At 43.6% G+C, this 105,989-nt stretch carries 101 protein-coding genes and 1 pseudogene; 98 read left to right on the top strand and 4 right to left on the bottom strand.

The annotated features are described in order from the left end of the window. Positions 1-214 precede the first annotated feature (214 nt). The 74 genes from topA (at position 215) to LQ216_RS11760 (ending at position 77,042) form a co-directional block, all read left to right on the top strand. Positions 215-2,290: a type I DNA topoisomerase gene (topA, locus tag LQ216_RS12125; RefSeq protein WP_230129575.1), complete on the top strand. Its 2,076-nt coding sequence runs from the start codon at positions 215-217 to the stop codon at positions 2,288-2,290. 332 nt (positions 2,291-2,622) lie between these two features. Beyond that, positions 2,623-3,930: an FADH(2)-oxidizing methylenetetrahydrofolate--tRNA-(uracil(54)-C(5))-methyltransferase TrmFO gene (gene trmFO / locus LQ216_RS12120; protein WP_230129574.1), complete on the top strand. Its 1,308-nt coding sequence runs from the start codon at positions 2,623-2,625 to the stop codon at positions 3,928-3,930. 61 nt (positions 3,931-3,991) lie between these two features. Then, positions 3,992-4,894: a tyrosine recombinase XerC gene (gene xerC, locus LQ216_RS12115; protein ID WP_230129571.1), complete on the top strand. Its 903-nt coding sequence runs from the start codon at positions 3,992-3,994 to the stop codon at positions 4,892-4,894. A 22-nt stretch (positions 4,895-4,916) separates the two neighbouring features. Beyond that, positions 4,917-5,459 (top strand): ATP-dependent protease subunit HslV, encoded by a 543-nt coding sequence (gene hslV / locus LQ216_RS12110; protein WP_117305366.1) that lies wholly within the window; start codon positions 4,917-4,919, stop codon positions 5,457-5,459. Between the two features lie 18 nt (positions 5,460-5,477). Continuing rightward, a complete protein-coding gene (gene hslU, locus LQ216_RS12105) occupies positions 5,478-6,890 on the top strand; it encodes an HslU--HslV peptidase ATPase subunit (RefSeq protein WP_230129568.1) in 1,413 nt (470 codons plus the stop codon). 67 nt (positions 6,891-6,957) lie between these two features. Next, positions 6,958-7,737 (top strand): GTP-sensing pleiotropic transcriptional regulator CodY, encoded by a 780-nt coding sequence (codY, locus tag LQ216_RS12100; protein ID WP_230129566.1) that lies wholly within the window; start codon positions 6,958-6,960, stop codon positions 7,735-7,737. 539 nt (positions 7,738-8,276) lie between these two features. Then, complete coding sequence (flgB, locus tag LQ216_RS12095; protein WP_230129562.1) at positions 8,277-8,672, top strand: flagellar basal body rod protein FlgB; 396 nt, start codon at positions 8,277-8,279, stop codon at positions 8,670-8,672. Then, positions 8,672-9,136: a flagellar basal body rod protein FlgC gene (gene flgC / locus LQ216_RS12090; protein ID WP_230129560.1), complete on the top strand. Its 465-nt coding sequence runs from the start codon at positions 8,672-8,674 to the stop codon at positions 9,134-9,136. The genes flgB and flgC overlap by 1 nt, the downstream gene beginning before the upstream one ends. Positions 9,137-9,157: 21 nt before the next feature. Beyond that, the gene (gene fliE, locus LQ216_RS12085; protein ID WP_230129558.1) at positions 9,158-9,469 is read left to right on the top strand and encodes a flagellar hook-basal body complex protein FliE; all 312 of its coding nucleotides are present in this window, start codon (positions 9,158-9,160) and stop codon (positions 9,467-9,469) included. A gap of 73 nt (positions 9,470-9,542) precedes the next feature. Then, complete coding sequence (gene fliF / locus LQ216_RS12080) at positions 9,543-11,132, top strand: flagellar basal-body MS-ring/collar protein FliF (protein WP_230129556.1); 1,590 nt, start codon at positions 9,543-9,545, stop codon at positions 11,130-11,132. Positions 11,133-11,144: 12 nt separating this feature from the next. After that, positions 11,145-12,164, top strand: coding sequence for a flagellar motor switch protein FliG (gene fliG / locus LQ216_RS12075; RefSeq protein WP_230129555.1), 1,020 nt, complete (start codon positions 11,145-11,147; stop codon positions 12,162-12,164). Beyond that, positions 12,157-12,924: a flagellar assembly protein FliH gene (gene fliH, locus LQ216_RS12070; RefSeq protein ID WP_230129553.1), complete on the top strand. Its 768-nt coding sequence runs from the start codon at positions 12,157-12,159 to the stop codon at positions 12,922-12,924. Before fliG ends, fliH begins: the two co-directional genes overlap by 8 nt. A 3-nt stretch (positions 12,925-12,927) precedes the next feature. Next, entirely contained in the window at positions 12,928-14,238 is a 1,311-nt protein-coding gene (gene fliI / locus LQ216_RS12065; protein WP_230129550.1) for a flagellar protein export ATPase FliI, read from the top strand. A gap of 4 nt (positions 14,239-14,242) precedes the next feature. Continuing rightward, positions 14,243-14,686, top strand: a complete 444-nt coding sequence (fliJ, locus tag LQ216_RS12060) for a flagellar export protein FliJ (protein WP_230129547.1) — start codon at positions 14,243-14,245, stop codon at positions 14,684-14,686. A gap of 9 nt (positions 14,687-14,695) precedes the next feature. Beyond that, positions 14,696-15,304, top strand: coding sequence for a hypothetical protein (locus LQ216_RS12055; RefSeq protein ID WP_230129546.1), 609 nt, complete (start codon positions 14,696-14,698; stop codon positions 15,302-15,304). Positions 15,305-15,334: 30 nt separating this feature from the next. Further along, positions 15,335-16,897: a flagellar hook-length control protein FliK gene (locus LQ216_RS12050; RefSeq protein WP_230129544.1), complete on the top strand. Its 1,563-nt coding sequence runs from the start codon at positions 15,335-15,337 to the stop codon at positions 16,895-16,897. A gap of 9 nt (positions 16,898-16,906) precedes the next feature. Further along, positions 16,907-17,551 carry a flagellar hook assembly protein FlgD gene (flgD, locus tag LQ216_RS12045; protein WP_230129543.1) on the top strand — a complete coding sequence of 215 codons (645 nt, stop codon included), beginning with the start codon at positions 16,907-16,909 and terminating at the stop codon, positions 17,549-17,551. A gap of 11 nt (positions 17,552-17,562) precedes the next feature. Then, positions 17,563-17,949 carry a TIGR02530 family flagellar biosynthesis protein gene (locus tag LQ216_RS12040; RefSeq protein WP_230129541.1) on the top strand — a complete coding sequence of 129 codons (387 nt, stop codon included), beginning with the start codon at positions 17,563-17,565 and terminating at the stop codon, positions 17,947-17,949. Positions 17,950-18,022: 73 nt separating this feature from the next. Further along, a complete protein-coding gene (gene flgG / locus LQ216_RS12035; RefSeq protein WP_230129539.1) occupies positions 18,023-18,847 on the top strand; it encodes a flagellar basal body rod protein FlgG in 825 nt (274 codons plus the stop codon). Between the two features lie 49 nt (positions 18,848-18,896). Then, positions 18,897-19,121: a flagellar FlbD family protein gene (locus LQ216_RS12030; protein WP_230129537.1), complete on the top strand. Its 225-nt coding sequence runs from the start codon at positions 18,897-18,899 to the stop codon at positions 19,119-19,121. Further along, positions 19,111-19,539 (top strand): flagellar basal body-associated protein FliL, encoded by a 429-nt coding sequence (gene fliL, locus LQ216_RS12025; protein WP_230129536.1) that lies wholly within the window; start codon positions 19,111-19,113, stop codon positions 19,537-19,539. The genes LQ216_RS12030 and fliL overlap by 11 nt, the downstream gene beginning before the upstream one ends. Positions 19,540-19,596: 57 nt before the next feature. After that, positions 19,597-20,592 carry a flagellar motor switch protein FliM gene (gene fliM / locus LQ216_RS12020; RefSeq protein ID WP_230129534.1) on the top strand — a complete coding sequence of 332 codons (996 nt, stop codon included), beginning with the start codon at positions 19,597-19,599 and terminating at the stop codon, positions 20,590-20,592. After that, positions 20,582-21,817 carry a flagellar motor switch phosphatase FliY gene (fliY, locus tag LQ216_RS12015; RefSeq protein WP_230129533.1) on the top strand — a complete coding sequence of 412 codons (1,236 nt, stop codon included), beginning with the start codon at positions 20,582-20,584 and terminating at the stop codon, positions 21,815-21,817. The genes fliM and fliY overlap by 11 nt, the downstream gene beginning before the upstream one ends. 15 nt (positions 21,818-21,832) lie before the next feature. After that, positions 21,833-22,195, top strand: a complete 363-nt coding sequence (locus tag LQ216_RS12010; RefSeq protein WP_230129532.1) for a response regulator — start codon at positions 21,833-21,835, stop codon at positions 22,193-22,195. 23 nt (positions 22,196-22,218) lie between these two features. After that, positions 22,219-22,866: a flagellar biosynthetic protein FliO gene (locus tag LQ216_RS12005; RefSeq protein ID WP_230129531.1), complete on the top strand. Its 648-nt coding sequence runs from the start codon at positions 22,219-22,221 to the stop codon at positions 22,864-22,866. Then, a complete protein-coding gene (gene fliP / locus LQ216_RS12000; protein WP_230129530.1) occupies positions 22,863-23,528 on the top strand; it encodes a flagellar type III secretion system pore protein FliP in 666 nt (221 codons plus the stop codon). The genes LQ216_RS12005 and fliP overlap by 4 nt, the downstream gene beginning before the upstream one ends. 14 nt (positions 23,529-23,542) lie before the next feature. After that, the gene (gene fliQ / locus LQ216_RS11995) at positions 23,543-23,812 is read left to right on the top strand and encodes a flagellar biosynthesis protein FliQ (RefSeq protein WP_230129529.1); all 270 of its coding nucleotides are present in this window, start codon (positions 23,543-23,545) and stop codon (positions 23,810-23,812) included. Positions 23,813-23,815: 3 nt separating this feature from the next. Next, the gene (gene fliR, locus LQ216_RS11990; RefSeq protein WP_230129528.1) at positions 23,816-24,592 is read left to right on the top strand and encodes a flagellar biosynthetic protein FliR; all 777 of its coding nucleotides are present in this window, start codon (positions 23,816-23,818) and stop codon (positions 24,590-24,592) included. A gap of 2 nt (positions 24,593-24,594) precedes the next feature. Then, entirely contained in the window at positions 24,595-25,677 is a 1,083-nt protein-coding gene (flhB, locus tag LQ216_RS11985; protein ID WP_230129527.1) for a flagellar biosynthesis protein FlhB, read from the top strand. A gap of 33 nt (positions 25,678-25,710) precedes the next feature. Continuing rightward, positions 25,711-27,747, top strand: coding sequence for a flagellar biosynthesis protein FlhA (flhA, locus tag LQ216_RS11980; protein WP_230129526.1), 2,037 nt, complete (start codon positions 25,711-25,713; stop codon positions 27,745-27,747). Continuing rightward, positions 27,744-28,886, top strand: coding sequence for a flagellar biosynthesis protein FlhF (flhF, locus tag LQ216_RS11975; protein ID WP_230129525.1), 1,143 nt, complete (start codon positions 27,744-27,746; stop codon positions 28,884-28,886). The genes flhA and flhF overlap by 4 nt, the downstream gene beginning before the upstream one ends. Next, positions 28,883-29,752 (top strand): MinD/ParA family protein, encoded by an 870-nt coding sequence (locus LQ216_RS11970; RefSeq protein ID WP_230129524.1) that lies wholly within the window; start codon positions 28,883-28,885, stop codon positions 29,750-29,752. Before flhF ends, LQ216_RS11970 begins: the two co-directional genes overlap by 4 nt. Positions 29,753-29,765: 13 nt before the next feature. Further along, a complete protein-coding gene (locus LQ216_RS11965; protein ID WP_230129523.1) occupies positions 29,766-30,857 on the top strand; it encodes a chemotaxis response regulator protein-glutamate methylesterase in 1,092 nt (363 codons plus the stop codon). 20 nt (positions 30,858-30,877) lie between these two features. Then, the gene (locus LQ216_RS11960; RefSeq protein WP_230129522.1) at positions 30,878-32,914 is read left to right on the top strand and encodes a chemotaxis protein CheA; all 2,037 of its coding nucleotides are present in this window, start codon (positions 30,878-30,880) and stop codon (positions 32,912-32,914) included. 100 nt (positions 32,915-33,014) lie between these two features. After that, positions 33,015-33,488 carry a chemotaxis protein CheW gene (locus LQ216_RS11955; RefSeq protein WP_230129521.1) on the top strand — a complete coding sequence of 158 codons (474 nt, stop codon included), beginning with the start codon at positions 33,015-33,017 and terminating at the stop codon, positions 33,486-33,488. 4 nt (positions 33,489-33,492) lie between these two features. Then, complete coding sequence (locus LQ216_RS11950; protein ID WP_230129520.1) at positions 33,493-34,128, top strand: chemotaxis protein CheC; 636 nt, start codon at positions 33,493-33,495, stop codon at positions 34,126-34,128. Then, positions 34,125-34,622 carry a chemotaxis protein CheD gene (locus LQ216_RS11945; RefSeq protein WP_230129519.1) on the top strand — a complete coding sequence of 166 codons (498 nt, stop codon included), beginning with the start codon at positions 34,125-34,127 and terminating at the stop codon, positions 34,620-34,622. The genes LQ216_RS11950 and LQ216_RS11945 overlap by 4 nt, the downstream gene beginning before the upstream one ends. A gap of 47 nt (positions 34,623-34,669) precedes the next feature. Continuing rightward, on the top strand, positions 34,670-35,443 hold the full coding sequence (locus LQ216_RS11940) for a FliA/WhiG family RNA polymerase sigma factor (RefSeq protein WP_230129518.1): 774 nt from the start codon (positions 34,670-34,672) through the stop codon (positions 35,441-35,443). Between the two features lie 18 nt (positions 35,444-35,461). Beyond that, positions 35,462-36,814 (top strand): FapA family protein, encoded by a 1,353-nt coding sequence (locus LQ216_RS11935; protein WP_230129517.1) that lies wholly within the window; start codon positions 35,462-35,464, stop codon positions 36,812-36,814. A gap of 15 nt (positions 36,815-36,829) precedes the next feature. Next, positions 36,830-37,144: a hypothetical protein gene (locus LQ216_RS11930; RefSeq protein WP_230129516.1), complete on the top strand. Its 315-nt coding sequence runs from the start codon at positions 36,830-36,832 to the stop codon at positions 37,142-37,144. A gap of 10 nt (positions 37,145-37,154) precedes the next feature. Next, a complete protein-coding gene (locus LQ216_RS11925; protein WP_230129515.1) occupies positions 37,155-37,832 on the top strand; it encodes a hypothetical protein in 678 nt (225 codons plus the stop codon). Positions 37,833-37,990: 158 nt separating this feature from the next. Continuing rightward, positions 37,991-38,731, top strand: a complete 741-nt coding sequence (rpsB, locus tag LQ216_RS11920) for a 30S ribosomal protein S2 (RefSeq protein ID WP_230129514.1) — start codon at positions 37,991-37,993, stop codon at positions 38,729-38,731. Positions 38,732-39,218: 487 nt separating this feature from the next. Then, positions 39,219-40,103, top strand: a complete 885-nt coding sequence (gene tsf / locus LQ216_RS11915; RefSeq protein ID WP_230129513.1) for a translation elongation factor Ts — start codon at positions 39,219-39,221, stop codon at positions 40,101-40,103. 96 nt (positions 40,104-40,199) lie between these two features. Further along, entirely contained in the window at positions 40,200-40,919 is a 720-nt protein-coding gene (gene pyrH, locus LQ216_RS11910) for a UMP kinase (protein WP_230129512.1), read from the top strand. A gap of 2 nt (positions 40,920-40,921) precedes the next feature. Next, entirely contained in the window at positions 40,922-41,479 is a 558-nt protein-coding gene (gene frr / locus LQ216_RS11905) for a ribosome recycling factor (RefSeq protein WP_230129511.1), read from the top strand. 353 nt (positions 41,480-41,832) lie between these two features. Beyond that, positions 41,833-42,606: an isoprenyl transferase gene (locus LQ216_RS11900; protein WP_290369267.1), complete on the top strand. Its 774-nt coding sequence runs from the start codon at positions 41,833-41,835 to the stop codon at positions 42,604-42,606. A 25-nt stretch (positions 42,607-42,631) separates the two neighbouring features. Then, positions 42,632-43,423 carry a phosphatidate cytidylyltransferase gene (locus tag LQ216_RS11895; protein ID WP_230129510.1) on the top strand — a complete coding sequence of 264 codons (792 nt, stop codon included), beginning with the start codon at positions 42,632-42,634 and terminating at the stop codon, positions 43,421-43,423. A gap of 127 nt (positions 43,424-43,550) precedes the next feature. Then, positions 43,551-44,702 (top strand): 1-deoxy-D-xylulose-5-phosphate reductoisomerase, encoded by a 1,152-nt coding sequence (locus LQ216_RS11890; protein WP_230129509.1) that lies wholly within the window; start codon positions 43,551-43,553, stop codon positions 44,700-44,702. Positions 44,703-44,723: 21 nt separating this feature from the next. Next, positions 44,724-45,983 (top strand): RIP metalloprotease RseP, encoded by a 1,260-nt coding sequence (rseP, locus tag LQ216_RS11885; RefSeq protein ID WP_230129603.1) that lies wholly within the window; start codon positions 44,724-44,726, stop codon positions 45,981-45,983. A gap of 100 nt (positions 45,984-46,083) precedes the next feature. Beyond that, a complete protein-coding gene (locus LQ216_RS11880; protein ID WP_230129508.1) occupies positions 46,084-47,790 on the top strand; it encodes a proline--tRNA ligase in 1,707 nt (568 codons plus the stop codon). Between the two features lie 464 nt (positions 47,791-48,254). Continuing rightward, positions 48,255-52,571, top strand: coding sequence for a PolC-type DNA polymerase III (locus LQ216_RS11875; protein ID WP_230129507.1), 4,317 nt, complete (start codon positions 48,255-48,257; stop codon positions 52,569-52,571). Between the two features lie 226 nt (positions 52,572-52,797). Then, positions 52,798-53,271, top strand: a complete 474-nt coding sequence (rimP, locus tag LQ216_RS11870; RefSeq protein ID WP_117306436.1) for a ribosome maturation factor RimP — start codon at positions 52,798-52,800, stop codon at positions 53,269-53,271. Between the two features lie 36 nt (positions 53,272-53,307). Continuing rightward, on the top strand, positions 53,308-54,435 hold the full coding sequence (gene nusA, locus LQ216_RS11865; RefSeq protein ID WP_230129506.1) for a transcription termination factor NusA: 1,128 nt from the start codon (positions 53,308-53,310) through the stop codon (positions 54,433-54,435). A gap of 17 nt (positions 54,436-54,452) precedes the next feature. Continuing rightward, on the top strand, positions 54,453-54,737 hold the full coding sequence (locus tag LQ216_RS11860; protein ID WP_230129601.1) for a YlxR family protein: 285 nt from the start codon (positions 54,453-54,455) through the stop codon (positions 54,735-54,737). Beyond that, entirely contained in the window at positions 54,734-55,036 is a 303-nt protein-coding gene (locus LQ216_RS11855; RefSeq protein ID WP_230129505.1) for a YlxQ family RNA-binding protein, read from the top strand. The genes LQ216_RS11860 and LQ216_RS11855 overlap by 4 nt, the downstream gene beginning before the upstream one ends. A 19-nt stretch (positions 55,037-55,055) precedes the next feature. Continuing rightward, complete coding sequence (gene infB / locus LQ216_RS11850; RefSeq protein ID WP_230129504.1) at positions 55,056-57,263, top strand: translation initiation factor IF-2; 2,208 nt, start codon at positions 55,056-55,058, stop codon at positions 57,261-57,263. Further along, positions 57,263-57,541 carry a DUF503 family protein gene (locus LQ216_RS11845; protein ID WP_230129600.1) on the top strand — a complete coding sequence of 93 codons (279 nt, stop codon included), beginning with the start codon at positions 57,263-57,265 and terminating at the stop codon, positions 57,539-57,541. Before infB ends, LQ216_RS11845 begins: the two co-directional genes overlap by 1 nt. Positions 57,542-57,558: 17 nt before the next feature. Beyond that, a complete protein-coding gene (gene rbfA, locus LQ216_RS11840; RefSeq protein WP_230129503.1) occupies positions 57,559-57,927 on the top strand; it encodes a 30S ribosome-binding factor RbfA in 369 nt (122 codons plus the stop codon). A gap of 71 nt (positions 57,928-57,998) precedes the next feature. Next, positions 57,999-58,916, top strand: a complete 918-nt coding sequence (truB, locus tag LQ216_RS11835) for a tRNA pseudouridine(55) synthase TruB (RefSeq protein ID WP_230129502.1) — start codon at positions 57,999-58,001, stop codon at positions 58,914-58,916. A 35-nt stretch (positions 58,917-58,951) separates the two neighbouring features. Beyond that, a complete protein-coding gene (ribF, locus tag LQ216_RS11830) occupies positions 58,952-59,893 on the top strand; it encodes a bifunctional riboflavin kinase/FAD synthetase (RefSeq protein WP_230129501.1) in 942 nt (313 codons plus the stop codon). Between the two features lie 229 nt (positions 59,894-60,122). Further along, positions 60,123-60,392, top strand: a complete 270-nt coding sequence (gene rpsO / locus LQ216_RS11825; protein WP_230129500.1) for a 30S ribosomal protein S15 — start codon at positions 60,123-60,125, stop codon at positions 60,390-60,392. Between the two features lie 241 nt (positions 60,393-60,633). After that, on the top strand, positions 60,634-62,754 hold the full coding sequence (gene pnp / locus LQ216_RS11820) for a polyribonucleotide nucleotidyltransferase (RefSeq protein ID WP_230129499.1): 2,121 nt from the start codon (positions 60,634-60,636) through the stop codon (positions 62,752-62,754). Positions 62,755-62,870: 116 nt separating this feature from the next. Continuing rightward, a complete protein-coding gene (locus tag LQ216_RS11815; RefSeq protein ID WP_230129498.1) occupies positions 62,871-63,836 on the top strand; it encodes a polysaccharide deacetylase family protein in 966 nt (321 codons plus the stop codon). 40 nt (positions 63,837-63,876) lie between these two features. Next, positions 63,877-65,109: a pitrilysin family protein gene (locus tag LQ216_RS11810; protein ID WP_230129497.1), complete on the top strand. Its 1,233-nt coding sequence runs from the start codon at positions 63,877-63,879 to the stop codon at positions 65,107-65,109. A 364-nt stretch (positions 65,110-65,473) separates the two neighbouring features. Next, positions 65,474-65,758 (top strand): YlmC/YmxH family sporulation protein, encoded by a 285-nt coding sequence (locus tag LQ216_RS11805; protein WP_230129496.1) that lies wholly within the window; start codon positions 65,474-65,476, stop codon positions 65,756-65,758. A gap of 215 nt (positions 65,759-65,973) precedes the next feature. Further along, positions 65,974-66,867, top strand: coding sequence for a dipicolinic acid synthetase subunit A (dpaA, locus tag LQ216_RS11800; RefSeq protein ID WP_230129495.1), 894 nt, complete (start codon positions 65,974-65,976; stop codon positions 66,865-66,867). 5 nt (positions 66,868-66,872) lie between these two features. Beyond that, positions 66,873-67,472 carry a dipicolinate synthase subunit B gene (locus LQ216_RS11795; RefSeq protein ID WP_230129494.1) on the top strand — a complete coding sequence of 200 codons (600 nt, stop codon included), beginning with the start codon at positions 66,873-66,875 and terminating at the stop codon, positions 67,470-67,472. A 266-nt stretch (positions 67,473-67,738) separates the two neighbouring features. Then, complete coding sequence (gene asd, locus LQ216_RS11790; RefSeq protein ID WP_230129493.1) at positions 67,739-68,794, top strand: aspartate-semialdehyde dehydrogenase; 1,056 nt, start codon at positions 67,739-67,741, stop codon at positions 68,792-68,794. Between the two features lie 58 nt (positions 68,795-68,852). Beyond that, positions 68,853-70,094: an aspartate kinase gene (dapG, locus tag LQ216_RS11785; protein WP_230129492.1), complete on the top strand. Its 1,242-nt coding sequence runs from the start codon at positions 68,853-68,855 to the stop codon at positions 70,092-70,094. Positions 70,095-70,125: 31 nt separating this feature from the next. Continuing rightward, a complete protein-coding gene (gene dapA / locus LQ216_RS11780; RefSeq protein WP_230129491.1) occupies positions 70,126-70,992 on the top strand; it encodes a 4-hydroxy-tetrahydrodipicolinate synthase in 867 nt (288 codons plus the stop codon). A gap of 311 nt (positions 70,993-71,303) precedes the next feature. Further along, positions 71,304-72,971, top strand: coding sequence for a ribonuclease J (locus LQ216_RS11775; RefSeq protein WP_230129490.1), 1,668 nt, complete (start codon positions 71,304-71,306; stop codon positions 72,969-72,971). A gap of 496 nt (positions 72,972-73,467) precedes the next feature. Then, positions 73,468-74,202, top strand: coding sequence for a ClpP family protease (locus LQ216_RS11770; RefSeq protein ID WP_230129598.1), 735 nt, complete (start codon positions 73,468-73,470; stop codon positions 74,200-74,202). Next, positions 74,199-74,408, top strand: a complete 210-nt coding sequence (locus LQ216_RS11765) for a YlzJ-like family protein (protein WP_230129489.1) — start codon at positions 74,199-74,201, stop codon at positions 74,406-74,408. The genes LQ216_RS11770 and LQ216_RS11765 overlap by 4 nt, the downstream gene beginning before the upstream one ends. A 270-nt stretch (positions 74,409-74,678) precedes the next feature. Then, on the top strand, positions 74,679-77,042 hold the full coding sequence (locus tag LQ216_RS11760) for a DNA translocase FtsK (protein WP_230129488.1): 2,364 nt from the start codon (positions 74,679-74,681) through the stop codon (positions 77,040-77,042). Between the two features lie 52 nt (positions 77,043-77,094). On the opposite strand, the gene LQ216_RS11755 is transcribed toward LQ216_RS11760, so the two are convergent. Next, positions 77,095-77,397, bottom strand: a complete 303-nt coding sequence (locus LQ216_RS11755; RefSeq protein ID WP_230129487.1) for a DUF6509 family protein — start codon at positions 77,395-77,397, stop codon at positions 77,095-77,097. 415 nt (positions 77,398-77,812) lie between these two features. Between LQ216_RS11755 and LQ216_RS11750 the strand changes: the two genes are divergently transcribed. The 16 genes from LQ216_RS11750 to LQ216_RS11675 all read left to right on the top strand — a co-directional run bounded on the left by LQ216_RS11750 (position 77,813) and on the right by LQ216_RS11675 (position 95,562). Then, on the top strand, positions 77,813-78,538 hold the full coding sequence (locus LQ216_RS11750) for a GntR family transcriptional regulator (protein WP_230129486.1): 726 nt from the start codon (positions 77,813-77,815) through the stop codon (positions 78,536-78,538). A gap of 84 nt (positions 78,539-78,622) precedes the next feature. Continuing rightward, complete coding sequence (locus LQ216_RS11745; RefSeq protein ID WP_230129485.1) at positions 78,623-79,717, top strand: BMP family protein; 1,095 nt, start codon at positions 78,623-78,625, stop codon at positions 79,715-79,717. Between the two features lie 212 nt (positions 79,718-79,929). Continuing rightward, positions 79,930-81,465 (top strand): ABC transporter ATP-binding protein, encoded by a 1,536-nt coding sequence (locus LQ216_RS11740; RefSeq protein ID WP_230129484.1) that lies wholly within the window; start codon positions 79,930-79,932, stop codon positions 81,463-81,465. Next, on the top strand, positions 81,458-82,504 hold the full coding sequence (locus LQ216_RS11735; RefSeq protein WP_230129483.1) for an ABC transporter permease: 1,047 nt from the start codon (positions 81,458-81,460) through the stop codon (positions 82,502-82,504). Before LQ216_RS11740 ends, LQ216_RS11735 begins: the two co-directional genes overlap by 8 nt. Next, complete coding sequence (locus LQ216_RS11730) at positions 82,505-83,464, top strand: ABC transporter permease (RefSeq protein ID WP_230129482.1); 960 nt, start codon at positions 82,505-82,507, stop codon at positions 83,462-83,464. A gap of 263 nt (positions 83,465-83,727) precedes the next feature. Beyond that, positions 83,728-85,005, top strand: coding sequence for a pitrilysin family protein (locus tag LQ216_RS11725; protein WP_230129481.1), 1,278 nt, complete (start codon positions 83,728-83,730; stop codon positions 85,003-85,005). Next, complete coding sequence (locus LQ216_RS11720) at positions 85,005-86,291, top strand: pitrilysin family protein (RefSeq protein WP_230129480.1); 1,287 nt, start codon at positions 85,005-85,007, stop codon at positions 86,289-86,291. Before LQ216_RS11725 ends, LQ216_RS11720 begins: the two co-directional genes overlap by 1 nt. 88 nt (positions 86,292-86,379) lie before the next feature. Beyond that, positions 86,380-87,105: an SDR family oxidoreductase gene (locus tag LQ216_RS11715; RefSeq protein WP_230129479.1), complete on the top strand. Its 726-nt coding sequence runs from the start codon at positions 86,380-86,382 to the stop codon at positions 87,103-87,105. A 91-nt stretch (positions 87,106-87,196) separates the two neighbouring features. Further along, a complete protein-coding gene (locus tag LQ216_RS11710; RefSeq protein ID WP_230129478.1) occupies positions 87,197-87,454 on the top strand; it encodes a DUF3243 domain-containing protein in 258 nt (85 codons plus the stop codon). A 239-nt stretch (positions 87,455-87,693) separates the two neighbouring features. Then, the gene (locus LQ216_RS11705; RefSeq protein WP_230129477.1) at positions 87,694-88,485 is read left to right on the top strand and encodes a DUF3388 domain-containing protein; all 792 of its coding nucleotides are present in this window, start codon (positions 87,694-87,696) and stop codon (positions 88,483-88,485) included. A gap of 8 nt (positions 88,486-88,493) precedes the next feature. After that, complete coding sequence (locus LQ216_RS11700) at positions 88,494-89,408, top strand: RodZ domain-containing protein (protein ID WP_354958916.1); 915 nt, start codon at positions 88,494-88,496, stop codon at positions 89,406-89,408. Positions 89,409-89,502: 94 nt separating this feature from the next. Then, positions 89,503-90,087, top strand: coding sequence for a CDP-diacylglycerol--glycerol-3-phosphate 3-phosphatidyltransferase (pgsA, locus tag LQ216_RS11695; RefSeq protein ID WP_230129475.1), 585 nt, complete (start codon positions 89,503-89,505; stop codon positions 90,085-90,087). A gap of 21 nt (positions 90,088-90,108) precedes the next feature. Further along, complete coding sequence (locus LQ216_RS11690) at positions 90,109-91,347, top strand: competence/damage-inducible protein A (RefSeq protein ID WP_230129474.1); 1,239 nt, start codon at positions 90,109-90,111, stop codon at positions 91,345-91,347. A gap of 366 nt (positions 91,348-91,713) precedes the next feature. Further along, the gene (gene recA / locus LQ216_RS11685) at positions 91,714-92,754 is read left to right on the top strand and encodes a recombinase RecA (protein WP_230129473.1); all 1,041 of its coding nucleotides are present in this window, start codon (positions 91,714-91,716) and stop codon (positions 92,752-92,754) included. A gap of 284 nt (positions 92,755-93,038) precedes the next feature. Then, on the top strand, positions 93,039-94,601 hold the full coding sequence (gene rny / locus LQ216_RS11680; RefSeq protein WP_230129596.1) for a ribonuclease Y: 1,563 nt from the start codon (positions 93,039-93,041) through the stop codon (positions 94,599-94,601). Between the two features lie 163 nt (positions 94,602-94,764). Beyond that, the gene (locus tag LQ216_RS11675; protein WP_230129472.1) at positions 94,765-95,562 is read left to right on the top strand and encodes a TIGR00282 family metallophosphoesterase; all 798 of its coding nucleotides are present in this window, start codon (positions 94,765-94,767) and stop codon (positions 95,560-95,562) included. Positions 95,563-95,683: 121 nt separating this feature from the next. On the opposite strand, the pseudogene LQ216_RS11670 reads toward LQ216_RS11675, so the two are convergent. Continuing rightward, positions 95,684-95,836, bottom strand: a pseudogene (locus LQ216_RS11670) (transposase); the annotation flags it as partial. Between the two features lie 316 nt (positions 95,837-96,152). Between LQ216_RS11670 and spoVS the strand changes: the two are divergent. The 4 genes from spoVS (at position 96,153) to LQ216_RS11650 (ending at position 100,300) form a co-directional block, all read left to right on the top strand. Continuing rightward, positions 96,153-96,413 carry a stage V sporulation protein SpoVS gene (gene spoVS / locus LQ216_RS11665; RefSeq protein ID WP_230129471.1) on the top strand — a complete coding sequence of 87 codons (261 nt, stop codon included), beginning with the start codon at positions 96,153-96,155 and terminating at the stop codon, positions 96,411-96,413. A gap of 109 nt (positions 96,414-96,522) precedes the next feature. Continuing rightward, entirely contained in the window at positions 96,523-97,443 is a 921-nt protein-coding gene (locus LQ216_RS11660; RefSeq protein WP_230129470.1) for a dipeptidase, read from the top strand. A gap of 252 nt (positions 97,444-97,695) precedes the next feature. After that, positions 97,696-99,447, top strand: coding sequence for a 2-oxoacid:acceptor oxidoreductase subunit alpha (locus tag LQ216_RS11655; RefSeq protein WP_230129469.1), 1,752 nt, complete (start codon positions 97,696-97,698; stop codon positions 99,445-99,447). Next, positions 99,434-100,300 (top strand): 2-oxoacid:ferredoxin oxidoreductase subunit beta, encoded by an 867-nt coding sequence (locus tag LQ216_RS11650; protein ID WP_230129468.1) that lies wholly within the window; start codon positions 99,434-99,436, stop codon positions 100,298-100,300. Before LQ216_RS11655 ends, LQ216_RS11650 begins: the two co-directional genes overlap by 14 nt. 88 nt (positions 100,301-100,388) lie before the next feature. Here LQ216_RS11650 and LQ216_RS11645 read toward each other — a convergent pair whose 3' ends face one another. Continuing rightward, positions 100,389-100,622 (bottom strand): hypothetical protein, encoded by a 234-nt coding sequence (locus LQ216_RS11645; protein ID WP_230129467.1) that lies wholly within the window; start codon positions 100,620-100,622, stop codon positions 100,389-100,391. Positions 100,623-100,879: 257 nt separating this feature from the next. Here LQ216_RS11645 and tdh point away from each other — a divergent pair, with 257 nt between their 5' ends. The 4 genes from tdh (at position 100,880) to LQ216_RS11625 (ending at position 105,320) form a co-directional block, all read left to right on the top strand. Continuing rightward, positions 100,880-101,920, top strand: a complete 1,041-nt coding sequence (gene tdh / locus LQ216_RS11640) for an L-threonine 3-dehydrogenase (RefSeq protein WP_230129593.1) — start codon at positions 100,880-100,882, stop codon at positions 101,918-101,920. Between the two features lie 65 nt (positions 101,921-101,985). Beyond that, positions 101,986-103,164 (top strand): glycine C-acetyltransferase, encoded by a 1,179-nt coding sequence (locus tag LQ216_RS11635; RefSeq protein ID WP_230129466.1) that lies wholly within the window; start codon positions 101,986-101,988, stop codon positions 103,162-103,164. Positions 103,165-103,347: 183 nt separating this feature from the next. Continuing rightward, the gene (gene miaB, locus LQ216_RS11630) at positions 103,348-104,892 is read left to right on the top strand and encodes a tRNA (N6-isopentenyl adenosine(37)-C2)-methylthiotransferase MiaB (protein WP_230129591.1); all 1,545 of its coding nucleotides are present in this window, start codon (positions 103,348-103,350) and stop codon (positions 104,890-104,892) included. A gap of 2 nt (positions 104,893-104,894) precedes the next feature. Further along, positions 104,895-105,320, top strand: coding sequence for a RicAFT regulatory complex protein RicA family protein (locus LQ216_RS11625; protein WP_230129465.1), 426 nt, complete (start codon positions 104,895-104,897; stop codon positions 105,318-105,320). A 79-nt stretch (positions 105,321-105,399) separates the two neighbouring features. Here LQ216_RS11625 and LQ216_RS11620 read toward each other — a convergent pair whose 3' ends face one another. Continuing rightward, complete coding sequence (locus tag LQ216_RS11620; RefSeq protein WP_230129464.1) at positions 105,400-105,780, bottom strand: hypothetical protein; 381 nt, start codon at positions 105,778-105,780, stop codon at positions 105,400-105,402. Positions 105,781-105,989 lie beyond the last annotated feature (209 nt).

Raw genomic sequence — 105,989 nt, 5'->3', positions numbered from 1 at the left:
GTGAAACTCTGGTTTCACATGAATGAGCCAAAATTAAATCATTAAATCATTAATTATATAGAAAAAACTATTTGATCATTCTTTCTCAAATTAGTTGAAATTTTTAAATAAAAATGTTGAAATAGACGATAAATGTTATAAAGCATTGACAAATGGATTTATTACGACTAATAATAGTGAAGATTTATATCACCTCGTGAGGAGGATTATTTGAATGTCAGATTACTTAGTGATTGTGGAATCACCCGCAAAGGCAAAAACAATAGAGCGCTATCTCGGAAAAAAATATAAAGTGAAGGCATCAATGGGACATATTCGCGATTTGCCGAAGAGTCAGATGGGCGTTGATGTCGAACATAACTTTGACCCGAAGTATATAACGATACGCGGCAAGGGCCCGGTATTGAAGGAATTAAAAACAGCCGCGAAAAAAGCAAAAAAGATTTACCTGGCGGCTGACCCCGATAGAGAAGGGGAAGCGATAGCCTGGCATCTAGCCCATAGCCTTAATGTGGATGTTACATCCGATTGCCGGGTCGTTTTTAACGAGATTACAAAGGATGCGATTAAGGAATCCTTTAAAACGCCAAGGCCGATTAACATGGATCTCGTGGATGCCCAGCAGGCGAGACGGGTATTGGACCGTTTGGTTGGCTACAACATTTCTCCGCTTTTATGGAAAAAAGTCAAAAAAGGATTGAGTGCGGGCCGGGTACAATCGGTAGCCGTAAGGATGATCATTGACCGTGAAAAGGAAATTAAGAAATTCATACCAGAGGAATATTGGACAATCAAAGCGGACTTTATAAAAAGGAAAGACCAGTTTGAAGGTTCTTTTTTCAGCATGAATGGTGATCGTGTTGAGCTTCATTCGGAAGATGACACCAAAAAGGTTCTCGGAGCAGTAAACGGCAACGAGTTTGAGATCGCCGCTGTTTCCAAAAAAGAAAGAAAGCGACATCCCGCCGTACCGTTTACGACTTCATCCCTGCAGCAGGAAGCAGCTAGGAAACTAAACTTCCGAGCCAGGAAGACAATGATGCTCGCGCAGCAGCTGTACGAGGGAATCGCGATCGGCAAGGAAGGAACAGTCGGTCTGATTACGTATATGAGAACCGACTCAACCCGCATTTCGGAAGTTGCCAAGGCTGAAGCAGCCGGCTATATCAAGAACGCATACGGGAGGGAGTTCATCCCGGATGAGGAAAGAAAAGAAAAAAAACAAAGTAATTCCCAGGATGCCCATGAAGCGGTCCGGCCTACTAGCACATTGCGGGACCCGGGATCGGTAAAGGAATATCTATCAAAAGACCAATTCAGACTGTATAAATTAATCTGGGAACGGTTTGTCGCAAGCCAGATGGCTTCTGCGGTAATGGACACGATGAGCATCGACCTTAAAAATGGAGAAGTCATTTTCCGTGCCAACGGTTCCAAGGTGAAATTCCCCGGGTTTATGAAGGTATATGTGGAAGGGTCAGACGATAACGTAGAAGAAAAAGAGAATATGCTGCCGGATATAGCGGTTGGTGAAAAGGTCGTCGTTAAGGACATCGAACCAAAGCAGCATTTCACACAGCCGCCTCCACGCTATACAGAAGCCCGTCTTGTAAAGACGCTTGAAGAGCTTGGAATCGGCCGTCCGTCTACCTATGCCCCTACATTGGATACAATCCAGAAAAGAGGCTATGTAGCTCTCGATAATAAACGCTTTGTCCCGACAGAGATGGGGGAGATTGTCCTGGAATTGATCCTTGAATTTTTCCCTGACATTCTTGATCTGGAATTTACAGCTAAAATGGAACAGGAATTTGATAATGTTGAAGAAGGAAATGTAGAGTGGATCAAGGTGATTGATAACTTCTACAGAGATTTCGAGACTCATCTAGTAAAAGCCGAAGCAGAAATGGAAAAAGTAGAAATCAAGGATGAACCGGCCGGTGAGGATTGTGAGAATTGCGGCAACCCAATGGTATTTAAAATGGGCCGTTACGGTAAATTCATGGCATGCAGCAATTTCCCCGACTGCCGGAATACGAAGCCGATCGTTAAAGAAATCGGTGTGAAATGTCCGAATTGTAAAGAAGGCAACATCATCGAAAGAAAAAGCAAAAAGCGACGGATTTTTTACGGTTGTGACCGTTACCCGAGCTGTGAATTCATTTCATGGGATAAGCCCCTCGCGCGTCCGTGTCCTAAATGTGCGGGTACTCTGGTAGAGAAGAAGCTGAAAAAAGGTGTACAGGTCCAATGTATGCATTGTGATTACAAAGAAACATCGCAAAGTTGACGAAAGGTGAGCATCCGCTCACCTTTTTGGCTTCGCAGAAAAGAAAGTATAACTTTTTTAACTTTGATAGATGTCCAGCTACGACGCACAGGACGTGGCGGTCTTAGTCGTTCTTCCTTACTTGCAAGGGCGCTTGCGCTTTTCTTATAATCACGAAACTTTTAACTTTATAAAACGTATTGTAAAATGTGCAGTGGACAAACTGCTTAATTCAGCTTAATTTCTCTTTGCTGAGAAGATCATAGAGGGAATCTCGTACGAAACAATCATGAGAGTAAAATAAATTTGTAAACCAATAAGTTTTATCATATGTTTACAGGGAGGTTCGTAAAATGAAAGAAACAACAGTGAACGTAATTGGAGCAGGACTCGCCGGCAGCGAAGCGGCCTGGCAGATTGTTAAAAGCGGATTGAAGGTAAAGTTGTATGAAATGCGTCCGGTGAAACAAACACCTGCCCATCATACGGATAAATTCGCTGAACTTGTTTGCAGCAACTCACTCCGTGCCAATACACTCACGAATGCGGTAGGTGTATTAAAGGAAGAAATGCGTCTGCTTGACTCTGTGATCATATCATCCGCAGATGCCTCTTCGGTCCCGGCAGGAGGCGCGCTTGCCGTGGATCGCCATGAGTTTGCCGGCAGAGTGACCGAATTGGTGAAAAATCATCCAAACGTGACCGTCGTTAACGAAGAAGTCACCGAAATACCGGAAGGTCCGACTGTCATTGCAACCGGTCCGCTGACAAGCCAGGCCCTTTCCAAAAAACTGCAGGAAATCATGGAGGAAGAGTATCTATACTTTTATGACGCAGCGGCACCCATTCTCGAAAAAGACAGCATAGACATGGACAAAGTTTATCTGAAATCCCGATACGATAAGGGAGAAGCTGCTTATCTGAACTGTCCGATGACAGAAGAAGAGTTCAACCGTTTTTATGAAGCGCTTATCGCAGCGGAAACGGTTCCTTTGAAGGAATTTGAAAAAGAAATCTTCTTCGAAGGCTGCATGCCGATTGAAGTCATGGCATCCAGAGGCAAAAAGACGATGCTGTTCGGACCGCTCAAGCCAGTAGGTCTAGAAGATCCGAAAACAGGAAAAAGACCATTTGCCGTCGTGCAACTAAGACAGGATGACGCAGCAGGGACTTTATATAATATTGTCGGTTTTCAAACACATTTAAAATGGGGGCCTCAAAAGGAAGTGCTTCAGTTAATTCCTGGTCTTGAGAATGCTGAAATCGTTCGTTACGGCGTAATGCACCGCAATACTTTTATTAACTCCCCTAAGGTTTTGCGCCCAACCTATCAGTTCAAGAACCGCGATGATTTGTTTTTCGCGGGACAGATGACTGGTGTAGAGGGATATGTTGAATCCGCGGCATCCGGCTTGATTGCGGGAATTAACGCGGCAAAAGTAGCACAGGGCCACGACCCGGTAAGCTTTCCCGCGGAAACGGCAATGGGAAGCATGGCTCGTTATATCACATCGACGAATGCGAAAACTTTTCAGCCTATGAATGCTAATTTCGGTTTATTTCCTGAGTTAGAAGTGAAAATTAAAGGTAAGATGGAGCGCAATGAAATGTATGCCGACCGTGCGCTAGAAACAATTCGGAATTTTGCGAAGAATTTGTAAAATGATTTGCTTGGGGTTTTAAAGTGTGATACTATTTAAAAGCCTTTGGGGGGTGAATATAATGACTATTGAGAACTCTTCCCTACAGTCTTTTATCGAATACTTACAAATTGAAAAAAACTGCTCACCATATACAATCGACCATTATACGCGAGATATAAATGAATTTCTCATGTTCATGTCTGAACAAGGAATCGACAATTTGCAGGCGGTTGAGTATTTTGACGCCAGATTATACCTTACAAAGTTGTATGACGATAATCTTTCGAAGCGTTCAATTGCCAGAAAGACATCGTGTCTGCGAAGTTTTTATAAATTTATGATGCGGGAAGTTCTTGTAACGGAGAATCCTTTTGCCCTCGTTTCACTGCCCAAAAAGGACCAAATGCTTCCAAGGTTCATGTACGAGGAGGAACTGGGCACCCTGTTTTCTTCGCTCAACAAGGATACACCGCTCGGTTTAAGGGATTCCGCCTTGTTAGAACTTCTTTATGCCACGGGTATCCGGGTCAGCGAATGCTGTGCTATTCAGATGCAGGATATCGATTTTTCCCTTGGGATGATTCTAGTTCACGGTAAAGGAAAAAAGGATCGTTACGTACCATTAGGCAATTTTGCCAAACAAGCTATCCAGATTTACATAAAGGAAAGCAGGGGGCAACTGCTGGATGGCAAGAACAAGTCTCATTCTCAACTGTTCGTCAACTTTCGCGGTGACGCTTTAACCCCAAGAGGAGTCCGTTATATATTAAATGGATTGATTAAAAAGGCAACTGGCGATGGCAGCTTGCATCCGCATATGCTCCGCCATTCCTTTGCTACACACTTATTAAACAACGGAGCTGATTTACGGACAGTCCAGGAATTGTTAGGCCATTCTAACATTTCTTCCACGCAGATTTATACTCATGTAACGAAGGAGCAGCTGCGTAAAGTATATAATGCCTCACATCCTCGGGCATAATCGCTTCTGAAAGGAGACTTTTATGAGTAATTTCCATGCAACGACTATTTTCGCGGTCCATCATAAGGGTGAATACGCCATGTCCGGGGACGGACAGGTGACATTGGGCAACGCTGTTGTGATGAAACACACAGCAAGAAAGGTAAGAAGGATCTTTAATGGAAATGTGCTTGCTGGTTTTGCCGGGTCTGTTGCTGACGCGTTTACACTATTTGAATTATTTGAAGCTAAATTGGAAGAGTATAACGGTAATTTACAGCGCGCGGCCGTAGAACTGGCGAAACAGTGGCGCAGTGACACTGTACTCCGAAAGCTAGAAGCGATGCTCATCGTCATGAATAAAGAAGATTTGTTGCTAGTTTCCGGCACGGGCGAAGTCATTGAACCGGATGATGGTATTCTTGCAATCGGTTCAGGCGGCAACTATGCACTTTCAGCCGGAAGGGCCTTGAAGCGTTTTTCAGGCGACCACTTAACCGCAAAAGAAATTGCACAGGCATCACTTCAAATAGCAGCCGAGATTTGTGTGTATACAAATACGAATATTATCGTAGAAGAGTTGTAAACGAAAGGAGTGGCAGGTATGCAAGGCAATAAAACTAATCTAACTCCAAGACAGATTGTCGAGAAGCTGGATCAATATATTGTAGGGCAGAATGATGCAAAGCGCGCAGTTGCGGTTGCGCTGCGCAATCGCTACCGCCGCAGTTTGCTGGATGACCGGCTTCGGGATGAAGTGGTACCGAAGAATATTTTGATGATCGGCCCAACCGGCGTTGGTAAGACCGAGATCGCGCGGCGCCTGGCTAAATTGGTAGGAGCGCCTTTCGTTAAGGTGGAAGCTACGAAATTTACCGAGGTCGGATATGTGGGAAGAGATGTGGAATCCATGGTACGCGACCTTGTCGAAACATCCGGCCGATTAGTCAAGGAGGAAAAGAAAGCGAGCGTCATGGAACTCGCTGACCAAAATGCTAATAAGAGACTTGTAGAGCTTCTCGTTCCCTCGGCAAAGAAACAGAATAATTTCAAGAATCCGTTAGAAGTACTTTTTGGTGGAGGCAATAACGGGCAGGCGGAAAATGACACGAGCAACGATGAAGAATTAAATTTGAAACAAAGAAGAAGGATCGTGGAAGATAAGCTGTTAAAGGGCGAATTGGAGAATGAGGTTATCACTGTTGAGGTGGAGGAACAGCAGCCGTCCATGTTCGATATGCTCCAGGGTTCTGGCATGGAGCAGATGGGTATGAATATGCAGGATGCTTTAGGCAGTTTGATGCCGAAGAAAAAGAAAAAGCGTAAATTGAAGGTTAGCGAAGCCCGGACAGTGCTTACGAATGAAGAAGCATCCAAGCTCATCGATATGGATGAAGTGACCCAGGAAGCGGTTCTCCGCGCAGAACAAACTGGCATCATCTTTATCGATGAAATTGATAAAATCGCCAGCAAACAATCAGGAGGCTCGTCGGCTGATGTTTCAAGAGAAGGCGTTCAACGTGACATCCTCCCAATCGTCGAAGGGTCGACGGTCGTAACCAAGTATGGCTCAGTTAAAACTGACCATGTTTTATTTATGGCAGCCGGGGCATTCCATATGGCGAAGCCTTCCGATTTAATCCCTGAATTGCAGGGAAGGTTCCCGATCAGGGTGGAACTAAAAAAACTGACCGTCGAAGACTTTGTCCGTATTTTGCATGAACCGGACAATGCCTTATTAAAGCAATATGTGGCATTGTTGGAAACAGAAGGTATAGAAATTGAATTTTCTGACGATGCTATTAATAAGATTGCCGAAGTTGCTTTCGAAGTGAATCAGAATACAGATAACATCGGCGCAAGAAGATTGCATACGATTATGGAGAGGCTGCTGGAGGATTTATCCTTTGAGGCGCCTGATATTACAATGGAAAAAATTACAATTACACCACAATATGTGGAAGAAAAGCTTGGATCGATTTCGAGAAACAAAGACCTAAGCCAGTTTATTTTGTAACTGTCGCTTCCATAATTATTTGCTAAAATAATATAGTACTTAAGTTTTATTAGGAGGAAATTTTGTAATGGATTTATTAGGAAAAACAAGAAAGATTAACGCCATGCTTCAAAACACTGCCGGCAAACCAGTCAATTTTAAAGAAATGGCAGAAAGCCTTACTGATGTAATTGAATCAAATGTTTTTGTAGTGTCCAGACGTGGAAAGCTTTTGGGATTTGCTATCAACCAGCAAATTGAAAATGAACGTATGGTTCAAATGCTAGAAGACAGACAATTCCCGGAAGAGTATACGAAAAACCTGTTCAATGTACAGGAAACATCTTCAAATCTCGACATTAATAGTGAGTACACAGCGTTTCCGATTGAGAATAAGGAATTGTTCGCAAGCGGACTGACAACGGTCGTGCCGATTATTGGCGGGGGCGAACGCCTCGGTACATTAATCCTGGCCCGTCTACAGGAAAAGTTTCATGATGATGATCTGATTCTTGCAGAATACGGCGCAACAGTAGTTGGGATGGAAATCCTTCGTGAGAAATCGGAAGAAATTGAGGAACAAGCTAGAAGCAAGGCAGTGGTGCAAATGGCGATCAGTTCACTTTCATACAGTGAACTTGAGGCAATTGAACATATTTTTGAAGAATTAAAAGGTAACGAAGGTCTCCTTGTTGCTTCAAAAATTGCGGACAGAGTCGGAATTACCCGCTCAGTAATCGTCAATGCCTTGAGAAAACTGGAAAGTGCCGGTGTCATTGAATCTCGCTCATTGGGTATGAAAGGTACGTATATCAAGGTTCTTAATGATAAGTTTCTCCTTGAATTGGAAAAGCTGAAAAACAATTAATAATCAGTAGAAGACAGTCCCTGTACTATTAGGGACTGTCTTTTTTTTTGGAAAAATAATAACTTTTTTAACTTTGACACATTTCTAGCTACGACGTACAGGACGTGACTTGCGCCGACGAAGACATAAAGACGTGGGTCTTAGTCGTTCTTCCTTATTTAGACGGCGCTTGCGCTTTTCTTACGACTACGGCTAATTGTGCTTAAAAGGTTCACCTATAACGAATATTTTCCGTATATATAGGTCTATAGACTTATATATTTGAAAAAAAAATGAAGTGTATTGTTACTCCTTAGAAAGTTTCCCGATTTTTAACGTATTTTGACTTGTTTTTAGAAGGAGAAATAGTATTATAATCCTTGTAGGGTAAAAACTGACAGGAATCGACAAAAATAGGACTTTTGGCACAGGGAGTTTTGTCGAGACTGCATAGACAGAGTGTTTGGTATTTATTACAATGGTTACTAGATTATGTTCATTAAGTTACAAGTTGAGTTATATGTAATATTTTTCATTGCTTATAAGGGGTGAACGGTTATATGAGTCTATTTTCGGGTACGATCCAGTCACTTGAAAATGCTTTGAATTATTCGAGTACAAAACAGAAAGTTATTTCACAAAACATTGCCAACGCTGATACACCACATTATAAAGCGAAAGACGTAAAGTTTAATAGCTCATTCCAAAATGAGCTCGAGTCATCCATCAACGCATATCGGACAGATAACAGACATTATGACTTTAAGATCGCGTCTACTACTCAATCAGGACTGATTACAAAAAACAATATGCAGTATAACAATAACGGAAACAGTGTGGATGTTGACCAGGAAATGAGTGATCTGGCTACAAACCAAATCTATTATAATGCGGTAACTGACAGGATAAGCGGGAAGTTTCAATCCATGCAGAACGTGATAAGGGGTGGTAAGTAATGGGCATGTTTACGGGCATGAACACAACAGCGTCTGCTTTAACAGCGCAACGCCTTAGAATGGATGTCATTTCTTCAAACATGGCGAACGCCGATTCATCGAGAGCAAGAATGGTTGGTCCTGATACATGGGAGCCATACCGGAGAAAGTCAGTTGTTCTGCAGCCTAACGAAGGCAGTTTTTCTAACTTTCTACATACAGCTATTGGCAGAAAAGGATCAAACACTGTCGGCAATGGTGTAAGAGTGTCTAGGATAGAGGAAGACGAGTCTACACCATTTAAACTGATATACGATCCGGAGCATCCAGATGCCAACGCGGAAGGCTATGTACAAATGCCAAATGTAGACCCCTTGAGGGAAATGGTGGACTTAATGAGTGCTACTCGTTCCTATGAAGCGAACGTTACCGTTTTTAATGCATCTAAGGGCATGATGATGAAGGCGCTTGAAATAGGCAGATAGGATAGATAGGAGATGGATAATATGCAAGGAATTACCTTTACTCCAGTAAACGGGGTTTTTAAGACAAATACTGAGGGTGCACAGACCCTTCCAAATACACCATACGAAGCTCAGCAAAGTTTTGCGTCCGCATTAAAGGAATCTATTAATAAAGTAAATGAAGCACAAGGCGCCTCTGATCAAGTGACCGAAAGGATGGCAAGAGGCGAGAATGTCGATTTACATCAGGTAATGATTGCGTCCCAGAAGTCGAGTATAACGATGTCGGCAGCTTTAGAGGTTCGGAATAAAGTAGTCGAAGCATATCAGGAAATGATGAGAATGAGCATTTAGGTTTCATCTTAAAAAACCTCAGATAGATGATTAAGAAAATGATGAAATTTGATAGATTAACCGGGGGATTAGGATGAATGAAGCGTTAGTAAACATAAAGAACAAAATTACGGGTTTTTGGGGAAGCCGAAGCAGAGCAGTCCAGTTTCTAATAATCGGATTAGCCGTTCTTATCGTATTAATTATCATGTTGGCTTCTTTCCTGGCATCTAGAACTACAATGGTTCCTTTATACAGCGACTTGTCACCATCGGAAACCGGCAGCATTAAAGAGAATCTTGATGGCAGGGGAATACAATCTGAAATCGCCGATGAAGGCAAGACGATAAAAGTGCCTGAGGAAAGTGTTGATACGCTGAAGGTGGAGCTTGCGGCAGAGGGGATCCCGAAGTCAGGAAGCATTGATTATTCTTTCTTTGGGCAAAATGCCGGAATTGGTATGACGGAAAATGAATTCGGTGTTCTTAAATTGGATGCGATGCAGACGGAGCTGGGCTCTCTTATTAAAGGAATAGAGGGAGTGAATGATGCGAATGTCATGATCACTCTCCCCGAAAAAGGAGTTTTCGTCAGTGATACCGCTGAAGAAGCGTCAGCGTCAATCGTGTTAAATACAAAACCTGGTTATCAGTTTGAAGAAGGCCAGATTAAATCACTATATCACCTTGTCTCAAAAAGCATCCCTAATCTGCCTACTGATAATATCGTCATTATGAACCAAGATTTTGAGTATTTTGACTTAGAAAATAAAAATAATTCTGAATCGGGTGCCTCATTTGCTTCACAGCATGAGATTAAAAAGGAAATTGAACGCGATATACAAAGGCAAGTGCAAAATATGCTCGGCACATTGATGGGCAGAGAAAAGGTTGTTGTTTCGGTTACAGCTGACGTGGACTTCACTCAGGAAAACAGAGAAGAAAATCTTGTAACGCCTGTCGACGAAGAAAACATGGAAGGCATAGCTATATCTGCACAACGAATAAATGAAACATACACCGGCACAGGCAATCCGGTCGGTGGCAATCCACAGGCTGAAGATCCTGCCGATGCACTTGGCGGCACATACCAGGCAGGAACGGATGGCAACGGGGATTATGAACGGGTCGAAGAGACCATCAATAATGAAGTAAACAGAATAAAAAAGCAGATTGTCGAAAGTCCGTATAAAGTCAATGATCTGGGAATACAGGTTATGGTTGAACCTCCAACACCGGATGATCCTGCCTCCCTTCCACAGGAAAGTATTGATGACATTGAACAGGTACTAAGCACAATCGTACGGACAACGATTACTAAAGATGAAGTTAACGAGGAATTGACGGAAGAACAGATAAACCAGAAGATCGCTGTCTCTGTACAACCATTTAACGGTAAAGTCGAATTCGACCAGCAACAAGAATCGGCCCTGCCGCTTTGGGTATATATCGTGGGCGGAGTTTTGGCGCTTGTAATCATCGTGCTTATCGTCTTATTTATCCGTTCTAGAAGAAGAGATGAATATGAAGAAGAAATCATTGAAGAAGAAATCATTCAAGTTCAGGATTTAACTGAAGAACAAGAAACGGAATCCAGTCTGAAGCGAAAGCAGCTGGAAAAAATGGCAAAAGAAAAACCGGACGAATTTGCGAAATTGCTGCGAAGCTGGATAGCGGAAGACTAGGAGGAAATGAAGTTGACAGACAGAAAGAAAAAAGGCGGACTTACAGGGAAACAAAAAGCGGCCATCCTACTCATTTCCCTTGGTCCGGACGTCTCTGCATCTGTTTACAAGCATCTTTCAGAGGAAGAGATTGAAAGGCTTACATTAGAAATCTCTGGGGTCAGAAAAGTAGACTCCACAGAAAAGGAAGAGATTTTTGAAGAGTTTCACAACATTGCGCTTGCCCAGGATTTTATTACCCAAGGCGGAATTGGTTATGCCAAGCAGGTATTAGAAAAGGCTCTTGGTACAGATCAGGCTTCAGCGATTATTAACCGCCTGACTTCATCCTTGCAGGTCAGACCCTTTGATTTTGCCCGAAAAGCTGATCCGTCACAAATTTTGAATTTTATTCAGAATGAACATCCGCAAACAATCGCTTTGATTTTATCATACCTGGACCCTGAACAGTCTGGGCAGATCCTTTCAGAATTGCCGCAGGAAGTTCAGGCTGATATCGCTAGGAGAATCGCAATTATGGACAGCACATCTCCGGAGATCATTAATGAAGTGGAACAGATATTGGAGAGAAAGCTTTCTGCCACTGTAACCCATGATTACACCCAAACCGGGGGAATTGAAGCAGTCGTTGATGTATTAAATGGCGTTGACCGCGCGACTGAAAGGACAATCCTCGATGCCTTGGAGATTCAGGATCCTGAATTGGCGGAAGAAATCAAAAAACGGATGTTTGTCTTTGAAGATATCGTCACTCTTGACGGAAGGGCGATTCAGCGGGTCATCCGTGACTCTGAAAATGATGACCTTAGACTGGCGCTTAAAGTTGCCAGCGATGAGGTCAAGGAAATTGTCTTTAAGAATATGTCTAAACGGATGGTAGATACATTCGAAGAAGAAATGGAATACATGGGTCCTGTCCGACTTCGAGATGTGGAAGAAGCACAATCCCGTATCGTTGCCGTGATACGTCGCTTGGAAGAAGCAGGTGAAATCGTAATCGCTCGAGGCGGAGGAGATGATATCATTGTCTAGGATTATCAAGTCACCAAATGCAAATGCGGTCGAGAATCGTGAAAAACAAATTAAAATCCGCAGCTTCGATTTTCTTTTCAAGGACGCATATCCGGAAACGAACCTGGTCATCCATGAAATCGACACAAGAAAAATACTCGACGAGGCCTATTCAGAAGCTGAAGCAATCATTCGAGATGCAAGGCAACAAGCTGAATCAATTCTGGAGCAGGCCAAAGCGGCTCGTGAGCATTTTGAACAAGTGGAGAAACCGCAATTGATTCAGGAAGCTCGCGAGCACGGTTTCAATGAAGGAATGGAGTTTGGCAACCAGAAGGGCTATGACGAATGCGCGGCGTCCATTGACCATGCCAAAGAAATCGTCATTGCTTCAAAGAATGACTATCAAACGAATATCGAAGCATCCGAAGGAACGATTTTGGAGCTCGGCATAAAGGTAGCTGAACAGATTATCGGCACCAAATTGCAAGAATCAGAGGGAGTGTATCTGTCTATCGTAAGGCAAGCAGTAAAAAAGACGAGAGATCATCGGGAACTGCAGCTCCACGTAAATCCGATCCATTATGAATATATTCTTACCCAGAAGGAAGAACTGATTTCCTTATTCCCGAAAGAGACGGAATTTTATATTTATCCGGATCAAGATTTGGGAGAAAACGACTGTATCATCGAATCGACACATGGTCGAATTGACGCGGGCGTAGACAGTCAACTGGCAGAAATCAAACAGAAACTTTTTGATTTGCTGGAAGGAGAGTAAGAGATGAAGGCAGCGGAACTATTGCCCCTGATCGAGGACTTGGAAACCTTAAAAAAATACGGAAGAGTAAAAAGGGTTGTCGGATTGATGATCGAGTCGCAGGGGCCTGAGAGTTCTGTCGGGGATGTATGTTATATACACACCGGAAAGAAAAAACAAATTCTCGCAGAGGTTGTTGGCTTCAGGGACGAAACCGTGATTCTCATGCCATACACAGCCGTAAGCGAAATCTCACCGGGATGCCTTGTCGAAGCAACATCACGCTCTCTTGATATTAAGGTTGGGACAGGGTTGATAGGTAAAGTGATCGATTCAATGGGCAATCCGCTGGATGGATCGCCGCTCCCTAAGGGCCTTGCTTCCGTTTCAACGGAGCAGGATCCTCCCAATCCGATGCAGAGGCCGCCGATTGATGAACCGATTGATGTCGGTGTACGAATGATCGACAGCCTGCTCACAGTTGGCAAAGGCCAGCGTGTCGGTATTTTTGCGGGGAGCGGAGTAGGGAAAAGCACACTTCTCGGCATGGTTGCCAGGAATACTACGGCCGATTTGAATGTCATTGGCTTGATTGGGGAACGAGGCAGGGAAGTCCGGGAATTCATTGAGAAAGATCTTGGTCCCGAGGGCCTCGCAAAATCGATCGTTGTTGTCGCCACTTCTGATCAGCCAGCATTAATGAGGATAAAAGGCGCATTAACCGCTACAGCGATTGCCGAATACTTTCGAGACAAAGGTATGAATGTGATGCTCATGATGGATTCGGTAACACGGGTGGCAATGGCTCAGCGGGAAATCGGACTGGCGGTAGGAGAGCCCCCGACAACGAAAGGATACACACCATCCGTGTTTTCAATCCTGCCACGGCTGCTTGAACGGACCGGAACCAACCAAGCTGGCACCATTACAGCCTTTTATACCGTTTTAGTGGATGGCGATGATATGAACGAACCGATTGCCGATGCAGTCCGCGGCATCCTGGATGGTCACTTTATCCTGGACAGACAGCTTGCGAATAAAGGTCAATTCCCAGCAATTAATGTCCTCAAAAGCATCAGCAGGGTTATGACTAATATCATCGACGACAAGCATAAAAGAGCTGCGGAAAAACTAAGAGCTACGCTGTCGACTTATATAGAATCAGAAGATCTAATCAACATTGGCGCGTATAAACGGGGATCGTCGGCTGAAATAGATGAATCCATTACGATGCACCCGCAGATCATCTCGTTCTTAAAGCAAGGAACACATGAAAAGATGTTGAAGGACGAAAGTGTAACGACTCTTATCGAATTGATGGAAAAAGGTGAATAGTCCCATGATCTACCAATACAAGTTTGAAAAGATTCTCACCGTTAAAGAAAAAGAGAAGAATGACGCTTTTTCGAAATATAATGAGGCGCTCAAGCGATTTGAAGAGGCGGCGGAGAAACTCTATAAGCTCTTGAAAAAGAAGGAAGACCTATTGCAGTTTCATCAAGAAAAACTGGGGAAGGGACTTTCGGTACAGGACATTCGCCATCATCAGCTTTTTATGGACAATCTTGAAAAAATCATCGATCACTATCAAAAAGCGGTAATCGAAGAGCGCTACAAAATGACACTTCAGCAGGAAAAGCTTATGGAAAAGAACATTGAAGTAAAAAAATATGAAAAAATCAGGGAAAGAGATTTTCAAAGATTCATGGAAGCTCTTAAGGATATAGAGAACAAGAACATGGATGAAATCTCGATACAGCAATTTTTAAGCAAGGATAACTAGGTGAAGCTAATGGATAAACCAACAATTGAAAACGAAGAAAAAAGACATAACAAGTTTCAATGGTTTGTATTTGTCGTACTCATCCCGACGTTATTTACAATCGCCATCGTTTGGATTGTCCTGTCCGTTGCCGGAATTGATGTTGGTAAAGTGGCAGAAGAGAAAATCCCTTTTATCGCTGAATCGAATAAAGAAAAAGAAAAAGCGCAAACGTCCGTTCAGCTTGAAAAGCAGATTGGGGAATTGGAAGCGAAGATCCAGGATCGAGAAGAAGAAACGTCCAAGCTTGAGGATCTTATCGACGGCCGTGATGAAGCGATTCAGCGCAGTGAATTGGAAAAAGAACAGCTCGAAAAGGAAATTGAAGAATTAAGGATCGCCAGGGACGAAGATAAATTGGCTTTCAAGGATATTATCCGAACCTATGAAATGATGTCAGCGAAAAAATCAGCCCCGATCATTACCGAGCTTGGGGATGATGAAGCGGTTCGAATATTGTCCAATATCAAAGCCGATACCCTTGCATCGATCATGGAACAAATGACCCCGGAAGATGCAGCCCGGCTAACCAAAAAGCTTACGGTTAACACCGAACAGAACAACTCGCAGGCAGAGTGACATCTGCATATTTGAAAGGAGGTGAAAAACGTGAACGCAGGACTAGTAATTCCATTACAGACGCTTTCAGGCATTTCTTCGGGAAGTCGCTCCCCCGCTGATACAGGGAATATCACTGGCTTTGGTGCAGTGCTAACCGCTCTATCGGCCGCTGTCAAAGGTGATCAGATCAATGGCCAACAGGAGCTCTCAAACGAAGAAACCGCCTTACTGCAGGAACTGGCTCAGTTTTTACAGATAAGCAGTTTAGTTGATTTGGAGGGTGGCCCAGAATTAGGAAGAGATATATTGCTGGAAGAGACGCCGCTTGAATCTCACCCTATTTTGGAAAGCTTGTTACAAAGCGGTCTGAATCTAGAGTCGCTTGAAAAGCTGGTAATTGCCTTAAAAGAAACAGGTCAGTTGAATGCGGGGAGCATAGAAAAGCTAGTTTCTTCATTAAAAGAAGCTGATCAACTAAAAGCTTCAGAAGATAGCGGAACAATTGAAGAAGACGTAAATCCTCTATTTTCGATGGGATTTGTGGATATTCTCTCAATCGTTCAAGCAATCGCCAGCCTGAATGGGGAACAGCTTCAAAAAGTCGATCTTCAAAGTGCGTCGAACGTCTTGAAATTCGCCAAAATCCAAGTGCTTTTAGCAGAGTATAAAGATATGACCGCTAAAGAAGCAGCAATGAATTCGGAATTAAAGAGTTTGCTAGAGACGATTTCCGGCAAGGTTCAAAAGCTGTTGGGAAGCGATGAGCTTAAATTAAGCAGCAGAACTTCTTTCGTGAAAGAATTGGCCGGTGGGAATGACCAGAACATACCCGTTTCCAAACTAGGCAGTATGAATGGCCAAGAAACGAATGCTTTCAAGTTGGGTGGGGCCAATAGCCAAGACGCGAACACTCAAAAACAGGGCGATGTGAATGGTGAAGAGACGAATGCTCTCAAACAAGGTGGTCCTAAGGGTGAAAGCACGAATATACTCAAAAATGTGTACACCCGTTTAACCGAGGACTTAAACCAAAAAAACGTTTCTGACACAAAAAGTATGGCAAAAGAGAATCTTCCGTTGAAACAAATGGACGTTTCTCAATCACAGCCGGTCCATTTTCAGGTTTCCAAGCTTGAACAACTTGTTCTAACAGTGGAAAAAGCTGGTCAACCGGTTAATCAGGAGCAATTCATTAAAGCTTTTCAAAATATCTTAAGCAAAGCCAATTTTACAAGCGGAAACGGCATGCAAAAGCTGCTCATCAAACTTAACCCGGAACATCTCGGCTCTTTAAGAATCGAAATCATCCAAAAGGATTCGGGGCTTGTTGCGAATATTATGGCAACCACCGCTAAAGCGAAGGAATTGATCGAAGGACAAATTCAAGGATTGAAACACGCCTTTAACGGACAGAATTTGCAAATCGAGAAGATTGAAGTTTTGCAGACTATGAATTCCTTTACACAGGAGAGATTTTTACAAAGAGAGTCTGATGGATCACAGCAGCACACAAAGGAACAGAAACAGCAAAACAACAATAATCAGCAAGAAGAACCAGAAGCAGAGTTTACTGCAGATCTTGAAGCAGCATTGCTCAGTATGAAAGTGTAGGTGAAAACAATGAATACGATCAATCCATCTCTTTACTTATCCGATTATCAAAGTCAGCAGCGTAAAACAGGAAACGATATTTTAGGGAAAGATGATTTTCTGAAAATATTGATGACTCAGCTGCAAAACCAGGATCCGATGAATCCGATGCAGGACAAGGATTTCATCGCACAAATGGCCACTTTTTCATCATTAGAGCAGATGACGAATATGGGAAAAAGCATGGACAAGTTTGTGGAAATGCAGCAGCAGAGCTCTCAGATCGCTTATAACCAATTTGTCGGGAAAGATGTAACTTGGCATAAAGCGGTGCCGAGCGAGGATCCGGATGGCCAGCCGACGATTGAGGAAGGAACGGGAACTATTACTTCGATTCAATTCAAGGATGGAAACGTTTATTTCCTTTTGGAGGATGGAACGAAACTGGAGCCCGGGAACATTTCACAGGTCAATCAGCCTGGGATCAGCAATAATCTACTTGCATCAAGCGAGCTGATCGGGAAGAGAGTAACCTGGTTAAATGAAGCCAAAGAGGAGCTATCAGCAATCGTCAAATCTGTCCAAATGAAGGATGGCAAAACACAGTTTGAATTGGATGATGCAAATGCGACAAAGATTACATCCAATCAGATTACTAAAATCGCGACACCATAAGGAGTGGGAAAATGGAAAAGCCAGTTTTTCGGCCGATAACCAGCAACCCCATTCAATTGACTTCAAAGAACATTAAGCCGCAAAAACAGGTGGCGCATGGATTTGCTTCTGTCTTACAATCAGCTGTCATTGAAAAATCGGATAAACTGGTCGTAAGCAAGCATGCTCAATTGCGGTTAAATCAGCGAAACATAAATATCGATGAAAACACCTGGACAAGAATTGAGGAAAAGGTTCAAGAAGCGAAGAAAATGGGTGTCAGAGAAACTCTCGTACTCACGCAAGACGCCGCACTCGTTGTGAGCGCCAAAAACAATACAGTCATCACAGCGATGGATCGTGATGAAGCTTCATCACAAATCTTTACTAATATCAACGGAACCATACTATTAAATTAATAAGGCTGGACCTGAAAAGGGGGCCTTTAGCTGCAGATTGATTGAAGCAGCGATATCGAAGGGAGAAAACAATATGTTACGTTCAATGTACTCAGGAATCAGTGGAATGAAAAACTTCCAGACAAAATTAGATGTTATCGGTAACAATATCGCAAACGTTAATACTTACGGTTTCAAAAAAGGCCGGGTCGTTTTTAAAGATTTAATAAGCCAGGACCTTGCTGGCGCAAGTGCTCCAAATGCTGGAGTCAGAGGCGGTGTCAATCCTAAGCAGGTGGGGTTGGGTTCGCAATTGGCAACGATCGATACACTGCATACAACAGGCAGCATGCAAAATACAGGCCGGGTGTTGGATACGGCTATATCAGGGGATGGTTATTTCATTGTCGGTGACACTACAAACCAGAGCTATACAAGGGCTGGGAACTTTTATCTGGATAGCACAGGGAATTTAGTAACAGGGGACGGCCTGTATGTATTAGGGGATACTCGAGCGGCTACACCTACTGCGGGAGTTATTTTCCCAGCAATCATAAATATCCCTACTACAGCAACAGATATGAGCATCAGTAAAAACGGAACGATCACCTTTATGGATGGAGGAATTCTGAGGACAGCGGGCCAAATCCAGCTCGCGAAATTCGCGAATACCGGCGGATTGCAAAAATCAGGCAGCAACCTTTTTCAGAATACGATCAATTCCGGACCGCCTGTTACCGGATTTGGAACCACTGCAGGATTTGGAGATGTAGAATCATCCCAGCTGGAAATGTCCAATGTCGACCTTTCCGAGGAATTCACAGAAATGATTGTCGCCCAGCGGGCATTCCAGTCTAACACTCGAATCATTACGACATCGGATGAGATCCTGCAAGAGCTTGTCAATCTAAAACGATAAGGGAGGGAAGGAGCCAATAGCGGTTTTCCGCCTTGGCTCCTGATAATTATTGATAAAAGTTACGAAATTAAACGGGAAAACTTTTACAATCAATGCCTTGTACATTGAAACGGTAGAATCTCTTCCTGATACGACGATCACCTTTACCGGTGGGAAGAAAATAGTCGTGAGTGAAAAAGAGGAAGAAATCATCCAATCTATTATTACTTTTTACCGTAAGATAAATGTTCTCGGACTTCGTGATGTTGGGGAGGGGAATAATCATGAAAAATAAATTATTAACAATCATGTTGATCATGCTGGTCGCCATCACTCTTGTTGGAGTAATCGCGATCGTCGTAGTGACAAAGTTTTCAGGTGAGGTTGTTGCCAATAAAGAGCCATCAGCCGATGAAATTGTGAAATCATCCGTGGAAATTCCTGAAATCACCACAAATCTTGCCAGCGGTGATTTCATCAAAATTTCATTTACAGTCCAGACAGATAACGAAAAAGCGAAGGAAGAGCTCGAAAAAAGAAGCTTTCAGGTAAAGAATATCATCATTACCGAGCTTTCTGAAACGAAGTCCGATGAATTAAAAGGAAAAGCCGGCAAGGAAAAATTCCAGGACACAATCGAGGCGGATGTAAACCAGTTGATGCAGGAAGGACAAGTTGAAAAGGTTTATATTACCTCCTCCATCCTACAATAAATACGACATCTTGCAGTAACACCATTTGAGAGAAAGGAATTGTGGAGGTGATGGCTATTGGCTGAAGTATTGTCACAAAATGAAATTGATGCTCTGCTGTCCGCTCTTTCTACCGGGGAGGCGGATGCAGACGAGCTCAAAAAAGAAGAGTCCGAGAAAAAGGTAAAAGTTTACGATTTTAAAAGAGCGCTGCGCTTTTCAAAAGATCAAATCCGCAGCTTAACAAGGATCCATGAAAACTTCGCACGGCTACTGACTACATATTTTTCAGCCCAGCTGAGGACGTATGTCCAGATTACGGTAGCATCTGCCGACCAAATTCCTTATGAAGAATTTATCCGTTCGATACCAAAGATGACGGTCTTGAATGTTTTCGAAGTTCCGCCACTCGATGGCCGAATTTTAATGGAGGTCAACCCTAACATCGCATATGCGATGATGGACAGGGTTCTTGGCGGAAGAGGCGTCAGCGAAAATAAGGTAGAAAACTTAACGGAAATCGAAACGAAAATCATGTCTAACTTGTTTGAAAAAGGAATTGAAAATCTTCAGGAGGCCTGGGCCACAGTCGCTGAAATCGACCCAATTCTTACGGATTTTGAGGTGAATCCTCAATTTCTGCAAATGGTTTCGCCAAACGAAACCGTCGTGGTCATTTCACTCAATACCGTGATCGGGGAGACATCCGGGATGATCAATATCTGTATTCCTCATGTTGTGTTAGAGCCTATCATCCCAAAGCTTTCCGTTCGCTATTGGATGCAGGCATCCAAAAAAGAAAGAAGCCATGAGGAGATTGAATCTTTAGAAAAAAGAGTCAAGAAAGCCTATCTGCCCATCATAACGGAATTAGGCACAACAGACATATCCATCCATGATTTTCTCCAGCTTGATTTCGGAGATGTAATTGAGTTAAACCAAGGAATTGATGTACCGTTAAAAGTCAGGGTTGGGGATGTGCCGAAATATATCGCACAGCCGGGCCAGGCAGGCAAAAAAATAGCCGTCCAAATTCTCGAAACTTTGAAGGGGGGAGACGAAGATGGTAAGTGATGAAATGCTTTCTCAGGATGAAATAGATGCACTTTTAAAAGGCAATGACGATGATACTGCAGGAGATGAAGCTGATTCTCCCCTTGTTGAAGAATATTTATCTTCAATGGAACAGGATGCACTCGGTGAAATTGGTAATATCTCATTCGGAAGCTCTGCAACCGCTTTGTCAACGTTATTAAATCAAAAGGTGGATATTACGACACCGACTGTTTCCGTAATCGACAAAAGCAAAATTCAAAATGAATTCCCGCATCCTTATGTTGCGATTCAAGTGAACTATACAGAAGGGTTCACGGGACATAATCTGCTTGTCATCCAGCAGAGTGATGCCGCAATCATTGCAGACTTAATGCTCGGTGGTGATGGGTTGAATCCAGCGGACCTGCTTGGGGAAATTCAGATAAGTGCAGTTCAAGAAGCAATGAATCAAATGATGGGATCTGCCGCTACTTCGATGTCGACTATTTTTAAAAAGAAGGTAGATATTTCTCCACCAACTGTTGATTCATTAAACATGGAAGAAGACCAAGGCGAGGAATCTAATAAAATTATACTGGCAAAGATATCATTTCGGTTGAAGGTCGGGGAACTTATTGATTCCAACATCATGCAATTATTGCCTCTAGAATTTGCAAAAAGTCTCGTCAATGAATTAATGAATCCAACAGACATAAACGAAATGTCTCAACCAGCAGAGGTTGAACAAGAAACACATGAACTGCCAGCAAGTGGATATGACCAAACGGAAGACAATCAACACCAAGGAGAATTTGAACAGCCTGTTCATGCGGGGCATCAAATGCCATCTCAGCAAGCGGAATATCAAAGTGCACCGCAGCAAGCGACATACCAAAGCGCACCGCAGCATTTTGGTACCAATTATACACTGCCGGGGCAGCAGGTAAATATCCAGCCCGCAAGCTTTTCCAATTTTGAGCCATATCAGCTCCAGGAATCGGAAACGAAAAATTTGAATATGCTCATGGATATACCACTCCATGTAACGGTGGAATTGGGCAGGACGAGCCGTTCGGTGAAGGAGATACTTGAGCTATCCTCAGGATCGATCATTGAACTGGATAAACTTGCCGGTGAACCCGTTGACATACTGGTTAACAATCGTTTGATCGCCCAAGGTGAAGTAGTCGTCATTGATGAAAACTTTGGCGTGCGTGTAACAGATATTGTCAGTCAGACTGATAGATTAAAAAAACTAAGATAATTTGGGGGACTCACTATGGCACACAGAGTATTAATCGTTGATGATGCAGCATTCATGCGTATGATGATAAAGGATATTTTATCTAAGAATGGTTTTGATGTTATAGGAGAGGCCGCTGACGGTGCTCAGGCAGTTGAAATGTATAAAGAAGCCCAACCTGATTTGGTTACGATGGATATTACCATGCCTGAAATGGATGGGATAACAGCTTTAAAGGAAATCCAGAAAATTAACCCTAACGCTAAGGTGATCATGTGCTCCGCGATGGGACAGCAAGCGATGGTTATCGATGCTATCCAGGCAGGGGCAAAGGATTTCATTGTTAAACCGTTCCAGGCAGACCGCGTGCTCGAAGCGATCAGCAAAACATTAAGTTAATAGATTAAGAGGGTGTCAGCAACTTGTTTTCAATTAAAAAATGGTTTCAGATTCTGCTGGTTTTAGCAGTCGTCCTGTTTGGTTCTGCCGGACTTGTCGTCCAGGCAGAAGGCGTCAAGGGAAGTGTAAAGGATTCATATGAACAACCTGACAAACCCGCGGATAAAGAACCTGAAAGTGAAAAAGAAGCGGCAAGCTCCGGGAGTACGGAGCTCTCCTTTTGGGATTTCGCGCGCATGGTTTTTGCAACTATCTTTGTAGTTGCTCTTCTTTATATAGCTCTCAGGTTCATCAACAAGAAAAGCCGCTCCTATCAGAAAGCCAATTTCATTGAAAATATCGGAGGCACAAGTCTTGGCTCAAACCGTTCCGTCCAGCTAATTAAAGTGGGCAACTCCATTTTGGTCGTCGGGGTAGGTGAGACCATTCAGCTGTTAAAAGAAATCGACAATGAAGAAGAGTACGGGGAACTGCTTCAGAATTACAATGAGAAAATGGAGCAAATGATTCAGCCGGGCGATTTCATAACAAAACTTAAGCAGAAGTTCATTGTTTCTGATGCAAATTCTACAGGCTTCTCCTCACAGTTTAAAAAACAGCTTGAAGAACTATCAAAAGACAGGAAAAAGGTGGTAAAAAAGCTGGATGAAGAGGAGAGGGACAGGAAATGAACGAATTTATGGAGTTCTTTAGCAACAGTGATCCGTCCAATGTCTCCACTTCAGTTAAAATGTTTTTACTGCTGACTGTTTTATCACTCGCTCCAAGTATTTTGATATTGATGACCTGTTTTACAAGAATCGTGATTGTGCTGGGGTTTGTAAGGACATCACTTGCCACGCAGCAAATGCCGCCGAATCAGGTGATTATCGGGCTTTCACTCTTTCTGACGTTTTTTGTCATGGCCCCTACTTTTCAGGAAGTGAATGAAGCGGCACTGACTCCTTTATTCGAGGAAAAGATTGAATTGGACGAGGCCTATGAGCTTGCTGCGTTGCCTTTCAAGGAATTTATGAGCGCGCATACGCGGCAGAAGGATCTCGCTCTATTCCTTGATTATGCGCAAATGGATAGACCTGAAAGCATTGAGGATATTCCGTTGACCGCACTGGTTCCTGCTTTTGCTATAAGTGAGATTAAAACAGCGTTTCAAATTGGCTTTATGATTTTTATTCCATTTTTGGTCATCGATATGATCGTTGCCAGTGTTCTCATGTCAATGGGGATGATGATGCTGCCTCCTGTCATGATATCACTGCCTTTCAAAATACTGTTATTCGTTTTGGTTGATGGATGGTATCTCGTTGTGAAGTCATTATTACAGAGTTTTTAAGCGGGTGAATGTAAATGAGTCCTGATTATGTTATTCAAGTGGCTGAGCGTGGCATATATACGATATTGATAGTTTGCGGACCCTTGTTGCTAATTGCGCTGGTCGTCGGGCTAATCATCAGTATTTTTCAAGCGACGACGCAAATTCAAGAGCAGACGCTTGCGTTTGTTCCGAAAATTGTCGCTGTTTTGCTTGGGATTATCCTGCTTGGACCATGGATGTTATCCCATATGCTGTCGTATGCCAATGAAATTTTTAGCAATCTAAATAGATTTGTAGGTTAAATCATGCAAGATATTATTCCGCAGTTTCCGGCTTTTTTATTAATATTTGTCCGGGTTGTTTCTTTTTTTGTGACAATGCCGATTTTTTCGTATCGGACCATTCCGACAACCCATCGTATCGGTCTTAGTTTTTTTCTTGCATGGATTATGTATTACACCATCGAAGCACCGGTTTTTGAGATTGACGCGACTTATTTCATGTTGATTATCAAAGAAGCCCTCATTGGGTTATTGATCGGGTTTGTTGCCTTCATGATATTGTCTGCGGTTCAGATAGCCGGAGCGTTCATAGATTTTCAAAGCGGTTTCGCGATTGCGAGCGTAATCGATCCGCAGACAGGGGTTCAAAACCCGTTGATGGGGCAGTACTTGTACACGATTTCCCTCTTGTTTTTACTCGGAGCGGACGGTCATCATCTGCTGCTTGATGGAATTTTTTACAGCTACCGATTCATTCCCATTGATCAGGCGTGGATTCCTTTTGGTGATAATAACCTACTTGAATACATTGTCAAAGCTTTTAACCAGTCATTTATCATCGCCTTTCAAATGTCGATACCGGTCGTGGGCAGTTTGTTTTTAGTCGATGTCGCGCTTGGAATTGTTGCGAGAACCGTACCGCAATTTAATATTTTTGTTGTCGGATTGCCGGTTAAAATTATTGTCAGCTTTATTGTCCTCATTGTTGTCATGGCCATGATGATGGTCGTTGTACAGCAGCTGTTTGAATACTTGATTGTGACAATGAGAGGGTTAATGGAGTTGATCGGAGGAAGTTGAAAATGAAATGGTTAGAGCTTGATTTGCAATTTTTCTCCGGTGAAAAAACAGAAAAGGCTACTCCCAAAAAACGCCAGGATTCTAGAAAAAAAGGCCAGGTGGCCAAAAGCCAGGACGTTAACACAGCGATTGTACTGCTTGCGGTGTTTATGCTGTTCATCGTAACCGGCCCATATATGAAAGAAGCAATCATCGGTTTATTTATTGAATCATTTCAGGATCCAATGCTTACAACGTTAAGTGAAGAAACGGTCATGCCTTTATTTATCGATATGCTACAGAAAACTGCGATTGTTATGATACCTGTGATGGGGGTTGCTCTCATTGCCGGAATCGCGGCAAATTTTTTACAAATCGGCTTTCTGTTTTCGACAGAAGCCATTCAATTCAAGCTTGATAAAATAGACCCGATAAAGGGTTTTAAACGGATTTTCTCAATGAGGGCGATTGTAGAATTGTTAAAATCGATCCTGAAGATTTCTTTCGTGGGCCTTGTGGCTTTTCTAGTCATCTGGCAGCGAATGGATGAAATTATGACTCTTTCACAGAAGTCAGCCGAAGCTGCGCTTTCGATACTGGCGGATATTACGGTAAAGGTAGGATTATACGCTTCCGCCGCATTACTTTTTTTATCACTGCTTGATTATATGTACCAAAAATATGACTATGAAAAAAATATTCGGATGTCCAAACAGGATATTAAAGATGAATATAAAAATATAGAGGGCGACCCGTTGATCAAATCAAAGATCAAACAAAAACAAAGGGAAATGGCGATGCAGCGAATGATGCAGGAAGTTCCCAAGGCCGACGTCGTCATTACCAATCCAACGCATTACGCGATCGCTTTAAAGTATGACGAGGGTAAACTTGATGCGCCGTATGTGATTGCCAAAGGTGTCGATTTTGTTGCCCAAAAGATTAAGTACGTCGCGAAGGAAAACGATGTTGTTTTGATGGAGAATCGGCCGCTTGCCCGGGCACTTTATGACCAGACTGAAATTGGGCAGGCGATACCAGAAGATTTTTTTAAGGCAGTCGCCGAAATATTGGCGTTTGTTTATAAAACAAAAGGCAAGATATAGTTCCATGTTAAAAGCAGATAAGGAGAGAGGAAAATGTCAGCAAGAGATTTAACGGTGTTAATAAGTGTAATTGCGATTGTTGCCATGTTGATTATTCCATTGCCGACATGGCTGTTGAGTATTTTGATTTTAATAAATATTGCTCTTGCTCTTTTGGTTCTTTTGACGACGATGAATATGAAAGAGCCGCTTGAGTTTTCCATTTTCCCTTCACTATTACTGCTTTTGACCCTTTTCAGGCTTGGTTTGAATGTTTCAACAACTCGTTCGATCCTGACCCATGGCGACGCGGGCGGGGTCGTGCATACCTTTGGAACATTTGTGGTTGGCGGCAATATCATCGTTGGTATGGTCGTTTTCTTAATTTTGATTATTATCCAATTTATTGTCATTACAAAAGGTTCCGAGCGTGTTTCCGAGGTTGCGGCACGTTTTACGCTGGATGCGATGCCAGGGAAACAGATGAGCATCGATGCGGACTTGAATGCCGGAATGATTTCGGAAGTCGAAGCCCGTGAACGGCGTGAAAAAGTAGGCAGGGAAGCCGACTTCTATGGTTCCATGGACGGAGCCAGCAAATTTGTCAAAGGTGACGCGATTGCAGGCATCATCATCGTCTTGATCAACTTAATTTTTGGAATGATTATTGGCATGCTGCAGCAGGATATGAGTTTTTCAGAAGCCGCTTCCCACTTTTCTTTACTGACTGTTGGAGATGGCATTGTCAGCCAGGTTCCGGCGTTGTTGATATCGACGGCGACTGGTATTGTGGTTACCCGCGCAGCGTCACAGGGAAATCTTGGATCGGATATCACGGAACAGCTATTCAGGTTTCCGACCATGCTTTATGTAACGGCAGGCACGATTCTCTTTCTTGGTCTATTTACCCCTATTACAGATGTATTGACGATCCCGATTGCCGGTTTACTTGCGGTCAGCGGATATATGATTTCCAGAACACCGAAATCAGATCCGCAGGAGCTTCAGGATATGGAAGAAGAAATTGAAACAGATGAAATGAAGAGTCCGGAAAGTGTCGTAAATCTCTTAAGCGTTGATCCAATCGAATTTGAATTTGGCTATGGCCTGATTCCGCTCGCGGACGCTAATCAAGGTGGTGACCTCCTGGACCGCGTTGTGATGATTCGCAGGCAGCTGGCCATCGAAATGGGCCTTGTTATCCCGGTCGTCCGCATCAGGGACAATATTCAGCTGAATCCAAATGAATACCGTTTGAAGATAAAAGGAAATGAAATGGCAAGGGGTGAGCTGTTGCTTGATCATTTTCTTGCCATGAGCCCGGGCATTGAAGATGATTCGATCGAAGGAATCGATACGGTTGAACCTTCCTTCGGCCTGCCGGCAAAATGGATTTCAGAAGAAATGAAGGAACAAGCAGAAATGATGGGCTACACGGTAGTCGATCCCCCAAGTGTCGTTTCTACACATATAACGGAAATCATCAAGGCGAACGCCCATGAATTGCTGGGAAGACAGGAAACGAAACAGCTTATCGATCATTTGAAGGAATCGGCGCCGATTCTTGTAGAAGAAGTGACGCCAAATCCTTTAACGATCGGTGAAATCCAAAAAGTACTCGCCAAATTATTAAAAGAGAAAGTATCGATCCGCAATTTGCCGGTCATTTTTGAAACGCTGGCTGATTATGGAAGACTATCAACAGATAGCGACCTGCTGACCGAATATGTACGCCAGAATTTAGCGAGGCAAATAACGAATGGATTTGCGGTCGGCGATGACAGCTTAAAGGTCGTTACTTTATCCGGGAAGGTGGAAAAGCTGATTGCCGACGCAGTCCAGCAAACGGAGCAGGGGAACTATTTATCACTCGATCCAAATGATTCCCAATCCATCCTCGAAGCCATCGCTTCCAAACTTGAAGAGCTGGCACTAATGGAACAAACGCCGATCGTGTTATGTTCTCCGGCCGTTCGCATGTATGTAAGGCAATTGACGGAACGATATTTTCCGCAAGTCCCGATTCTTTCCTATAATGAATTGGAATCCAATGTGGAAGTACAAAGTATAGGGGTGGTGAACGTAGAATGAAAGTGAAGAAATATGTGGCATCCTCAATGACTGAAGCGATGAAACAAATTCGCGGCGAGCTAGGGAACGAAGCTGTCATTCTTAGTTCTAAACCCATCTATTCAGGCGGATTTCTAGGTATGTTCAAAAAGCGGAGCATTGAAATCGTCGCTGCCGTCGAACCGGTCGCCCGACAAAATCCTCCTGTACAGAAACAAAAGCAGAAAAGACAGCCACAGGCCGATGTGAATCTGAATCGTTCATCACAAAGCGCAGGACCTCCTTCAGGGGAAATCTTAAAAGAACTTTCAGAGCTGAAGGAGCTATTAAAAGGAATCAATCATGAAGGTACGGATATTTATGCGAAATACCCGGGTCCTTTAAAAGAAATGTATGCACTGATGGAAAAACAGGAAATTGATTACCAGTTAAGGGTAGAAGTAATGGATGCCTTGCTTGGAAAATGGTTTTCCCATAAAGATGCTGCTTCCACTCCAGAGGTAAGAGGTTGGCTGGAAGCAGAATTGATGGGAAAACTCGAAAAAGTGCCTCATCATGAAAAGCCTTTTCAAAAAAAATATATTAATATTGTCGGGCCGACCGGTGTTGGTAAAACCACTACTCTGGCAAAGGTTGCCGCCGAAAGCATGATCAAGCAAAACAAAAAGGTGGCCTTTATAACGACAGATACATATAGAATCGCGGCAATTGACCAGCTGCAAACATATGCGAAGATTTTAAATGTTCCGATTGAAGTGGCCTATAATCTTGAAGATTTTAAAAATGCGGCGGAAAAGTTCGCACACTATGATTTAGTATTTATTGATACGGCCGGGAGAAACTTCAGAAATCAGGAATATGTTCGTGATTTGAAAACGATCATTGATTTTGACCGAGAAATGGAAACTTTCCTCGTTCTGTCCTTGACCGCTAAACAAAACGACATGGAAGAAATATTCGAGCAATTTTCGATTATTCCGATTAAACAGCTGATTTTCACAAAAGCCGATGAAACGTCAAGCTTTGGAACCATGCTCAACTTTATTGTCAAACATGGAATCGGCGCTGCCTATATCACAAATGGGCAAAACGTTCCGGATGATATCGAAAAGGCGAGCCCTTCTCTGATTACAAAAACGGTTATTGGAGTACAAAAATGATGATGGATCAAGCAGAAAATCTACGAAATCGGCTAAAACAACAAAATCTTCGCTCTGTCGCCAGGACCATTGCCGTCATTAGCGGAAAGGGCGGCGTCGGAAAATCAAATTTTTCGTTAAATTTCGCGATCACCTTATCCAAAAAAGGACATAGCGTACTCCTTTTCGATATGGATATTGGCATGGGTAATATCGATATCTTGATGGGGAATATATCCGGAATGAGCATCATTGACTTTTTTGAATACGGAAAGACGCTCAAGGAAATCATCTCGTCCGGCCCTGAAAATGTCTCTGTAATCGCCGGGGGAACAGGTTTGACCAAACTGTTTGAGCTTGAAGAGCAGCTGTTTGACCGCTTTCTCGAGGAATTCAATGGCCTTCTCGGTGACTATGATTATATTATTTTCGATATGGGTGCAGGCATAAATGACGATTCTACTAAGTTTATGTTGTGCGTAGACGATCTCATTGTCATTACGACTCCGGAACCGACGGCGGTGATGGATGCTTATTCTGCCATGAAATATTTGAATTCTATCAATCAGGAGCTACCATTCTTCCTTGTCTGCAACAGGGTTCTTTCGGATATGGAAGGCCAGGAAACGGTGAAACGGATTCAAAACGCGCTTCATAAATTTTTACAGAAAGAAATTATCCCGTTAGGCTTTTTACCGGATGATAAATCAGTATCAAAGGCCGTCACGAATCAAATTCCATTTGTACTATATAACTCTGAATCAATTGTATCCAAGTCATTATTAGATATTGTAGCAAGATATGAAGCTGGCGAGTTTAAGGATAATCTTTCCTTGAAAAAAAGCCACTTTCTAGGGAAATTAAAAAGTTATTTTGTGGGAAGGTAGGGGGGCCCTTCAAATGGAAAAAATAAAAGTACTCATTGTCGAAGATTCTGCATTTATGAGAAAGCTGATTACTGAATTCCTGTCGGAAGAAGACAGGATTGAAGTAATAGGAACCGCCCGGAATGGGGAGGAAGCGCTCAAGAAAATCGAGGAGCATAAACCTGACGTTATCACACTTGATGTGGAAATGCCCGTTATGAATGGGCTCGAGGCACTGAAGATTATTATGGAAAAATTCCCGACCCCCGTCATCATGCTATCAAGCACAACCCGGGAAGGGACGGATAGTACATTTACAGCCATGAACATGGGGGCTTTTGATTTTGTAGCGAAACCATCAGGATCCATTTCTTTGGACTTGCATAAAATCAAACAGGTGCTGATAGAAAAAATCATCGCGGCCAGCAAGATAAGCGTTCATCGTCTGCAAAAAAGTTATATAAATGTCGAAAATTCTGTGTCAGATAGAAACATATATAGTAAAATAGAAGCAGAAACGAAGAAATCCAATAATTTCAAAAATTGGAATTCTAGCAAAAAGAAACTCATTGTCATCGGTACGTCTACAGGTGGTCCACGCGCATTGCAAGCTGTTTTGACAAGGCTGCCGGGAAATTTGGATGCACCGGTTTTAATTGTCCAGCATATGCCTGCGGGGTTTACGAAATCGCTCGCAGACAGGCTTAATGGATTGTCGGCCATAACCGTGAAAGAGGCTGAAGAAGGCGAAGTTTTACATATTGGTACCGCTTATATAGCTCCGGGGGGCTATCATTTGAAAGTGAAAAAGATAGGTATGAACCTTGCTGTTTCGCTTGATAAATCCGAGCCTAGAGGCGGCCATCGCCCGTCGGTTGATGTTTTATTCGAGTCAGTCAGTGAATTTCCGGAATTTAATAAAGTTGCCGTCGTCATGACAGGTATGGGCAGCGATGGATCTAAAGGACTGATTCAGCTGAAGAACAAGGGAGAAGTAAAGGCAATAGCTGAATCCCAAGAAACATCGATCGTTTTCGGGATGCCTAAAGCCGCCATTGCCACCAGCTTAGTGGATTCCGTTGAGGATATAGATAAGATAGCAAAGGCCATTGTTACATTTTGTTAATTGAAGGGGAGTGGATTTCTATGGATATGGATCAATATTTAGAAGTTTTTATAGATGAAAGCAAAGAACATCTCCAAACATGCAGCGAGCAACTATTGGAGCTTGAGAAAAATCCAAGTGACCTTACGATTGTCAATGAAATCTTCCGGTCAGCCCATACGTTAAAAGGGATGTCAGCCACAATGGGATACGAAGATTTGGCTAATCTGACGCATAAAATGGAAAATGTTTTAGATGAAACCCGCAATCAAAAAATCGTCTTGAATTCAGAAATTTTCGATGTGATTTTTCAAGCGGTAGACGATCTGGAAGCGATGGTTACCTCGATTGCAGAAGGCGGAGACGGAAAGAGAGACGTTTCGCGCGTTGTTGAGCAATTGCAGCTTATCGAAAAGGGGCAATCACCGCTTAGCGCATCCGCTAGTCAAGAGGTAGCTGCTTCAATTGCTCCTGTCATTGAGACAAGGGTAAAGAGCACGTACGATGAGTTTGAATTGACGGTTCTCGAGCAATCGAAGGGACAGGGATTTGAAAGCTACGAAATTACCGTTGAGCTCAGTGAAGATTGTTTGCTCAAGGCAGCACGCGTATTCATGGTTTTCGAAGTTCTTGAGAGTATCGGTGAGGTCGTTAAATCTTCCCCAACCGCGGATCTGCTGGAGGAAGAACAGTTTGATCATGAGTTCACGGTCACTGTGATAACGAAGGATTCCAAAGAAGATGTTCAGAAGAAGGTTATGAAGGTATCTGAAGTGCAGAAGGTAGAAGTCAGCACAATTGATTTCGAGACTTTAAGAGTCCAGGCAAGTGAAGAAGTAAGTATGAATACAATTGCCTCTGTAGATGTTGCAGAAAAACAGGTAGACCAGGATGCAGAAACAAAGAAAAAACCATCAGGCAAGCAAGCGAGCAGCAAAACGATTCGCGTCAATATCGAACGTCTGGATATTTTGATGAATCTGTTTGAAGAGCTTGTTATCGACCGCGGCAGGCTTGAGCAAATCTCAGGGGAATTAAATAACCAGGAACTGGACGAAACCGTAGAAAGAATGTCGCGTATTACCGGTGATTTGCAAAATATTATCTTAAACATGAGAATGGTGCCGGTCGAGACGGTATTCAACCGATTCCCTAAAATGGTACGCACGCTTGCCAGAGACCTTAATAAAAAAATCAATCTTGAAATTATCGGCGCGGAAACGGAACTGGACCGAACCGTTATTGATGAAATTGGGGATCCACTTGTCCACTTGTTAAGAAATGCGCTTGACCACGGCGTGGAAACACCGGAAGTTCGTTTGGCCAGCGGCAAGAATGAAGAGGGGACTGTCGTTCTCAAAGCCTATCACAGCGGAAACAATGTGTTTATTGAAATCACGGATGACGGTGCAGGCATCAAGCGGGACAACGTGTTGAAGAAAGCGTTGAGTAACGGAATTATTTCTGAACAAACCGCGGCAACCCTAACGGATAAGCAAGTCTATGAATTAATATTCGCATCCGGTTTTTCAACCGCGGCAACGATTTCCGATATTTCCGGTCGCGGTGTCGGTCTGGATGTAGTAAAAAATACGATTGAATCACTCGGCGGGACGGTATCGATAGATTCCACCGAAGGCAATGGCTCTGTTTTCTTAATCCAGCTGCCGCTCACGCTTTCGATTATATCGGTCATGCTAGTTGAAATTCAAAAGGAAAAATTTGCTGTACCGCTTTCATCAATTATCGAAACGGCCATCATCAGAAAAGAAGAGATTATGAACGGGCATGATCAACAGGTAATCGACTTCCGTGGCAATGTGTTACCACTGATATTTTTAAAAGATATCTTCGAGGTACCTGTTGTCGAAGAAGATGATGAGTTCTTTTCAGTCATTATCGTCCGTAAAGGAGATAAAATGGCCGGGCTGGTTGTCGACTCGTTTATCGGGCAGCAAGAAATTGTGCTTAAATCACTCGGGAATTATCTGAACTCCGCATTCGCGATATCGGGAGCGACGATCCTTGGCGATGGCCAGGTTGCTTTGATTGTCGATTGCAACGCTTTGATTAAATAACTTCGATTTGTGAGAGTGCGGTCCAAATATGTGCTGCATTCTCACTTTTACAATGAGAGAGTTCTGAGAAAAATTAACAGTTAAATAGGGGGATAACATTATGTCTATCCAAACAGATGTAGAAGTAATAAAAGTCATTGTTTTTCAAATTAAAGATAAAGAATACGCGATTCCCGTCCATCTTGTTCGAGCTATTGAAAAAGGCCTTCATATTACGCGGGTTCCACGAACGGCGCCATTTGTAAAAGGGGTCATCAATCTACGAGGTATCGTGACGCCCATTATCGATTTACGGGTACGCTTTGACATTGAACAAGTAGAGTATACGGAAGATACCAGAATCATTATTGTGTCATTGGATGATATGGAAGTGGGCTTGATCGTGGATGGCGCGAACGACGTAATTGATATACCGTCTTCGAATATAGAGCCGCAGCCTGAAGTCGTCGGAACTGTGGAAGCAGAGTATATTTCCGGGGTGGCAAAAATAGAAAAAAGACTGATGATTTTAGTCGATCTTGAAAAGATATTGAATCCTGAAGATTTAATAAAATCTCTAAGTATAGAAGGATAAACACATGTCGTTCACCGAAAAAATCTCAGCTGTCCATCTTGATATTTTAAAGGAAATCGGAAATATTGGGGCCGGCAATGCGGCTACGGCGCTATCCAAACTGTTGTCTAAAAAGATTGATATGAAAGTGCCGAGTGTGCGGATCGTATCCTTCGATGAAATGATGGAGTTGGCGGGCGGTGCGGAAACGATTGTATTGAGCGTTTTCCTCAGAATTGAAGGAGATGCTCCGGGAAATATCCTTTTTGTTCTGTCCCCCCATCAGGCTAAGTACTTTATACACCAAATGACGGATGAAAAAGATTTTTCCTTTGAGATGCCACCGTTTTCAGAGCTGTCCATGTCTGCGCTTAAGGAACTTGGAAATATCCTGTCCGGGTCCTATCTCTCAGCTTTATCTGACTTTACCGGACTTCATCTATATCCGTCTGTACCAGCTCTAAGCTACGACATGGCAGGCGCAACAATCAGCTACGGCTTACTGGAACTTTCACAGGTAAGTGATTATGCGATTGTCATTGATACGGCACTTTCCGAGGTTGGACAAGATACAAACAGTGTCAACGGACATTTTTTCCTGCTGCCGGATCCAGAGTCGTTTGAAACGATCTTTGCCTCTTTAGGAGTTAACTCAGGATGACTGATTTAATGAACATCGTCAAAGTCGGTATTGCTGATATGAACATAGTCCGGGCGCCTGACACGATCAGGACTTCGGGACTCGGCTCATGTGTGGGGGTTGTGGTTTTCGATCAAATGAAAGAGATAGCTGGCATGGCTCATATTATGCTTCCGGATTCCACCCTTTCAAAGGGCAGCCCAATGAATCTAGCGAAATATGCAGACACCGCACTCTATGAATTGGTTAACCTACTGGTAAATAAAGGGGCAAGGCTATCATCGATGCAGGCAAAAATGGCTGGGGGCGCCCAGATGTTTCAGTTTTCAAACGGAAGCGATCTGATGAGGATCGGGCCGCGCAATGTAGAGGCGGTGCGCACTACCCTCGACGAACTGCGGATTCAAATTGTATCGGAAGATGTTGGGGGAAACAGCGGAAGAACAATCGAGTTCAATCCAAAAACAAATATGTTGAATATCAGAACGGTTAATAAAAGCGTTATAGATATATAATATTCGGTCTCATAGAAAAGTATTTTCCGCAAGCTAGGAGGTAACCCATGTCTCAACTGACTACTGGAGAAGAGCAGCTGCATTGGAAGAATTGGATTGACTGCCGTGATCCCGGGGCAGGGGACATTTTGGTGAAAAAATATATGCCCCTCGTTTCCTATCATGTCCAAAGAATATCTGTTAACCTGCCCAAGAATGTAAACCGCGATGATATCAGAAGTCTCGGGATGATGGGATTATTCGATGCATTGGAAAGATTTGATCCGAAACGGGATTTAAAGTTCGATACATATGCATCATTCCGTATTCGTGGGGCCATCCTTGATGGCTTGAGAAAAGAGGATTGGCTGCCGCGCAGCGCCCGGGAAAAAGCAAAAAAAATAGAAGCGGCCATTGAAGAACTTGAACAAAAGCATATGCGAAACGTAACACCCGGGGAAATTGCTGAATTCCTGCATATATCGGAAGATGAAGTGTATTCAGCTTTGAATGAAAACTTTTTTGCGAATGTCCTTTCCATGGACGAGTCTCCACAGGAAAAGGAAGATAAAGAAGGAACGAACTTCCATGTTAAGGACGAGAGGGCTCTTCTTCCGGAGGATAGCCTCATGAAGGAAGAATTATATGAAGAATTGTCCCGGGTCATTGAAACCTTAAATGAAAAAGAGCAGTTGGTACTTCAGTTATTTTACAAAGAAGAATTGACATTAACAGAAATTGGCCAGGTAATGAGTTTATCAACATCGAGAATATCCCAGATTCATTCTAGAGCCATTTTTAAGTTACGAACCACTTTGCAGGTGCAAAATATTAAAGAATAAATTGGGATGGTGTTTACGATGAATCGCCTCTTTGATATCAATGTATCCAAAAATCGGTTGTCTGCTACCTTGACGATAAATCCTGATGTAACAGACGACACTGCCTGGGATCAAGACACACTGCTGGGCCTCCTTAAGGAAAGGAAAATCGTGTTTGGCTATAAAAACGGTGTGATTCAACAAATTTGCGAAAATCCATATAGCGTGGAGTATCCGGTAACAGTAGCGGAAGGAATCCCCCCGCTAAATGGGGAGGACGCTTATTTGCAGAATGAAATCCATGAAGAACAAAAGAATGCTAGTGGTGAAAAGTTTGATTTTCGCAATATACTGACCATTCCTTCGGTGAAAGATGGCCAATTGCTGGCCAGCATCAGCTCTCCCACTCCGGGAACTACCGGAAAAGATGTCTACGGGAATATACTTCCTGCCCGGGATGGTCGCCAGCTAAGATTGAAACCAGGAAAAAACATTTTGTTTCAAAATGATCAATTTTTTGCGACAACGGATGGTCAAATCAGTGTCACCTCTAATTCAATCAATGTATTTCCTAACTTCGAGGTCAAAGGCGATATCGATATGAAAACAGGAAACGTTGATTTTATCGGTAACGTCACGATTCACGGCAATGTTCCGCCAGGTTATCAGATCAAAGCGGGTGGCGATATTCGGATATATGGAATTGTCGAAGCATCGGTTATTGAGGCTGGTGGTTCCATTCATATAAGAGGTGGTATTGCTGGGCAGTTAAAAGGAAGCGTCAAGGCAGGAGTCAACCTAAATACACGTTATCTGAACCAGGCAAATGTGGAAGCCGGAAATGATATTGTAACAGAGACCTTTATTATGAACAGCTCAGTTACGGCAGGCAGGAGAATCAAAGGCGAAAATATTATCGGCGGGAAGCTTTCCGCTGGTGAAGTAATCGAAGTGGGTGAAATCGGCAATCAACATTTCGCACGGGCTGATTTATTTATTGGTAGCTTTGCGGAAAACGTTGAAAAAGAACGTCAGGTACAGGGCGAGATATTCAAATTGAAAGACTCCCTAAAAAAACTTGAAGCGCTAAAAGAAAAACTGAAGATGGTATTGGCAGCAAAGGGCAATGCGGAAGGCAAAGAACAAGAAATGCTGCAAAGGCAGCAAGCAACGTATTTTGCGCTTAAAAGCCAGCTTGATAACCTGGAATTGGAATTGGCTGAGCTTCATGAAAAAGATAATCCTGGTACCCATTCCTATTTAAAGGTGAAGGGGCAACTGTATCCAAACAACCAAATCCATTTTTCTAAATATTCGAAGTTAATTCACAACCCAATATCCTCTGTAAAGATCTTCCTGAATCAAGGTGAAATTACTTCAATTCCACTGTAAAGGCAGGAGTTTCCTATGAGTTTAAAAGCGATAGAGCTGCAAGTCGCGCTGCCTCGAACGCATGATGCCGGCAAGATCCAAGAGCAATGGCAACAGAAGGATCAACTTGCCCACCATCATGCTGCTAATGAGGTTCACAAAGATGATGAAAAGAAAAGAACAGCAGTCATAAAGCAAGAACAAAAAGAAAAACTGTCATTACATAAGGATGGCGAGGGTGCCGGTCAAGAAGGAAACCAGCGGCAACCTAGAAAGAAAAAAACAATGGATGCAAGACAAAAAAAATATCAACATCCTTATAAAGGAATAAGCATAGACTATTCCGGATAAGAGGTCTAATATGAATGCATTTATCATCTTTATCCTTTTTTTATTGAATATCCTCACGATCTTTGCTGTCATTATCCTATTTCTACGCCAAAATCGTTTGATGGCGGCTGAAAGAAACCAAAAAGAAACAATGGCTGAAATCGAGGAATTAATGAGCGCTTTCGTAATGGAAATGAAAGAAGAAAATGAATTGCTCCTCGAGAAACTTCACAGGCCTGATCTTAAGGAAAAACAGGCGGCAAATAACGAAACCGCGACCCATGCTACGTTTAGACCATCAGCCACTACAGAGCAGTTGCCATCTTCCACACCCCCTGCAACTGAAAAATTAAATCCTCAAGCGTTGGGGAAAGTTTCTAAGAACGCGGCAGTTTTAGCATACAAAAACCAGAAACCTCTTGCCGAAACAGAAAAATCGACAGGGTATGAACCTGCCGGCTTAACCGAAAGGCCAGACATGATTGACATCACTGCCCATGGTGACAGTCCAGGTCAATCAGAGCTTATGGAAGAAACACGTAAAAGCAATTTCAAGGAAACTCTGAATAAATCTGTAAACAACAGTTCTCAATCGCTACCTCAGGACATTTTTGAGATGTATGATCAAGGCTTGACAACAGAAGAGATTGCCAAAAAGTTAAACAGAGGGAAAACTGAAATCGAGCTTTTATTAAAATTCCGGATTTAAGTGTTGGAAATTGCTTGATTGTAACACCTGTATATGCTATATTATTTCATGGTGTTATTACACACGTTTCGTAATTCAGGCAGATGGTGCTGTTTTTACAGTTTCTGTTTGAAAATGATCGGGACGGAGGCTAAACAAACCAATTAGGAGGAAACAAAATGTCAGTAATTTCTATGAAGCAATTGCTTGAAGCTGGTGTGCATTTCGGACACCAAACCCGCCGTTGGAACCCAAAAATGAAGAAGTACATCTTCACTGAGCGTAACGGCATCTATATCATCGACCTTCAAAAGACTGTGAAAAAGGTTGAAGAAGCTTACAAATTCGTTAAAGAAGTGGCTGCTAACGGAGGAACTGTCCTTTTCGTTGGTACGAAAAAACAAGCGCAGGAGTCTGTTAGAGATGAAGCGATCCGTTCTGGTATGTACTATGTAAACCAACGCTGGTTAGGTGGAACTTTAACAAACTTTGAAACCATCCAAAAGCGTATCACCCGTCTTAAAGAAATCGAGAAGATGGAAGAAAACGGCACATTTGAAGTGCTTCCTAAAAAAGAAGTCATTCAACTTAAAAAAGAATTAGAACGCCTTGAAAAATTCTTGGGCGGCATTAAAAATATGAAGGGTCTTCCAGACGCAATATTTGTGATTGACCCTCGCAAAGAGCGCATCGCGGTAGCAGAAGCTCACAAATTAAACATCCCGCTAGTAGGAATCGTCGACACAAACTGTGATCCAGACGAAATCGATGTAATCATTCCTGCAAACGATGACGCAATCCGTGCTGTTAAATTATTAACAGGCAAAATGGCTGACGCTATCTTGGAAGCTAAGCAAGGCGAAGAAACAGCTGCTGTTGAAATGGAAGCTGAGACAGAAACAGAAACAACGACTGCTTAATTAGCAAAAAGGTGATAAGAGGATAAGGCCTTTTATCACCTTTTTTTGGCGGATGGGAAAGTATAAACTTTCCTTATCTGCATAAGTGCAACTACGCCTTTGGCTTACCTTAAAAGGTTTGCCAACCGGCGAGTTTTCTTTAAAAGATAAGAAAAAGTATAAAATTTTCAACATGTATGGATGTCTAGCGTAAGCAGCCCAGCCCCGACGCACAGGACGTGACGGATTTTAGCTGAGGGTCCTTACTGGGCCCTCCTACGGGTGCGTCTTTTATGCTTGTCGGACTTGCCCAGGATGGGCTGGCGTCGACGTAAGACATAACGATGTGGCAGGTATTAGTCGACGTTCATTACTTGCAGGGCGCTTGCGCTTTTCTTAGCATGTAACGGATATTTCAGGAGATTTCCTGTAAATTGGGCTTAGATTCTGCCAATGTGTGAAAGATTATAATTATATAAGCTACATAACTATGAGGAGGATTTAAAAGATGGCAATTACTGCACAAATGGTAAAAGAACTGCGTGAAAAAACGGGTGCCGGCATGATGGATTGCAAAAAGGCACTTACAGAAACTGATGGCGATATGGAAAAAGCGATTGACTACCTTCGTGAAAAAGGAATCGCGAAAGCTGCCAAAAAAGCTGACCGCGTTGCAGCTGAAGGTTCAGCTTATATCCTTGTTGAAGGAAACGAAGCGGTTATTCTTGAAGTAAACTCTGAAACAGATTTCGTTGCTAAGAACGAAGGCTTCCAACTGTTAGTTAAGGAACTTGCTGCCCACTTGTTGGCTAAAAAACCTGCTTCTGCTGAAGAAGCTCTGCAACAGACGATGGATAATGGTACAAAGGTTGAAGAATATATCAACGCTGCTATTTCTAAAATTGGTGAAAAGTTAACGCTTCGCCGCTTTGAAGTATTGACTAAAGGTGACAGCGACGCATTTGGCGCTTATCTTCATATGGGTGGAAGAATTGGCGTATTGACAGTTCTTGAAGGAACAACGGATGCAGATGCTGCTAAAGATGTTTCCATGCATATCGCGGCAATAAAGCCGAAATACGTTTCCCGCGACCAAGTTTCTTCTGATGAGATCGAGCGTGAGCGTGAAGTCCTTACTCAACAGGCGTTGAATGAAGGCAAGCCTGAAAAGATCGTCGCGAAAATGGTAGAAGGCCGGATTGGAAAATTTTATGAAGAGATCTGCGTAGTTGACCAGTCTTTCGTTAAAAATCCTGATCAAAAAGTCGGAGAGTTCGTAAAATCCAAAGGCGCTACAATCAAGAATTTTGTAAGATTTGAAGTTGGAGAAGGCATCGAAAAACGTCAGGATAACTTCGCAGAAGAAGTGATGAGCCAGGTTAATAAAAACTAATTGATACAGGCAATCACCTGATTAGTATTAATAGGGAACACAATCTGTGTTCCCTATTTTTTAAAAGATCAAAAAGATTACATAGTGGAGGTTCTCATGAGCGCGATATATAAACGGGTCGTATTAAAGCTAAGCGGTGAAGCGTTAGCCGGTGCCGAAGGATTTGGCATCAACCCTTCTGTAATTAAATCGATAGCTGAACAAGTTAAAGAGGTTGCCGAGCTAGATGTGGAAGTGGCTGTGGTAGTGGGAGGCGGAAATATCTGGCGCGGAAAAATCGGAAGTGAAATGGGGATGGACCGCGCCAATGCGGACTACATGGGCATGCTTGCGACGGTGATGAATTCCCTTGCTCTGCAGGACAGCTTGGAACAGCTTGGAATTGAGACGCGCGTTCAGAGTTCAATCGATATGAGACAAGTAGCAGAACCATATATCAGACGCCGCGCGATCAGACATCTAGAAAAAAAACGTGTGGTGATTTTTGCTGCCGGAACTGGGAATCCTTACTTTTCGACGGATACGACAGCCGCACTAAGAGCTGCCGAAATCGAAGCGGATGTGATCCTGATGGCCAAGAACAACGTGGACGGAGTGTACAGTGCTGATCCGTCAAAGGATAAGAACGCAAAGAAATATGACGAGCTTTCCTATCTTGATGTTTTAAAAGAAGGTCTGGAAGTCATGGATTCAACCGCTTCTTCGCTTTGTATGGATAATGATATCCCGTTGATTGTCTTTTCTATCATGGAAAAAGGAAACATTAAACGAGCCGTTTCAGGCGAAAAGCTTGGAACGATTGTAAGGGGGAAATAATCATGCCAAAAACTGTTATATCAAATGCGAAAGATAGAATGGACAAAGCAATTGGCGCTTATACCCGTGAGTTAGCCAGCATTCGTGCAGGAAGAGCCAATGCATCGTTGCTGGATAAAATATCTGTGGATTATTACGGCGCTCCAACACCGATTAACCAGTTAGCGGGAGTTTCGGTTCCGGAAGCCCGGTTACTCGTGATCCAGCCGTATGACAAAACGATTTTAGGTGATATTGAAAAAGCGATTTTGAAATCCGACTTAGGCTTGAATCCTTCAAGTGACGGTTCCATTATCCGGATTGCGATCCCGGCCTTAACAGAAGAGCGCCGGAAAGAATTGGTGAAGGTCGTCAAAAAAGAATCGGAAGAAGCGAAAGTTGCCATCCGCAACGTCCGCCGCGATGCTAATGACGATTTGAAAAAGCTCGAGAAAAACAGTGAGATTACTGAGGATGACCAGCGCGGCTACTCGGATGATATTCAAAAAATAACAGACAGTTACATCAGCAAAATCGACGACATTACCAAAGAAAAAGAAAAAGAAATATTGGATATATAAATCTCCGGTCAATCTGATTATTTCAGGCCAAATCGCGGGTAAGGTTGACGAAAAGGGCCGGCCAAAAGTGTAGATGCTCTCAGGTTTTGTAACGAGTCCAAGCCGATAAAAATCATTGCTGGTTTTTATCTGGACTCAAAAAACATCGCCTGTACATCCATGCTTTGGCCTGCTTTTTTTATTCTTTTTAAAGGCTTTAATCTTCTATAATAGCTTGGCTTTTCATAATAATATAGGAGAAGTGCGGATTTTTTGATATTATAGAATAGGTTCTCTTTCAATATTCATCTACATAAAGCAAGGAATTGATTCGTTAGGTATAGAGTACAACCTACCTATTGGGGGACAAACGTATGTATTCATTTTGGAAGCGTCTGTTTAGAAAAGCTGCTTCTCCGGATGTGACTAATAGAATGAAGTATGTGGAGGATAGTGAAGTTCCTCGGCATATCGCGATTATCATGGACGGCAACGGACGCTGGGCGAAGAAAAGGGCTCTTCCGCGTGTCGCTGGCCATCATGAGGGGATGAAGGTTGTCCGGAAGATAACAAGGCTGGCCAATGAACTGGGTGTAGGGACTCTTACCGTGTATGCTTTTTCTACAGAAAATTGGAAACGGCCTAAAAGCGAAGTGGAATATTTGATGAAATTGCCCCAGGAATTCCTTGGGACTTTTCTGCCTGAGCTTGTGGCGGAAAATGTACAGGTGAAAATGATAGGGGACAGGACAGCCTTGCCTGATCATACTCGCAAGGCAGTGGATAAAGCAATGGAGGACACAAAGGCTAATGATGGAATGATCCTGAATTTTGCGCTTAACTATGGAAGCCGGGCTGAAATCATTACGGCCGTTAACAAGGTAGTATCCGACACTAAAAATGGTATAATAGGGGAAAATATAACCGAGGAGTTATTTTCTAATTATTTAATGACTAGTCAAATAGCCGATCCCGATTTGCTTATCCGTACAAGCGGGGAAATGAGGTTGAGCAATTTCATGCTTTGGCAGGTGGCCTATTCCGAATTTTGGTTTACTGATGTCCTTTGGCCTGATTTCAGCGAAGAACATTTATTGGAAGCCATCGAAGCTTATCAGAACCGATCAAGAAGATACGGTGGTGTCTAGTTAAGAAGGCGAGGATAATTTACTAATGAAAGAACGTATCATAACTGCAATAATAGCAGCGGCTATATTTTTGCCGATCGTCACTTTAGGCGGGCTGCCATTTCTGATTTTGGTTTATGTGATGGCTACAATTGGGTTATTTGAATTAATCAGAATGAAAAAGAGCGCTTTATTTTCTTTTGCATCAATTTTATCATTCATTTTGCTTTGGTTGCTTCTCTTACCTGGGGAGTATGACGGTTTTTTGGAGAGAATCGCTTACGACAAAACACATCTGGTGCTGTGGGGTGTCATTTTATATTTAATCAGTACTGTCATCACGAAAAACAAATTTACATTTGACGATGCTGGATTTTTGTTACTTTCCGTTCTTTACGTAGGAATGGGCTTCTTTTATATGTATGAAACACGTGAAGTGGGTCTTGTCTATATATTCTTTTGCCTGTTTACGATATGGGCAACCGACTCCGGAGCTTATTTTGTCGGACGATCTCTCGGTAAAAGGAAGCTTTGGCCTGAAATCAGCCCGAATAAAACAGTTGAAGGCTTTTTGGGAGGCATTGCAAGCGCCGTAATTGTCGGGCTGCTGTTCCACCTGCTTGGCAACATCGATCTCACTTTCTTTAGGCTGATGTTTGTAAGCATCGTGATTGCTATTTTCGGGCAATTAGGGGATCTTGTTCAATCAGCTTACAAAAGACATTATGGTGTAAAGGATGCCGGTAAACTTTTACCGGGCCATGGCGGAATTTTAGACAGGCTCGACAGCTTGATTTTTATTTTGCCGATCCTACATTTCTTGCATTTGATTGCATGATAAGTAAGAATGAAGTATTACTTGCCGAGGACGGGCGGGCATCGACGTAAGACATAACGACGTGGGGTTCTTAGTCGTTCTTCCATACTTGAGGGCGCTTCCGCTTTTCTGATAGGAGTTGACAAAGTTGAAATATATTAGCCTGTTGGGCGCTACCGGTTCTATCGGCCGGCAGACTGTGGATGTGGTAAGGGAGCATCCCGGTCAGTTCAAAATCGTGGCCATGTCCGCGGGGAAAAACATCGAGCGAATAAGACAGTACATCGAGGAGTTCCAGCCAGAGCTGGTTTCCATGCAAACGCGGGACGATTATGAAACATTAAAAAATGAATATTTTTCAAAAGACATCAGATTTACTTACGGTGATGAAGGACTTATGGAAGCGGCGGTGTATGATAAGGCAGACATTCTCGTTAATGCGGTGATTGGCAGTATTGGCCTGAATCCGACGCTCCAGGCAATAAAGGCTAAAAAAGATATCGCGATTGCCAATAAGGAGACCCTTGTAACGGCGGGTCATCTCGTTACAGAAGAAGCCAAGAACGCAGGAGTAAGGCTATTGCCGGTGGACAGCGAGCACTCTGCTATTTTCCAGGCGCTTCAGGGTGAGCAGGAAAAGAATATGGAACGGCTGATCATCACGGCATCGGGAGGCAGCTTCAGGGATCGTACCAGGGATGAATTGAAGGATGTTTCCGTTGAAGAAGCTTTGAATCATCCGAATTGGTCGATGGGAGCGAAGATAACGATTGATTCTGCATCCATGATGAATAAAGGGCTCGAAGTGATAGAAGCCCACTGGCTATTTGGACTGCCATATGAAAAGATTGATGTGCTACTCCATAAGGAGAGCATCATACATTCAATGGTTGAATTCCACGACTCAAGCGTAATGGCACAGCTTGGGACTCCCGATATGAGAGTACCTATCCAATATGCGCTGACTTATCCCGACCGTCTGCCTTTAACGGCATCAAATCGGCTTAATCTGGCCGAAGTCGGTAAGCTTCATTTTGCCGAAATGGATTTTAATAGGTTCCCCTGTTTGCAATATGCTTACGAAGCGGGGAAGACAGGCGGAACGATGCCGACTGTTTTAAATGCCGCGAATGAGGCTGCTGTTGCCGGATTCCTGGAAGGCAAAATTTCATTTTTGGAAATCGAGGCTTTAATCGAAAAAGCACTCACTAATCATACAGCCATTTCTGCCCCGGACTTACAGGTAATTCAAGAGATTGATTTGGAGACACGTCAATTTGTGACAACATTATTGAAATAGAGGTGATTAGCAGTGCAAACAGTGGAGACAGCGATTTCCTTCATCATTATTTTTGGAGCTTTGGTTTTTTTCCATGAACTTGGGCATCTCATATTCGCAAAACGCGCCGGGATATTATGCCGGGAATTTGCGATCGGCATGGGACCTAAGGTTTTTACGTTTAAAAAGAAAGAAACATTATATACAATCAGGTTACTCCCCATTGGTGGGTATGTCCGCATGGCCGGGGAAGATCCTGAAATGCTCGAAATTAAACCGGGATACCGTCTTGGACTAATCTTCAACAAGGACGGTGTAGTAGAAAAGCTGGTTTTGAACAATAAGGAAAAATATCCGGATATCCGGATCATTGAAGTGGAAAGCGCTGATTTAGAGCATGATCTGACAATTAAAGGATACGAGGAAGGCGAAGAGGAGACGTTAAAAACTTTCCCCATCCATCATGAAGCTGTTAGCGTTGAAGATGGCATCGAAACGCAAATAGCTCCTTATGATCGCCAGTTCGCTTCCAAATCATTGGGACACCGGACGATGACGATCTTTGCCGGTCCAATGATGAACTTTGTGCTCGCATTTGTGATTTTTTTGCTTGTTGGGCTATTCCAGGGGGTTGGCGTGGACGAGGCACGATTAGGAGAATTGACCGCTGACGGGGCAGCCGCTTCTTCTGGATTGAAGAAGGGGGATTATATCCAATCGATTGACGGCAATGAGGTTTCCTCGTGGCAGGATGTCACAGAAAGCATCCAAAAAAGTCCTGGCCAGGAAATTGAGTTTGTCGTGGAGCGGGATGGTCAAACATTGGAAATTCCCGTGACTCCCAAAGAGTTTACGGCAGATGGCAAGAAAATCGGACGGATCGGTGTGTACCAGCCGGTTGAAAAGTCGCCATTAAAAGCAGTGGAATATGGTTTTACACAAACCTATTTTGTCACAAAGCAGATTTTTATCATCCTTGGCCAGCTCGTGACCGGGCAATTTACGATTGACGCGTTATCAGGTCCTGTCGGCATTTATAATGCGACCGGGGAAGTGGCGAAATCCGGGTTTTTCTATCTGATGGGTTGGGCGGGTGCCTTAAGCATAAATCTTGGCATCATGAACCTGCTCCCGATACCGGCGCTTGACGGCGGTCGCCTGCTATTCTTCCTTTTCGAAGCGTTGAGAGGCAAGCCGATCGACCGGCAAAAAGAAGGACTCGTCCATTTCATTGGATTTGCGTTACTGATGTTGCTCATGATTGTTGTAACATGGAACGACATTCAACGCTTTTTTCTCTAATTGAACAGATGATCAACCAGAACAGCAGAGAATGGATATTCTCTGCTTGAGTTTTCTGCAGTTATAGTGTGAAAAACAGGATATAGAAGAGGTGCATAAGATGAAGCAAAGTATGACGCTGATCCCGACACTAAGGGAAGTTCCGGCTGATGCTGAAGTCAAAAGCCATCAGCTTTTATTAAGAGCGGGATTTATGAGGCAAAATTCAAGCGGGGTATACAGCTTTATGCCGCTTGGAAAAAAAGTACTGCAAAAAATTGAAGCGGTTGTCCGGGAAGAAATGGATGATGCCGGTGCAGTTGAACTGCTCATGCCTGCCCTTCAGCAAGCCGAGCTCTGGCAGGAATCAGGACGCTGGTATTCGTATGGTCCCGAATTAATGAGATTGAAGGATCGACATGATCGCGAGTTTGCCATGGGCCCGACACATGAGGAAGTCATCACAAGCCTTATCCGGGATGAAGTGAAATCGTATAAGCGGCTGCCTTTGGCCCTTTATCAAATCCAAACGAAATTTCGTGATGAAAAGCGCCCGCGTTTCGGACTACTGCGCGGCCGCGAATTTATTATGAAGGATGCTTACTCTTTTCATGCGAATCCTGAAAGCCTTGATGAAGTCTATCAAAAGCTGTTTACGGCTTATTCAAACATTTTCCGCCGCTGCGGCTTGAATTTCAGGGCGGTAATCGCCGATTCCGGGGCAATGGGTGGAAAAGACACGCATGAATTTATGGTATTATCCGACGTTGGCGAAGATACCATCGCCTATTCGGATTCCTCTGACTATGCGGCCAATATTGAAATGGCGCCGGTCCTGGCAACCTATCAAAAAAGCTCCGAAGCTGAAAAAGCACTGGAGAAGGTCCAAACCGTCGCAAAAAAATCAATCGAGGATGTTACTGCCTATTTGAAAGTTGAGGCAAAGGACTGCATCAAATCCCTTTTATTTAAAGTGGATGATAAATTTGTGCTGGTTTTAGTGCGGGGCGACCATGAAGTGAATGATATTAAAGTGAAAAACCACTTCGGCGCGACACTGGTTGAGCTGGCTGAGCCCGATGAAACAAAGGGAATTCTTGGCTGTACCATTGGATCACTTGGACCAATCGGTGTTTCGGCTGATGTTGAAATCATAGCCGATCACGCGATCGAAGCGGTTGTGAACGGTGTGTGCGGAGCGAATGAAGAAGATTATCATTATACCAATGTCAATCCTGCCCGTGATTTTAAAGAAGTAACATATACTGATCTGCGTTTTATTTTAGAAGGTGACCCGTCTCCCGATGGAAACGGAACGATCCAATTTGCCAAAGGCATTGAAGTTGGACATGTATTCAAGTTAGGCACAAGATACAGTGAAGCGATGAATGCGACTATCCTTGATGAAAACGGGCGCGCTCGTCCGATGATAATGGGCTGTTACGGAATCGGGGTATCCCGAACGCTTGCAGCTGTAGCGGAGCAATTCAATGACGAAAACGGTCTCCTCTGGCCTGAAAATCTAGCTCCTTATCAGGTCCATGTCATCCCGGTTAATATGAAGGACGAGTCGCAGGCTATTCTTGCCGAAGATTTGTATGCTTCTATCCGTAAGCAAGGCTACGAAGTGTTAATGGATGACCGGCAAGAGCGTCCTGGCGTGAAGTTTGCAGACTCGGATTTGATCGGTATTCCTATAAGAGTCACGGTCGGTAAAAAAGCCGGCGAAGGAATCGTCGAAGTCAAAATCCGTAAAACCGGTGAAGTTCATGAAGTACATCAATCTGAACTGGCCGGTAAGCTTAATGAATTTTTGAAATACGAATAGCAGCCAGTCTGCTCCCAATCAGCAAGAAGGTATCAGTCTCGAGGATGATGCCTCTTTCTTTTGGTAGATAGTTAGCTTGTACTTTTCTATCTTGGATACGGCAACTACGCCTAAAAAAGCTCGCCAATCGGTGAGTTTTCTTTATTGTTAAAGTGTATCTTTATTTAACTTTGAAAGATGTCCAGCTACGACGTACAGGACGTGACTTGCGCCGACGAAGACATAAGGACATGACGGTCTTAGTTGTTCTTCCTTTAATAATGGACTGGCATCGACGTAAGACATGTTTTTTAGTAGATGTTCCTTACTTGCGGGGCGCTTACGCTTTTCTAATTTAAAATTTCTCGCTAGCGGATGAGATAGTTATGATATAATTACGTCTGAAATATTTTTTTAAACATATGGCGAATTTTGTCTTTTTATGAGTGATAGATTCGGATTTCAAAGAAAAGGAGAGAGCGGGAATGGAACAGAATCTCAATAGTGGAAGAGAAAGATTTCAACTCTTGCTCCAGCAACTAGGACTTACAGAAGATGTCTTCGTGAAATATTTTTATCAAGCCGAAATAGAAAAGCTTTCGATTGAAAGGGAGTCAAAAAGCTGGCATTTTGTCTTTAAGCTTAATGAACTGATTCCCTGCAGTGTCCAAACAAGACTATCTACGCAAATCGCAAGCACCTTTGCGCATATTGCCAAGGTTTCTTTTAGCCTGAATGTAAGCAATCCGCAAGTAACGGAAGAGTTAATTAAGGAATATTGGAAGAATTGCATTGGAGAACTGGATGGAATCTCCCCGTCGTTGCTAACCCTGTTGAACGAACAGGAACCCAAGGTTGTTGGCCACCGTTTGATCGTAAATGCCCGCAATGATGCGGAAGCTGGCCAGTTGAAACAAAAATATTCGGCACTTATCTCAAATATCTATCAAAAGTTCGGTTTTCCGGCTTTATCTCTTGATGCGGAGGTTTCTGCTTCGGAGGATGATTATAAGCAGTTCCTCGAGGAGAAGCAGAAAGAAGATGAAGCTAAAGCATTAACGGCGATTACGGAAATGCAGAAAAAAGCCAGTGATAAATCTGGTGATGACAGTGGAAACTCCGGGCCAGTCAAAATCGGATATACGATTAAAAATGATGCGGATTTCAGGAGTATAGAGCAAATTGTCGATGAAGAACGCCGCATTGCGATAGAAGGCTTCGTTTTTGATGCCGAGACAAGGGAGCTTCGCAGCGGACGCACTCTTTTAACCTTCAAGGTAACGGATTATACGAGCTCTTTATTAGTAAAGATGTTCTCGCGTGATAAAGAGGATGCCAAAATACTTGACCGGGTGAAAAAAGGAATGTGGGTCCGTGCGCAGGGAAGCATCCAGAATGATACGTTTGTCCGTGATTTAGTCATGATTGCAAACGATATTAATGAAATATCGAAAGCGGGCAGAATTGACCACGCACCTGCGGATGAAAAACGTGTCGAACTGCATATGCACACACCAATGAGCCAGATGGATGCGGTAACTCCTGTGGCAGCCCTTGTCGCGCAGGCAAAGAAATGGGGACATCAAGCGGTCGCGATTACAGACCATGGCGGCGTTCAATCCTTTCCCGAAGCGTTTAGCGCTGGGAAGAAAAATGATATAAAAATCATCTTTGGCGTAGAAGTTAACCTTGTCGATGACGGTGTCCCAATCGTTTATAATGATGCTCACCGTGTGCTGGAAGAGGCTACATATGTCGTATTTGACGTAGAAACAACGGGTCTCTCTGCGGTTTACGATACGATTATTGAGCTTGCGGCAGTGAAAATGCGCGACGGAGAAATCATTGACCGCTTTGAGTCCTTTGCCAACCCGCATCATCCCTTATCCGCGACCACGATTGAGTTGACGGGGATCACCGATGAATTGGTCCAGAACGCTCCGGAAGTGGGAGAGGTGTTAGAAAAGTTCCGGGTCTGGGCTGAGGATGAGGTGTTGGTCGCCCACAATGCCAGCTTTGATATGGGATTTTTGAATGTCGGCTATAAAAAAATCGGACATCCGAAAGCTGCCAACCCTGTTATTGATACGTTGGAACTGGGACGGTTTTTATACCCTGAATTTAAGAACCACCGCCTCAATACGTTGGCGAAAAAGTTTGATATAGAATTGACCCAGCACCATAGGGCGATTTATGATGCAGAGGCCACCGGCTATCTGCTCATGAAAATGTTAAAGGATACGGATGAAAAAGGCATTATTTATCATGATCAGTTGAATGAACATATGGGTGAAGGAAACGCGTATCAGCGCTCCCGTCCTTATCATTGCACCTTGCTTGTCCAAAATGATACAGGCTTGAAGAACCTTTTTAAGCTGGTCTCAATCTCACATCTTAATTATTTTTACCGGGTACCGCGTATCCCCCGTTCAGTGCTGCAGAAGCATCGGGAAGGAATCTTGGTCGGTTCCGGCTGTGACAAGGGTGAAGTATTTGAGGGAATGATGCAAAAGCCCTTTGAGGAAGTCGTTGATATCGCTGAATTCTATGATTATCTTGAAGTTCATCCGAAAGAGGTCTATCAACATATGATTGAAATGGAGTATGTCCGTGATGAGAAATCATTGGAAGGCATTCTCTCCAATATCATTAAACTTGGCGAGAATCTTGATAAGCTGGTGGTCGCTACCGGAAATGTTCATTATCTAGAACCAAACGACAAGATTTATCGGAAAATCCTTGTAAATTCGCAAGGAGGCGCCAATCCATTAAACCGCCACAAGCTTCCGGATGTCCATTTCCGCACAACGGATGAAATGCTGCAGGGCTTCTCCTTCCTAGGAGACGAAAAGGCTAAGGAAATCGTTGTCGTAAACTCCAATAAAATTGCTGATAGCATTGAGGCGATTAAACCGATTAAGGACGATCTTTATACGCCTAAAATTGAAGGCGCAGATGATGAGATGCGTGAAATGAGTTACAACATGGCCCGACGGATTTACGGGGAAGAACTTCCGGAAATCGTCGAAGCCCGCCTGGAGAAAGAGTTAAAAAGTATTATCGGCCACGGATTCGCGGTTATTTACCTGATTTCCCACAAACTTGTAAAAAGATCACTGGATGACGGCTATCTGGTTGGTTCCCGTGGTTCGGTAGGATCCTCCCTGGTTGCGACCATGACGGAAATTACTGAGGTCAATCCCCTGCCGCCGCATTATGTTTGCCCAAGCTGCAAACAATCGGAATTCTTTGATGACGGCTCTGTCGGTTCAGGGTTCGACCTCCCGGATAAGGATTGTCCGAATTGTGGCAGCAGATACAAAAAAGACGGACATGACATTCCGTTTGAAACATTCCTTGGCTTTAAAGGGGATAAGGTACCCGATATCGATTTGAACTTTTCTGGTGAATATCAGCCAAAAGCCCATAACTACACAAAAGAGCTATTTGGAGAAGACAATGTATTCAGAGCCGGGACAATCGGTACGGTTGCTGAAAAGACTGCTTATGGATACGTGAAAGGATATGCCTCTGATAATAATCTCCATTTTAGGGGCGCTGAAGTAGATAGGTTAGTTGCAGGTTGTACTGGCGTGAAAAGAACAACCGGGCAGCACCCGGGGGGCATAATCGTCGTGCCGGATTATATGGAAATTTATGACTTTTCACCGATCCAATTTCCGGCGGATGATAAAACGTCTGAATGGAAAACGACGCACTTTGACTTCCATTCAATCCATGACAATTTATTAAAACTGGATATCCTCGGGCATGATGATCCGACCGTGATCAGGATGCTTCAGGATTTAAGCGGCATTGACCCGAAGACCATCCCGACCGATGATCCCGAGGTCATGAAGATATTCTCAGGCACCGAATCGCTAGGTGTTACCGAAGAGCAGATTATGTGTAAAACCGGGACCCTCGGCATCCCTGAATTCGGCACCCGTTTTGTTCGTCAAATGCTTGAAGACACAAAACCGACCACCTTCTCGGAACTGGTTCAGATATCCGGTCTTTCCCACGGCACCGATGTTTGGCTCGGGAATGCCCAGGAATTGATACACAATAGTATCTGTACTTTGAGCGAGGTTATCGGCTGCCGGGATGATATCATGGTCTACTTGATATATCAAGGGCTCGAACCTTCCCTTGCGTTTAAAATCATGGAATCAGTACGTAAAGGAAAGGGACTAACAGAAGAATTCGAAGCAGAAATGCGGAAAAACGAAGTTCCAGAATGGTATATCGATTCCTGCAAGAAGATTAAATATATGTTCCCTAAAGCTCATGCTGCCGCTTACGTACTAATGGCGGTCCGGATCGCTTATTTCAAGGTCCATCTTCCGCTTCTCTATTACGCGGCCTACTTCACGGTGAGAGCTGAGGATTTTGAAATAGAGGCGATGGCTCGGGGCTCCCAGGCTATTCGTTCGAAAATCGACGAAATTAACGCCAAAGGCCTGGACGCGTCGACGAAGGAAAAAAACACTTTAACCGTGCTCGAGCTAGCACTTGAAATGTGCGAAAGGAATTTTTCCTTCAAGAAAATCGACTTGTATAAATCGCATGCCTCAGAATTTATTATTGAAGGTGATTCCTTGATTCCGCCGTTCAACTCGATTCCTGGACTTGGCACAAACGTAGCGCTTAATATCGTCCGGTCCCGCGAGGAAAGAGAATTCCTCTCCAAGGAAGATTTGCAGCAGCGTGGCAAAGTATCTAAAACGATTCTCGAGTATCTCGATAAGCAAGGTTGCCTTGAAGAGTTACCGGATCAAAATCAGCTTTCGCTATTTTAAATACCACAAAGCGTGTTGCGGTATTTTTTCTTCAAGCATCAGCACCAAGGCTTGCAAAGCTTGATGGACATTTGCAATAAAATCGCGATTATGGTATATTTTTATTGGAAATGCTGAGATAAACCAATGGCAAGAGTGGGGAAACCCACTCTTTCGTGTTGTAATTGACTATTTTTTCAAGAATCCATTACAAAGAACGAACTTCGATGATGTATGGAGGAAGCATATGAGCAAAAAGGTAACTGAGGTTGTAGAAGAACTGGTTACCCCGATTCTGGATGAATCAGGGCTGGAATTAGTTGAAGTGGAGTATGCAAAGGAAGGAAAAAGCTGGTTTCTCCGTGTCTATATAGATAAAGAAGGCGGCGTTGACATTGAAGATTGCGGCCAAGTTAGCGAAAAGCTTAGCGAGAAGCTTGATGAGCTCGATCCAATTCCACAAAATTATTTTCTCGAGGTATCATCACCAGGTGCTGAACGGCCACTGAAAAAAGAAAAGGATTTTCAAAAAGCTATAGGGAAAAATGTGTACATAAAGACATATGAACCCATTTTGGATGAAAAAGAATTTGAAGGCATTCTTACCGGTTTTGACGGGAATGAAGTCACATTGGAAGTGACCATCAAAACCAGAAAGAAAACAGTCGTGATTCCATATGAAAAAGTAGCGAAAGCGAGACTCGCGGTCACTTTTTCTTAAAACATAAGGAAAATTTAACATGAAGGGGGATCAACCATGGCTAGTGAGTTAATGGATGCTCTCAACGTTTTGGAAAGAGAAAAGGGAATCTCCAGGGATATTTTAATCGATGCAATCGAAGCTGCACTTATTTCTGCATATCGCCGCAACTTTAATCAAGCCCAAAACGTACGCATCGACTTAAACCTTGAAAAAGGTTCGATGAGAGTGTTTGCAAGAAAGGATGTTGTAGAGGAGGTATTCGACACCCGGCTTGAGATTTCTGTTGAAGAAGCAAAGAAAATCAATCCGAATTACCAACTCGAAGACGTTGTAGAAATGGAAGTGACGCCTAAGGACTTCGGTCGTATCGCTGCGCAAACCGCCAAACAGGTTGTGACCCAGCGAGTACGTGAAGCTGAGCGCGGAATCATTTACTCTGAATTCATCGATCGTGAAGAAGACATCATGACCGGGATCGTTCAGCGCCAAGATTCCCGCTTCATTTATGTATCGCTTGGAAAAATCGAAGCTTTGCTACCAATCAATGAGCAAATGCCTAACGAGAAATATAAGCCGCACGACCGGATTAAGGTATTTCTTACAAAGGTTGAAAAAACCTCAAAAGGACCTCAAGTTTTCGTGTCCCGAACACATCCAGGTCTGCTGAAGCGACTGTTTGAAATCGAGGTTCCGGAAATTTTTGACGGAACGGTAGAAATTAAATCAGTGGCCCGGGAGGCGGGCGACCGTTCCAAAATTTCCGTCCATTCCGATAACGATGAAGTTGATCCGGTAGGCTCATGTGTCGGTCAAAAAGGCCAGCGTGTCCAGGCTATCGTCAACGAACTTAAAGGCGAAAAGATCGATATCGTAAAATGGTCAGAAGACCCGGTCATATTTGTCGGAAACGCGTTAAGTCCTTCAAAGGTGCTTGAAGTAATCGTCAAGGAGGAAGAAAAAGCGACGACGGTAATCGTTCCCGATTATCAGCTTTCCCTTGCGATTGGTAAACGCGGACAAAATGCCCGTCTTGCAGCCAAATTAACAGGCTGGAAAATTGATATTAAGAGTGAAACGGATGCTCGCGAGGCGGGGATTTATCCAGCCAGCGAACAGGAATTTCTTTTAAACAGAGACAGCTATGGAGAAGAAGACGATGATTATTCTGAGGATAACGAGTAAGTAAGAGGTGACCGATGATGAACAGTCGCAAGAAAATACCGATGCGCAAATGTGTCGCATCTGGCGAGATGAAGTCGAAGAAAGAGCTAATCAGGATCGTCCGCTCCAAAGATGGGGAAATCAGCATTGATCCGACCGGAAAAAAGTCAGGACGCGGGGCCTATTTGACACTGGACCGGGAAACAATCGAGCTTGCAAAGAAAAAGAATGTCCTAAGCAATCACTTAGGCGCGACAATCGATCCTTCCCTCTATGAACAGTTACTGGAATTAGCCGAAAAGGAGAACCATTCGACTAAATGACACAGCAGCAATGGATGTCTCTATTAGGTTTGGCCAATCGGGCGCGTAAGCTAATTTCCGGAGAAGAATTAGTCATAAAAGAGGTTAGAAGCGGTAAGGCGAAGCTCGTGTTGCTAGCTTCAGATGCTTCTGCAAATACAGAAAAAAAAATCTCTGATAAGTGCAGCTTTTATAAAGTGCCCATAAAAAGAGTGGAAAATAGGTCAATGCTTGGGCAGGCGATTGGCAAGGAAGCGAGAGTGACAGTCGCCGTGCTTGATGAAGGTTTTGCACGAAAACTCCAGACGTTGCTCGATTAAATTTTACGGGGGTGAACGTATGACCAAATTGCGTGTTTATGAATATGCAAAACAAAAGAACGTTCCAAGTAAGGACGTTATCAATAAACTTAAAGAAATGAACATTGAGGTATCCAACCATATGGCAGCATTAGATGATACAACCGTTGAAAAGTTAAATGAGGGCTTTAAGCCAAAAGAAGAGAAAAAACAAGCCGCGGGTGCGGTTACAACGCCAAAACAGTCCCCTACAGTTGAAAAGTATGAGGCCGAGGCTGATGAAAATACAAACGTTGTGAAAAAGACAGAAAAGATTCAGAAGAAACCAATACCTAAACCTGTTGTCGGCAAGAAAACCGTCCAGGAAAACCAGAAAAAAGAATCGAAGGTTTTTAAAGGCAAAAACAATAACCAAAACAACCGTAATAGAAATAACAGACAAAAACCTCAGCAGCAATCACCTGCACCGGTTCAAAAAAGAAAAGAAAGAGAGCTTCCTTCCAAGATTACATTTACAGAATCCCTGACCGTTGCGGAACTCGCGAAGAAGCTTCACCGCGAACCTTCTGAAATCATTAAAAAGCTCTTTATGTTAGGCGTCATGGCAACGATTAACCAATATTTGGAAAAAGATGCAATCGAGCTGATTGGAACTGAGTATAATGTGGAAGTCGAAGAAATTATCCCGGTTGATTTAACTGATTTAGAATCACTGGTGACTGAAGATAACGAGGCAGATTTAATCGAACGTCCATCTGTTGTGACCATCATGGGGCATGTTGACCATGGCAAAACTACATTGCTCGACTCCATCCGCAACACGAAAGTTACAGAAGGTGAAGCGGGCGGTATCACTCAGCATATCGGTGCTTATCAGGTAGTTGTTAATGATAAGAAAATAACCTTCCTGGATACACCGGGCCACGCAGCCTTTACGACCATGCGTGCTCGCGGTGCAAAGGTTACAGATATTACAATCCTTGTCGTAGCAGCAGATGATGGGGTGATGCCTCAAACGGTCGAAGCGATCAACCATGCTAAAGCCGCGGAGGTTCCAATCATTGTAGCGGTAAACAAAATGGATAAGCCAGGTGCCAATCCGGACCGTGTTATGCAGGAGCTTTCTGAACATGGCCTTGTAGCGGAAGCCTGGGGCGGCGATACAATCTTTGCCCCGATTTCTGCCAAAAACGGTGAAGGGATCGATAGTCTTCTTGAAATGATTCTGCTCGTCAGCGAGGTAGAAGAATTCAAAGCAAATCCAAACCGCAGAGCAATCGGAACGGTTATTGAAGCCCAGCTTGACAAGGGGCGCGGTTCAGTAGCAACCCTTCTTGTCCAAACTGGTACCTTGAAAATCGGCGATCCGATTGTTGTCGGTAATTCTTTCGGACGCGTTCGGGCCATGGTGAACGATTTAGGGCGCAGGGTTAAGGATGCAGGTCCGTCTACTCCTGTAGAAATTACAGGATTGAGCGAAGTGCCGCAGGCCGGTGATCGTTTTATCGTATTCGAAGACGAAAAAACAGCCCGCCAGGTTGGCGAAGCACGTACACAGATACAGCTTGTATCTCAACGCAGCGAGAAATCCCGTGTAACATTGGATACATTGTTTGAACAAATGCAACAAGGGGAAATGAAAGAACTAAACATCATTTTAAAAGCAGATGTTCAGGGTTCTGCCGAAGCACTTGCCGCATCCCTTCGGAAAATTGAAGTTGAAGGGGCTAAGATTAAAATTATCCACACCGGTGTCGGTGCCATAACTGAATCCGATATCATCCTGGCAACTGCTTCTAACGCAATTGTCATCGGATTTAACGTACGTCCTGATGTAAATGCAAAACGTGCGGCCGAATCTGAAAACGTCGATGTTCGACTACACCGGATTATTTACAAGGTAATCGAAGAAATTGAAGCGGCGATGAAAGGCATGCTTGATCCTGAATTCGAAGAAAAAATCATCGGCCAGGCTGAAGTGCGTACAACTTTCAAAGTGTCCAAGGTGGGTACGATTGCCGGTTCATATGTTACCGACGGAAAAATTACTCGGGACAGCGGCGTGCGCTTGATCCGTCAGGGTGTCGTGATCTTTGAAGGCGAACTCGACGCATTGAAACGTTTTAAAGATGATGCGAAAGAAGTAGCTCAAAACTACGAGTGCGGGATTACGATTAAAAACTTCAATGATATCAAAGAAGGCGACGTGATCGAAGCATTTGTCATGGAAGAAGTGGAACGTAAGTGATCATCGGCTCTGCCGAATGTGAATGCATGATACATGAAGCCCACTCTTTAAAGGAAAAGCGAGCCGTGCTCCAGCGTGTAATGACACGACTTAAACAAAAGTTCAATATCTCAGTGGCGGAAACCGGGCATCAGGATGTTTGGCAACGAACAAAAATTGCCATTGTCACCGTGACGTCTTCCCGTAAGGCTACTGAGAGAGAATTGCAAAATGCCCTGCAATTTCTAGATTCATTTCCTGAACTGGAACGCACAATAACAGATATAGAATGGCTATAAGCTAGCGAGGTGATTGTATGAGCCTTCGTGCGAATCGTGTTGGCGAACAAATGAAAAAAGAGCTGAGTGAGATCATCGGCCGCAAGATTAAGGATCCCCGGATCGGCTTCGTAACGGTAACGGATGTTGCGGTTACCGGCGATCTTCAACAAGCTACCGTCTATATATCGGTGCTTGGCGATGAAGAGCAAAGAGAAAACACGCTTAAGGGTCTTGCCAAGGCAAAAGGATTTATCCGTTCTGAAATTGGACAAAGAATCCGCCTTCGCAAAACTCCCGAACTTGCGTTTGAATTTGATGAATCCATTTCTTACGGAAATAAAATTGACACACTCATTCATCAGATCCATGCGGAAGAGAAACCTTCTCAAAAGGACGAGGAATAGCATCAGAAGATAGACATTCGTTGTCTATCTTTTTTTTGACCGAAAAGTAAACAAGTAAAGAGGTGGAAGGCTTGGAAGGGATATTGCCATTGTGGAAGCCTAAAGGCATGACGTCGCATGACTGCGTATTTAAACTTAGAAAGATTCTCAAAACAAAAAAGGTCGGACACACCGGGACGCTGGATCCCGATGTAACCGGTGTTTTGCCGATTTGCATCGGCCGGGCTACGAAAATAGCCGAATACATAACAGAAGCAGGCAAAGCCTATGAGGGTGAAGTGACAATTGGTTACTCGACAACTACCGAGGATGCCAGCGGAGAAAAGGTAGAAGAGAAAGGGATCTCTAGCCCGATCAAGAGGGAACGTATCCTTCAAATCCTATCTTCTTTAACTGGAGAAATCGAACAGACCCCGCCGATGTATTCGGCAGTAAAGGTAAATGGCAAGAAGCTTTATGAATATGCAAGAGCTGGTCTTATCATAGAACGGCCGACAAGGAAGGTGTCCATCCATGAACTTGTTTTGCTCGATGATCGGCAGGAATTTACAGGTGAAACGATCTCGTTTCGGTTTAGGGTCAGCTGCAGCAAGGGAACTTACATCAGAACGCTTGCTGTCATGATAGGGGAAATGCTCGGTTTCCCGGCGCATATGTCTGATCTTTCACGGATTGAGTCTGCGGGTTTTACAAGGGATGACTGCAAAACCCTTGAGGAAGTGGAAGAACTGATGGCTGCGGGGCAGCAAGAGGAGCTGTTTTTGCCATTAGAAAGAGGGCTTTTACATTTGCCCAAATACCATATAAATGATAAAGTAGCAAAGAAAGTGGAAAATGGCGCCGTTATGGAGCAGCCGGCCGATTTGCCGGTTGGGAAAGGTATTCCTTTTGTGATGGTTGATGCTAGGCAAAAGGCGTTAGCCATTTATCAAATTCATTCGAATAAAGAAAATCTAATCAAGCCTGTAAAGGTTCTAATACAGGGTTAAATATAAGTTTTCCGGTAGAAAGAGGAGAATAGACCGTGAAAGTGATCGCAATTGAGCATCCTCACCATTTTAACAGCGAGGATTTCCCACCCCTCGTGATAGCACTCGGTTTCTTCGACGGTGTGCATAAAGGGCATCAAAAAGTGATTCATACCGCTGTCGATACAGCGAAAAGCAGAGGAATGAGTTCGGCTGTCATGACATTCGACCCTCATCCTTCTGCTGTTTTGGGTAAGAATGTGCAACATGTACGCTATATTACTCCCATACAGGATAAAACAGGATACATAGCCGATTTAGGTGTGGATTACTTATTCATCATTCATTTTACAGAGGAATTCGCCTCTCTGTATCCTCAGGAATTTGTCGACGATTATTTAATCAAGCTCAATGTCCGCCATATTGTGGCTGGCTTTGATTACACATATGGCCGATACGGCAAGGGAACGATGGAAACTCTCCCGTTTCATTCCGGAGGCCGTTTTACTCAGACAATCGTTGAAAAGCAAACGTTAGAAGATGAAAAGGTCAGTTCAACAAGAGTTCGGAAAATCTTTGAAAATGGAGACTTCACCGAATTTCATCGGCTGTCTGGCCGCTTTTATACGACGCGCGGAATTGTTATACACGGTGAAAAGAGAGGGCGTCAGCTCGGTTTTCCGACCGCCAACATACAAGTGAGCGACAATTATCTATTCCCATCCACAGGGGTCTACGCTGTACGCATTAGCATACAGGACAAGTGGTATGATGGGGTTTGCAACGTCGGTTATAAACCGACGTTCCATGAAAAACGCCCGGAACATCCTTCGGTTGAAGTCCATATTTTGTCGTTCAGCGGAGAGATATATGATGAAGAAGTCGAAATAGAATGGCATAAACGGTTGAGAAGCGAGAAGAAATTCAATGGAATTGAAGAGCTCATCAAGCAGATTGACGCGGATAAAACAGATGCACAGGCTTATTTTGGCGGCTAGGAAAGAAGAAGCTTTCCTATCTGTCTTGATGCAACTGGACCTGATAGTCGCCTTATAAGACTTGTCAATCAGCGAGTTTGCGTTAATAAACCTTTTGTTTACACTTGCAATCAACCGCAAAACAATGTATTCTATTAATTGTATGAAAATAACCGTTACTTGGCTGGTCGAGTCTCCGACGCTGGCTCGGTAATTGGGGATTTTAACGAAATCTTAGGAGGTGAAACGGATGGCTATTACGCAAGAACGTAAAAACGAACTAATCAATGAGTACAAAACTCATGACGCTGACACTGGATCACCAGAAGTTCAGATTGCTGTCCTCACAGAAGATATCAACAATTTGAACGACCATTTGCGTGTTCATAAGAAAGACCACCACTCACGTCGCGGTCTACTTAAAATGGTAGGTAAGCGTCGTAATCTATTGACGTACCTACGTAATAAAGATGTTACTCGTTACCGTGAACTTATCACTAAATTAGGTTTGCGTCGATAATCTTTCAAGAAAGCGGGAAATTTCCCGCTTTTTTGTTAGCTTTATATTCTGTCATAGACAGCCGTTTGTTACATAATCAATCCCTTAGCGCTGTTAACACTTGTTTTTTTCGTGCATAATAGGGATAGCTTGTTTATTAATTGTTTTTAACAACATTGACATATATAATCGTTGGATCAAAAGGGTTCAGGTGTAATACCAGGCCCCGAAAGCGAAGAAGTAGAGAGGGGTTTATCAAAGAATGGCACAGGAAAAGAAAACTTATTCATTCGACTGGGCCGGCAGAAGCCTGACTGTTGAGGTCGGCCAGTTGGCCAAGCAAGCTAACGGCGCGGTTCTTGTAAGATATGGGGATAGTGCTGTTTTAAGTACAGCAACAGCTTCAAAAGAACCAAAGCCTTTAAGCTTTTTTCCTCTGACGGTGAATTATGAGGAAAGATTATATGCTGTAGGGAAGATTCCCGGCGGCTTTATTAAACGTGAAGGCAGACCTAGCGAGAAAGCCATCTTGGCAAGCAGGTTGATCGACCGTCCAATCCGTCCGCTATTTGCGGAAGGATTTCGTAACGAAGTCCAGGTTATTAGCATCGTGATGAGCGTGGATCAGGATTGCTCAACTGAAATGGCGGCCATGTTCGGATCTTCACTTGCACTTACGGTTTCTGACATTCCATTTGAAGGACCGATTGCCGGCGTTGTCGTCGGCCGGGTGAACAATGAATTTGTTATCAACCCGACTGTCGAGCAGCTGGAGCAAAGCGATATCAATTTAACGGTTGCCGGCACGAAGGATGCCATTAACATGGTTGAGGCCGGTGCCAATGAAGTTACGGAAGAAGTAATGCTCGAAGCAATCATGTTTGGCCATGAAGAAATCAAGAAATTGATCGAATTCCAGGAAAAAATTATCGCGGAAGTTGGTAAAGAAAAAACGACTATCGCTCTTTATGAAGTGGATGCGGAGATCGAAGCGCAAGTTAAATCACTCTGTGAAGATGACATTAATAAGGCCGTACAAGTTCAGGAAAAGCATGCGCGGGAAGATGCGATTAAAGAAGTCAGAGATCGCGTGATTGCCCAGTTTGAAGAAAAAGAAGCAGATGAACATACAATAAAGCAAGTGAAAGAAATTTTAAGCAGGCTCGTTAAAGCGGAAGTGCGTCGTCTTATCACGGAAGAAAAAGTACGTCCGGACGGTCGTAACCCGGATGAAATCAGACCGCTTTCTTCCGAGGTAGGTTTGCTGCCACGCACACATGGTTCCGGTTTATTCACCCGCGGCCAGACTCAGGCACTTTCGATTTGCACGCTAGGCGCGATGGGCGATGTGCAAATTTTGGACGGGCTCGGAACGGAAGAATCGAAGCGGTTTATGCATCATTACAATTTCCCGCAATTCAGCGTTGGTGAAACAGGGCCGATGAGAGGGCCGGGCCGCCGTGAAATCGGGCATGGTGCTTTGGGCGAACGAGCGCTCGAACCAGTCCTTCCAGCTGAAAAGGACTTCCCTTACACAGTAAGACTGGTATCAGAAGTACTTGAATCAAATGGTTCTACTTCACAGGCCAGCATTTGCGCAAGTACGCTTGCGATGATGGATGCGGGTGTGCCGATTAAGGCGCCGGTTGCCGGTATTGCCATGGGTTTAGTTAAGTCTGGTGAATACTATACCATCCTGACTGATATCCAGGGCATGGAAGACCATCTCGGCGACATGGACTTCAAAGTGGCCGGGACTGCCAAGGGCGTTACCGCTCTCCAAATGGATATTAAGATTGAAGGTCTTTCGAGAGAAATACTTGAAGAAGCTCTTCAACAGGCAAAAAGAGGACGTATGCACATCCTTGACTCGATGATGGCAACCTTGGAACAGCCCCGTGTAGAGTTGAGCCAATATGCTCCAAAAATTCTCACAATGACAATCAATCCTGATAAGATCCGTGATGTGATCGGACCAAGCGGGAAGCAAATTAACAAAATCATTGAAGAAACTGGCGTAAAAATCGATATCGAGCAAGATGGATCTGTTTTCATTTCTTCCATAAATGAAGAAATGAATCAAAAAGCGAAGAAAATCATCGAAGATATCGTTCGTGATGTTGAAGTCGGGCAAATGTATCTTGGTAAAGTAAAACGCATCGAGAAATTTGGCGCGTTCGTGGAAATCTTCAATGGCAAGGATGGCCTTGTCCATATTTCCGAGCTTGCCGAGGAAAGAGTTGGCAAGGTTGAGGATGTCGTGGCGATTGGCGACGAAGTCCTTGTAAAGGTTACGGAAATCGACAAACAAGGCAGAGTCAACCTGTCCCGCAAAGCTGTTTTGAAAGAGCAAAAAGAGGCAGCCAACAATTCTCAAGGCTGATAAAGACAGAATGAATCGGCATGCGGTTACGCATGCCTTTTTATGCTTTCTACATATGCCTTATGTTCTACCTTGTCCACTTCCTTCATAGATTTTGTATGAAGGAGGCAGGAAAAATGAATAATAAATGGAAGCAGATAGTTGCGATAAGTGCCATTGCAGGTATATCATGGTTATTAGTGCAAAATCCTTATACAAATCATTATTTGATCGTGCTAAAAGAAGAGGCAGCTTCCGTATCGGCTCAAAAGGATACTCTTTATTTGGAAATAGACAATAAGGCAAGCCGATATGAAGCACCCCCCAGCGATGCCAAAATCGACCCGATCTGGAAAGGGGTCCCGGGTTATAATGGGGTAAAAGTCGATATTGAGGCTTCGTACCATGCCATGAAAAAGTCCGGTGGATTCGATGAGAAGAAACTGATATACAAACAGGTTTCACCTGAAACTCATCTAAGCGATCTCGAGCCGGCGCCGATTTATCGAGCACACCCGGAGAAACCGGTTGTATCTCTTTTAGTAAATGTAGCTTGGGGAAATGAATATTTGCAGGGGATGCTTACTACCTTGAAAAAAACGAACGTAAAAGCGACTTTTTTTCTTGAAGGCAGATGGGCCAAAAATAATCCGATGCTCGCCAAAATGATTGCGGAAGGGGGCCATGAAATCGGCAACCACTCCTACTCACATCCCGATATGAAAACACTTTCCTCTTCAGCTTCTAAAAGTGAAATACAGAAAACGAGTGAAGTCATTATGGCTGTTACAGAAGCGAAAGAAAAACCAAAATGGTTTGCGCCGCCGAGCGGCAGTTATCGGGATGAAACGGTAGAAATAGCTGATTCATTAGGGATGGGAACGATTATGTGGAGCGTTGATACAATCGACTGGCAAAAGCCAAGTCCTGATGTATTGACGAACCGGGTACTTTCAAAGGTACATCCGGGAGCATTCGTTTTAATGCATCCTACGGAATCCTCGGCCAATTCTTTAGAAACGCTGATTAAGGAAATAAAAAAGAAAAATCTTCATATTGTGACGGTATCGGAAGCACTTGAAGAAACAAGAATCGTTCATTAAATTTCGCTATACCTCAGCAAAGAACTAGGAGGAATGTTAATTGATTAAGAAATATACTTGCCAAAATGGAGCTCGGATTGTACTTGAGAATATTCCAACGGTTCGTTCGGCAGCTATCGGGATTTGGATAAAAACGGGATCACGCAATGAAACGCCGGAGCTTAATGGAATATCGCATTTTTTAGAACATATGTTTTTTAAAGGCACGGCCAATCGCAATGCTCGGGAAATCGCGGAGTCTTTCGATAGCATTGGAGGCCAGGTTAATGCATTTACTTCAAAGGAGTATACTTGCTATTACGCGAAGGTCCTTGACAACCACGCGAGCTACGCCTTGGAAATCCTCTCGGATATGTTCTTTAACTCTACTTTTGATGAAGAAGAGTTACAGAAAGAAAAGAATGTTGTCTATGAAGAAATTAAAATGTATGAAGACACTCCCGATGATATCGTTCATGATTTATTGAGCCAGGCAGTGTATGAAAAGCATCCCCTCGGATTTCCGATTTTAGGTACCGAAGAAACGCTTAATACGTTTAATAGCGAATCACTGAAAAAATATGTACACGATATGTATACCCCAGACAAGGTAATCATTTCGATTGCCGGCAATGTGGACGATAGTCTGATTAAAGAAGTAGAAGGCTACTTCGGTTCCTATGAGGGCGGAAGCAATAAAAATGCTAAGCTTATCAAACCGGGCTTTCATCAAAACAAGCTTTCCCGGAAGAAAGAAACAGAACAGGCGCATTTATGTCTTGGTTTTGAAGGGCTGCAAATTGGCCATCAAGACGTGTATAGCTTGATCGTGCTCAACAATATCCTCGGTGGGAGCATGAGCAGCCGCCTATTCCAAGAAGTCAGGGAACAGCGAGGCCTCGCTTATTCCGTATACTCTTACCATTCCGGTTATCAGGACAGCGGATTGGTTACGATTTATGGAGGCACGGGTGCGAACCAGCTCGATAGCCTGTATGAAACGATCCAGGAAACGCTGACGACCCTCAAACGAGAGGGAATCACCGAGAAAGAACTGAGAAACAGCAAAGAACAGCTTAAAGGAAGCTTAATGCTCAGCTTGGAAAGCACGAACAGCCGGATGAGCAGGAACGGCAAAAATGAGTTGTTGCTTGAAAAGCATAAATCACTCGACGAAATCGTCGAAATGATTGATGAAGTTACGGAGGATAGCGTCAATACGCTTGCCAATCAAATTTTTTCAGATAACTACTCTTCTTCCTTAATCAGCCCGCTGGATGATTGGAAAAAATAATAAAAGGATCTTGCTCTCCTGTTTAGGAAAGCGAGGTCTTTTTTTGAAGATAAGAGATAGTATAACTTTTTAACTTTGACAGATGTCTAGCTACAGCGCCCAGCCCCTCGGGTCATAAGCCAAATCGCTGTTTCACTTTAGGAACGCCTCCTCGCGGTTCGTCTTATGCCTGTCGGAGGCCCACAGGATGTGGGTCAGAACGACGAAGACATAACGATGTGGTGGTCTTAGTCGTTCTTCCTTACTTCCAGGGCGCTTGCGCTTTTCTAAGTTCACCTACTTCTTTTGTATGACGAATGTACTTCTAATCCATTGAATTTAAGGATATAGATTAGTAAAGATAAAAGAGGAGGAGGACTTTGATTTGAGACTTAGTGAACTTAGCGGAAAAGAAATCGTTGATGTGAAAAGAGCGGAGCGCCTTGGCGTTCTCGGGCAGACAGATCTTGAAATAAATGAAAGCGGTCAGATTACAGCGCTGATTATCCCGTCTGTGAAATGGTTCGGGCTGAAGCGGAATGGAAATGAAATCCGTGTCCCATGGAAGCATATAAAAAAAATCGGAACAGATATGATTATAATCGATATACCGGAACATCAACCGTATTCCGAGCAGGAATTGCCGCAAAAAATAAAATTCCCGGATTAATAACCATAAAAAAGGGATAAATCTAATCAGCAACCACCTGAACCGCCTTTTCGGAGGCGTTTTTTTTATGCATTTATCTTCTTAATCTAATCGAGATACTGTCCAAAAGTAAATCGAAAACCTGAAACAATTCACCTATCCCGTGAAAAAAACATAAGATGTGAAGGTAAAAACCTGAATTTTGATATCTCTCAATAAAAGAAGGTGACAGCTTAATGCTGACAGGCATGCATATTGCGGTGATAGGCGGAGACGCTCGCCAGCTGGAGGTAGTCCGCAAACTCACAGAGCTTGATGCCAAACTATCATTGGTAGGCTTTGAACAGCTGGACCACTCCTTTTCAGGCGCTATAAAAGAAAAGTTGAGTGAACTCAATTTATCTGATATTGACACGATCATTTTGCCGGTTCCGGGTACAAATACTGAAGGAAAGGTTGAAACAATCTTTTCCAATGAAGAAGTATACATCACTGAGGAAATCCTTTCAAAAACCCCAACACATTGTACGGTTTATTCCGGAATCAGCAATGATTATTTAAATGCAATTATCAAAAAAACAAAACGGCGGCTCGTTCAACTCTTTGAAAGAGATGATGTGGCGATTTATAATTCCATCCCTACTGTAGAAGGGACCATCATGATGGCCATCCAGCATACTGACTTTACCATCCATGGTTCAAATGTGGTCGTTCTTGGTTTCGGCCGGACAGGAATGAGTGTTGCCAGGACGTTCCAAGCGATAGGCGCAAAGGTAAAGGTTGGCGCAAGAAAGAGCGAGGACCTCGCCAGAATAACTGAAATGGCGATGGACCCTTTCCATCTGGATGAGCTCTCCAAAGCGGTTAGAGACGTGGATATATGCATAAATACAATCCCGGTACAAATTGTAACCGCATCAGTACTGGCGAACATGCCCGTCCATACGCTTTTAATCGATCTTGCTTCAAAACCGGGGGGCACTGACTTCCGTTACGCGGAAAAAAGGGGAATCAAGGCCCTGCTCGCCCCGGGACTACCTGGGATTGTCGCTCCCAAAACAGCAGGGAAGATATTAGCCAATGTACTTGCACAGCTCATTAGAGAAGATATGAAAAAAAGAAAGGGGTAAACGTCATGACTTTGAAAGGGAAGAGAATCGGCTTTGGACTTACTGGTTCCCATTGCACCTATGATATCGTTTTTCCGGAAATCGAGAAATTGGTAAACGAAGGCGTCGAGGTGATTCCAATCGTCACTGCAACGGTAAAAAATACAGAAACAAGATTTGGCAAGGGCGAGGACTGGATCGATAGAATCGAAAAGCTAACAGGCCATCACGTAATCGATACGATGGTTAAAGCAGAGCCTCTTGGTCCTAAAATGCCACTTGCCTGCATGGTAATTGCCCCGTTAACCGGTAATTCATTGAGCAAGATGGCCAATGCATTGACTGACTCCCCTGTATTGATGGCCGCTAAAGCAACCATGCGAAACCACCGTCCGGTTGTTCTCGGGATTTCAACAAATGATGCTCTTGGCTTAAACGGAGTTAATCTGATGAGACTAATGGCTGCAAAAGATGTTTATTTTGTGCCATATGGTCAGGATGATCCGGATAAGAAACCAAACTCCATGGTGGCAAGGATGGGCATGGTAAGGGAGACGATCGTTCACGCGCTTAAGGGTGAGCAGATCCAGCCTGTTCTCGTCGAGAGATACAAAGACCCCTCCTAAAGAAAAAGACAGTAAAGAAAACCCACCGATTGGCAAGCGTTCTGAAGGCGGCGATCAGATGCCGTTGTACTTATGCAGATAGATGGTGCAGGCTTTCCTTTCTCCTAAAAAACCATACAGCCTTTTGCAGAAATTTTTAACACAAAAGTTTGATTCTTTCACATTCTAATATGATAAGATATATGATATTCTTGAAAGTATAGTAAAAAATACGTAAACGATAGATTATAAATCTGTATGGTTTTTTGAAAAGGGGAATGTTTTTGATGACACAATTATCCGGATTGAATGTCGCGGTTTTAGGAGCAACCGGTGCGGTAGGCCAGCAAATGATCGCAACGCTAGAAAAGCGAGATTTGCCGATAAAGAAATTAACCCTGTTATCTTCGGCACGTTCAGCGGGGAAAAAGATATCATTTAAAGGCGAAGAAATCGAAGTCCAGGAAGCAAAGCCAGAAAGCTTTGAGGGAATTGATATTGCTTTATTCAGCGCAGGAGGCAGCATATCAAAGGAGTTTGCTCCCGAAGCGGTAAAGCGCGGAGCTATTGTGATCGATAATACGAGCGCTTTCCGCATGGACGAGAATACCCCGCTTGTGGTTCCTGAAGTGAATGAGGAAGACCTGAAGCTGCACAATGGCATCATCGCCAACCCGAACTGTTCTACGATACAAATGGTCGTGGCTCTCGAGCCGATCAGAAAAAAATACGGCCTCGATAAAGTGGTCGTGTCGACTTATCAGGCCGTTTCAGGTGCCGGGGCCGCTGCTATCGCAGAATTGAAAGGCCAGTCTCAGGCCATTTTGAACGAAGAAGCACCCGAGGCGTCCGTTTTACCGGTTAAAGGCGACAAAAAGCATTACCAGATTGCCTTTAACGTGATTCCGCAAATTGATAAATTCCAAGACAACGGGTTCACCTTTGAAGAAATGAAGATGATTAATGAAACGAAGAAGATCATGCATATGCCGGAGCTTCCCGTTGCGGCTACGTGCGTCCGTCTGCCTGTCGTTACCGGACACTCAGAATCGGTCTATATTGAAGTAGAAAGCGAACGAGTCACCGCAGTACAGCTTAAAGAGCTGCTAAAAACGGCACCAGGCGTTGTCTTGCAGGATGATCCGGAAAACCAGGTTTATCCGATGCCTGCAGATGCAGTTGGTAAAAATGACGTTTTTGTGGGTAGAATCCGGAAAGACCTGGATCAAGATAAAGGCTTTCATTTATGGGTTGTTTCCGATAACCTCCTCAAAGGGGCAGCATGGAATTCAGTACAAATCGCCGAAAGCCTGTTAAAATTAGGATTAGTCTCAGTAAAATAAATACTACAGGAAAAGCATGGTCAGCGATTCGTCGCTGACTTATATTTGAGGTGTTTCTATGAAAATCATCGTTCAGAAATTCGGTGGAACTTCGGTTCGGGATGAAGAAAGCAGATCGCACGCATTAAGGCATATCAAAAAAGCAATAAGTGATGGCTTCAAAGTGGTAGTCGTCGTATCGGCCATGGGCAGAAAAGGCGAACCTTACTCGACAGATACGCTGTACTCGCTTGTAAACGGGTCTGACAGCAAAATTTCGAAAAGAGAGCAGGACTTGCTTTTATCGGTAGGAGAAACCATTTCTACTGTCGTTTTTACAAATATGTTGCTTGTGAATGGGATAAAAGCAACCGCGTATACAGGAGCACAGGCCGGATTCCGGACTAATGGAGAGCATACAAGTGCAAAAATAATAGAAATGAAAAGCGAGCGTATCTTGAAAGAGCTTGAAAACCAGGAAGTAGTCGTTGTGGCCGGCTTTCAGGGAGCCGCGAAAAATGGCGATGTTACCACGATTGGCCGCGGAGGCAGCGACACATCCGCAGCTGCCCTTGGGGCGGCCCTCAAGGCCGAATGGGTTGATATCTACACGGATGTGGACGGTATCATGACTGCAGACCCAAGGATTGCAGAGAACGCTCGTCCGCTTTCAGTAGTTACCTACAATGAGGTGTGCAACATGGCCTATCAGGGGGCAAAAGTCATCCACCCGCGTGCCGTAGAAATCGCCATGCAGGCAAAAGTACCGATCAGAATCCGTTCAACTTATACAGATGAGCTGGGCACGCTTGTAACGACGATTAACAGGGATAACCAAGGCAGCGACATTCGTGAACGCTTAGTTACTGGAATAGCCCATGTTTCACAAATCACTCAGATTAAAGTGACCGCAAAAAAGGACCAGTACGATCTTCAAGCGGAAGTATTCCAGGCTATGGCAAATGCGTCCATATCCGTTGACTTCATCAACATTTCGCCTAATGCGGCCATTTACACCGTAACCGATGAAATGACTGCACGCGCGATAGAAATCCTGAAGAGTCTCGGGTATGAACCTGCGATTCAAAAAAATTGCGCCAAGGTATCAGTAGTAGGTGCAGGAATCAATGGTGTTCCCGGTGTGGCAGCGAAAATCGTTACCGCGCTTTCTGAGAAAGGGATCGGTATTCTTCAATCGGCGGACAGCCATACAACGATCTGGGTCCTTGTAAAAGAAGATGACCTAGTGGAAGCAGTGAATTCTCTGCACAATACCTTTGAGCTGCATATAGAAGCGGTGGATCACCGCATAACGGATTAATGATTGTCTAATAAATCAAGAGGTGTTTGATATGGTATATTTTGGAAGAGTTTCAACCGCGATGGTTACTCCTTTTGACAAAAAGGGAAATATTGATTTTACGAAAACGACCCAGCTGGTGAATTACTTAATCGAAAACGGCACGGATTCACTCGTGCTTGCCGGAACAACAGGCGAATCACCGACCTTATCTACAGAAGAAAAAATGGCCCTGCTCCGTCATGTTGTTAAAGTTGTTGAAAAGCGGGTTCCTATCACAATGGGTACTGGCAGCAACAATACGTATGCTTCCATCGAGCTGACGAAGAAGGCTGAACAAAGCGGTGCGGATGCCATTATGCTCGTAGCTCCGTATTATAACAAGCCAAGTCAGGAAGGGCTGTATCAGCATTTTAAGGCGATTGCTGAAAGCACTGACCTCCCAGTTATGATTTACAACATTCCGGGAAGATCGACGGTTAATATCGAACCAGGAACAGTTATCAGGCTCTCGCAGATCCCTAATATTGTCGCTGTTAAAGAAGCAAGTGGGAATTTAAATGCGATGACGGAAATCGTTGCAGGCACTGATGAGGACTTTTTGCTTTACAGCGGTGATGACGGAATTACGCTTCCTGTGCTATCCATCGGCGGAGTTGGAGTCGTATCGGTCGCCTCACACGTCATCGGCAAAGAAATGCAGGCAATGATCGATCAATTCCTGCAAGGCAACCATAAAGAAGCGGCAAAGCTTCACCAAAGCTTATTGCCGGTCATGGAAGGGCTGTTTGCAGCGCCAAACCCCGCTCCAGTAAAAACAGCCTTGCAATTGAAAGGAATGGATGTAGGATCTGTCAGATTGCCGCTCATTCCGCTTACAGAGCAAGAAAGAGTCACACTAAATGAGCTAATTAAATAACACTAAGAGCCAATCATTCGATGATTGGCTTTTTAGATGCTTATAAAAGAAGGCTGAAAATTAAAAATACTCCTTCCCAATACTCGCCTGTTGCCATTATACTTTTACTAGCTAGGAGCGAGCCGAAGGGGGATAAGTATTGTGATAAAGAAATTGATTAGAGCGGAACACGGGAAAAATGGTATTGAAAATAGCTGATTCTAACGAAATAAAAGATCTTGAAAATTGAATAAGTTGTCATGTTTTTTTAGCATCAGGTATAATGAAATCAATTGGAGTTTTGAACGGATTTTTCTAAGGAGGAAATACCATTGACAAAAGAACAGAATAAAGGCATAAGAATCATTCCTCTTGGGGGACAAGGTGAACTCGGGAAAAACATGTATGTTGCAGAAGTGTATGGCGATATCTTTCTGCTGGATGCAGGCCTGATGTTTCCGGAAGAAGAGATGTTGGGGATAGATGCGGTCATCCCGGATATTACTTATCTAATCGAAAATAAAGAACGGCTTCAGGGTATATTTTTAAGCCATGGCCATGAAGATCATATGGGCGCACTGACATATGTTATGAAGTATTTGCGTGTTCCTGTATACGGAACCAAGCTGACAATCGGGCTGGCAAAAGCAAAATTGCTCGAAGATGACTTTAAGGGAAATGCAGAATTCATTGAAGTGGAGTCTCATTCCAGATTAAAGTTCCCGAACGCTGACGTCTCTTTCTTTAAAACGAACCATAGTATTCCTGATTCGGTAGGAATTGTTATCCATACCTCTGAAGGGGCGATCGTCTATACCGGTGATTTCAAATTCGATCAGGCTGCTGCAGATTTGTACAAGCCTGATATTGGGGAGATGGCCAAAATAGGGGAAGGAGACGTGCTTTGTCTGCTATCTGACAGCACCGGAGCCGAAAAACCGGGTTATACTCCTTCTGAAGCGCTCGTTGCGAAGGATATGGGCGATGCATTTTACAATGCTAACGGGCGAATCATCGTTACCTGCTTTGCCTCGAATATTAATCGTATCCAACATGTTTTTAATGCTGCGGCATTCAGCGGCAGAAAATTGGCCGTAGACGGCAAGAGCCTAAAGCGTGTTTATGAGACAGCATTAAAAGCGGGGTATTTAAAGGTTGACGAAGAAATGATCATTCCGATTACGGAAATCAGCGATTTTCCGGATAACAAGATTGTCATCCTTTCCACAGGGCATCAGGGCGAACCCATTGCCGCCTTGCAAAAAATGGCGAAGCAAACGCATAAACAGGTCAATATTAAAGCCGGCGATACTGTTTTGATTGCCGCCTCGCCTCTTAAGAGCGGAGAAGTCATTTTATATAAAACAATTGATTTGCTTTACAGGGCTGGTGCCAACGTTGTTTCAGGGCCCAATCGGGTCCATGTTTCCGGGCACGGCAGCCAGGAAGAGCTGAAAATGATGATCAATCTGATCAAACCGAAGTATTTGATTCCCGTCCATGGAGAATACCGCCAGCTTCATGCACACGCTAAGGTCGGCATAGCCTCAGGACTTTCTAAAGAGAATATTATAATTGCCGAAAAAGGCGACGTGATTGAGGTCAATCCGGATAAAATCCGTCTTTCCGGCAAGGTTTCGGCAGGGAATATCCTCATTGACGGCAGCGGAGTCGGTGATGTCGGCAATATCGTATTGAGGGACCGCCGATTGTTATCACAGGACGGCATTTTGATTGTGGTTGTAACGTTGAATCGTCGCGACAAAACAATTGCCGCCGGACCGGAAATCATTTCACGCGGGTTTGTTTATATCCGGGAATCTGAAAAGCTAATGACCGAATCGGCAGGAATCGTTACGGAAATCGTCAAAAAAGCAGCATCGAGACAAGTGTTCGATTGGTCCACCTTGAAGCAGGATATCCGCGATTCGCTAAATCAATATTTATTTGAAAAAACAAAACGTCGCCCGATGATTCTGCCTATCATTATGGAAATTTAACGCCTTTCGACAATTATATAAGTTGTTTTGGCTCATTTAAGCTCCAACTGCATAGACCGAGGAGAAAGCGAGTTTTCTCTTGGCCTATGCAGTTGGAGCAACCTTTCAGCTTCGCTGAAAGGCATGTGAAACCCAGTTTCACATGAATGAGCCAAAAATACATTGTTCGACAGCTTAAATTTATAAATTCAACTTATATATATATTTGCTCCCGGCTTGCGAAAATGCAAGGCCGGGATTTTTCAGCAGAAAGGAAAATTTATACTTTCCTTCCTGCATTAGTGCAGCTACGTCTAATCTCGGTATTACGGCTCGTCAATCGACGAGTTTTCTTTATGGGAATGAAGCTGCTCCTTCCAGATAATAATAACCTCATAAGAAAGAGAAAGGGGATTGTTAAATGGAAAGAGGACCAGTACCGAATCAACCAATGCCAAACCAGCCGGTGGTACCAAATCAGCCGATGCCGAACCAACCGATCGTGCCAAATCAGCCGATGCCGAACCAACCAGGGGGAGATCAGCCGGGGAAGATGTCACCTTTGTTGGAAAAGATCCAGCAGCTCGGACAAACGACTGTACCGCAGATGACACCCGATTCATCGATACACTGCTTAACCATCATCGGCCAGGTAGAGGGGCATATGCAGCTTCCGCCGCAAAATAAAACAACGAAATATGAGCATGTCATCCCGCAGATTGTTGCGATCGAACAGAATCCGAATATTGAAGGACTGCTGGTGATTTTAAATACAGTCGGAGGAGATGTAGAAGCGGGGCTGGCCATATCTGAAATGCTCGCATCACTATCCAAACCGACCGTGTCTATTGTGCTCGGAGGAGGCCATTCCATCGGTGTCCCAATTGCGGTTTCTTGCGATTATTCCTTCATTGCCGAAACAGCGACAATGACGATTCACCCTATCCGGTTAACCGGACTTGTAATCGGTGTACCACAAACGTTTGAATACTTGGATAAGATGCAGGATCGCGTTGTTAATTTCGTTACGAAGCATTCAAACGTATCAGAAGAAAAGTTCAAAGAGCTGATGTTTGCAGTAGGCAACCTTACGAGAGATATCGGCACAAATGTAGTAGGGACGGATGCTGTCCAATCAGGATTGATCGATGAAGTTGGCGGGGTAGGGCAAGCCATGAAAAAGCTTTATGAGATGGTTGATCAAAACAGAGCGAATGTCCAAGTCACACATCAGGAAGGATTTGTCCAATGATTCTTTACACCATGACACCGCATGATCAAATCTTTCCTACTGATGAGGAGACCTTTGCCAGATATGTTGCTGTCAACTATAATGGAGTGCAGCTTTTGGCAGAAAAACAGGAAGAAAATGGCTACCGTGTCGACCGAATCATAAGCACAGACCCTGCCCATTATTTGGATCAAACAATTCAGCCGGGAGCGACTATCCGTTATTAGCATTCAGAAACTAGAAAGATCGTCCAAGTTTATTGAGATATGGTATACTAATACTACATTGATCAAGCAGCCAGTTGGCTGCTTTCTTCATTACAAAATTAAAGAAAGTATCATTTTCTTAACTTGGGTTGTTGTTTAGCTACAACGTACAGAACGTGACTTGCGCCGACGAAGACATGAGGACATGGCGGTCTTAGTCGATGTTCCTTTTGCAGGGGCTTCCGCTTTTCTAATAATACATAGATTGCATGAAAATACAGGTGATAAAAAATGGCAAAGAAGAAACGAAGGAAATCAAGAAGTGCGGATAAATTAAAATCGACATTAAAGTTTGAACTCACAGGGCTGATCATGCTTGGACTTGCCGCTATTGCGCTTGCCGAGCTTGGGGCGGTCGGGCATTCGATTGTTTACCTTTTGCGTTTTTTTATGGGGGAATGGTATATCCTTTTGCTGGCGGGCTTTGTATTGGTCAGCTTTTATCTGATGATAAAACGGGAAATCCCACTATTTCTTAAAAGACAGCTTGTAGGTATTTATTTTATTGTATTAAGCATTCTGCTGCTGAGCCATGTGAAGCTATTTGAGCTGCTTTCTGAAGGAGGACCGTTCAATAAGCCCAGTGTGATCGCGAATACTTGGGAATTATTCTGGATGGAAGTAAGAGGCGAGAGCAGTACAACTGACCTGGGCGGTGGGATGATAGGTGCGTTAATGTTCGCGGTTTCCTACTTTTTGTTCGATGAAGCGGGTTCTAAAATTATTGGTTTTCTATTGATCGTGTCGGGCTTTGTACTTCTAACCGGCAAAACGGTCGGTGATAAGCTGGGCAGGTTCATTCTTTCAAGCGGCCGATTTTTTGCAGGTCAATGGGAAGCATTTTTGAATGACATGAAAAGCTGGAAACAAGGAAAACGGGAGAAAAAGAAGGTAAAAAAGGAAGCGGTATTGCTTAAGGAAGCCGAAGCAGCGGAAACGCAAAAGATACAGGCGGAAGAATTGCCGCTGCAACCCCCTGAGACCAGATTGATCTCCAATTTTGCCGATACCGCCTACGGGGGAACGGATCCGGATGAAACGGCATCACTCGGGACAAAAAACGAGGGTGGAGAAACTGGAAAGAAATCGGACAGTCCCACTATTGCTGAAGAGGAAGCGGAAGATAATACACCATCTATCAGCTTTACGGAAGTGGAAAACAAAGAATATGTCCTTCCCGCTCTTACATTGCTTAGTCAGCCAAGAAAAACCGATCAAAGCGGTGAATATCAGTTGATTAATGAAAATGCCGCAAAGCTTGAGCGTACATTCCATAGCTTCGGTGTAAAAGCAAAAGTTACCCAGGTTCATCTCGGACCAGCGGTAACAAAGTATGAAGTCCATCCCGATGTCGGGGTAAAGGTAAGCCGCATTGTCAGCTTAGCTGATGATTTGGCTTTAGCATTGGCCGCAAAAGATATCAGAATCGAAGCACCAATACCAGGTAAGTCAGCAATCGGGATTGAAGTGCCGAATTCGGAAATTGCCATGGTATCCTTACGTGAGGTTCTGGAAGCAAAAGAATTTGATAAGCCGGAGGAGAAGCTCCAAATTGGACTTGGACGCAATATTTCCGGAGAGGCTGTGTTTGCCGAGCTGAATAAAATGCCTCACCTGCTTGTAGCGGGTGCAACGGGAAGCGGTAAGTCCGTCTGTATAAACGGAATCATTACCAGCATCTTGATGCGGGCCAAGCCCCATGAAGTGAAAATGATGATGATTGATCCGAAAATGGTTGAGCTGAATGTTTACAACGGGATTCCACACTTGCTCGCGCCTGTTGTAACGAATCCGAAAAAAGCTTCGCAGGCACTGAAGAAGGTAGTCAGTGAAATGGAACGGAGATATGAGCTGTTCTCGCACACAGGGACACGCAATATCGAAGGATACAACGACCATGTGTATCGTCATAATATCGAGGAGGACGACAAACAACCGCTTTTGCCATATATCGTCGTCATTGTCGATGAGCTGGCCGACTTGATGATGGTGGCATCGAATGACGTCGAGGATGCCATAACCAGACTGGCGCAAATGGCGCGGGCTGCGGGGATCCACTTAATTATTGCGACACAAAGGCCTTCCGTCGATGTCATCACGGGTGTCATTAAAGCGAATATTCCATCCCGGATTGCATTTAGCGTATCTTCAGCGACAGACTCAAGAACGATCCTGGATATGGGCGGCGCTGAAAAACTTTTAGGCCGCGGCGACATGCTCTTCCTGCCGGCCGGCTCATCAAAGCCTGTCCGGGTCCAGGGTGCGTTTTTATCGGATCGGGAAGTAGAGGAAGTCGTTGAATATGTCATTTCCCAGCAAAAAGCACAGTACAACGAAGAGATGATCCCGGATGAAACGAGTGAAGCTGTTGGCGAGGTTGCTGATGCTCTTTATGACGAAGCCGTTCAGCTGATCATTGAGATGCAGACCGCATCCGTTTCCATGCTACAAAGGAGATTCAGGATCGGGTACACCCGTGCAGCAAGGCTTATCGACGAAATGGAAGCAAGGGGAGTCGTCGGTCCTTATGAAGGAAGCAAACCAAGAACGGTCCTTGTTTCGAAGGATCCGGAGAATGAAGCCCATTCCTCTTAAAAGCAAAACAGACCACGGATCAGATTCCGGGGTCTGTTTTTTTGATCAATGATCAGTCTAATTCAGAGACATCATTCAGATGTTCTTTACAAAATGAATCAATAATGGCTTCCTCTTCCTCTTCAAGCTCAAAGTCCATGATATTATCGGTTTCTTTTTCGATGATATCATACTTAACAATTACACTTCTATGTTCTTCTACAGTATAGAGAACTCGTATGTATAATCCCTTTTCCGAAAATAATTCATCATCTTCCGGCACATCGATATCAAGAAGAAATTCATATCTCTCTCCGGTCAATATGCCAAATGAATCCTTCAGTAAATCCACACTATAACTTGTGATGGTAATCATTTCATCATCCTTTCCAGGCGTCATCCTAGTGTTATTATACCCAAAAACTGCAGCAAAAGAAAAAGCTTTGTTAACTATCTCTGTTGATTTTGGTTCAATGCGTGTGAAACCGAGCTTTCACAGGCATTGAACCAAAAATAATATTTATCAGCAATGTTTTATAAGAGACCCAAAGAATAAAGATGCCCTTGATAGTATCAGCACAAAAAAATTCTATAATGTCGAACAGAAAGAGAAAACTGGTAGAATATAACTATGAATAAATATAAATCTGTTATACATCACAATTCTTTTTTCCTACAAATTTCAAAACTCTATTTATTTATACATCAAAAAATGATATAGTATTTTCGATTAGTAGGAATGATTGAACATCAGAGGTCTGATGTCTTAAGAAATGGTTGGAGGAAGCTGCATGTCCATAAAGTCAGATAATCGGCATTTGTATTTACAAGTCATCGATCACCTCAAACAGGACATTGAGAACGGGATTTACAAAGAAAAAGAAAAGCTTCCCTCTGAGTTTGATTTAGCAAAAATGCTTGGAGTGAGCAGAGCCACTTTACGGGAAGCATTGCGTATTCTTGAAGAGGAGAATGTCATAATCCGCCGTCATGGAGTGGGTACCTTTGTAAATACTCAGCCGATGTTCACTTCAGGAATCGAACAGCTTAACAGTGTCACAAATATGATTAAGCAGGCGGGCATGAAACCCGGAACAATCTTCTTAAGTTCGAGGACCGAGGAGCCGACTGATGAAGACATTCGCCGTTTTTCTTATTCATTGGATGAAGGAATTGTTTTATTAGAAAGAGTGCGGACAGCAAATGGGGAACCGGTCGTATATTGTGTGGATAAAATCCCTGAACATATCCTGCCGGAAACATTTTCTCACGAAGATGAATCCATCTTTGATATTTTAGAGAAGGAAGCGGATCGAAGAATAGCCTATGCGGTCGCGCAAATCGAACCGATCGGCTATCACGAAAAAGTTTCTCCGATTTTGGAGTGTGATCCTGAAGCTGCTCTCCTAGTATTAAAGCAAATGCATTTTGATGAAAAAGACGAGCCAGTGCTTTATTCGGTCAATTATTTCAAGGCTGACATGTTCAGTTTTCATGTGCTGCGAAAAAGAATCTAAAATTTTTATTTCGCCATGAAAACGCAATCATTTCTCTTTCATTACATTTCTGACTAATCAACTAATACTTTAGGGGGTACAATCTTGAAAAAGCGTAAATTTGGTTTGGCGCTGTCTTTGGTCCTAGCTGCAGGAACAATCCTAGGTGCATGTGGCAATGATGAAGAGTCTGGAAGCAATGGTGAAACAGAAAAAGAAAAAGATAAGTTCACGGTTGGTATGGTTACGGACATCGGCGGCGTTGATGATAAGTCGTTCAACCAATCTGCATGGGAAGGTCTTCAGGAATTCGGTAAAGAAAACGACTTGGAAAAAGGAAAAGACGGTTATAATTACGTCCAATCCAAATCTGATGCAGACTATGCAACCAACTTAAATACATTGGTTCGTAATGATTTTGACTTGATTTATGGTATTGGTTATTTACTTGCAGAGCCTCTTGGCAAAGTGGCTGACCAGCGTAAAGATTCAAATTTCGCAATTGTTGACTCCGTGGTTGAAAAGCCAAACGTAGCCAGCATCACCTTCACTGAGCAGCAAGGTTCATTCCTTGTCGGCGTTATCGCTGCCCACACGACTAAATCAAATAAGATCGGTTTCGTCGGCGGTGTCGATGGATCCCTAATCAATAAATTTGAAGCAGGTTTCATCGCTGGTGTTAAATCTGTTAAACCTGACGCTGATGTAAAAGTTCAATATGCAGGAAGCTTCGGAGCTGCTGATAAAGGACAAGCAATTGCATCCAGCATGTATTCTTCAGGAATTGATGTAATCTATCATGCTTCCGGCGGAACTGGTAATGGCGTATTCGCTGCCGCTAAAGAATTGAAAAAGAAAGATCCTAAGAGCAATATCTGGGTAATCGGAGTTGACCGTGACCAGTTTGAAGAAGGAAATGTAGAAGCAGACGGACAGCAATACAACGTAACATTAACCTCAATGGTTAAGCGTGTTGATATCGCAGTTAAAGACCTAGCTGATAAAGCGAAAGCCGGCGATTTCCCTGGTGGAGAAGTAATCGAATACGGTCTTGAAGAAAATGGGGTATCCATTGCTGAACACAAAGAAAACGTTTCTGAGGATGCAATGAAAGCAGTCGATGAGTGGACTGAAAAGATCAAATCAGGTGAAATAAAAGTACCTGCTACTCGCGATGAGCTTAAAGCTATGAAATTCTAATACTTAATGCGAGATTAATAATCATAGGAGGAATAATCTGGGCAGTTTCTGCCACTTATTCCTCCTTTTTATCCGTTTAAACCAGTGTATATACTTGAAGAAAGCAAGTGAAAAACTATGAAAATCGCTTTGTAGTTTTTCCTTTGGTTTTTTCAAAATTAAAGGATAAATGCCATTCGAACACCCACTCACTTTTTAGGAGTTGATCATAAGTGGAATATGTTATTGAAATGCTTAATATTCGAAAGGAATTTCCCGGCATCGTTGCGAATGATAATGTGACGCTGCAGGTGAAGAAAGGGGAGATCCATGCGCTCCTCGGCGAAAACGGGGCAGGGAAATCGACCTTGATGAATGTTCTATTCGGCTTGTACCAGCCAGAGAAAGGGGAAATCCGTGTAAATGGGAAACCCGTTAAGATTACCGACCCGAATATTGCCAATGAATTGGGCATCGGGATGGTGCATCAGCACTTTATGCTGGTCGATCCTTTTACAGTAACGGAAAATATCATTCTCGGCAAAGAACCTTCAAAAAATGGAAAGATTGATCTTAAAGCGGCCAATAAGGAAGTCCGTGAGCTTTCAGAGCGTTACGGGTTAAGGGTCGATCCAGATGCGAGAATTGAAGATATTTCCGTTGGGATGCAGCAAAGAGTCGAAATCCTGAAAACTCTCTATCGGGGAGCGGAAATTTTAATTTTTGACGAACCGACTGCGGTATTAACACCCCAGGAAATCAAAGAACTCATCACAATTATGGATACGCTTGTAAAAGAGGGTAAATCAATCATCTTGATCACCCATAAATTAAAGGAGATCATGGAAGTGTGTGATCGTGTGACTGTCATCCGAAAAGGACAGGGAATCGGGACCGTAAATGTCAGTGAAACGAACCCGGATGCTCTTGCAAGCTTGATGGTCGGCCGCGACGTTGTCTTTAAAACGGAGAAATCGGAGGCTAATCCCGCTGCTGATGTGTTGGAAGTAAAAGACCTGACAGTGAATGATTCACGCGGAGTACAGGCTGTTAAGGGACTAAATCTCACAGTCAGGGCCGGTGAGATTGTCGGAATTGCCGGGGTTGACGGCAACGGACAGTCTGAATTGATTGAAGCCCTTACAGGACTTCGGAAAGCAGATGACGGCTCCATTAAAATCAATGGAACCGAAATCAAGAATAAAACGCCGCGAAAAATTGCCGAATCCGGTGTAGGCCATATTCCACAAGACCGTCACAAGCACGGTTTGGTTCTGGACTATACAATCGGTGAAAATATGGTATTACAGACTTATTACAAGAAACCAAATTCCCGAAGCGGCGTTTTAAACTACCGGAAGATTTATGAAAAAGCTAGGACGTTAATTAGTGAATTTGATGTAAGAACACCGAGTGAGTATACGCCTGCCCGTGCTTTATCAGGTGGTAACCAGCAAAAAGCGATTATCGGCCGTGAAGTAGACCGCGATCCCGATTTGCTGATAGCGGCACAGCCGACCCGGGGGCTCGATGTCGGGGCCATTGAATATATTCACAAACGCCTGCTTGAACAGCGTGATCATGGAAAGGCGGTATTGCTCGTTTCATTCGAGCTGGATGAAATCATGAACGTCAGTGACCGCATTGCCGTTATCTATGAAGGGGAGATAGTTGCCATTGTGAATCCAAAAGAAACGACAGAACAGGAACTGGGACTCCTAATGGCAGGCAGTAAGAGGATGGAAGCAGGTGGAACGACAAATGGCTAAAAAATTATTGAACTTATCGATTCCTGTTATTTCGGTATTGCTTGGATTGATAGCAGGGGCGATTATCATGCTTGTAAGCGGTTATGATCCTGTAAGCGGATATTCCGCAATGCTTGCCGGGATATTCGGGGATGAATTTTATATGGGTGAAACGGTCCGTCAAATCACTCCCTATATCTTTGCGGGCCTTGCCGTTGCGTTTGCGTTCAGAACAGGCCTTTTCAATATCGGGGTTGAAGGCCAATTGATCGTCGGCTGGCTGGCTGCCGTCTGGGTAGGTATTGAATTCGATCTGCCTAAAATTATCCATTTACCGCTTGCCGTACTTGCCGGTGCAGTTGCCGGGGCCCTATGGGCTTTTATCCCTGGGTTGCTAAAGGCGAAATTCAGGGTTCATGAAGTTATCGTAACGATCATGCTTAACTATACAGCTTTGCATATTACAAACTATCTTATTATCAATGTTTTGTCTGATAAACAAGATAAAACAGAGAATATCGCCGAAACGGCTTCATTGCGTTCTATAACATTTGAGAATATGACTGACCTGTCCCGTATGCACTGGGGAATCATTATCGCGATCATTTGTGCGATCATCATGTGGTTCATTCTTGAGAAAACGACTACCGGCTTTGAGTTAAAAGCTGTCGGTTTCAACCAGCATGCTTCTGAGTATGCGGGAATGAGTGTTAATCGAAACATCATTCTTTCCATGGTCATTTCAGGCACATTCGCAGGACTTGCGGGGGCTATGGAAGGGCTTGGTACGTTTGGGTATGCCGCAATCAAAGGCGGGTTTACCGGCGTCGGCTTCGATGGTATCGCAGTCGCTCTTCTCGGAGCAAACACAGCGATCGGGGTCGTGCTTGCGGCGATATTATTCGGCGGATTGAAGAATGGTGCCTTGAATATGCCTCTGGAAGCTGGCGTTCCAAACGAAATTGTTGATATTGTCATTGCTTTGATTATTTTCTTTGTAGCTTCAGGTTATTTTATTCGCTGGATTATTTCACGTATTTCTAAAAAGGGGGCGAAATAGGTGGACTTCTATCAGATTTTGCAAATTATCGTCCCATCGATGATTGCCCTTGCGGCACCACTTATTTTCACTGCTCTCGGCGGCGTTTTTTCTGAACGCTCCGGGGTTGTAAACATCGGTCTGGAAGGATTAATGGTGATCGGGGCATTTGTCAGTATCGTTTTCAACTTAACTTTCGCGGAACAGTTAGGAGCACTGACCCCGTGGGTGTCCATTCTTGTCGCTATGGTTGCGGCGATGATATTCTCCTTGCTTCACGCTTTGGCTTCGATTACATTCCGCGCCGATCAAACGGTCAGCGGTGTGGCCATTAACCTGTTGGCAGTAGGATTGTCTTTATTCCTTGTCAAGAAAATTTATGACAAAGGACAAACAGATATCATTAAACAAACATTCGATAAAATAGATATCCCGATTTTAAGTGATATTCCGGTAATCGGTCCGATTTTCTTTTCGAATGGATATTATATTTCCTATATCGCGATTCTACTTGCGATCCTGGTTTGGTACATCATTTACAAGACTCCGTTTGGATTGCGTTTGCGCTCCGTCGGGGAACATCCGATGGCGGCCGATACAATGGGAATCAATGTTTATAAAATGCGCTATGTAGGTGTTATTTTATCAGGTGCGCTTGGCGGTATCGGCGGCGCTGTCCATGCATTGACTGTAACCCTCGATTTCAGCCATTCAACCATCAACGGCCAGGGGTTCATGGCGATTGCCGCGATGATTTTCGGTAAATGGCATCCAATAGGCGCAATGGGTGCCGGGCTGTTCTTCGGTCTGGCGCAAAGCTTGAGCATTGTTGGAGCGCAACTGCCATTCTTTAGCGAGATCCCGCCCGTGTATTTATTGATTGCTCCTTACATTCTGACGATTATTGCACTTGCAGGATTTATCGGAAGAGCAGATGCTCCGAAGGCATCCGGCCATCCGTATATTAAAGGGAAAAGATAATAGGTGTATTCATGTAAAGCTGTCTGCGATATGCAGGCAGCTTTTTCATTTCTTTTTGAATAAATCATAACAATATTATGTTAATAGATTATTTTTTGAAACAGGTCGTACAGCTTGCATGAAATTTCCATTACCTTGTATATTTGTATGAGAAAGAATTTTATCCAAGTCATGAGTTTATCGAACGTATATGTTTAAAAGGTTTCCGTTCTACAAACAATAGGGCTAATGATATTACGTATTTTTACAAGGAGGACAACTGAATGGCGATTACTTCGGACATTGTAAAAAAGAAACCGGGCTATAATTTACATATCGTGAAAACCGAAAAGTATAAAACCAATACATTGGTATTAAAAATGAAGGCACCCTTAACTACTGACACAGTCACCTATAGGTCACTGCTCCCTTACGTTTTGCAGAGCACGACTGAAACGCATCCAACATCTACAGAGTTGCGCTCCTATCTTGCTGAGTTATACGGAGCAAGCCTTGATGTTGACGTGGCTAAAAAAGGTGAATATCAAATTATCAGTTTTGCAATGGAAATCGCCAATGAAAAATTTCTATCTAACTCTGCCCCTTTATTGGCAAAAGGCTTTGAACTGCTGATGGAGGTGGTGTTTCATCCTAAAACGGATGGAGAAGCTTTTGAAGCGGATACGGTGTTAAAGGAGAAACGGTCTTTAAAACAGCGGATCCAATCAGTATATGATGATAAAATGCGCTATTCCACGAAACGACTTGTTGAGGAAATGTGCAAAAATGAACCCTATGCTCTCGAAACGATTGGGTTCGAGGCAGATTTAGATAAGATTACTCCAGAGCTTCTATACACTTATTATAAAAAAGCCCTTTCCGAAGATGAGATCGACTTCTATGTCATCGGCGACCTCAATGAACATGAAGTCGAAGAGTTGGCGGATAAATACGTAAGTCTTAAGGAAAGAAATCCGAAGAGAATAAAGCCTGTTCAGAAAAAAGTGGAAAAAGAGAAAGAAGTGGTCGAAAAGCAGGATGTAAAGCAAGGGAAATTGAACGTGGGCTATCGTACCAACGTCTTGTACGGAGATGAGGACTATTATGCGCTTCAGCTTTTCAACGGCATTTTCGGCGGATTCTCCCATTCCAAACTTTTCATCAATGTACGTGAGAAAGCGAGCCTTGCTTATTATGCTTCTTCTCGGATCGAAAGCCATAAAGGCTTGCTGATCGTCATGTCAGGCATTGAGAATAAAAATTACGGGCAGGCGGTCGAAATCATTAGAGAGCAAATGAAAGAAATGAAGCAGGGCAATTTCACAGAAGAGGACCTCGCCCAGACAAAAGCCGTAGTAAAGAACCAGATTTTAGAGACCGCCGATGTCGCACGCGGTTTAGTGGAAATACTATATCATAATGTGATATCCGGTATGAACATCCCGCTCGATGAATGGCTTGAAAAAACAGAAAAAACCACCAAAGAGGAAATTGTTAAAGTGGCGCAAAAGATCGAATGTGACACGATTTATTTCCTGACTGGCACGGAGGTGCAGGCATAATGGAGAAAATCACGTTTGACCAGCTTCAGGAAGAATTGTTTCACGAAAAGATGGATAACGGCTTACAGGTTTACATATTGCCTAAAAAAGGCTTTAACAAATCATACGCAACGTTCACGACCAAATATGGTTCGGTCGACAATCATTTTAAGCCGCTGAAAAAGCAAGATTTCGTAAAGGTTCCGGATGGGATCGCCCACTTTTTGGAGCATAAATTGTTCGAGAAAGAAGATGGCGATGTGTTCCAGCAATTCAGCAAACAGGGGGCTTCAGCTAATGCCTTCACATCCTTTACTAGGACTGCGTATCTTTTCTCAAGTACTTTTGATTTCCAGAAAAACCTGACAACATTAATTGATTTCGTACAGGAGCCTTATTTTTCCGAAAAGACGGTTGAAAAAGAGAAAGGAATTATCGGCCAGGAAATCAATATGTACGACGACAATGCGGACTGGAGGCTTTACTTCGGCTGCATCCAGAATATGTATGAGCATCACCCTGTAAAAATCGATATTGCCGGCACGGTGGATTCGATTGCGAAAATCACCAAGGATATGCTTTACGAATGCTACGAAACGTTTTATCATCCGAGCAATATGCTCTTGTTTATTGTCGGTCCGGTAGACCCCGAGCAGACAATCGAGTTAATAAGAAAAAATCAAGAGAACAAGGAATACAGTGAGCAACCTGAGATCGCAAGACATTTTGAGGATGAACCAACTGGTGTGGCCAAGAAAAGCCAAGTCCTCCACATGAATGTGCAAACACCAAAAGTAATGCTTGGCCTAAAGGCGGTGGATGTTCATGTTTCAGGAGCAGCGCTCTTGAAAACCGAATTAACCGCAAATGTACTGCTTGAGGTTCTGTTTGGTAAGACCTCAGATCTCTACGAAGAGTTGTATTCGGAGGGCTATATCGATCAATCCTTCTCCTATGACTTCACTCAGGAGCAGGGCTTCGGTTTTGCTCTCATCGGCGGGGATTCAACCCGTCCTAGGGAGTTAACGGATAGATTAAAGGACATTTTGCTGAAAGCAAAATCAGGGACAGGAATTAGCGAAGAAAGTGTGAACCGAACAATCAAGAAAAGAATCGGCAGCTTCCTTCGCGCCTTGAACTCTCCAGAGTATATTGCCAATCAATTTACACGCTATGCGTTCAATGATATGGATCTGTTTGATGTAGTCCCGGTACTTGAGAACATTACATTCAAAGATGTGAAACAGGCAGCCGAGCAGTTAATAGACGAAGAGCGAATGACCGTCTGCCAGATCTTGCCGAAATAATACGAAATACAAAACCTTGCCGGATTCAAGGCAAGGTTTTGCTATAATGGTTAACATAGCCAAACAGAGGATAAGGGGGAGCAATCTAGTGGAAAAACGTTTTGCCCTTATTACGGGAGCAAGTGGGGGAATTGGAAGAGCGATAGCGATAAAGCTTGCGCAGGAGAATTATTCTTTATATTTGCATTACAACCAAAATCAAAAAGCAATTGAGCAGCTGATGTCAGAGCTCGAACCATATGATATCGAACTGATTCCAATTCAAGCTGATTTGGGCGAAAAAGACGGATACGAAAAGCTGTCTCAAAACATCTTTTCGTTGCAATCGATTGTCTTGAACAGCGGCAATAGCTATTACGGACTGGTTACAGATATGGATGAGAAGATCGTGGATCAAATGGTCCAGCTGCACATTACCTCTCCTTTTATGTTAACGAAGGAACTTCTGTCTAAGCTAAACTCTCGGTCCAATAGTGCGATTGTGGCGGTTACTTCTATTTGGGGAGATACAGGGGCATCTTTTGAGGTTCTTTATTCGATGGTTAAAGGAGGCCAAAATGCCTTCATCAAGGCGCTCGGAAAAGAGCTGTCTTTAAGTGGAATCCGTGTTAATGGGGTTTCTCCAGGGGCCATTTCCACCGCCATGCTGGAGTCCTTTACAAAAGCCGAACTCGAACTGCTTAAAGCTGATATCCCAATGGGACGCGTCGGGGTTCCCGAGGAAGTTGCGGATGCAGTGGCCTACTTATTATCTGATAAAGCTTCCTATATCACGGGTCAGATTATTGGCGTCAATGGCGGCTGGTATACATAAACTTCCATTGGAAAGTAAAAATTATTGTATAAATAGCGCTTTTCCTTCACAAAATATGGGTGTAACACTATGAAGGAAAGGATGATAAGCAATGTCTGTATTGGATAATTGGGATCAGTGGAAGAATTTTTTAGGTGACAGGCTCCATCAGGGAGAGCACCAAGGTCTTTCTGGAAGCTCCGTTAATGATTTAGCGTTTGAAATCGGCGATTACCTTGCTAATCAAGTCGATCCGAAAAATGACCAGGAAAGAGTGCTGTCTGACCTTTGGTCTGTGGCTTCTGATGAAGAAAAACATGCGATCGCAAGCGTCATGGTGAAATTAGTCGAAAATAACGGTTCAAAATAATCATTATTTTAGCAGGTGCTAAGACCTCTTCCATTTTATTGGATGGGGTCTTTTCCATTTAAGCACCAAAAAAATAGAAAAAGGTGTAATTTTTTAAAGATTACTCCTTTTAACTTCCTATAAAATGCTATATTATAGAATTTAGAAAACAGAAATGAGCTAATACATACCTGCCTGCCTAGTGTGTAATTTTCTTTTATACAAAAAATGTCGTATTCTGTCGCTTAAGGAGTGGTTAGGTGGAAAAGAAAGAGTGGTATTTTGAATATGAAATTCAAAAAAACCGCCCGGGATTATTAGGCGATATCTCTTCCTTATTAGGTATGCTTTCAATAAATATAGTGACGATAAATGGTGTCGATCAAGGGCGGCGGGGGCTTCTGCTGCTAACAAAAGACAGCAGGAACATTGAAAGGTTTGAATCCATCCTACGCACGATGGATACGATCAAACTAATTAAACTTCGTGAACCTAAGCTTCGTGATCGCCTGGCGGTACGCCATGGCCGATACATCCAACGGGACGCTGACGATAAGAAGACATTCAGATTCGTCAGGAATGAACTTGGCCTTTTAGTGGATTTCATGGCTGAGCTGTTCAAGCAGGAAGGCCACAAATTAATCGGGATCCGCGGCATGCCCAGGGTCGGTAAGACAGAGTCGATTGTTGCCGCTAGCGTTTGTGCCAATAAAAGATGGCTGTTTGTTTCCTCGACATTGCTTAAACAAACGATACGCAGCCAGTTGATTGAAGATGAATATAGCGAAGATAACCTATTTATCCTCGACGGAATTGTTTCTACACAGAGGGCAAACGAACGCCACTGGCAGCTCGTTCGCGAAATTATGAGGTTGAATTCTGTCAAGGTAGTCGAACATCCGGACGTCTTTGTACAAAACACGGAATATACGATGGATGATTTTGATTATATTATTGAACTTAGAACCAACCCCGATGAAGAGATTACATATGAAGTTGTCGAACAAAATAATCAATTTTCATCATCGGACTTTGGTTCTTTTGATTTTTAAAATGGAAGGTGTTTTATTTGACTGAATTAGGTACTAGACTTAAAGAAGCCCGCGTGGCAAAGGGCATGAGCTTGGATGATTTACAAAATGTGACAAAAATACAGAAGCGGTATTTGACGGGCATTGAAGAAGGCAATTATGATATGATGCCTGGGAAGTTTTACGTGCGCGCATTTATCAAGCAATACTGCGAGGCTGTCGGTTTGGATTCTGAGGAGATCTTTGACCAGTACAAAAGCGATGTTCCGGTTGTATATAATGAGGAGCTTCCGGATCAGCTATCCAGAGTGCAATCCAAAAGTACCGTTAAGACAGAAGACTCTAAATTTATGGCTTCATTACCCAAAATACTTGGTATCATTTTCGTCATCCTGGCAGCCATATTAATATATCTGTTAGTTTCAAATTATGTAAGTACATCAGACAATAAGACTGATAATGAGAATGAGACTGCTAATGAAGAGGTAAACTATGATGAAAGCAATGACTCTCCTCTAAATGATGAGAACAAGCATGAAGATTCTGCAGCAACTGAAGAAGAGAAAAAAGAAGAACCAGCAGCACCAACAGTAGAAGAGGCAGAACCTGAAGAAATGAAACAAGAACTTACATCTGTAAGTTCAAGCGGTAAAAACAGCACATATGAGTTAAAAAATGCTAAAGAATTCAAATTAAAGGTTTCATCTATAGGGGAAACATGGGTAAATATCCAAAATGGAAGCGGCAAATCCATCTTCCAAGGCACCCTTAAAAAGGACCAAATCCAGGAAATCGACTTTACGAATGAAACCGGGGCAGTTATTGTTGTAGGAAATGCGGCCGATACCGAAATCTTTGTAAATGACGAAAAACTGGCGTACGCCATTTCACCTGCACAATCGGTTACGCAGAACGTAACCATTCAATTTACTAAAGTTCAATAATCATCTTAGGTAGTCATCTTTATGGTGACTATTTTTTCTCTTATTTGATTTTAATTATCGTACATCTCTGTACGAATTTTTGGAGGAATCGTTCGTGAATCTGCCTAATAAAATAACTGTATTAAGAATTCTATTAATTCCTTTGTTTTTAATCATCATGCTCGTTCCGTTCAACTGGGGAGAATGGACAATAGCGGGTAGTTCCCTTCCAGTAGCCCATTTCTGGGGGGCATTGCTATTCATTGTCGCCTCAACGACGGATTGGATTGACGGATATTACGCACGTAAGTTGAATCTTGTCACCAATCTCGGGAAATTCCTGGATCCGCTGGCCGATAAGCTTCTCGTTTCAGCCGCTTTAATTGTATTGGTCGACCTAGATCTAGTTTACAATCAATCATGGATCGTCATCGCCATCATCAGCCGGGAATTTGCAGTGACGGGATTGCGTCTCGTTCTTGCCGGTACCGGTGAAGTTGTGGCTGCGAACAATTTGGGGAAAATCAAAACCTGGGCCCAAATTGTCGCCATTTCAGCTTTGCTTCTTCATAATTTACCGTTTTCTTTAATCTCAGTTCCATTTGCCAATATCGCACTGTGGATTGCTTTGTTCTTTACGATCTGGTCTGGATGGGATTACTTTGCGAAAAACAAAGAAGTTTTTAAAAATTCCAAATAACGAATGGTGGGTCTTTAGGAGATGAATGCTGAAATTATCGCGGTAGGATCGGAACTGCTGCTTGGACAAATTGTGAATACGAACGCAAAATTTCTCTCACAGCAATTCGCCGAAATGGGAGTCAATGTTTTTTATCATACGGTTGTGGGGGACAATGATAAGAGATTGGAATCCGTGCTTGAAACGGCCGAATCCCGTGCGGATTTAATTGTCTTTACCGGGGGACTCGGCCCGACTAAAGATGATCTGACAAAAGAAACGATTTCCCGCCATCTTGGCAGAGAGCTTGTTTTCGATGAAGAGGCCTTACATTCCATCGAAGCTTTTTTCAGTAAAACAGGAATCGAAATGACGGAAAATAATAAGAAGCAGGCACTTATTTTGGAAGGGTCAGAGGTTTTGCGCAATGATCACGGAATGGCCCCCGGGATGGTCCTTGCTATCAATGGAATTACCTATATGTTGTTACCGGGACCGCCAAAGGAAATGCAACCGATGTTTTTAAGCTACGGTTATGAGAGCATTATGAAAAAGCTTAAAACTCATGAGAGAATCGAATCCAAAGTGCTGCGCTTTTTTGGGATTGGTGAATCCCTTCTCGAAACAAAGATTGAAGATATGCTTGAAAATCAAACAAATCCGACGATTGCGCCGCTTGCTGGGGATGGTGAAGTCACACTCAGGATTACGGCCAAGCACACTTCACGGGAAAAATGCGACGAAATGATAGCCGTTGTGGAAAAAGAAATCTTAAGCCGTGTTGGGGAGTATTGTTATGGAATTAATGACACTTCCTTGACTAAGGAACTTTTGAAAGAACTGTCCACTCGGAAATTAACGATTGCCAGTGCTGAAAGCTTGACCGGCGGGATGTTCCAAGAGCAGCTCACATCCGTTCCGGCGGCAGGCAAGGTCTTTAAAGGTGGCATCGTCGCTTATACAAATGACGCGAAAAGGAATGTGCTGCAAGTCAGTGAAAAAACGATTTCCGAGCATGGCGTTGTCAGTGGTCCTTGCGCGGCGGAGATGGCGGAAAACGTCCGGAATCTGCTCGATGCCGATGTCGGTATCAGCTTTACAGGGGTAGCAGGTCCCGATGAACAGGAAGGCAAACCCGTCGGCACTGTATTTATCGGGATGGCGTTCCGTAACGGCGCATCTGCTGTAGAGCAGTTGAATCTTTCGGGGAGCAGGACCTCGAACAGGATTCGAAGCGTGAAATACGGATGCCATTACTTGCTCCGGCAATTATCTGAATAATATGTACCTGGGCCGGTTTCACACCGGTCTTGTTTTCTGCATAAGTGCAACTACGTCTAATCTCCGCCTTACGGCTCGTCAATCGACGAGTTTTCTTTATGTTAGGAAATAGACAGATAACTTTGGGATTTTTCATTTCATTATCATTCCTATCAATCAAAAAGGGTCTTTCACTGGAAGAAAAAGAGAGATTCATAAATAAATAGCAATTAAAAAAAACGAATGGATGTTCGATTTTTCTCTTGGCAAACAGAAAAAAAAAGTATATAGTAGAAATAGGTTTTGAGATGAGACAGCTTAAAATCAATTAATTTGTCTTTGTTTAATCGGATAAACCGATTAGTTGAATATAGAGGAGGAACTTAAGTGAGTGATCGTCAAGCGGCGTTAGAAATGGCATTAAAGCAAATTGAAAAGCAATTCGGTAAAGGTTCCATCATGAAGCTCGGTGAGCAAACGGACAGAAGAATTTCCACCATTTCATCCGGTTCACTGGCATTGGATGTCGCTCTTGGAGTGGGCGGATATCCGCGCGGGAGAATCATTGAAATCTACGGACCTGAAAGCTCAGGTAAAACCACGGTGGCGCTCCATGCCATAGCAGAGGTTCAGGCAAAAGGCGGACAAGCTGCCTTCATCGATGCCGAACATGCTCTTGATCCGGTATATGCCCAAAAACTTGGAGTCAATATCGATGAATTATTGCTATCCCAGCCGGACACAGGCGAGCAGGGTCTAGAGATTGCCGAAGCCCTTGTTCGAAGCGGTGCAGTAGATATTCTCGTAATAGACTCGGTTGCAGCCTTGGTGCCGAAAGCGGAGATTGAAGGAGAAATGGGGGACTCTCACGTCGGCCTTCAGGCAAGACTGATGTCCCAGGCTCTTAGAAAGCTTTCCGGTGCCATTAGCAAATCTAATACAATCGCGGTTTTCATCAACCAGATTCGTGAAAAGATAGGGATCATGTTCGGAAACCCGGAAACTACTACCGGGGGACGCGCATTGAAGTTTTATTCCACTGTCCGTCTTGAAGTGCGTCGTGCCGAGCAATTGAAGCAGGGCAACGATATAGTCGGTAACAAGACAAGGATTAAAGTAGTGAAAAACAAGGTGGCGCCTCCGTTCCGCCAGGCAGAAGTTGATATCATGTATGGGGAAGGAATTTCGCGCGAAGGCGAAATCATTGACATGGGTTCTGAATTGGATATCGTCCAAAAAAGCGGCTCATGGTATTCTTACAACGAAGATCGTCTCGGACAGGGACGTGAAAACGCAAAGTTGTTCTTAAAGGAAAATGAAAGCCTTCGTCTGGAAATCATGCAAAAGATCCGTGATCATTACAACCTTGACGGCGAACATGTCGCGCTGGAAGAAGCAGAGGATCAAGAGGAACTAGAACTCAAATAATATAGCCAAGTAGGACCGGTCATAGTGCTGCCGGTCCTTTTTTCATAGGACGAAAAATTAAGCATGGAACATCCCTTGTCGATGTCCTGAAAATTCAGGGAGCCGTGTGCAGGACAAACCCTTGACAATAAAAAATCTCACCTATACAATTAGTATGTATATTTTACATTTTTTCAAACTAAAATTTTTGAAATGTTAAGTGCTGTATATTGAAGTTATGTACAATGTACATGCCGACAGACCTACTTTTTAGTAACAAGTTCATAGCAAGGGGAGGTGAAATGATGGAACCCATTACAGTAATCATCTCCATTTTGCTTGGCCTAATCGTCGGTGCAGTTGTTGGCTATTTTGTAAGCAAGAATGTTTCCCAAAACAAAATAGCAGGGGCTAAAAACTCGGCTGAACATATCCTTGCGGATGCAAAACGTGAAGCGGAGGCTGCTAAAAAAGAAGCCCTATTGGAAGCAAAAGATGAAATTCATAAGATTCGTTCTGATGCTGAACGCGAAGTGCGTGAGCGAAGAAATGAATTGCAAAAACAAGAAAATCGATTATTGCAAAAAGAAGAGAACCTTGACCGTAAAGATGAAACGTTAGACAAACGTGAAGTCCTTTTGGAGAAAAAGGATGATTCTCTGAACCAAAGACAACAGCATATTGAAGAGATGGAAAGCAAAGTGGAAGAAACGATTCGCAAGCAGCAGACTGAACTCGAGCGTGTTTCTGGCTTAACTCGTGAAGAAGCGAAAGCAATCATCATCGACCGTATTGAGAAAGAATTGGCCCATGATACCGCAATCATGATTAAAGAAAGCGAGAATCGTGCGAAAGAAGAATCTGACAAGAAAGCGAAAGAATTGCTTTCCCTTGCGATACAGCGTTGCGCGGCTGATCACGTTGCAGAAACAACCGTTTCTGTGGTGAACCTGCCAAATGATGAGATGAAAGGCCGGATTATCGGACGTGAAGGACGAAATATCCGTACACTGGAAACTCTTACAGGTATCGATTTGATCATTGATGATACACCGGAAGCCGTCATTCTTTCCGGATTCGATCCTATCAGGCGTGAAACGGCTCGTTTAGCACTTGAGAAGTTGGTGCAAGATGGACGGATTCACCCGGCTCGCATCGAAGAGATGGTTGATAAATCAAGACGTGAAGTGGATGAACATATCCGCGAAATAGGTGAACAAACCACTTTCGAGGTAGGTGTTCACGGGCTCCATCCGGATCTGATTAAAATTCTTGGCCGCTTGAAGTTCCGTACAAGTTACGGCCAAAACGTTTTAAAGCATTCCGTGGAGGTTGCCCAATTATCCGGATTATTGGCCGCTGAGCTTGGAGAAGACGAAACGCTCGCAAGACGTGCCGGATTGCTTCACGATATTGGTAAAGCAATTGACCATGAAGTAGAAGGAAGCCATGTGGAGATTGGGGTCGAACTCGGAACCAAGTACAAAGAGCATCCTGTTGTCGTCAACAGCATTGCTTCCCACCATGGTGATACAGAACCTACTTCAGTCATTGCCGTGCTAGTCGCGGCTGCGGATGCATTGTCCGCGGCAAGACCAGGGGCGCGCAGTGAAACGCTCGAAAACTATATCAGAAGACTTGAGAAGCTTGAAGAGATTTCCGAATCGTATGATGGCGTTGAAAAATCCTTTGCCATTCAAGCCGGACGTGAAGTAAGAATTATGGTAAAACCTGAACAAATCGATGATCTAAGTGCTCATCGTCTTGCAAGGGATATCCGTAAACGCATTGAAGAAGAACTGGATTACCCAGGCCATATAAAAGTAACGGTCATCCGTGAAACAAGGGCCGTCGAATACGCAAAGTAAAGCGAAGTGGTGACTCACCACTTCGTTTTTTTATTGCATAGACCAATGTGAAAGAGAGCAACTCCGGCCCATCATGATTTGTGTTACAATACATGAGAAAACCAAAGGGTCTGAGCCCTTTCGTCCATATAAAAAATGTTGGATAAATAGAAAGGATTTTTTTATGAAATTACTTTTTGTCGGAGATGTAGTTGGTTCACCGGGAAGGGATATGTTGAAAGAGTACCTTCCGAAAATAAAAGAAAAGTACCGGCCCCATATCACCGTGGTCAACGGTGAAAATGCAGCAGGAGGCCGTGGCATCACCGAAAATATATACCGTGAATTTCTTGAATGGGGAGCACAGGCCGTCACGCTTGGCAACCATGCATGGGATAACCGGGATATTTTTGAGTTTATTGAGAGCGCGAAGTATCTGGTGCGTCCGGCAAACTTTCCTGCAGGCACACCAGGGGAAGGGCTGAAATTTCTAAAATGGAACACGTTTGAAATTGCCATCATCAATCTTCAGGCCCGCACATTTATGCCCCCGCTCGACTGTCCTTTTGTAAAGGCTGAAGAGCTTGTCGCTGAGGCAAGAAAGCGAACACCGATTATTTTCGTTGATTTCCATGGTGAGGCAACCAGTGAAAAGCAAGCAATGGGGTGGTTTCTTGATGGCAAGGTCTCGGCTGTAGTCGGCACTCATACGCATGTCCAAACAACGGATAATCGGATCCTTCCGAACGGCACGGCTTACCTGTCGGACGTGGGCATGACCGGCCCTTATGACGGGGTATTAGGAATGGAAAGAGAAGCGGTCATCCACCGCTTTCTAACAAGCCTTCCGGTTCGATTTGAGGTCCCAAAGGAAGGCAGGACCGTTTTAAGTGCGACCATCATCGATATTGATGAAAAAACAGGGCAGTCCAAGAAAATAGAACGTATTTTAATCAATGATGATCACCTTTTTTATACTTGAGACTCCCACGGTAAAGACGCAAGCCCTAAAGCTTACTATTTAACGGTGGAATTCTTGTGACTTAAGCGTTCTCGATTCATTTCTGCTTTGAACAGCCTGCAAGGTTGGGGTATCCCATCTCAACTTTTAGAGTTTCGCATATTTCATGTACCATTTCTTTAAATCTCTGTTCTACTTTCGAATCAAGAAAAATCTTTCTTATGTATCGAGGACAGAATACAAAATGATAAGTAATGAATGATAAGGTAGCGTTAGTTAGTCTGTATTCGTTCATATCTATATTTTATTAGTTAAGGGTTAATACTGCAAAATTTGAGTGTAAAAAAGATCGTGAGATTTTCAAGCATTTGACCTCACTGTTACCCCATCCCTAAAGAGGGTAGTGTCGCACCGTAATGGGCTTCGGAAAATCAGTAATTATAAAACATTCCGTCACTCCCATGACCGTCCTTTGCACGCTGGTGGGAATCCGGCTTTCCAGATAACTATTTGTCATACTACGTTTCTGCTCAGAATATAGTAGCAATGGAAAGTATTTACCTATGGAATGCCATTCCAATCAGGTAAGGGGAAAACAAGGAGGACTAGGGATGGAAATATTAAAGGTTTCAGCAAAATCTAATCCTAATTCTGTAGCAGGCGCACTGGCGGGCGTACTAAGAGAAAGAGGCACCGCGGAGCTCCAGGCGATCGGCGCCGGTGCGTTAAATCAGGCCGTCAAGGCAGTAGCAATCGCAAGAGGGTTTGTGGCACCTAGTGGAGTGAACTTGATTTGTATTCCTGCCTTTACAGATATTAAGATCGATGGTGAAGAAAGAACAGCGATTAAACTCATTGTCGAACCCAGATAGCGAATGTCATGAAAACCGACACCTGTTTGCATCAGCAAACAGGTTCTTTTTTTACGGGAAAAAAGAATGTATAGTGTATATATCTATTTGAATGAAAGGGAGTAGAAAAATGAAAATCTTTGATGCCCACTGTGATGTCTTGATGAAGATGTTTATCGACCCAACCATCTCCTTTTTAGACAGTGAAAAACTTCATATTACTTATCAATCTCTTACTGAAACTGGAGGAAAGGTTCAGTGTTTTGCGATTTATGTCCCTGAGGCCATCCATCCAGATATGCGATTTATTGCGGCGCTTTACATGGTAGATATTTTCTATGAGAAAGTTTTGACGATGCCGAATATGAAACTGGTAACCTCCAAAGAAGATATCGAGAGTCTTTTGGACGATCAAATCGGGGTGGTTCTAACATTGGAGGGCTGTGATTGTATCGGAGATGATTTAGTAAAGTTAAACACATTGGTCAGATTAGGCGTTTCGTCTGTTGGATTGACATGGAACTTTGCTAACTTGGTTGCGGACGGTGCCCTTGAAAAACGTGGAGGCGGTTTGACCGGTTTTGGCGAAAATGTCGTGAAAACATTGAACCGGCATGCCATCTGGTGCGATGTTTCACATCTATCTGAACAGGCGTTCTGGGATGTCATCGAGATAGCGGACTATCCGATTGCCTCCCATTCGAATGCTTTTCGGATTTGTCCCCACCCTCGCAATCTTAAAGATGATCAAATCAAAGCCTTGCTCAAGAAAAAAGGGGTGATAGGAGTAACCTTTATGCCTCGATTTTTAACGAAAAAGCCGTTTGCGTATATAGCGGATGTCCTGAATCAAATAGACTATATCGCAAGTCTCGGGGGCGGGAGTCAAATCGGCCTAGGATCAGATTTTGACGGCATTGATGACACAGTGCATAGCCTGTCTTCCTACAGGGATTATCAGAACTTGGTCAATGAACTGTATAAACACTATCCTGTCGAATTCATAAAAGGGGTACTATTCGGTAATTTCGCTGCTAGATTCCCAGGCTAATGAAGCAATAATCACTTTTAACGGAATTATCTAAATATACAAAAAAATATCACCGAAACTAGCATTTATTGTTATCAAAGGCTTGATTTTTTTAGGTTATAGGTCTAGAATTGAAACAGTTTAGTACACCTTTCCTATAATAAAATAATTGAATATTTATACATATTAAAAGTTTCAGTTTATTAGGGGAAGGCATTGCTATAGTAGAGTTTGAGTTTATTATTTTAACCGGATCTAAAGGGGTGTAAGGGCATGATCAATCAACTTTCGTGGAAAGTTGGAGGACAACAAGGGGAAGGTATTGAAAGTACGGGAGAAATTTTCAGTATTGCTCTGAACAGATTGGGCTACTACTTGTATGGATACCGTCATTTCTCATCTCGTATTAAAGGAGGGCACACGAACAATAAGATTCGTGTAAGCACGACGCAAACGCGCTCGATCTCGGATGATTTGGATATTCTCGTGGCGTTTGACCAGGAGACAATCGATGTAAACTATAAGGAACTTCACGAAGGCGGAGTCATCATTGCGGATTCCAAATTCAATCCTGTCCGTCCTGAGGATACGGATGCAGCAATGTATGCCGTTCCAGTTACCGAAATGGCGACTGAACTTGGAACGTCTCTGATGAAAAACATGGTAGCTGTAGGCGCCTCAAGCGCTGTGCTTGGGTTGGACATCACTGTTTTCAACGAAGTCGTCGAAGAAATCTTTGGTCGAAAAGGCGAACAAATCGTCCAGAAAAACATGGATGCCATTAAAGCAGGCTATGATTATATGACGGAAAAGCTTGGGGAAAAGGTAGGTGCCATGCAGCTTGAAAAAGCGGATGGGCAGAAGCGCTTATTCATGATTGGAAACGATGCGATTTCATTGGGCGCACTTGCCGGTGGAGTCCGGTTTATGGCAGCGTACCCAATCACTCCTGCTTCAGAGATTATGGAATATTTAATTAAAAAGCTACCTGCTGTCGGCGGAACGGTTATCCAGACAGAGGATGAAATAGCTGCAGCGACGATGGCAATTGGAGCCAACTATGCGGGAATCCGCGCGATTACGGCTTCTGCGGGACCGGGTCTTTCCTTAAAGATGGAGTCCATCGGGCTTTCTGGCATTACCGAAACACCGCTTGTGATTATTGATACTCAGCGGGGCGGCCCATCTACCGGCCTCCCAACAAAGCAGGAGCAATCCGACCTTATGGCGATGATTTACGGGACGCACGGTGAGATCCCGAAGATTGTCATGGCCCCAAGCACGGTGGAAGAAGCGTTTTATGATACAGCGGAAGCGCTTAACCTTGCTGAGGAATATCAATGCCCGGTTATCGTCCTTTCAGACCTCCAGTTATCGCTCGGTAAACAAACTGTTCAGCCGCTGGATTACAGCAAAATTGAAATCAGACGTGGAAAACTGGTGAGCGAAGAGCTTCCTGAAGCAGAAAACGGCGAATATTTCAAACGCTATGAAGTAACCGAAAATGGCATTTCCCCACGTGTGTTACCAGGAACGAAAAACGGCATCTTCCATGTGACAGGTGTGGAACACGATGAAACCGGTAAACCTTCAGAATCAGCGGGGAACCGGGTTGCGCAAATGGATAAACGGATGCGAAAAATCGAAAACATTACTTTTAAAACACCTGTGTATAAAAATACGCCGCATGCAGAAGCCGATCTTTTGATTGTTGGATTCATTTCTACACGCGGGATTATTGAAGAAGCAATGGAACGGTTAGAAGCAGATGGGATTAAAGTGAACCATGCACATATCCGCTTAATTCATCCATTTCCGACAGATGAAATGCTTCCTTTAGTGCAATCAGCGAAGAGGGTAGTTGTAATTGAAAACAATGCGACAGGACAGTTAGCGAATATATTGAAAATGAATGTCGGCAACGTTACGAAAATTAAGAATATCTTAAAATATGACGGTAACCCGTTCTTGCCGCATGAAATCCATACACAATGTAAGGAGTTGTTCCAATATGGCCACATTTAAAGAGTTTCGTAATAACGTAAAGCCGAACTGGTGTCCCGGCTGCGGCGACTTCTCGGTACAGGCAGCGATTCAGCGCGCGGCTGCCAATGTTGGTCTTGAACCGGAGAGACTTGCTATTGTATCTGGTATCGGCTGTTCCGGACGTATTTCAGGTTATATTAAATCGTACGGCTTCCATGGAATCCATGGCCGTTCGCTTCCGATTGCCCAAGGGGTAAAAATGGCCAACCGGGAATTGACAGTTATTGCTTCAGGCGGTGACGGCGACGGTTTCGCAATCGGAATGGGCCATACAATCCATGCGATCCGCCGAAATATTGACGTGACATATATCGTTATGGACAACCAGATTTATGGATTGACGAAGGGACAGACTTCGCCGCGTTCAGCTGCCGGATTTAAGACGAAATCCACACCTCAGGGCTCGATCGAGCAGGCGATTTCTCCTATGGAGCTGGCATTATCTGCAGGAGCAACCTTTGTCGCGCAAAGCTTCTCAACGGACCTTAAAGATCTTACAGCAATTATTGAAGCTGGTATTCAGCATAAAGGGTTTTCCTTAATCAATGTATTCAGCCCTTGTGTCACATACAACAAAGTGAATACGTATGACTGGTTTAAAGAAAACTTAACAAAGCTTGGCACAATCGAAGGCTATGACCACACGAATCGTGAAATGGCCATGCAAACAGTGATGGAGCATGATGGCCTTGTCACTGGTATCATTTATCAAAACAACGAGCGCCAGTCTTATCAGGAAATGATTTCGGGTTATGCGGAAGAGTCGCTAACGAAAGCCGACTTAAAGCTGAGCCAGGAAAGCTTTGATCAATTAGTTGCTGAATTTATGTAAGAATAAAATGAACAAAAAAAAGGGTCCGGCTCATATAATGAGCGGGCCTTTTGCATGAAAGTTTTAACTGCGTTATCCAGACTAGCAGTTAGATCCAGCTAAACCGCTTGCGTCTTGAACGTTCGTTTTCTTCATTGGAAGAATCCCGTTCATCATCGTGTTTGTTGTCATCTTTGTCATCATCTTTCTCATCTTCCTCATCACGCTGATCTTCCCGACAATCCTCATCATCGTCCCAGTCTTCCCAATCCCAGTCATCATCGCAATCATGTTTGCGTTTTTTATATTCGTCTTCTTTATGCTTCTTTTTTTCCTTACCCATGAATGTCACTCCCCTCAGAATGAATTAAGTGTTCAAAATATTGTATGCAGCTACGGACAAGCTGCATAAGACGATTACCCAATACCTAAATAAATATGTGAACACAATGTAAGCTCCAATATTTAATCAAAAAATTTCCCGTCTGAAACCATTTGTCCATTTCAGGAATACAGTGCGGTTTACAGTCAAGTTTAGAGGATGGTAGAATATTAATATAATAGGATTCGCAGCATGCTCTAAAGGGGAGAGTGTACATGTTGAACGGAAAAATGAAAGCGCTTTTAAAACATCACAGCGGTTATGGCGCGGAACTCCAAATGGTGGACATACCAAAAATAAGCGATGAGGAAGTGCTCATAAAAGTGAAAGCAACCTCTATCTGCGGAACGGATGTGCATATCTATACGTGGGATGAATGGTCACAAAGCAGGGTCAAGCCGCCCTATGTTTTCGGACATGAATTCTCAGGCGTGGTTATTGAAGTAGGTTCGAAGGTTAGCAGTGTGACAGCTGGGGATTTTGTTTCCGCGGAAACCCACCTTGTCTGTGGCACCTGTCCGCAATGTTTAACAGGACAATACCATATTTGCAAACATACACAAATCATCGGGGTAGATACCCAAGGCTGTTTTGCGGAATATGTAGCATTGCCGGCGGGTAACCTGTGGAAAAATCCGAAGGAAATGCCATACGATGTAGCCTCCATTCAAGAACCGATGGGAAATGCCGTCCATACCGTACTGTCCGGGGAAGTGGTCGGTAAAACGATAGCGATTATCGGATGCGGTCCGATTGGCATCATGGCTGCCGGCGTGGCAAAGGCGGCGGGCGCTGCCTTGGTTATCGCGTTCGATGTAAATGATTATCGGCTTGATCTGGCCAAACAAATGGGAGCGACTACGATTGTTAATTCCATGAAGGAGGATCCTTTGAAAGTAGTCGAGGACTTAACAGGTGGAAACGGTGTAGATGTTGTCTGTGAAATGAGCGGACATCCTCAAGCTATCAACCAAGGCTTCAAGATGGTTACAAACGGGGGAAGGGTATCGATCCTCAGCCTGCCTGTCAAGCCTGTCGAAATCAATATTACCGAAGATATTGTCTTCAAAGGGATCAACGTCCACGGAATCACCGGAAGGCAGATGTTTAAAACCTGGCAGCAGGTATCGAGCCTTTTAGCTTCAGGCCAGGTCGATGTCAAGCCTATGATTACCCACCATTTCCCGCTTGAAGACTTTGAAAAGGGCTTTGAATTAATGATTAAGGGGGAATGTGGAAAAGTTGTCCTGCAGCCTTAATCCCGAAAAGAAAAACGGATGGTCCGTTGAAAACAAGGAGAAGACATTTGAAGGAGGAGATTTCAGTGAAAGGCTTTGAGTATTTACAGGAAGAATTAGATAGCATGAAAAAGGCGGGAACATTCCGCAAGCTTGTGCCACTTGAATCCGAACAAGGATCAAAGGTCGTCATCAATGGAAAAGAAGTCATCCAGCTGTCCTCAAACAACTACCTCGGCCTGACTTCGCATCCGCGCCTGCGCAGGGCCGCGTTGGAGGCTGTAGAAAAATACGGAGCAGGGACCGGTTCGGTTCGGACAATCGCCGGTACGTTAACGATGCATGACCAGCTGGAAAAAAAGCTCGCTACATTTAAACACACAGAGGCATCTCTTGTTTTTCAATCAGGTTTTACCACGAATCAAGGAGTGCTTTCAGCGATTCTGTCCTCTGAGGATATCGTCATTTCCGATGAATTGAACCATGCATCAATCATCGATGGCATCCGCCTTACAAAAGCAGGGCGCAGAGTTTTCAAACACGTCGATATGAGATCTCTTGAGGAAGCGCTTAAGCAAACGCAAAATTACCGGAAGCGTTTGATCGTTACGGACGGAGTGTTCTCAATGGATGGAAACATCGCCCCTCTGCCCGAGATAGTCGAGCTCGCTGAAAAATATGATGCACTCGTAATGGTTGATGATGCCCATGCCTCCGGTGTCCTTGGGGAAAATGGCCGGGGAACTATCAATCATTTCCGATTGGACGGGAGAGTCCATATTCAGGTTGGTACATTAAGTAAAGCGATTGGTGTCCTCGGCGGCTATGTCGCGAGTTCGCAGACTTTAATAGATTACCTGATTCATAAGGGACGTCCATTCTTGTTCAGCACATCTCACCCGCCTGCTGTCACGATGGCATGCAGCGAAGCGATAGATGTCCTTCTCGAAGAGCCCGAGTTAATTGACAAGCTCTGGGAGAATACGAGATTCCTCAAACAAGGCCTGCAGGAGCTCGGCTTTAACACGGGGAAAAGCGATACACCGATTACTCCGGTCATCGTAGGAGCTGAGGCGCTTGCGCATCAATTTTCCGATAAGCTGCTCGAACATGGGGTTTTTGCGCAGGGAATCGCCTTTCCGACTGTTGCCAAGGGGCTGGCCCGAGTTCGGACGATTGTTACTGCACAGCATTCAACAGAAGAATTGCAGCAGGCGCTGGATGCATTCGAAAAGGCTGGAAGAGATCTGGGGATTCTCAAATAATATCAATAAATTCCATGAAACAAGGTGGGGATAACAGATATCCCGTCTTGTTTCTTCGTGTTAAAAGCCGTATACTATAATAATGTGTATATAGCTTAAAAACCGAAAGATTAAATAAATAGGCAACAAAGTTATAGGAATGAGCTGGATCCTAGAATCCAACGTTTCAGAAAGGGGATCATGATGAACGAAAAACAAAGGTTAGAATCACAGCAAGTGCAGGCTGAAAAACCAGCGGACAAAAAATCCGAAAAGGATTTCAGTAAGTACTTTCAGGCCGTATATGTCCCGCCTTCCTTGAAGGAAGCAAAAAAACGCGGCAAAGAAGAAGTAAATTACCAGGATGATTTTGCGATCCCGGAAGAGTTCCGCGGTATGGGCGAGGGACGTAAATTTTACATTCGTACATACGGCTGCCAAATGAACGAACATGATACAGAAGTTATGGCTGGTATTTTTATGGCACTCGGTTACGAGCCATCTGAAACCGTTGAAGATGCAAATGTGATCCTGCTGAACACCTGTGCCATCCGTGAAAATGCGGAAAACAAGGTGTTTGGCGAACTGGGTCATTTGAAGGCGCTTAAAACAGAAAAGCCAGACCTTCTGCTTGGCGTCTGCGGCTGTATGTCACAAGAAGAATCAGTCGTAAACCGGATCCTTTCCAAGCATGCATTCGTCGATATGATATTTGGTACACATAATATTCACCGTCTGCCCCACATCTTGGGTGACGCTTATATGTCCAAAGAGATGGTAATCGAGGTTTGGTCAAAAGAAGGGGACGTTATCGAAAACCTTCCGAAGGTCCGTAACGGTAAAACGAAAGCATGGGTTAACATCATGTACGGCTGTGATAAATTCTGTACGTATTGCATCGTTCCTTATACACGCGGCAAGGAGCGCAGCCGCCGTCCAGAGGACATCATCCAGGAAGTCCGTCATCTTGCGGCACAAGGATACCAGGAAATAACCCTGCTTGGTCAAAATGTGAATGCCTATGGCAAGGATCTAAATGATTTGAACTACGGACTTGGCGATCTAATGGATGAAATCCGCCAAATCGATATCCCGCGTATCCGCTTTACAACAAGCCATCCGCGCGACTTTGACGACCACTTAATCGAAGTGCTGGCAAAAGGCGGAAACCTGGTCGAGCATATCCATCTTCCGGTCCAATCCGGCAGCACGGACGTTCTGAAAATTATGGCGCGCAAATACTCCCGCACGGAGTATTTAGAGCTGGTAAGAAAAATTAAAACGGCGATGCCGGATGTTGCTTTGACAACCGATATCATTGTCGGGTATCCGAATGAAACGGAAGAACAGTTCGAGGAAACATTGTCTTTATATAGAGAAGTTGGCTTCGACGCTGCGTACACATTCATTTATTCACCACGTGAGGGAACACCGGCGGCAAAAATGCAGGATAACGTCCCGATGGAAGCGAAGAAAGAACGCCTGCAGCGCCTAAACGCAGTCGTGAATGAATTTTCTGTGAAGAGAATGAAAGAGATGGATGGCCAGATTGTAGAGGTTCTTGTTGAAGGCGAAAGCAAGAAGAACCCGGATGTACTGGCTGGATACACTAGAAAAAATAAGCTGGTAAACTTCAAAGCGCCTAAATCTGCCATCGGCCAATTGGTAAAGGTGAAAATCACGGAAACCAAGACATGGTCTTTGAGCGGAGAAATGGTTGAAGAAGCGGCAGCGGTAGAGGTGGAATAACAATGACAAAATATACCAAAGACAACATCCTGGAAAAAGCGGAAGAACTTGCAAAAATGATTGCGGAAACAGAAGAAGTTGATTTTTTTAAACGGGCTGAGGCACAAATCAATGAAAATCAAAAGGTTCGCGAGATGATTGCCAGCATCAAGAGCTTGCAAAAACAAGCTGTGAATTTTCAAAACTATGGAAAAGAAAAAGCTTATAACCAGGTTCAAGAAAAGCTTGATGCTCTTGAAAAACAATTGGATGAGATTCCACTTGTTCAAGAGTTCAAACAATCTCAAGTTGATGTGAACGAATTGCTGCAGATGGTCGCTTCCCAAGTTTCCAATAAAGTAACCGACATGATTGTTGAAGCGACGGACGGCAATTTGCTGAGCGGCGAATCAGGATCAAAAGTCCGCGCTGGCCGGGGAAGTCATTAATCACCCGGGAGCCCCATTAAGGATATGTACAATAGAAAAGCTGCCTGTCCTGTTAAGTTAACAGTGACAGGCAGCTTTTCTAATTCCCCCACCTGATCGCAAATGTCAGAATGCAACATTCCGAAACTGGATCTCTTAGTGAAAAGCTGATTTCTGAAGGAGTAAAGGTCGTTTTAACCGGGATTTGTAGACCGATTGCTCGGATTAAGCGATCGACTTCGCTTTGTTTACCTTGTTGCGCAAACCCCATCAACTGTTTTTCGAAAGCAGGATCTCGCAGCCTTTCTAATAATATCCGGCTCTGTTGCATTAATGATTGAAATGTGTGGACAGAACTGGAAAACAATGTAATATCGATTGGAGCATATTCAGATCGGTATAGTTGGGGGCCCTGGACCCAGCCCCGGCTATAGCCAGGATAGGCCGGATAGGACTGATCATTAGGATAGGAATGGTACATAGCAGCTCTCCTTATTTTAATAAACACTATAAATTATGTGCGTTTCCCTTCTTTGGTTACGACTCGACCATCATCAGACTCCATGCACCAAACCCATAATCATGACACATATCCCGGAATGTCAGCATAAAATAATGCAGAGTACGATATTCAAATTCAGTTTCGTTCACATAAAAATATTCGCACACTAGACTTTTAACCCGCATAGG

Source organism: Bacillus sp. CECT 9360 (genome assembly GCF_918741275.1).
In the GTDB taxonomy this organism is placed as follows: Bacteria; Bacillota; Bacilli; order Bacillales; family DSM-1321; genus Peribacillus.
Note: the sequence above shows the minus strand (reverse complement) of the source record. Positions and strands in the feature narration are given on the sequence as shown.

Excerpts from the sequence above, each read along its gene's own strand:
- LQ216_RS11860 (WP_230129601.1), top strand. The coding sequence starts at position 54,453 with ATGAACAGTCGCAAGAAAATACCGATGCGCAAATGTGTCGCATCTGGC.
- xerC (WP_230129571.1), top strand. The coding sequence starts at position 3,992 with ATGACTATTGAGAACTCTTCCCTACAGTCTTTTATCGAATACTTACAA.
- miaB (WP_230129591.1), top strand. The coding sequence starts at position 103,348 with ATGAACGAAAAACAAAGGTTAGAATCACAGCAAGTGCAGGCTGAAAAA.
- LQ216_RS11675 (WP_230129472.1), top strand. The coding sequence starts at position 94,765 with ATGAAATTACTTTTTGTCGGAGATGTAGTTGGTTCACCGGGAAGGGAT.
- LQ216_RS11720 (WP_230129480.1), top strand. The coding sequence starts at position 85,005 with ATGGAGAAAATCACGTTTGACCAGCTTCAGGAAGAATTGTTTCACGAA.
- LQ216_RS11875 (WP_230129507.1), top strand. The coding sequence starts at position 48,255 with ATGGAACAGAATCTCAATAGTGGAAGAGAAAGATTTCAACTCTTGCTC.
- rny (WP_230129596.1), top strand. The coding sequence starts at position 93,039 with ATGGAACCCATTACAGTAATCATCTCCATTTTGCTTGGCCTAATCGTC.
- dapG (WP_230129492.1), top strand. The coding sequence starts at position 68,853 with ATGAAAATCATCGTTCAGAAATTCGGTGGAACTTCGGTTCGGGATGAA.
- flgG (WP_230129539.1), top strand. The coding sequence starts at position 18,023 with ATGTTACGTTCAATGTACTCAGGAATCAGTGGAATGAAAAACTTCCAG.
- LQ216_RS11645 (WP_230129467.1), bottom strand. The coding sequence starts at position 100,622 with ATGGGTAAGGAAAAAAAGAAGCATAAAGAAGACGAATATAAAAAACGC.
- fliP (WP_230129530.1), top strand. The coding sequence starts at position 22,863 with ATGAACGAATTTATGGAGTTCTTTAGCAACAGTGATCCGTCCAATGTC.
- LQ216_RS11955 (WP_230129521.1), top strand. The coding sequence starts at position 33,015 with ATGTCTATCCAAACAGATGTAGAAGTAATAAAAGTCATTGTTTTTCAA.
- flgB (WP_230129562.1), top strand. The coding sequence starts at position 8,277 with ATGAGTCTATTTTCGGGTACGATCCAGTCACTTGAAAATGCTTTGAAT.
- LQ216_RS11935 (WP_230129517.1), top strand. The coding sequence starts at position 35,462 with ATGAATCGCCTCTTTGATATCAATGTATCCAAAAATCGGTTGTCTGCT.
- flgD (WP_230129543.1), top strand. The coding sequence starts at position 16,907 with ATGAATACGATCAATCCATCTCTTTACTTATCCGATTATCAAAGTCAG.
- LQ216_RS11725 (WP_230129481.1), top strand. The coding sequence starts at position 83,728 with ATGGCGATTACTTCGGACATTGTAAAAAAGAAACCGGGCTATAATTTA.
- flhF (WP_230129525.1), top strand. The coding sequence starts at position 27,744 with ATGAAAGTGAAGAAATATGTGGCATCCTCAATGACTGAAGCGATGAAA.
- trmFO (WP_230129574.1), top strand. The coding sequence starts at position 2,623 with ATGAAAGAAACAACAGTGAACGTAATTGGAGCAGGACTCGCCGGCAGC.
- LQ216_RS11755 (WP_230129487.1), bottom strand. The coding sequence starts at position 77,397 with ATGATTACCATCACAAGTTATAGTGTGGATTTACTGAAGGATTCATTT.
- LQ216_RS11750 (WP_230129486.1), top strand. The coding sequence starts at position 77,813 with ATGTCCATAAAGTCAGATAATCGGCATTTGTATTTACAAGTCATCGAT.
- LQ216_RS11950 (WP_230129520.1), top strand. The coding sequence starts at position 33,493 with ATGTCGTTCACCGAAAAAATCTCAGCTGTCCATCTTGATATTTTAAAG.
- fliJ (WP_230129547.1), top strand. The coding sequence starts at position 14,243 with ATGATCTACCAATACAAGTTTGAAAAGATTCTCACCGTTAAAGAAAAA.
- codY (WP_230129566.1), top strand. The coding sequence starts at position 6,958 with ATGGATTTATTAGGAAAAACAAGAAAGATTAACGCCATGCTTCAAAAC.
- rpsO (WP_230129500.1), top strand. The coding sequence starts at position 60,123 with ATGGCTATTACGCAAGAACGTAAAAACGAACTAATCAATGAGTACAAA.
- LQ216_RS12040 (WP_230129541.1), top strand. The coding sequence starts at position 17,563 with ATGGAAAAGCCAGTTTTTCGGCCGATAACCAGCAACCCCATTCAATTG.
- LQ216_RS11795 (WP_230129494.1), top strand. The coding sequence starts at position 66,873 with ATGACTTTGAAAGGGAAGAGAATCGGCTTTGGACTTACTGGTTCCCAT.
- fliL (WP_230129536.1), top strand. The coding sequence starts at position 19,111 with ATGAAAAATAAATTATTAACAATCATGTTGATCATGCTGGTCGCCATC.
- LQ216_RS11895 (WP_230129510.1), top strand. The coding sequence starts at position 42,632 with ATGAAAGAACGTATCATAACTGCAATAATAGCAGCGGCTATATTTTTG.
- frr (WP_230129511.1), top strand. The coding sequence starts at position 40,922 with ATGCCAAAAACTGTTATATCAAATGCGAAAGATAGAATGGACAAAGCA.
- fliF (WP_230129556.1), top strand. The coding sequence starts at position 9,543 with ATGAATGAAGCGTTAGTAAACATAAAGAACAAAATTACGGGTTTTTGG.
- LQ216_RS11770 (WP_230129598.1), top strand. The coding sequence starts at position 73,468 with ATGCCGAACCAACCAGGGGGAGATCAGCCGGGGAAGATGTCACCTTTG.
- LQ216_RS11760 (WP_230129488.1), top strand. The coding sequence starts at position 74,679 with ATGGCAAAGAAGAAACGAAGGAAATCAAGAAGTGCGGATAAATTAAAA.
- LQ216_RS11655 (WP_230129469.1), top strand. The coding sequence starts at position 97,696 with ATGATCAATCAACTTTCGTGGAAAGTTGGAGGACAACAAGGGGAAGGT.
- flhA (WP_230129526.1), top strand. The coding sequence starts at position 25,711 with ATGTCAGCAAGAGATTTAACGGTGTTAATAAGTGTAATTGCGATTGTT.
- rbfA (WP_230129503.1), top strand. The coding sequence starts at position 57,559 with ATGAGCCTTCGTGCGAATCGTGTTGGCGAACAAATGAAAAAAGAGCTG.
- LQ216_RS11735 (WP_230129483.1), top strand. The coding sequence starts at position 81,458 with ATGGCTAAAAAATTATTGAACTTATCGATTCCTGTTATTTCGGTATTG.
- LQ216_RS11620 (WP_230129464.1), bottom strand. The coding sequence starts at position 105,780 with ATGTACCATTCCTATCCTAATGATCAGTCCTATCCGGCCTATCCTGGC.
- LQ216_RS11930 (WP_230129516.1), top strand. The coding sequence starts at position 36,830 with ATGAGTTTAAAAGCGATAGAGCTGCAAGTCGCGCTGCCTCGAACGCAT.
- LQ216_RS11970 (WP_230129524.1), top strand. The coding sequence starts at position 28,883 with ATGATGATGGATCAAGCAGAAAATCTACGAAATCGGCTAAAACAACAA.
- tsf (WP_230129513.1), top strand. The coding sequence starts at position 39,219 with ATGGCAATTACTGCACAAATGGTAAAAGAACTGCGTGAAAAAACGGGT.
- rimP (WP_117306436.1), top strand. The coding sequence starts at position 52,798 with ATGAGCAAAAAGGTAACTGAGGTTGTAGAAGAACTGGTTACCCCGATT.
- flgC (WP_230129560.1), top strand. The coding sequence starts at position 8,672 with ATGGGCATGTTTACGGGCATGAACACAACAGCGTCTGCTTTAACAGCG.
- dapA (WP_230129491.1), top strand. The coding sequence starts at position 70,126 with ATGGTATATTTTGGAAGAGTTTCAACCGCGATGGTTACTCCTTTTGAC.
- fliR (WP_230129528.1), top strand. The coding sequence starts at position 23,816 with ATGCAAGATATTATTCCGCAGTTTCCGGCTTTTTTATTAATATTTGTC.
- fliQ (WP_230129529.1), top strand. The coding sequence starts at position 23,543 with ATGAGTCCTGATTATGTTATTCAAGTGGCTGAGCGTGGCATATATACG.
- fliI (WP_230129550.1), top strand. The coding sequence starts at position 12,928 with ATGAAGGCAGCGGAACTATTGCCCCTGATCGAGGACTTGGAAACCTTA.
- hslU (WP_230129568.1), top strand. The coding sequence starts at position 5,478 with ATGCAAGGCAATAAAACTAATCTAACTCCAAGACAGATTGTCGAGAAG.
- dpaA (WP_230129495.1), top strand. The coding sequence starts at position 65,974 with ATGCTGACAGGCATGCATATTGCGGTGATAGGCGGAGACGCTCGCCAG.
- pyrH (WP_230129512.1), top strand. The coding sequence starts at position 40,200 with ATGAGCGCGATATATAAACGGGTCGTATTAAAGCTAAGCGGTGAAGCG.
- fliE (WP_230129558.1), top strand. The coding sequence starts at position 9,158 with ATGCAAGGAATTACCTTTACTCCAGTAAACGGGGTTTTTAAGACAAAT.
- topA (WP_230129575.1), top strand. The coding sequence starts at position 215 with ATGTCAGATTACTTAGTGATTGTGGAATCACCCGCAAAGGCAAAAACA.
- pnp (WP_230129499.1), top strand. The coding sequence starts at position 60,634 with ATGGCACAGGAAAAGAAAACTTATTCATTCGACTGGGCCGGCAGAAGC.
- LQ216_RS11965 (WP_230129523.1), top strand. The coding sequence starts at position 29,766 with ATGGAAAAAATAAAAGTACTCATTGTCGAAGATTCTGCATTTATGAGA.
- rpsB (WP_230129514.1), top strand. The coding sequence starts at position 37,991 with ATGTCAGTAATTTCTATGAAGCAATTGCTTGAAGCTGGTGTGCATTTC.
- LQ216_RS11690 (WP_230129474.1), top strand. The coding sequence starts at position 90,109 with ATGAATGCTGAAATTATCGCGGTAGGATCGGAACTGCTGCTTGGACAA.
- LQ216_RS11855 (WP_230129505.1), top strand. The coding sequence starts at position 54,734 with ATGACACAGCAGCAATGGATGTCTCTATTAGGTTTGGCCAATCGGGCG.
- LQ216_RS11900 (WP_290369267.1), top strand. The coding sequence starts at position 41,833 with ATGTATTCATTTTGGAAGCGTCTGTTTAGAAAAGCTGCTTCTCCGGAT.
- LQ216_RS11815 (WP_230129498.1), top strand. The coding sequence starts at position 62,871 with ATGAATAATAAATGGAAGCAGATAGTTGCGATAAGTGCCATTGCAGGT.
- LQ216_RS11880 (WP_230129508.1), top strand. The coding sequence starts at position 46,084 with ATGAAGCAAAGTATGACGCTGATCCCGACACTAAGGGAAGTTCCGGCT.
- LQ216_RS11945 (WP_230129519.1), top strand. The coding sequence starts at position 34,125 with ATGACTGATTTAATGAACATCGTCAAAGTCGGTATTGCTGATATGAAC.
- LQ216_RS11710 (WP_230129478.1), top strand. The coding sequence starts at position 87,197 with ATGTCTGTATTGGATAATTGGGATCAGTGGAAGAATTTTTTAGGTGAC.
- LQ216_RS11925 (WP_230129515.1), top strand. The coding sequence starts at position 37,155 with ATGAATGCATTTATCATCTTTATCCTTTTTTTATTGAATATCCTCACG.
- asd (WP_230129493.1), top strand. The coding sequence starts at position 67,739 with ATGACACAATTATCCGGATTGAATGTCGCGGTTTTAGGAGCAACCGGT.
- LQ216_RS11625 (WP_230129465.1), top strand. The coding sequence starts at position 104,895 with ATGACAAAATATACCAAAGACAACATCCTGGAAAAAGCGGAAGAACTT.
- flhB (WP_230129527.1), top strand. The coding sequence starts at position 24,595 with ATGAAATGGTTAGAGCTTGATTTGCAATTTTTCTCCGGTGAAAAAACA.
- hslV (WP_117305366.1), top strand. The coding sequence starts at position 4,917 with ATGAGTAATTTCCATGCAACGACTATTTTCGCGGTCCATCATAAGGGT.
- LQ216_RS11960 (WP_230129522.1), top strand. The coding sequence starts at position 30,878 with ATGGATATGGATCAATATTTAGAAGTTTTTATAGATGAAAGCAAAGAA.
- LQ216_RS11650 (WP_230129468.1), top strand. The coding sequence starts at position 99,434 with ATGGCCACATTTAAAGAGTTTCGTAATAACGTAAAGCCGAACTGGTGT.
- LQ216_RS11660 (WP_230129470.1), top strand. The coding sequence starts at position 96,523 with ATGAAAATCTTTGATGCCCACTGTGATGTCTTGATGAAGATGTTTATC.
- infB (WP_230129504.1), top strand. The coding sequence starts at position 55,056 with ATGACCAAATTGCGTGTTTATGAATATGCAAAACAAAAGAACGTTCCA.
- LQ216_RS12055 (WP_230129546.1), top strand. The coding sequence starts at position 14,696 with ATGGATAAACCAACAATTGAAAACGAAGAAAAAAGACATAACAAGTTT.
- nusA (WP_230129506.1), top strand. The coding sequence starts at position 53,308 with ATGGCTAGTGAGTTAATGGATGCTCTCAACGTTTTGGAAAGAGAAAAG.
- LQ216_RS12010 (WP_230129532.1), top strand. The coding sequence starts at position 21,833 with ATGGCACACAGAGTATTAATCGTTGATGATGCAGCATTCATGCGTATG.
- LQ216_RS11765 (WP_230129489.1), top strand. The coding sequence starts at position 74,199 with ATGATTCTTTACACCATGACACCGCATGATCAAATCTTTCCTACTGAT.
- spoVS (WP_230129471.1), top strand. The coding sequence starts at position 96,153 with ATGGAAATATTAAAGGTTTCAGCAAAATCTAATCCTAATTCTGTAGCA.
- fliY (WP_230129533.1), top strand. The coding sequence starts at position 20,582 with ATGGTAAGTGATGAAATGCTTTCTCAGGATGAAATAGATGCACTTTTA.
- LQ216_RS11940 (WP_230129518.1), top strand. The coding sequence starts at position 34,670 with ATGTCTCAACTGACTACTGGAGAAGAGCAGCTGCATTGGAAGAATTGG.